This is a genomic window from Streptomyces sp. NPDC101151, assembly GCF_044768335.1.
Lineage (GTDB): Bacteria > Actinomycetota > Actinomycetes > Streptomycetales > Streptomycetaceae > Streptomyces.
The window spans coordinates 285962-400159 of the sequence record NZ_JBIWPP010000004.1; the positions used below are offsets into that span (position 1 = coordinate 285962).

The 114198-nt window shown below is 72.5% G+C and carries 101 protein-coding genes and 2 pseudogenes (2 of these 103 only partly in view); 53 read left to right on the forward strand and 50 right to left on the reverse strand.

The window, feature by feature from the left end; genetic code table 11:
* Positions 1–176, reverse strand: the beginning of a protein-coding gene (locus ACIRU3_RS09685; RefSeq protein ID WP_404053852.1) for a DUF4349 domain-containing protein. Its footprint begins 808 nt before the window's first position; the window shows 176 of its 984 coding nt (coding positions 1–176); the start codon lies at positions 174–176; its stop codon lies off the left edge, out of view.
* A 161-nt stretch (positions 177–337) separates the two neighbouring features.
* Between ACIRU3_RS09685 and hemG the strand changes: the two genes are divergently transcribed.
* Together hemG and hemQ are read left to right on the forward strand one after the other, a co-directional pair.
* Positions 338–1792: a protoporphyrinogen oxidase gene (gene hemG / locus ACIRU3_RS09690; protein WP_404053854.1), complete on the forward strand. Its 1455-nt coding sequence runs from the start codon at positions 338–340 to the stop codon at positions 1790–1792.
* Positions 1793–1797: 5 nt separating this feature from the next.
* On the forward strand, positions 1798–2529 hold the full coding sequence (gene hemQ, locus ACIRU3_RS09695) for a hydrogen peroxide-dependent heme synthase (RefSeq protein ID WP_404053857.1): 732 nt from the start codon (positions 1798–1800) through the stop codon (positions 2527–2529).
* Here hemQ and ACIRU3_RS09700 read toward each other — a convergent pair.
* A complete protein-coding gene (locus ACIRU3_RS09700) occupies positions 2526–4157 on the reverse strand; it encodes an alpha/beta hydrolase (RefSeq protein ID WP_404053860.1) in 1632 nt (543 codons plus the stop codon). The two genes, hemQ and ACIRU3_RS09700, sit on opposite strands and share 4 nt — an antisense overlap.
* Positions 4158–4221: 64 nt before the next feature.
* Between ACIRU3_RS09700 and ACIRU3_RS09705 the strand changes: the two genes are divergently transcribed.
* Positions 4222–4467, forward strand: coding sequence for a hypothetical protein (locus ACIRU3_RS09705; RefSeq protein WP_404053862.1), 246 nt, complete (start codon positions 4222–4224; stop codon positions 4465–4467).
* 69 nt (positions 4468–4536) lie between these two features.
* Here ACIRU3_RS09705 and ACIRU3_RS09710 read toward each other — a convergent pair whose 3' ends face one another.
* A complete protein-coding gene (locus ACIRU3_RS09710) occupies positions 4537–7494 on the reverse strand; it encodes a BTAD domain-containing putative transcriptional regulator (protein ID WP_404053865.1) in 2958 nt (985 codons plus the stop codon).
* 80 nt (positions 7495–7574) lie between these two features.
* Here ACIRU3_RS09710 and ACIRU3_RS09715 point away from each other — a divergent pair, with 80 nt between their 5' ends.
* The 4 genes from ACIRU3_RS09715 to ACIRU3_RS09730 all read left to right on the forward strand — a co-directional run bounded on the left by ACIRU3_RS09715 (position 7575) and on the right by ACIRU3_RS09730 (position 11213).
* Entirely contained in the window at positions 7575–8138 is a 564-nt protein-coding gene (locus ACIRU3_RS09715; RefSeq protein WP_404053867.1) for a carboxymuconolactone decarboxylase family protein, read from the forward strand.
* Positions 8139–8233: 95 nt separating this feature from the next.
* On the forward strand, positions 8234–9211 hold the full coding sequence (locus tag ACIRU3_RS09720; protein ID WP_404053869.1) for a GNAT family N-acetyltransferase: 978 nt from the start codon (positions 8234–8236) through the stop codon (positions 9209–9211).
* Between the two features lie 54 nt (positions 9212–9265).
* Positions 9266–9931, forward strand: coding sequence for a DUF4097 family beta strand repeat-containing protein (locus tag ACIRU3_RS09725; protein ID WP_404053872.1), 666 nt, complete (start codon positions 9266–9268; stop codon positions 9929–9931).
* A gap of 64 nt (positions 9932–9995) precedes the next feature.
* A complete protein-coding gene (locus ACIRU3_RS09730; RefSeq protein WP_404053875.1) occupies positions 9996–11213 on the forward strand; it encodes a serine hydrolase domain-containing protein in 1218 nt (405 codons plus the stop codon).
* A 262-nt stretch (positions 11214–11475) separates the two neighbouring features.
* On the opposite strand, the gene ACIRU3_RS09735 is transcribed toward ACIRU3_RS09730, so the two are convergent.
* From ACIRU3_RS09735 to ACIRU3_RS09750, 4 genes are all read right to left on the reverse strand, one after another.
* Complete coding sequence (locus ACIRU3_RS09735; protein WP_404053878.1) at positions 11476–12276, reverse strand: TIGR04222 domain-containing membrane protein; 801 nt, start codon at positions 12274–12276, stop codon at positions 11476–11478.
* Between the two features lie 96 nt (positions 12277–12372).
* The gene (locus ACIRU3_RS09740) at positions 12373–13140 is read right to left on the reverse strand and encodes a DUF4142 domain-containing protein (protein WP_404053880.1); all 768 of its coding nucleotides are present in this window, start codon (positions 13138–13140) and stop codon (positions 12373–12375) included.
* 262 nt (positions 13141–13402) lie between these two features.
* Entirely contained in the window at positions 13403–14767 is a 1365-nt protein-coding gene (locus ACIRU3_RS09745) for a DUF692 domain-containing protein (RefSeq protein ID WP_404053882.1), read from the reverse strand.
* 151 nt (positions 14768–14918) lie between these two features.
* Positions 14919–15635 carry a peptidyl-tRNA hydrolase gene (locus ACIRU3_RS09750; RefSeq protein ID WP_404053885.1) on the reverse strand — a complete coding sequence of 239 codons (717 nt, stop codon included), beginning with the start codon at positions 15633–15635 and terminating at the stop codon, positions 14919–14921.
* A gap of 73 nt (positions 15636–15708) precedes the next feature.
* Between ACIRU3_RS09750 and ACIRU3_RS09755 the strand changes: the two genes are divergently transcribed.
* Positions 15709–16149, forward strand: a complete 441-nt coding sequence (locus ACIRU3_RS09755; protein ID WP_404053888.1) for a DUF6086 family protein — start codon at positions 15709–15711, stop codon at positions 16147–16149.
* Between the two features lie 32 nt (positions 16150–16181).
* Here the strand turns inward: ACIRU3_RS09755 and ACIRU3_RS09760 are convergent, their stop codons facing one another.
* From ACIRU3_RS09760 to zapE, 8 genes are all read right to left on the reverse strand, one after another.
* Positions 16182–16364, reverse strand: a complete 183-nt coding sequence (locus ACIRU3_RS09760) for a hypothetical protein (protein ID WP_404053890.1) — start codon at positions 16362–16364, stop codon at positions 16182–16184.
* 18 nt (positions 16365–16382) lie between these two features.
* Positions 16383–17237: a polysaccharide deacetylase family protein gene (locus ACIRU3_RS09765; RefSeq protein WP_404053892.1), complete on the reverse strand. Its 855-nt coding sequence runs from the start codon at positions 17235–17237 to the stop codon at positions 16383–16385.
* A gap of 114 nt (positions 17238–17351) precedes the next feature.
* Positions 17352–17912 carry a YbhB/YbcL family Raf kinase inhibitor-like protein gene (locus ACIRU3_RS09770; protein WP_404053895.1) on the reverse strand — a complete coding sequence of 187 codons (561 nt, stop codon included), beginning with the start codon at positions 17910–17912 and terminating at the stop codon, positions 17352–17354.
* 9 nt (positions 17913–17921) lie between these two features.
* On the reverse strand, positions 17922–18722 hold the full coding sequence (locus ACIRU3_RS09775) for a slipin family protein (protein WP_404053898.1): 801 nt from the start codon (positions 18720–18722) through the stop codon (positions 17922–17924).
* A gap of 146 nt (positions 18723–18868) precedes the next feature.
* A complete protein-coding gene (locus ACIRU3_RS09780; protein ID WP_404053901.1) occupies positions 18869–20365 on the reverse strand; it encodes a SulP family inorganic anion transporter in 1497 nt (498 codons plus the stop codon).
* 8 nt (positions 20366–20373) lie between these two features.
* On the reverse strand, positions 20374–20952 hold the full coding sequence (locus ACIRU3_RS09785) for a carbonic anhydrase (RefSeq protein ID WP_404053903.1): 579 nt from the start codon (positions 20950–20952) through the stop codon (positions 20374–20376).
* A 74-nt stretch (positions 20953–21026) separates the two neighbouring features.
* Positions 21027–21425, reverse strand: a complete 399-nt coding sequence (locus ACIRU3_RS09790) for a hypothetical protein (RefSeq protein ID WP_404053906.1) — start codon at positions 21423–21425, stop codon at positions 21027–21029.
* Positions 21426–21621: 196 nt separating this feature from the next.
* Positions 21622–22725, reverse strand: coding sequence for a cell division protein ZapE (gene zapE / locus ACIRU3_RS09795; RefSeq protein ID WP_404053909.1), 1104 nt, complete (start codon positions 22723–22725; stop codon positions 21622–21624).
* 37 nt (positions 22726–22762) lie between these two features.
* On the opposite strand from zapE, the gene ACIRU3_RS09800 reads away from it, so the two are divergent.
* The 5 genes from ACIRU3_RS09800 (at position 22763) to ACIRU3_RS09820 (ending at position 27664) form a co-directional block, all read left to right on the forward strand.
* Positions 22763–23650 carry a pyrimidine reductase family protein gene (locus tag ACIRU3_RS09800; protein WP_404053912.1) on the forward strand — a complete coding sequence of 296 codons (888 nt, stop codon included), beginning with the start codon at positions 22763–22765 and terminating at the stop codon, positions 23648–23650.
* A gap of 156 nt (positions 23651–23806) precedes the next feature.
* Positions 23807–24280 carry an indole-3-glycerol phosphate synthase gene (locus ACIRU3_RS09805; RefSeq protein ID WP_404053915.1) on the forward strand — a complete coding sequence of 158 codons (474 nt, stop codon included), beginning with the start codon at positions 23807–23809 and terminating at the stop codon, positions 24278–24280.
* Between the two features lie 195 nt (positions 24281–24475).
* Positions 24476–25867, forward strand: a complete 1392-nt coding sequence (gene murC, locus ACIRU3_RS09810; protein ID WP_404053917.1) for a UDP-N-acetylmuramate--L-alanine ligase — start codon at positions 24476–24478, stop codon at positions 25865–25867.
* 14 nt (positions 25868–25881) lie between these two features.
* Complete coding sequence (msrB, locus tag ACIRU3_RS09815; protein WP_404053920.1) at positions 25882–26289, forward strand: peptide-methionine (R)-S-oxide reductase MsrB; 408 nt, start codon at positions 25882–25884, stop codon at positions 26287–26289.
* Positions 26290–26368: 79 nt separating this feature from the next.
* Positions 26369–27664 (forward strand): PP2C family protein-serine/threonine phosphatase, encoded by a 1296-nt coding sequence (locus tag ACIRU3_RS09820; protein ID WP_404054423.1) that lies wholly within the window; start codon positions 26369–26371, stop codon positions 27662–27664.
* A 25-nt stretch (positions 27665–27689) separates the two neighbouring features.
* Here the strand turns inward: ACIRU3_RS09820 and ACIRU3_RS09825 are convergent, their stop codons facing one another.
* From ACIRU3_RS09825 to ACIRU3_RS09835, 3 genes are read right to left on the reverse strand one after another with little or no spacing between them, the layout of a single operon-like run.
* Positions 27690–31415, reverse strand: a complete 3726-nt coding sequence (locus tag ACIRU3_RS09825) for a CHAT domain-containing protein (protein ID WP_404053923.1) — start codon at positions 31413–31415, stop codon at positions 27690–27692.
* 30 nt (positions 31416–31445) lie between these two features.
* The gene (locus ACIRU3_RS09830) at positions 31446–32324 is read right to left on the reverse strand and encodes a hypothetical protein (RefSeq protein ID WP_404053925.1); all 879 of its coding nucleotides are present in this window, start codon (positions 32322–32324) and stop codon (positions 31446–31448) included.
* A gap of 10 nt (positions 32325–32334) precedes the next feature.
* Positions 32335–32724 (reverse strand): hypothetical protein, encoded by a 390-nt coding sequence (locus ACIRU3_RS09835; protein ID WP_404053928.1) that lies wholly within the window; start codon positions 32722–32724, stop codon positions 32335–32337.
* A gap of 96 nt (positions 32725–32820) precedes the next feature.
* Here ACIRU3_RS09835 and ACIRU3_RS09840 point away from each other — a divergent pair, with 96 nt between their 5' ends.
* The gene (locus tag ACIRU3_RS09840; protein ID WP_404053931.1) at positions 32821–36603 is read left to right on the forward strand and encodes a right-handed parallel beta-helix repeat-containing protein; all 3783 of its coding nucleotides are present in this window, start codon (positions 32821–32823) and stop codon (positions 36601–36603) included.
* 21 nt (positions 36604–36624) lie between these two features.
* Here ACIRU3_RS09840 and ACIRU3_RS09845 read toward each other — a convergent pair whose 3' ends face one another.
* Positions 36625–38061: a sensor histidine kinase gene (locus ACIRU3_RS09845; RefSeq protein ID WP_404053933.1), complete on the reverse strand. Its 1437-nt coding sequence runs from the start codon at positions 38059–38061 to the stop codon at positions 36625–36627.
* Complete coding sequence (locus tag ACIRU3_RS09850) at positions 38058–38750, reverse strand: response regulator transcription factor (protein ID WP_404053936.1); 693 nt, start codon at positions 38748–38750, stop codon at positions 38058–38060. Before ACIRU3_RS09850 ends, ACIRU3_RS09845 begins: the two co-directional genes overlap by 4 nt.
* 150 nt (positions 38751–38900) lie before the next feature.
* On the opposite strand from ACIRU3_RS09850, the gene ACIRU3_RS09855 reads away from it, so the two are divergent.
* The 6 genes from ACIRU3_RS09855 to ACIRU3_RS09880 all read left to right on the forward strand — a co-directional run bounded on the left by ACIRU3_RS09855 (position 38901) and on the right by ACIRU3_RS09880 (position 44012).
* The gene (locus ACIRU3_RS09855) at positions 38901–40241 is read left to right on the forward strand and encodes a ferric reductase-like transmembrane domain-containing protein (protein ID WP_404054426.1); all 1341 of its coding nucleotides are present in this window, start codon (positions 38901–38903) and stop codon (positions 40239–40241) included.
* A gap of 10 nt (positions 40242–40251) precedes the next feature.
* On the forward strand, positions 40252–40680 hold the full coding sequence (locus ACIRU3_RS09860) for an FMN-binding protein (RefSeq protein ID WP_404053939.1): 429 nt from the start codon (positions 40252–40254) through the stop codon (positions 40678–40680).
* A 1-nt stretch (position 40681) separates the two neighbouring features.
* Positions 40682–41431, forward strand: a complete 750-nt coding sequence (locus ACIRU3_RS09865; RefSeq protein ID WP_404053942.1) for an FAD:protein FMN transferase — start codon at positions 40682–40684, stop codon at positions 41429–41431.
* A gap of 141 nt (positions 41432–41572) precedes the next feature.
* A complete protein-coding gene (locus ACIRU3_RS09870) occupies positions 41573–42697 on the forward strand; it encodes an ABC transporter ATP-binding protein (RefSeq protein ID WP_404053945.1) in 1125 nt (374 codons plus the stop codon).
* Positions 42694–43347 (forward strand): ABC transporter permease, encoded by a 654-nt coding sequence (locus ACIRU3_RS09875; RefSeq protein WP_404053948.1) that lies wholly within the window; start codon positions 42694–42696, stop codon positions 43345–43347. Before ACIRU3_RS09870 ends, ACIRU3_RS09875 begins: the two co-directional genes overlap by 4 nt.
* Positions 43344–44012 (forward strand): ABC transporter permease, encoded by a 669-nt coding sequence (locus ACIRU3_RS09880; protein ID WP_404053951.1) that lies wholly within the window; start codon positions 43344–43346, stop codon positions 44010–44012. Before ACIRU3_RS09875 ends, ACIRU3_RS09880 begins: the two co-directional genes overlap by 4 nt.
* A 3-nt stretch (positions 44013–44015) precedes the next feature.
* On the opposite strand, the gene ACIRU3_RS09885 is transcribed toward ACIRU3_RS09880, so the two are convergent.
* The 4 genes from ACIRU3_RS09885 to ACIRU3_RS09900 are packed head-to-tail and all read right to left on the reverse strand — an operon-like array spanning position 44016 to position 47988.
* Positions 44016–44615, reverse strand: coding sequence for a GTP-binding protein (locus ACIRU3_RS09885; protein ID WP_404053954.1), 600 nt, complete (start codon positions 44613–44615; stop codon positions 44016–44018).
* Positions 44602–45018: a DUF742 domain-containing protein gene (locus ACIRU3_RS09890; protein ID WP_404053957.1), complete on the reverse strand. Its 417-nt coding sequence runs from the start codon at positions 45016–45018 to the stop codon at positions 44602–44604. Before ACIRU3_RS09890 ends, ACIRU3_RS09885 begins: the two co-directional genes overlap by 14 nt.
* A 34-nt stretch (positions 45019–45052) precedes the next feature.
* A complete protein-coding gene (locus ACIRU3_RS09895; RefSeq protein ID WP_404053960.1) occupies positions 45053–45523 on the reverse strand; it encodes a roadblock/LC7 domain-containing protein in 471 nt (156 codons plus the stop codon).
* On the reverse strand, positions 45520–47988 hold the full coding sequence (locus tag ACIRU3_RS09900; protein WP_404053963.1) for an ATP-binding protein: 2469 nt from the start codon (positions 47986–47988) through the stop codon (positions 45520–45522). The genes ACIRU3_RS09895 and ACIRU3_RS09900 overlap by 4 nt, the downstream gene beginning before the upstream one ends.
* A 216-nt stretch (positions 47989–48204) precedes the next feature.
* Between ACIRU3_RS09900 and ACIRU3_RS09905 the strand changes: the two genes are divergently transcribed.
* Complete coding sequence (locus tag ACIRU3_RS09905) at positions 48205–49164, forward strand: ABC transporter substrate-binding protein (RefSeq protein WP_404053966.1); 960 nt, start codon at positions 48205–48207, stop codon at positions 49162–49164.
* A gap of 284 nt (positions 49165–49448) precedes the next feature.
* On the opposite strand, the gene ACIRU3_RS09910 is transcribed toward ACIRU3_RS09905, so the two are convergent.
* Positions 49449–49904 (reverse strand): tellurite resistance TerB family protein, encoded by a 456-nt coding sequence (locus ACIRU3_RS09910; RefSeq protein WP_404053969.1) that lies wholly within the window; start codon positions 49902–49904, stop codon positions 49449–49451.
* A gap of 163 nt (positions 49905–50067) precedes the next feature.
* On the opposite strand from ACIRU3_RS09910, the gene ACIRU3_RS09915 reads away from it, so the two are divergent.
* Complete coding sequence (locus ACIRU3_RS09915; protein WP_404053971.1) at positions 50068–50433, forward strand: ArsR/SmtB family transcription factor; 366 nt, start codon at positions 50068–50070, stop codon at positions 50431–50433.
* Between the two features lie 4 nt (positions 50434–50437).
* Positions 50438–52966, forward strand: a complete 2529-nt coding sequence (mgtA, locus tag ACIRU3_RS09920) for a magnesium-translocating P-type ATPase (protein WP_404053974.1) — start codon at positions 50438–50440, stop codon at positions 52964–52966.
* On the opposite strand, the gene ACIRU3_RS09925 is transcribed toward mgtA, so the two are convergent.
* Positions 52957–53148: a hypothetical protein gene (locus ACIRU3_RS09925; protein WP_404053977.1), complete on the reverse strand. Its 192-nt coding sequence runs from the start codon at positions 53146–53148 to the stop codon at positions 52957–52959. The two genes, mgtA and ACIRU3_RS09925, sit on opposite strands and share 10 nt — an antisense overlap.
* A 129-nt stretch (positions 53149–53277) precedes the next feature.
* Between ACIRU3_RS09925 and tatA the strand changes: the two genes are divergently transcribed.
* The gene (gene tatA, locus ACIRU3_RS09930; protein WP_404053980.1) at positions 53278–53535 is read left to right on the forward strand and encodes a Sec-independent protein translocase subunit TatA; all 258 of its coding nucleotides are present in this window, start codon (positions 53278–53280) and stop codon (positions 53533–53535) included.
* 168 nt (positions 53536–53703) lie between these two features.
* Here tatA and ACIRU3_RS09935 read toward each other — a convergent pair whose 3' ends face one another.
* A complete protein-coding gene (locus tag ACIRU3_RS09935; protein WP_404053982.1) occupies positions 53704–54153 on the reverse strand; it encodes a DUF6114 domain-containing protein in 450 nt (149 codons plus the stop codon).
* Positions 54154–54157: 4 nt separating this feature from the next.
* Positions 54158–54856, reverse strand: a complete 699-nt coding sequence (locus ACIRU3_RS09940; protein ID WP_404054429.1) for a DUF6230 family protein — start codon at positions 54854–54856, stop codon at positions 54158–54160.
* Between the two features lie 716 nt (positions 54857–55572).
* On the opposite strand from ACIRU3_RS09940, the gene ACIRU3_RS09945 reads away from it, so the two are divergent.
* Positions 55573–56226: a Tat pathway signal sequence domain protein gene (locus tag ACIRU3_RS09945; protein WP_404053985.1), complete on the forward strand. Its 654-nt coding sequence runs from the start codon at positions 55573–55575 to the stop codon at positions 56224–56226.
* 34 nt (positions 56227–56260) lie between these two features.
* Here ACIRU3_RS09945 and ACIRU3_RS09950 read toward each other — a convergent pair whose 3' ends face one another.
* Positions 56261–57214, reverse strand: a complete 954-nt coding sequence (locus ACIRU3_RS09950; protein ID WP_404053988.1) for a lytic polysaccharide monooxygenase — start codon at positions 57212–57214, stop codon at positions 56261–56263.
* Positions 57215–57654: 440 nt separating this feature from the next.
* Here ACIRU3_RS09950 and ACIRU3_RS09955 point away from each other — a divergent pair, with 440 nt between their 5' ends.
* Together ACIRU3_RS09955 and ACIRU3_RS09960 are read left to right on the forward strand one after the other, a co-directional pair.
* Complete coding sequence (locus ACIRU3_RS09955; protein ID WP_404053991.1) at positions 57655–58302, forward strand: ScbR family autoregulator-binding transcription factor; 648 nt, start codon at positions 57655–57657, stop codon at positions 58300–58302.
* 22 nt (positions 58303–58324) lie between these two features.
* Entirely contained in the window at positions 58325–59521 is a 1197-nt protein-coding gene (locus ACIRU3_RS09960) for a damage-control phosphatase ARMT1 family protein (RefSeq protein ID WP_404053994.1), read from the forward strand.
* Here the strand turns inward: ACIRU3_RS09960 and ACIRU3_RS09965 are convergent.
* Positions 59498–60760 (reverse strand): cytochrome P450, encoded by a 1263-nt coding sequence (locus tag ACIRU3_RS09965; RefSeq protein WP_404053997.1) that lies wholly within the window; start codon positions 60758–60760, stop codon positions 59498–59500. The two genes, ACIRU3_RS09960 and ACIRU3_RS09965, sit on opposite strands and share 24 nt — an antisense overlap.
* Positions 60757–61548 carry an alpha/beta fold hydrolase gene (locus tag ACIRU3_RS09970; protein ID WP_404054000.1) on the reverse strand — a complete coding sequence of 264 codons (792 nt, stop codon included), beginning with the start codon at positions 61546–61548 and terminating at the stop codon, positions 60757–60759. The genes ACIRU3_RS09965 and ACIRU3_RS09970 overlap by 4 nt, the downstream gene beginning before the upstream one ends.
* A 114-nt stretch (positions 61549–61662) precedes the next feature.
* Here ACIRU3_RS09970 and ACIRU3_RS09975 point away from each other — a divergent pair, with 114 nt between their 5' ends.
* The 3 genes from ACIRU3_RS09975 to cyc2 all read left to right on the forward strand — a co-directional run bounded on the left by ACIRU3_RS09975 (position 61663) and on the right by cyc2 (position 64379).
* The gene (locus ACIRU3_RS09975) at positions 61663–61872 is read left to right on the forward strand and encodes an LLM class flavin-dependent oxidoreductase (protein ID WP_404054003.1); all 210 of its coding nucleotides are present in this window, start codon (positions 61663–61665) and stop codon (positions 61870–61872) included.
* Positions 61873–61913: 41 nt separating this feature from the next.
* Positions 61914–62096 carry a hypothetical protein gene (locus ACIRU3_RS09980; RefSeq protein ID WP_404054006.1) on the forward strand — a complete coding sequence of 61 codons (183 nt, stop codon included), beginning with the start codon at positions 61914–61916 and terminating at the stop codon, positions 62094–62096.
* A gap of 120 nt (positions 62097–62216) precedes the next feature.
* Positions 62217–64379 (forward strand): germacradienol/geosmin synthase Cyc2, encoded by a 2163-nt coding sequence (gene cyc2, locus ACIRU3_RS09985; protein WP_404054009.1) that lies wholly within the window; start codon positions 62217–62219, stop codon positions 64377–64379.
* Here cyc2 and ACIRU3_RS09990 read toward each other — a convergent pair.
* A complete protein-coding gene (locus tag ACIRU3_RS09990; protein ID WP_404054012.1) occupies positions 64372–65901 on the reverse strand; it encodes a hypothetical protein in 1530 nt (509 codons plus the stop codon). The genes cyc2 and ACIRU3_RS09990 overlap by 8 nt on opposite strands.
* A 358-nt stretch (positions 65902–66259) precedes the next feature.
* On the opposite strand from ACIRU3_RS09990, the pseudogene ACIRU3_RS09995 reads away from it, so the two are divergent.
* Positions 66260–66775 (forward strand): annotated as a pseudogene (locus ACIRU3_RS09995) (multicopper oxidase domain-containing protein); the annotation flags it as partial.
* 11 nt (positions 66776–66786) lie between these two features.
* Here the strand turns inward: ACIRU3_RS09995 and ACIRU3_RS10000 are convergent.
* Positions 66787–67521 carry a hypothetical protein gene (locus tag ACIRU3_RS10000; RefSeq protein ID WP_404054014.1) on the reverse strand — a complete coding sequence of 245 codons (735 nt, stop codon included), beginning with the start codon at positions 67519–67521 and terminating at the stop codon, positions 66787–66789.
* 93 nt (positions 67522–67614) lie between these two features.
* Here ACIRU3_RS10000 and ACIRU3_RS10005 point away from each other — a divergent pair, with 93 nt between their 5' ends.
* The 4 genes from ACIRU3_RS10005 to ACIRU3_RS10020 all read left to right on the forward strand — a co-directional run bounded on the left by ACIRU3_RS10005 (position 67615) and on the right by ACIRU3_RS10020 (position 71557).
* Positions 67615–68481, forward strand: coding sequence for a LysR family transcriptional regulator (locus tag ACIRU3_RS10005; RefSeq protein WP_404054017.1), 867 nt, complete (start codon positions 67615–67617; stop codon positions 68479–68481).
* 172 nt (positions 68482–68653) lie between these two features.
* On the forward strand, positions 68654–69217 hold the full coding sequence (locus ACIRU3_RS10010; RefSeq protein WP_404054019.1) for a PDZ domain-containing protein: 564 nt from the start codon (positions 68654–68656) through the stop codon (positions 69215–69217).
* 214 nt (positions 69218–69431) lie between these two features.
* Entirely contained in the window at positions 69432–70559 is a 1128-nt protein-coding gene (locus ACIRU3_RS10015; protein WP_404054022.1) for an aminopeptidase P family protein, read from the forward strand.
* A gap of 53 nt (positions 70560–70612) precedes the next feature.
* Positions 70613–71557: an aminoglycoside phosphotransferase family protein gene (locus tag ACIRU3_RS10020; protein ID WP_404054025.1), complete on the forward strand. Its 945-nt coding sequence runs from the start codon at positions 70613–70615 to the stop codon at positions 71555–71557.
* A gap of 8 nt (positions 71558–71565) precedes the next feature.
* On the opposite strand, the gene treZ is transcribed toward ACIRU3_RS10020, so the two are convergent.
* The gene (gene treZ, locus ACIRU3_RS10025) at positions 71566–73311 is read right to left on the reverse strand and encodes a malto-oligosyltrehalose trehalohydrolase (protein ID WP_404054028.1); all 1746 of its coding nucleotides are present in this window, start codon (positions 73309–73311) and stop codon (positions 71566–71568) included.
* Between the two features lie 174 nt (positions 73312–73485).
* Here treZ and ACIRU3_RS10030 point away from each other — a divergent pair, with 174 nt between their 5' ends.
* The gene (locus tag ACIRU3_RS10030; protein WP_404054031.1) at positions 73486–74037 is read left to right on the forward strand and encodes an FHA domain-containing protein; all 552 of its coding nucleotides are present in this window, start codon (positions 73486–73488) and stop codon (positions 74035–74037) included.
* 103 nt (positions 74038–74140) lie between these two features.
* Complete coding sequence (locus ACIRU3_RS10035) at positions 74141–74557, forward strand: SSI family serine proteinase inhibitor (RefSeq protein ID WP_404054034.1); 417 nt, start codon at positions 74141–74143, stop codon at positions 74555–74557.
* Positions 74558–74611: 54 nt separating this feature from the next.
* Here ACIRU3_RS10035 and ACIRU3_RS10040 read toward each other — a convergent pair whose 3' ends face one another.
* Both ACIRU3_RS10040 and lpdA read right to left on the reverse strand, forming a co-directional pair.
* The gene (locus ACIRU3_RS10040; protein ID WP_404054037.1) at positions 74612–75862 is read right to left on the reverse strand and encodes a M14 family zinc carboxypeptidase; all 1251 of its coding nucleotides are present in this window, start codon (positions 75860–75862) and stop codon (positions 74612–74614) included.
* Positions 75863–75996: 134 nt separating this feature from the next.
* Entirely contained in the window at positions 75997–77448 is a 1452-nt protein-coding gene (gene lpdA / locus ACIRU3_RS10045) for a dihydrolipoyl dehydrogenase (protein WP_404054432.1), read from the reverse strand.
* Between the two features lie 118 nt (positions 77449–77566).
* Between lpdA and ACIRU3_RS10050 the strand changes: the two genes are divergently transcribed.
* A complete protein-coding gene (locus tag ACIRU3_RS10050; protein ID WP_404054040.1) occupies positions 77567–78514 on the forward strand; it encodes a LysR family transcriptional regulator in 948 nt (315 codons plus the stop codon).
* A gap of 22 nt (positions 78515–78536) precedes the next feature.
* Here ACIRU3_RS10050 and treY read toward each other — a convergent pair whose 3' ends face one another.
* Positions 78537–80906: a malto-oligosyltrehalose synthase gene (treY, locus tag ACIRU3_RS10055; protein WP_404054043.1), complete on the reverse strand. Its 2370-nt coding sequence runs from the start codon at positions 80904–80906 to the stop codon at positions 78537–78539.
* 81 nt (positions 80907–80987) lie between these two features.
* On the opposite strand from treY, the gene ACIRU3_RS10060 reads away from it, so the two are divergent.
* Positions 80988–82283, forward strand: coding sequence for an MFS transporter (locus ACIRU3_RS10060; protein WP_404054046.1), 1296 nt, complete (start codon positions 80988–80990; stop codon positions 82281–82283).
* Here ACIRU3_RS10060 and glgX read toward each other — a convergent pair.
* A complete protein-coding gene (glgX, locus tag ACIRU3_RS10065) occupies positions 82280–84388 on the reverse strand; it encodes a glycogen debranching protein GlgX (protein ID WP_404054049.1) in 2109 nt (702 codons plus the stop codon). The genes ACIRU3_RS10060 and glgX overlap by 4 nt on opposite strands.
* 197 nt (positions 84389–84585) lie before the next feature.
* Between glgX and ACIRU3_RS10070 the strand changes: the two genes are divergently transcribed.
* The 4 genes from ACIRU3_RS10070 to ACIRU3_RS10085 all read left to right on the forward strand — a co-directional run bounded on the left by ACIRU3_RS10070 (position 84586) and on the right by ACIRU3_RS10085 (position 89006).
* Positions 84586–85401, forward strand: coding sequence for a Tat pathway signal sequence domain protein (locus ACIRU3_RS10070; protein WP_404054051.1), 816 nt, complete (start codon positions 84586–84588; stop codon positions 85399–85401).
* A 61-nt stretch (positions 85402–85462) separates the two neighbouring features.
* Positions 85463–86776: a copper amine oxidase gene (locus tag ACIRU3_RS10075; RefSeq protein WP_404054053.1), complete on the forward strand. Its 1314-nt coding sequence runs from the start codon at positions 85463–85465 to the stop codon at positions 86774–86776.
* Positions 86777–86879: 103 nt separating this feature from the next.
* The gene (locus ACIRU3_RS10080) at positions 86880–88121 is read left to right on the forward strand and encodes an SAV2148 family HEPN domain-containing protein (RefSeq protein ID WP_404054435.1); all 1242 of its coding nucleotides are present in this window, start codon (positions 86880–86882) and stop codon (positions 88119–88121) included.
* A gap of 102 nt (positions 88122–88223) precedes the next feature.
* Positions 88224–89006: a 3'-5' exonuclease gene (locus ACIRU3_RS10085; protein WP_404054056.1), complete on the forward strand. Its 783-nt coding sequence runs from the start codon at positions 88224–88226 to the stop codon at positions 89004–89006.
* Between the two features lie 118 nt (positions 89007–89124).
* Here the strand turns inward: ACIRU3_RS10085 and ACIRU3_RS10090 are convergent, their stop codons facing one another.
* Positions 89125–89988, reverse strand: a complete 864-nt coding sequence (locus tag ACIRU3_RS10090) for a phosphotransferase enzyme family protein (protein ID WP_404054059.1) — start codon at positions 89986–89988, stop codon at positions 89125–89127.
* Positions 89989–90145: 157 nt separating this feature from the next.
* Here ACIRU3_RS10090 and ACIRU3_RS10095 point away from each other — a divergent pair, with 157 nt between their 5' ends.
* The 4 genes from ACIRU3_RS10095 to mgt are packed head-to-tail and all read left to right on the forward strand — an operon-like array spanning position 90146 to position 94436.
* The gene (locus ACIRU3_RS10095) at positions 90146–91054 is read left to right on the forward strand and encodes a carbohydrate ABC transporter permease (RefSeq protein ID WP_404054062.1); all 909 of its coding nucleotides are present in this window, start codon (positions 90146–90148) and stop codon (positions 91052–91054) included.
* Entirely contained in the window at positions 91051–91884 is an 834-nt protein-coding gene (locus ACIRU3_RS10100; protein ID WP_404054064.1) for a carbohydrate ABC transporter permease, read from the forward strand. The genes ACIRU3_RS10095 and ACIRU3_RS10100 overlap by 4 nt, the downstream gene beginning before the upstream one ends.
* Complete coding sequence (locus tag ACIRU3_RS10105) at positions 91884–93164, forward strand: ABC transporter substrate-binding protein (RefSeq protein ID WP_404054067.1); 1281 nt, start codon at positions 91884–91886, stop codon at positions 93162–93164. The genes ACIRU3_RS10100 and ACIRU3_RS10105 overlap by 1 nt, the downstream gene beginning before the upstream one ends.
* Before the next feature lie 57 nt (positions 93165–93221).
* Positions 93222–94436, forward strand: coding sequence for a macrolide-inactivating glycosyltransferase (gene mgt / locus ACIRU3_RS10110; protein ID WP_404054070.1), 1215 nt, complete (start codon positions 93222–93224; stop codon positions 94434–94436).
* Positions 94437–94464: 28 nt separating this feature from the next.
* On the opposite strand, the gene ACIRU3_RS10115 is transcribed toward mgt, so the two are convergent.
* Positions 94465–94929, reverse strand: coding sequence for a hypothetical protein (locus tag ACIRU3_RS10115; protein ID WP_404054073.1), 465 nt, complete (start codon positions 94927–94929; stop codon positions 94465–94467).
* A 242-nt stretch (positions 94930–95171) separates the two neighbouring features.
* Positions 95172–95906, reverse strand: coding sequence for an SDR family oxidoreductase (locus ACIRU3_RS10120; protein ID WP_404054076.1), 735 nt, complete (start codon positions 95904–95906; stop codon positions 95172–95174).
* A gap of 71 nt (positions 95907–95977) precedes the next feature.
* Between ACIRU3_RS10120 and ACIRU3_RS10125 the strand changes: the two genes are divergently transcribed.
* On the forward strand, positions 95978–96925 hold the full coding sequence (locus ACIRU3_RS10125) for a LysR family transcriptional regulator (RefSeq protein ID WP_404054079.1): 948 nt from the start codon (positions 95978–95980) through the stop codon (positions 96923–96925).
* A 123-nt stretch (positions 96926–97048) separates the two neighbouring features.
* Positions 97049–97462 (forward strand): annotated as a pseudogene (locus ACIRU3_RS10130) (recombinase family protein); the annotation flags it as partial.
* A gap of 3 nt (positions 97463–97465) precedes the next feature.
* On the opposite strand, the gene ACIRU3_RS10135 reads toward ACIRU3_RS10130, so the two are convergent.
* Both ACIRU3_RS10135 and ACIRU3_RS10140 read right to left on the reverse strand, forming a co-directional pair.
* Positions 97466–97732 (reverse strand): hypothetical protein, encoded by a 267-nt coding sequence (locus ACIRU3_RS10135; protein ID WP_404054082.1) that lies wholly within the window; start codon positions 97730–97732, stop codon positions 97466–97468.
* 107 nt (positions 97733–97839) lie between these two features.
* Complete coding sequence (locus ACIRU3_RS10140; protein WP_404054085.1) at positions 97840–100098, reverse strand: MMPL family transporter; 2259 nt, start codon at positions 100096–100098, stop codon at positions 97840–97842.
* A 384-nt stretch (positions 100099–100482) separates the two neighbouring features.
* Between ACIRU3_RS10140 and ACIRU3_RS10145 the strand changes: the two genes are divergently transcribed.
* The 4 genes from ACIRU3_RS10145 to ACIRU3_RS10160 all read left to right on the forward strand — a co-directional run bounded on the left by ACIRU3_RS10145 (position 100483) and on the right by ACIRU3_RS10160 (position 103960).
* A complete protein-coding gene (locus ACIRU3_RS10145) occupies positions 100483–101034 on the forward strand; it encodes a DUF1697 domain-containing protein (RefSeq protein ID WP_404054087.1) in 552 nt (183 codons plus the stop codon).
* 128 nt (positions 101035–101162) lie between these two features.
* The gene (locus ACIRU3_RS10150; protein ID WP_404054090.1) at positions 101163–101825 is read left to right on the forward strand and encodes a DsbA family protein; all 663 of its coding nucleotides are present in this window, start codon (positions 101163–101165) and stop codon (positions 101823–101825) included.
* 296 nt (positions 101826–102121) lie between these two features.
* Positions 102122–103588, forward strand: a complete 1467-nt coding sequence (locus ACIRU3_RS10155; protein WP_404054093.1) for a hypothetical protein — start codon at positions 102122–102124, stop codon at positions 103586–103588.
* A 45-nt stretch (positions 103589–103633) separates the two neighbouring features.
* Positions 103634–103960 carry a hypothetical protein gene (locus ACIRU3_RS10160; RefSeq protein ID WP_404054096.1) on the forward strand — a complete coding sequence of 109 codons (327 nt, stop codon included), beginning with the start codon at positions 103634–103636 and terminating at the stop codon, positions 103958–103960.
* Positions 103961–103999: 39 nt separating this feature from the next.
* Here ACIRU3_RS10160 and ACIRU3_RS10165 read toward each other — a convergent pair whose 3' ends face one another.
* The 7 genes from ACIRU3_RS10165 to ACIRU3_RS10195 form a co-directional block, all read right to left on the reverse strand.
* A complete protein-coding gene (locus tag ACIRU3_RS10165) occupies positions 104000–105337 on the reverse strand; it encodes a protein kinase (protein WP_404054099.1) in 1338 nt (445 codons plus the stop codon).
* Positions 105338–106297 (reverse strand): protein phosphatase 2C domain-containing protein, encoded by a 960-nt coding sequence (locus tag ACIRU3_RS10170; protein ID WP_404054102.1) that lies wholly within the window; start codon positions 106295–106297, stop codon positions 105338–105340. It lies immediately after the preceding gene.
* Positions 106291–106965: a tellurium resistance protein gene (locus ACIRU3_RS10175; RefSeq protein WP_404054438.1), complete on the reverse strand. Its 675-nt coding sequence runs from the start codon at positions 106963–106965 to the stop codon at positions 106291–106293. Before ACIRU3_RS10175 ends, ACIRU3_RS10170 begins: the two co-directional genes overlap by 7 nt.
* A gap of 261 nt (positions 106966–107226) precedes the next feature.
* Positions 107227–108897 (reverse strand): hypothetical protein, encoded by a 1671-nt coding sequence (locus tag ACIRU3_RS10180; RefSeq protein ID WP_404054105.1) that lies wholly within the window; start codon positions 108895–108897, stop codon positions 107227–107229.
* Positions 108894–111467 carry a GTPase-associated protein 1-related protein gene (locus ACIRU3_RS10185; protein WP_404054107.1) on the reverse strand — a complete coding sequence of 858 codons (2574 nt, stop codon included), beginning with the start codon at positions 111465–111467 and terminating at the stop codon, positions 108894–108896. Before ACIRU3_RS10185 ends, ACIRU3_RS10180 begins: the two co-directional genes overlap by 4 nt.
* A complete protein-coding gene (locus ACIRU3_RS10190; protein ID WP_404054110.1) occupies positions 111464–112705 on the reverse strand; it encodes a hypothetical protein in 1242 nt (413 codons plus the stop codon). The genes ACIRU3_RS10185 and ACIRU3_RS10190 overlap by 4 nt, the downstream gene beginning before the upstream one ends.
* A gap of 3 nt (positions 112706–112708) precedes the next feature.
* A protein-coding gene (locus ACIRU3_RS10195) for a hypothetical protein (protein ID WP_404054113.1) crosses the window boundary here: on the reverse strand, positions 112709–114198 show its 3' portion. The gene runs 718 nt beyond the window's last position; the window shows 1490 of its 2208 coding nt (coding positions 719–2208); the start codon falls outside the window, past its right edge; the stop codon is at positions 112709–112711.

Here is a 114198-nt window from a genome sequence, read left to right on the forward strand (position 1 = left end):
GGCTGTTCCGCGCTGTCGGCGGCGGACTTCGAGGAGCCGCCCGAGTCGTTCGCGGCGCTGCATCCGGCGAGCGCCAGGGAGGCGGTGAGCAGGACCCCGGCCAGAATCCGGACGGAGGGTCCGGAGGGTCCGGAGGGTCCGGAGCGTGCGGCTTGTATGGATCGTGATGTGCGCATGGGCGGAGCCCCCCGATGATGACGACGACAAGTGATGCCCCTTCGACGCCCGGGCCGTCCGGAACGTTGGCCGTGGCCGGTTCCGATGCGGTCACGGTCCGGACTCGTGCGGGACACCGGGCCCGGGCGGGAGTGCCGGCGGGGTCTGAGAGAGTGGGGTCATGAGCGCAACGGGTAGGAGCACGCGGCATGTCGTCGTCATCGGGGCCGGCATCGCCGGCCTGGCCGCCGCCCACCGGCTGCTCGGACGCGGGATGCGCGTGACGGTCCTGGAGGCCTCCGGCCGGGTCGGCGGCAAGCTGCTGCCCGGCGAGATCGCGGGCGTCCGGGTGGACCTGGGCGCCGAGTCGATGCTCGCCCGCCGCCCCGAAGGGGTGGCGCTCGCGCGCGAGACGGGCCTCGCCGAGCAGCTCCGGCCGCCGGCCACCGCGACCGCCTCGATCTGGACCCGGGGCGCTCTGCGCCCGATGCCCAAGGGGCATGTGATGGGCGTCCCCGGCACCGCCACCGCCCTGACCGGTGTCCTGTCCGACGAGGGCCTGGCCCGCATCGAGCGCGACGCCGACCTGCCCAGCACGGAGATCGGCGACGACGTGGCCGTCGGGGAGTACGTGGCGGCGCGGCTCGGCCGGGAGGTCGTGGACCGGCTGGTCGAGCCCCTGCTGGGCGGTGTGTACGCGGGCGACGCGTACCGCATCTCGATGCGCTCGGCCGTCCCACAGCTCTTCCGGGCCGCTCACACGCACGACTCCCTCACGGCGGCCGTCCGCGACATCCAGTCCAAGGCCGCCGCCAGCCCGCAGACCGGGCCCGTCTTCATGGGCATCGAGGGCGGGGTGGGCCGGCTGCCGTCGGCGGTGGCCGAGTCGGTGCGGGCGCGCGGCGGCGAGATCCTGACCGGGACACCGGTCACCGCGCTGCGCCGGGAGGCCTCGGGCGGCTGGGTCGTCACCGCCCAGGGGCGTGCGCTGCACGCCGACGCGGTGATCGTCGCCGTACCCGCCCCGGCCGCCGCCGCGCTGCTGCGCGCCGAGTCCCCGGAGGCCGCGGCCGAGCTGGGTGCCGTCGAGTACGCCTCGATGGCCCTGGTCACCCTCGCCTACCGCCGCGGCGACGTCGCCCTCCCCGAGGGCAGCGGCTTCCTCGTGCCGCCGGTCGACGGCCGCACCATCAAGGCGTCGACCTTCGCCTCCCGGAAGTGGGGCTGGATCGCGGACGAGGATCCGGACGTCGTGGTGCTGCGCACCTCCGTGGGGCGTCACGGCGAGACGGAGATCCTGCGGCGCGAGGACGCCGACCTGGTCGAGGTCTCGCGGCACGACCTGCGCGAGGCCACCGGCCTGGACGCCGTGCCCCTCGAGAGCCGCGTGACCCGCTGGACCGACGGCCTGCCCCAGTACCCCGTCGGCCACCACGCGCGCGTGGCCCGCATCCGCGAACAGGTCGCCAAGCTGCCGGACCTCGCCGTGTGCGGCGCGCTCTACGACGGCGTCGGCATCCCCGCGTGCGTCGCGAGCGCGTACGCGGCGGTGGACCAGCTGGGCGGCGACCCGGCCGGTGTCGAGGAGCTGACGGCCAACCCGGTGCAGAGCCTGCACGGCGGAGCGGGAGAATAGGGACCATGAGTGACGACGCACCCACCACCGAGTCCGGCAGGATCCCGAACAAGGGCAAGCTGGCCAAGGACCTCAACGAGGTCATCCGCTACACCCTGTGGTCGGTCTTCAAGCTGAAGCACGTACTGCCCGAGGACCGCACGGGTTACGCCGACGAGGTCCAGGAGCTGTTCGACCAGCTCGCCGCGAAGGACGTGACGATCCGCGGCACGTACGACGTCTCCGGTCTGCGCGCCGACGCCGACCTCATGATCTGGTGGCACGCCGAGACCAGCGACCAGCTTCAGGAGGCGTACAACCTCTTCCGCCGCACCAGGCTGGGCCGCGCCCTGGAGCCGGTCTGGTCGAACATGGCGCTGCACCGCCCCGCCGAGTTCAACCGCTCGCACATCCCGGCGTTCCTCGCCGACGAGACGCCTCGCAACTACGTGAGCGTCTACCCCTTCGTGCGCTCCTACGACTGGTACCTGCTGCCCGACGAGGACCGCCGGCGCATGCTCGCCGACCACGGCAAGATGGCCCGCGGCTACCCGGACGTGCGCGCCAACACGGTCGCCTCGTTCTCGCTCGGCGACTACGAGTGGGTCCTGGCCTTCGAGGCCGACGAGCTGTACCGCATCGTCGACCTCATGCGCCACCTGCGCGCCTCCGAGGCCCGTATGCACGTCCGTGAAGAGATTCCGTTCTTCACCGGGCGCCGCAAGGACATCGGCGAGCTGATCGCCGGGCTCGCCTAGGCGCTCTTGCCCTTCAGGGAGTCCCGCAGCTGCTTGGAGGCGCCGTCCGCCGTGGCTTCGGGCCTCGGCTCCGGGTGCGGTGCGCAGGCCGCGCGCCGCCCCGGGAGGCGGCCTTCCAGCAGGTAGGCGTCCAGGTACGCGTTCACGCACTGGTTCCTGCCGCCCCCGATCCCGTGCGTGCCCGCGTCCCGTTCGGTCACCAGCACCGAGCCGGACAGCCGCCGGTTCATCTCCAGCGCGCCCGCGTACGGCGTGGCCGCGTCCCGCTCGGCCGCCAGGATCAGCACGCCGGGCAGTTCACCGGGTCCGGTCCGCACGTCCACCGGCCGCTGGCGGGGCGCCGGCCAGTAGGCGCACGGCAGGTTCATCCACACGTTGTCCCAGGTCTCGAAGGGCGCCACGCGCGCCAGCTGCGTGTTGTCGCGGTCCCACACCTTCCAGTCCGTCGGCCAGGCCGCGTCGTTGCACTCGACCGCCGTGTACACCGCGTTGCCGTTCTCGGCGTCGGCGGCCGTCTCCTGGCTCGGTGCGGCCAGCCGGACCAGCGGCTTCGCATCGCCCTTCAGATAGGCCGCCAGCGCGGCGGCCCGGCTCGCCCAGAAGTCGTCGTAGTACCCGGCGGTGAGGAAGGTGCTCTGCAGCTGCCCCGGCCCGACCTTCCCGCCCGCGGCCTTCGCGGCCAGCCGGCCGCGTGCGGTGTCGTAGCTGGCCTGCACCTTCACCGCCGTGTCACCGAGCCGGTAGACGTCGTCGTGCCGGGCGATCCACTCGCGGAAGTCCGTCCAGCGGTCCTCGAACGCGGCCGACTGGTCCAGGTTGTTGCGGTACCAGACCTTCGTCTGGTCCGGGTTCACCGCCGAGTCCAGCACCATCCGCCGCACGTGCCCGGGGAACAGCGTCGCGTACACCCCGCCGAAGTACGTGCCGTACGACGCTCCCATGAAGGTCAGCCGGTCCTCGCCCAGCGCCGCCCGCAGAACGTCCAGGTCACGGGCGTTGTTGACCGAGTTGTAGAACTCCAGCTTGCTGCCCGACCGTTCGGCGCAGCCCTGCGCGTACGCCTTCGCCTGGGCGATGCGCTGCTGCTTGTACTGCTCCGAGGGGTGCGTGGGCGACTGGGTGGGCGCCTTGATGAAGTTCTTGGGGTCCACACAGGACAGCGGCGACGAACGTTCCACTCCGCGCGGGGCGTAGCCGACCAGGTCGTAGGCGGCGGCGATCCGCTTCCACTCGGGCCGCGTTCCGACCAGCGGGAAGAGCATGCCCGACCCGCCCGGACCGCCCGGGTTGTAGACGAGGGAGCCCTGCCGGGGCACCTTCCGCTTGCTGTTGCGCGGGTCCTTGTGGGTGGCCCGTACCCGGCTGACGGTCAGTTTGATCTGCTTGCCCTCGGGGTGCGCGTAGTCCAGCGGGACACTCACCGTGCCGCACCGCATGCTGCCCGGGGCCTTCAGTTCGGCGGCGCACTTACCGAAGTCGATGCCGGCCGCGCGGGCGCGCGCGGCGGCCACCGCGGTCCCGCGCAGCTCGGGCGCGCCCGGCAGCCGGGGAGCGCCGTCCGCCGGGGCCGCGGCCAGGGAGGTCAGGAGCAAGGAACCGGCGGCCGAGTACAGGGCGGCAGCTTTCATCGCGTATCCCTTCGGTGAGCGGCGGCGATGGCACGGCTGCCACGGCCCGGCGACCACAAAAGGGATGTTTCGTTCGCCCGTCGTCGAAGGCAAGCACCGCCCGGCGGGTGTCGCCGTCTATGCCCCCTATGCGCCCCCAGGCCCTGTGCCGATGGGGGCCGATCTGCCCTTCGTCGACGTCGTGGCGGCAGGAGACGACGGACGCCCCGTCCTCACCGCCTCCCCGGCAGACGAGGAGGAGTCCTCCGGTTCCAGGCGAGTGCAGCAGTGGCGGGCCGGTCACGGCGGGTGCTTCGGCGGGGCTCGGTGAGCGCCCTGAGCGACTTCAGGGGATGTTCGTGACCGGGCGTCGGTGGGCATGCCAGGCAGTCCGTGCCGTTCACGGACCCGGAACGGCCGCTCGGGGTGTTGGCCGGTGGGCGGTGGACGTCTCCGGCGGTTCGGTCCCGTCCGCGGTCGGCGCCAGCCCGGTGATGAAGGTGCGGATCTCTTCGGCCTCGGGGACGGCGAGGGCGATGTACAGCTCAAGGGCCTGCCGGGCGTGGTCGTGGGCGAGGTCGATCCGGCCGAGGTCGCGGTGGACGTGCGCCAGGCCGTCGTGGGCGCGGGCCTGTTCGGGTCGGTAACTGCACTCGCGGGCGAGGGTCAGCGCGGTGTCGTGTTCGGCCGCGGCCCGGGCGAGGTCGCCCATGGAACGGGCGGCTTCCGCCAGGGCGTTGAGGGACTCGGCCTCGTCTCCCGGGAAGTCGAAGCGGCGGCTCAGTTCCAGGGCGCCGTCATGATGGTGCCGGGCCTCGTGGTAGCGGCCCTGCCGTTGGTACAGCAGTCCGATGTTGTTCAGGACGATGGTTTCACCGATGCGGGATCCGGTTTCGCGGTACACGTGCAGGGCTTGGCGGTGATGCTCGTGGGCGTCCTCGAATCGTCCTTGGCGCTCGTGGACGATGCCGAGGCTGGTCAGGCACCGGGCTTCGCCGCCGCGGTCGCCGAGTTCGCGGAAGAGTGCCAGGGACTGCGCGCAGTGGTCGTGGGCTCGGTCGTAGTCCCGCCGTCGCGTGGAGACGGTGCCGAGGTTCTGCAGTGCGCGGGCCGCGGCGCCTTGGTCGCTGCTCTCGCGCGCGAGGTTCAGGGCGTGTCGGTAGTGCTCGGCCGCTTGCTCGTACGCGCCGTGCCACCAGAAATGGACCTCGCCGAGGTCGAGGAGTGTGCGTGCTTCGGCGGCCGTGTCGCCGCTTCGGCGGCCGGCTTGGAGTGCCAGGCCGTGGAGTGCCAGTGCGTCGGCTTGGTGGGCGTGGCCCAGCAGGTAGCGATGCAGGGTGGCGGCCAGTTGGCTGGTGTGCGGGCGCCAGTCGTGGTCGGCGGCGTGCCGGCCGACCGCCATGAGGTTCGCCCGTTCGGTGTCCAGCCAGGTGATCGCCTCGGCCTCGTTCCGCGGGGCCGGGGCCGGGGTGTCCGGTGCGGGTATGCGTGGTCTGCGGTTCTTGCCCTCGGGGTAGAGGTGGTCGACGGCCGTGCTCGCGGTGTGGAGATAGTGGTGGAGGAGTCGGCCGAGGGCCTCGTGCTGGGCGTCGGGGGATTCCTGGGCTGCCGCGGTGGCCAGGGCGTGTTCACGCAGCAGGTCGTGGAAGGTGTAGCGGCCGGGCTGGTGCTGGATCAGGACGTGGGCGTCCAGGAGGTCTTCCAGAAGCATCTCGGCCTGCTCGGGCGGGAGGCCGGCCAGCGCGGCGGCCGCATCCGGGCTGATGTCACGGCCCGGCTGCAGCCCGACAAGCCGGAACATGCGCTGCTGATCGGGCGTCAGCTGCTCGTAGGACAGCGTGAACGCTGCCGCCACCCCCCTCTCCGAGGTGGCCAGCTCGGCCAGTCTGCGGCGCTGGTCGCGGAGCCGGTCGGCCAGGTAGGCGACGGTCCAGCGGGGGCGATGGTGCAGGCGGGCGGCGGCGATGCGGACGGCCAGCGGCAGGAAACCGCACAACTGCAGGACGTCGAGGACGGCCAGGGGTTCGGCGGCCGCCCGTTCGCCCACGATGGCCGTGAACAACTCCACGGCGTCCGCGGCAGGCAGCACGTCCACGGACAGGGCGTGTGCCCCGTCCAGGTCGGTCAGCCGCCGGCGGCTCGTGATCAGGATGAGGGCGCGGGAGGAACCCGGCAGCAACGGGCGTATCTGGTCGGCGCCGAGGGCGTTGTCCAGCACGGCCAGCACCCGGCGGCCGGAGAGTTCGGACCGCCACAGCGCGGCGCGATCGGCGACCGACGCAGGTATGTGCTGTGCGGGCACCCCGAGTTGGCCCAGGAGGACCTCGAGCGCGGCACCGGAGTCGAGCGGCGCCTGACCGGCGGTGTGGGCCTGCAGGTCCACGAAGAGCTGCCCGTCGGGGAACTGGTCTGCCAGGCGGTGCGCCGCATGGACCGCGAGCGTCGTCTTGCCGACCCCGGCCATCCCGTCGATCGCCGAAATCGTCACGACTGCACCACTGTTGCTCGTCCACTGGCGGGTCAGCCCGTCGAGCTCGCCGTCGCGTCCGGTGAAGTCCGGGACGTCGTACGGCAGGAAGTTGATCCCCTGGGGCTTCGCGGGCGCGGTGGCCGGCGCCCGGAGACCGGGTTCGTCCCGCAGGATGTCCTGTTCGAGCTTGTCGAACGCGTGGCCGGGGTCCAGCCCCTGCTCCTCGGCCAGAGCCGCCCGGAATTCTCTGGCCACGTGCAGCGCGTCAGGCTGGCGTCCTGCGCGGTGCAGGGCGAGCATCAGCCGGCAGCACAGCCGCTCCCGCAAGGGGTTGGCCGCCGCGTGGACGGTCAGTTCGTCGATGAGGTCGTCGTGACGGCCCAGGGACAGTTCCAGGTCGGCCAGGCGCTCGACGGCGGTCAGCCGCTGCCCGTTCAGGCGTGCTCTGGCGCCCTCGACGTAATGGGCGGTGATGTCGGCCAGCGGCTCTCCCCGCCACAGCGCCAACGCGGTACGTATCCGGTCCGCGGTGTCCCGCTCGTCGTCAGAGGTGGCCGGCGCCTTGGCGATCCGACTGGTGAACTCGTGCAGATCGAGTTGCCCCGGCTCGGGAGTGATCACGTACCCGGCCGGCCGAGTGGCCAGCATCCGGTCGGCTCCTGAAGCGCGCAGCATCCGTCGGATCGCGGCGATCGTGGTCTGGATCTGCGCGCGGGCAGAGTCCGGCGGCAGCGGCCCCCACATCGCGTCGATCAGGCGGTCCGTGCTGATGGTGACCCCGGCATGCAGCAACAGGTAGGCGAGTACCGCGCGATGACGGGGTGCCAGCCCAGGTGACTCCGGACCGGGAGCCAGGGCCTCCACCGGACCGAGGATCGTGAACCGCATACAGTCACTCCGGGGGTCACCAGCGCGTGCATCGAAGAAGCATCGGGAATGTATCAAGATCCACCGGCAGGGTTACCCGCATGCCAGGACTGCACACCATTGATCCGGAGAAGGCGACCGGTGAAGCCGCGACCCTGTTCACCGCCACGCACCAGGCCCTGGGAGTCATCCCCAACCTGGCCAAGGTGATGGCCAACAACCCGACCGTACTGAAGGGATACGTGGACGTCATCACCGCCCTGAGCGCGGAGGGGACCTTGTCGCCGGGTGTGCGCGAGCGCATCGCCTTGCTGGTGGCGCAGGAGAACCGATCCGACTACTGCCTGTCCGTGCATGCGTTCCGTGGGACCAAAGTGGCCGGACTGACCACGGCCGAGGCCACCCGCGCGCGGCGGGGCGAGGCCGACGACCCCTGGGCCGCCGCCGTCCTGGACCTGGCCGCCGCGGTGGTCCGGGACCACGGAGCCGTTTCCGACGCGCGGCTGGCCACAGCCCGGCACGCCGGCCTCTCCGACGCGCACGTCGTCGAGGTCATCGCCCACGTGGCGCTCAGCGTGTTCACCAACTACCTGGCCACCGCGGCGCGCATCGACATCGACTGGCCGCTCGTGCGCCACACCGACTGGGAGAACGCGATGACCTGAACGTACGCGATGACACGGTCAGGACCGGATCGCCCGAACCGGATCCCCCGGCCCGCCCCCACACAACATGAGCCATCCCCACCGAGGAGTCACACATGATCAGCGCCGTCCCGCTCACCCAGGTCTCGACCGAAGACGCCACCGCCTGGCATGCGGTCGTGGCGGCCTCGCTCGCCTGCGATCTGCCCGAGGAGCCCCGGCCCACGTTCGAGCAGATCCACGCCCGACTCACCGTCGCCGGGCGGGACAACCGCCGACTGCTGTGGCTGGCCACCACGGCCGACGGTGCGGTGGTCGGTGTGGCCGGGCTGCGGCTGTTCACCTCGCCCGGTCAAAGCCACCTGGCAGAGCTGGAGCTGCACGTCGCCCCGGACCGGCGGCGCTCGGGAGTGGGCTCGCACCTGCTGGCCACAGCCGTGAAGGCAGCACAGGCCGAACAGCGTCGCAGCCTGGTGGCCGCCGCACCCGGTGACGGACCGAGTGGCGCCTTCTGCGCCGCGCGCGGCTTCCGGCGCGTACTGGCACTCGACCACCTGCTTCTCGACGTCGCGCACGCCGACGATGCAGAGGCCGACGCCGAGCACCCCGGCTACGAGCTGGCCGGCTGGACCGGCACGGTTCCCGACGAGCTGGCCGAGGCGTTCGCCGCGGCCAAGAACGCGATGAACGACATGCCCACCGGCGACATGGACTACGGCAGCCAGACCTGGACCGCCGACCGGGTCCGCGCCATGGCCGAAGTGCTCGCCGACCGCGGTGACCTGCTGCTGACGACCGCCGCGCTCGGCAAGGGGGAGATGGCCGGATACACCGAGATCGTCATCCGGGCCGGGGAGACCCGCCGGGCCCTGCAGTACGACACCGTCGTGGTGGCCGCCCACCGCGGCCACGGGCTCGGGCTGTGGGTCAAGGCCGAGATGGTGCGCAGGCTCCGTGCCGAGCACCCCGGAGTCGTGGAGATCGAGACCGACAACGCACAGGACAACACCCACATGCTCGCCGTGAACCGCCGGCTGGGCTTCCGCTTCCACCGCAGCACCCACGAATACCAACTCGACCTGCCCGACAACTGACCACCCCCCTCCTTACCGCTCCTCCTCCTGACCGCTTCCCAAGGAGAACGTCCGATGCAGAAGTTCGAGACCCCCGACCCGATCGCCGCCGTTCTGGAGATACCCGCCGGCCGCATCAGCCTCGTCGCCGCCGACCGCGCCGAGACCACCGTCCAGGTGCGTCCCGCGGACGCGGCCAAGGGGCGCGATGTGAAGGCCGCGGAGCAGATCGCGGTCGAGTACGGCGACGGCGTGCTGCGCGTCGTCACACCGGAGGCGAAGAACCGGGTGCTGAGCAACCTTGGATCCGTCGAGGTGACGGTTCACCTGCCCACCGGCTCCCGCGTCGAGGCCACCGCCGCCGCCGCGGAGGTGCGCACCGAGGGCCGGCTCGGCGACGTCACCGCCCATGGCGCCCACCGCCGCATCGAGATCGCCGACGTGGAGGGCCTGCGTCTCACCGCCGTCGACGGCGACATTCACGTCGGCCGACTACGCGGCCCCGCGGAGATCTCCACCACGCGGGGCAGCATCACCGTCGACGAGGCGGTGCGCGGCACGGTGGTGCTCCGAACTCAGCACGGCGACATCTCGATCGCCGCCGCCCCCGGCATCTCCGCCACTCTGGACGCCGACCTCCGCCACGGCCGCGTCAGCAACGCCCTGAAGAACGACGGCTTCCCCGTACTGGACATCAGCGCCACCAGCAGCACCGGTGACATCGTCGCCCGCAGCCTCTGACCCCGTCATCCATCGTCTTCTCCTCTCCCCCCGACACTTCCACCCGACCAGGGAGCACCCCACCATGTCCCAGTTCACCGCATCAGGGCAGCGCAAGATCCGCGACGTGCTGGCCCGGCACGTGGAGTCCGGCAAGATCCCCGGCGTCGTCGCGCTCTTCAGCAAAGACGACGAAACGTACGTCGAGACGCTCGGCACGATGCAGCACGACGGCGGCGCCCCGATGCGCCGGGACACCATCTTCAGGATGGCCTCCGCCTCCAAGCCGCTCTCGATATCGGCGGCGATGGTGCTCCTGGACGAGTGCCGGCTGCGGTTGGACGACCCGGTGGACCAGTGGCTGCCGGAGCTGGCCGACCGTCAGGTCCTGAAGGCGTTCGACGGCCCCATCGACGAGACGGTCCCGGCGCGCCGTCCGGTCACCGTCCGGGACGTGCTGACCTCCACCTTCGGCCTCGGTATGGACATGACCTCGATCGGTACGCCGATCATGAACGAGGTCTTCGCGCAGGGGCTGACGCCCAACCTGCCCACTCCTATGCCCGACCAGGACGAGTGGCTGCGCCGCCTGGGTGCGCTGCCGCTGATGCACCAGCCCGGCGACCACTGGCAGTACCACATCGCCAGCGACCTGGCCGGCGTGCTGGTCTCCCGGGTGACCGGCAAGACCTTCGACGAGGTGCTGCGCGAGCGCGTCTTCGGCCCGCTGGGGATGAAGGACACCGGCTTCCACGTCCCGGACGAGAAGGTCGACCGCATGCCGGTCCTCTACGCGCCCGACCCGGCGTCCGGCGAGTTCCAGGTGTGGGACGAGTCCAAGGGCGGCCGGTGGAACATTCCTCCGGCGTTCCAGGGCGGCGGGGGCGGTCTGGTCTCCACCGCGGACGACTACCACGCCTACTTCAAGATGCTGCTGAACGGCGGCAAGCACCGCGGCGAGCGGATCCTGTCCAGGCAGGCGGTGGAACTGATGACCACCAACCGCCTCGCCCCCGCACAGAACGCCGCCCGCACCGAGCTGGCCACCAACAACGTCCACATCTCGTTCGGCCAGGGGCAGCACGGAGGCTGGGGCTTCGGGATGGCGGTACGGACCTACCGCGGCGACTACGCGCCCGTCGGCCAGTTCGGCTGGGACGGCGGCGCCGGCACCTCCACGTACGCCGACCCCGTCAACAACGTCGTCGGCATCCTCCTCACCCAGGTCGGCAGTTCCGCCCCCAACTCGGTCCACCTGATGCACGACTTCTGGACCACCCTCTACCAGGCGATCGAGGAGTAAGCGCCCACCCGGACCTCCGCACCGGCGCCCGCTCCGCCCCGCACTGCGGGGCGGAGCGGGCGCATGCCCCGTCCCTGCCCGTCGGACAGCGGTCCGGCGCCGGCCGGTCAGGCCGAGGCGTGACGGCGACGGAGGTGGTACGCGTGGGACCACCTCGCCCCAGTGACGGACCGGGCCGAAACCGAGCAGGGCGAGGATCTCGGTGAGGAGGGTCGGGTTGAAGACGTAGTTGTCAGCCGGCAAGCGAGCGGTAGGAGTACTCCTAGGCCCTGTCGTCGAACTCCCGCCAGGGCTGGTCGCGATGGGTGAAGGCAGCGCGCAGCTCCGGCTCGCCTATCGCCCGGATGCCGCGTACGGCGACGGAGGTGAGGAAGGACCGCTCGTCGCCGTCACCGGCCGGCCGCCGGGTCAGTGACCCCAGCAGGGCCTGTCCGGCCGGGGAGGCCCAGCGCGAGTACGGATGCACCTCGACCCGGGCGATGGCCAGGCAGCTCAGGGCGAGCGTGAGCGGCAGGGCGAACCACAGGGCGACGAGGAGGCGCGGCATCCCGGTCTGGGCGGGCATCAGCAGCGCGGTCAGGCCCAGTGCGAGGACGGTGAGCGCGGCGGCGCGCACCTGGCGGACCCCGGCCGCCACGGTCGTACCCGCGCCGTCGGGCACCGCGAGTCCGGCGTGCACCAGACTGTCGGCGAGCCGGCGTACCGCCTCGGCGCCGGCCGCCGCGGTCCGCACCGGAGCGATCCGGGACTGGCCTTCCGGCCCGATCGCCCCTATGACGGACCGCTCCATCTCGTCGCGGCCCCGGGGGTCGACCACCGTGGCCCACCCCGTGTGCGCGAGCAGCAGCCGTCGCTGCCGGGCCATGGAGACCATGGTCACATCGGCGACCCGCGCGGGGCCGCCGGACAGGAACGCCGCCTCGTACAGCGTCAGAGCGTGCCCCCGGTCCGCGGTGGTTCCGCCCGTGTCAGCGGCCGCCGCGCGTACGGCGGCCAGACACAGCCGGGTGCACGCGATGCCGGCGAACGCCCAGGCCAGGAGCAGCAGTAGGACCCAGAACATGACGTGTTTCTATGCCAGTGGCCTGGGAAATGCCATGCCCTGTTCACTATCCGGACCGAGTGTTGTCGGTCTGTGACGTTCCGTTTTTCCCGCAGTTCAGGGGCCATTGGACGGGGGCGGGCCGGAGGCGGCGGGCGGCAGGGAGTACGTAGTGGAGGGCGACGGCGCGACCGGCACCGCGGAGCCGGGGTCGACCGCAGGGGGTGTGGGCACGGGGGAGGGGGACGCCGCGAGATCCCGGGCCAGCGCCGAGAAGTCGACGTACCCGGTCGCCTCCAGGACCTTGATGTGGTCCAGTACGGTCGTGTTGGCGTCGTCGGCCAGATCGCGGACCAGCGAGTTCTGGGTCCCGGCGCGGACCTGGGCGACCAGGGAGAACACCCGGCCGTGCGCGAGGCGGAGGATGCCCGCGAACTTGCGGTCGAAGTCCTGGCCCTGCGCCGCGTCCAGGGTGGCGAGCCACTGATTCTGCTGCTCGTTCGGCTCGTTGGGCAGGGGCACGCCGAGCTGGGAGGCCACGGTGCGGACGTGGGCGTCGAGGGAGGTGTGCCCGTCGATCAGGTGCTGTCCGGCGTCCCGTACGGCCTGTGTGGTCCCCTTCCGCTTCGCCAGCTGACCGGCGGGCAGCTCCCAGAGACCCGCCAGGCGGACCTTGGTGACGAAGTCCCGGTCCTGCGCCGACAGCGGACCGTACGGGGTCGTCACGGTCTGCGCGCTCAGCACGCTCGCGCCGGTCGTGCCCGGCTGGTCGGCATACGACCAGAGCGGGATGAGCAGCGCCGCGCACGTCGCCGCCATGCCTATGACGATGAGTCCGGTGCCGCTGAATATGCCTCGGCCCTTGATCGGGGGTCGCGGTCGCATGGTGCCTCCTGCACCGCACACCAGAGTGCATCGGGGTGGGTGCGGGACTGGCATATTACTGCGGGGTCGGGGGTGGCCAGGCACAGTGCCGTTGAGCTACGGGCCGTCGGGGCCGGGAGTGAGGGAGACACCCGGCAGGCGCAGGCCCAGGCACCCGGCAGGCCCAGGCCCAGGCTCAGGCGCAGGACCGGCAGGCACCGGCCACCCGGCAGGCGCCGGTGGGCGCCCCGACCCCGCCCGGCACCAGCGCCGGGCGCCTCGCTCACCCCCTCCGCAGCAGCACCCGCGCCCGCGCCGCCAGCCCACGGGACCGCGGCGCCGGACCCGCGCGGTGGAGCCACCACTCCCGCAGCTCCCGCCGCACCCGCGCATCCTCCGGCCGCCCGACCTTCAGCAGATGCCCCGCGAAGTCCAGCGCATCCCGCCGATACCCCCCGCTCATCGGCCGCACGCGCGCATACCCGAGGAACGCCTCCCGGTACCCCGCCCCGAGAATCACCGGCAGCTCCGGTGCCACCTTCGCCACCACGTCCGCCCGCTTCGCCGCGAGCGCCCGCGCCTGCACCCCCATCCGCACCCGGTCGAACCCTTCCGGCACCGGCGTCCCGGCCACCAGCGAGGACAGCACCGCGGCCTGGGCGACGCCGAGCCGCTGCCGGGCCTCGGGCGGAGCCAGGAGGACGACGCCCCCCGCGGACACTGCGCCGGCCGTGGCCGCCGCACCTTCCACGGGCGCCGTCCCGGCAGCCGCAGCCTCCGCAGGCCCCGCCCCGGCAGTCTCCACTTGCCCCGCCCCGGCAGCCCGTCCGGCCGCAACGGACTCCCGGATCGCCTCCAACTCCCGCTCCAGCTCGGCCGGTTCGGGGAAGTTCTCGTCCCGCTCCAGCAGCACTCCGGGAGGTGCGGCCCGGGACGCGAGGTCGGTCAGGATGTCCAGCACCGGACGCGGCACGGGGTGTGCATGGCTGTCGTGCCAGACGCCGTCGCGCTCGAAGCCGCCCGCGACATGGACGTAGGCAAGGGCCTCCAGGGGCAGCGCGGCGAGCGCCTCGGCCGGGTCCTCGCCGCGGTTGACGTGGTTGGTGTGCAGGTTCGCCACGTCGATGAGCAGCCGTACCCCGGTCCGCTCGACCAGCTCGGCCAGGAACTGCCCCTCGCTCAGCTCCTCGCCCGGCCAGGAGAACAGCGCGGCGATGTTCTCCAGGGCCAGCGGCACGGGCAGCGCGTCCTGGGCGATCCGCACGTTCTCGCAGAGCACGTCCAGCGCGTCCCGGGTGCGCGGCACGGGCAGCAGATGGCCCGCCTCCAGGTGCGGCGAGGCGGTGAGCGCGCCGCCCGCCCGTACGAACGCGATGTGCTCGGTGACCAGCGGAGCGCCGAGCGCCTCCGCCCGCTCGGCGAGTGCCGTCAGCCGTCCCGCGTCGGGCCGGTCCGCGCCGCCGAGGCCGAGGGAGACGCCGTGCGGGATCACGGTCACCCCGCGCTCGCGCAGGCGCAGCAGCGAGTCGGGGAGGTGGCCGGGGCAGACGTTCTCCGCCACGGCCTCCACCCAGTCGATGCCCGGCATGCGCTCCACGGCGTCCGCGATCTCCGGCCGCCAGCCGATTCCCGTGCCCAGTCGCCGCATGGCTCCACCCCCTCGGTCGAATGTCGGGGGTATGGCCCGGCCGGGCGGATCCGAATCCCCGCCGAGCCGCCTTCAGAGGAACATTTGAGGTTCGGTACCCGCCCTACCGCCGTCACCGCCGTACGGGCCGCCCCGCGTCACCCGGTGCTCCCTACCGCAGCGCCGGATGATCGGCGACCACGGTGCAGGAGCCGGGAGCGATCTCCGTGAAGCCCGCGTCCCGTACCAACGGCAGCCCGCTGCCGGTCAGCTCGCGCCACTCGGCGGGATCGGCCGTGCGCACGGCCAACGGGAACCCGGCCCCCGCCCACGCGGTGCGGGCCTCGTCGGACAACGCCCACCAGGCCAGCTGGGCGCCGTGCCCCGCCTGGGCCATCGCCTTGCCGGCCGACATCTCCAGCCCCGGGTTCAGCCACAGCACCGGCTGCGCACGATCGGCGCCGGCCGGCGGTTCCGGATCGTCCAGCTCCGTCCCCGACACCTGCAGCTTCACCAGCTCCTTGGGCCAGCCGTCCAGTGGCACCGGCGGGAAGACCCGCACCTCGGCGGACTTGCCGGTCACCGTGATCCCGGGCAGCGCCTCGGCCCGCCGCCACTCGGCCCCCCGGGCCCGCCGCACGACCTTCCGGATCCGAGCGTCCTCCCAGTCCCGCACGGCCTCGGCCCACTCTCCGTCACCGGCGGCCCGCTCATCACCGAGCAGGACGAGCACGGCCCGCGCGGCCGCCTCCAGCGCATCGGTACGAGCAGGAGGGGCACTCCGTTCGATGCGCACGACGAGCGGCAGCACGTACTGGGGCGCCTCGTCGCGGGGGGTGCGCTCGGAGTGGAAGGGACTGTCACGGGGGGCGGTCGGTACCTGGCTCACAGGAGTCAACCCTACGAGCTGTCCCTCCGGACTGGATACGCTGGCCCGTCATGATCAACGGGAGGGCGCCGGGATGAGCCAGTACTTCGACATCGGCGACGAGACGCTGTGGAACCCGTCGAACGGAGCCGCGCGGCTCTTCCTGCTGCAGGTGGCGGCCTTCGAGGAGGAGGTGGGGCTGCCCTCGGGGTTCGGGCCGATGGAGAACGACGAGTGCCGGCTGGACCCGGTCGCGTTCGAGGCCTTCCTCGACGCGCTGCTGGCGCGGCACCGGAGAACGAGCCACGCCGTCCTGCTGGCCCTGTCCGAAGGCTTCGTGGCCACCGTGCTGGTGCTGGCGGAGCGCGCCGGGATCGAGGCGGACTGGGAGCGGCTCGAAGAGATCCCGTCGGGCCCCCTCTCGGACGTGCAGGCCGGGGCCCGCACGGGGATGTCCACCCCGGCGGACGCCGGCGTGTGGGGGACGGCACTGCGCGAACGGGCACAGGAGCTGGGCCGCCGCATGCCCCGCTGAACCGGAACGAGCAAGCGCCCGCCGCCCGCCGGTCACCCTGAGCAGGCGGTGCGCTGTGCCTCCTGCCACTCGCACACCGGGCAGAGCGTGATGCCCTTGTACGACTGCGGGTACTCCGTGGGCTCCTGACACAGAACGCACTCGGCATACGGCGGGCCGTCGGCCTTCGGGGGCCGGGCCGCGTCAGTGACCGTGCAACAGTCCTCGTCGCTCATGCCCTCAGCGTAGGACGGTCACCGGTGGCCCTTCGTCTCCCCGATCAGCTCGGAGACCTTCACGAACCGGTACCCCTGCTTGCGCAGCTCGGGCACGACCGTGCGGACGACCTGCTCGGTCGTCGGCGCGGCGCTGCGGGTGCAGTGCATGACGACCACCGACCCGGGCTTCACACCGTCCAGCACCTGCCGGACGACCGCGTCGGCGTCCGTGGCGAACGCGTCCCCGCTCACCACGTCCCACTGCACCGCGGTGACCCCGATCCCGCTGAGCGCGCGCAGCGCCTGACGGTCGTAGCAGCCGCCGGGGAAGCGGAAGTAGGGCAGCGCGTCGGATACGCCCGCCTTGTGGAGGGCGGTGTACGCCCGCTCGACGTCCGTCCGCATCCGGTCCGGGCCGACGGTCGGCAGCCCGTAGCAGTCGTCGGTGAACGCGTAGTGGCTGTAGGAGTGGTTGGCCACCTCGAACTGCGGGTCGTGGCCGAGGGAGCGGGCCTGCGCCGGGTACTGCTCGGCCCACCGGCCGGTCATGAAGACGGTGGCCGGCACCTTCAGCGTGCGCAGGGTGCCGATCAGGTCCGGGTTGTCGAAGTGCTCGCCGGAGGCGGCGCGGGGCCCCTGGTCGGCGGTCATGTCGGCGTCGAAGGTCAGCGCGACGGTCTTGCCCAGGGTGCGCGGACCGTGCTCGAACACCGGGGTCAGACCGTCCGGGCCCGGGGCGAGCACGGGTGCCCGGGAGCCGGACGGGGAGGCGGCGGTGCCGGGCTCGGCGTGGGCCGGCCGTGCGGTGCCGGGGGTGCCCGCGGTACCGCAGGCGGCGAGGGCCGCGCCCAGGGCGCAGACGGCGGTGATACGGCGTGCTGGTGCAATCACAGTATGAAAGTAGGACTAAATGATCGGTTATGCGTTGATATGACCAGTGGCACGGCGAGGCGGTCACCCGCACGGCGGCCAACCACCCCTCACCCACGTGAACAACGCCGCGGGTCAATCCGCCTGGCGCCCGTACCGCCCGGTCAGGGTCCCCGTGGCCAGCGTGTGGCCGGACAGGGCGTGGAGGAGGTCGGCGCGGGTGGCGTCGGCGGTGAGGTCCGGGCGGCGGTCGGTGGCGTACACCGTCAGGACGTAGCGGTGCGGGCTGTCCCCGCGGGGCGGGCAGGGGCCGCCGTAGCCCGTCCTGCCGAAGTCGTTGCGGCCCTCGGCCGCCCCCCGCGGGTGCTCGCCGGCGGTGAGGTGGCCGGCGTGCGGGTCGATGTCCCACACCAGCCAGTGCGTGAAGGTGCCGCGCGGGGCGTCCGGGTCCTGGAGCAGGAAGGCCAGGGAGGAGGCTTGCGGGGGTACGCCGGTGACGGCGAGCGGAGGCGACACGTTCTCGCCCTCGCAGGTGTAGCGCCGCGGGATCGTGCCGCCGTCGGCGTAGGCGGGGCTCATCACCGTGAGCCGGTGGGAGGTGGTGGGGGAGGGGGCCGAACCCGAGCCGCTCCGGTCCCCGCACCCCGACACGACGGCCGTCGCGGCCACGACGGCGATCACCCAACCCTTGCGCATGCCGGAACGCTAACCGGAGCGCTGCTTTCCGTCGCCGTTCGGCGCGGGCTGCTGCGGGCCCTTTTCCAGGAAGTGCAGCAGTTCCACCGGGATCGGCAGGACCAGAGTGGAGTTCTTCTCGGCCGCCACCGCCATCACGGTCTGCAGCAGCCGCAGTTGGAGGGCGGCCGGTTGGTCGGACATCTGCTCGGCGGCCTCGGCGAGCTTCCTGGAGGCCTGCAGCTCGGCGTCGGCGTTGATGATCCGGGCCCGGCGCTCCCGGTCGGCCTCGGCCTGGCGGGCCATGGACCGCTTCATCGTGTCCGGCAGGGACACGTCCTTGATCTCCACCCGGTCGACCTGGATGCCCCAGCCGACGGCCGGGCTGTCGATCATCAGCTCCAGGCCCTGGTTGAGCTTCTCCCGGTTGGAGAGCAGGTCGTCCAGGTCGCTCTTGCCGATGATCGAGCGCAGCGAGGTCTGCGCCATCTGGGAGACCGCGAACTTGTAGTCCTCGACCTTCACCAGCGCGCTCGTTGCGTCGACCACCCGGAAGTAGACGACCGCGTCCACACGCACGGTGACGTTGTCGCGGGTGATGCCCTCCTGGGCGGGCACCGGCATGGTGACGATCTGCATGTTCACCTTGTGCAGCCGGTCCACGAACGGGATCACCAGCGTCAGGCCCGGTTGCCGGGTGTCACCCGCGACCCGCCCGAGCCGGAACAGCACACCCCGCTCGTACTGCTTGACCACCCGTGCTGCCATCGCCAGATACACGACGCCCACGGAACCCAGTGCCGCGGCGGCGCCCAACAGCTCCTGAAGCATGGTGACCTCCTTGCCGAAGGCCTGCCTTCTGTCCGCTGCTGCAACGATATGCCCGGCCCGGGGCGGAAGCCATGGGCCGGGCAGCAGGGTCCGGGCCGGGGTGCCGAGGGGCGTCGGCGCCCCGGCCCGGTGACGACCGCCCGGTGTCAGGCGGCCGTGGCTCTCACCGGCTCCTCCGGCTCCGTGACCTGGACCGGCTCGGTACCTTCCGCGCTGTGCCGGGCGGCCCAGTTCTCCAGGGCCTTGCGGCAGGCGTGGTCCAGATGGTGCAGGCCGGACAGATTCAGGCGCACCGGGCGGTCCTGGGGCAGCGACTCCAGGCTGTCGAGGATCTTCGGCAGCCGCAGGAAGGTCGCGTTGCCCGACAGGTACGCCTCGATCGGGCCCGCGCCCTTGTCGACGACCTCAAGCCGGATGTGCGAGGCCTCCCAGGCCGTCTTGACGATCGCAAGGGCGAGGCCGATGAGCACACCCTCGAACATGCTGACCGCCACGATCGAGACGGCGGTGACGGCCAGGATCAGCGCCTCCCCCCGGTGTTCGCGCCACAGCCCGGCCAGCGCCCGGACCGGCACCAGCTTGGCGCCGGAGTAGACCAGGATGCCCGCGAGGGCCGGGATCGGGATGTAGGCGAGCACGCCCGGGAGCAGAGCCGCGAACAGCAGCAGCCAGACGCCGTGCAGCACACGGGACGCCTTCGTCCGGGCGCCCGCCTGCACGTTGGCCGCGCTGCGCACGATCACCGCGGTCATCGGCAGCGCGCCGAGCAGCCCGCACACGGCGTTGCCCGCGCCCTGGGCGATCAGCTCCTTGTCGTACTCGGTGCGCGGCCCGTGGTGCAGCCGGTCCACGGCCGCCGCACTGAACAGCGACTCGGCGGACGCGATCAGGGTGAACGCGACGACCGTGCCGAGCACCCCGACGCTCGCGAGCTCGGCGAAGGCGCTCATCGGCGGGGGCTGGACGGAGTCCAGCAGCCCCTTCACCTCGACGGTGGCCACCGGCAGGCCGAGCGCGAGCGCGGCCAGCGTGGCCAGGCCGACTGCGGCGAGCGGACCGGGCACCGTCCGCACCTTCGCCGGCGCGTGCTTCCACAGCACCAGCACCGCGACGGTGCCCGCGCACAGGGCGAGCGAGAGGAGCGCCGGCCTGTTGCCGAGGACGTCCAGGAACGCCCCCGGCAGCCCGGCCATCTTGCCCAGGCCCGAGTCGGGAGCCTTGGCCGCCATGGCCGGATACAGCTGCCCGGCGATCAGGACCAAGCCGATCCCGGCCAGCATGCCCTCGACGACCGACACCGAGATGGCCCGGAAGTACCGGCCCAGCCTCAGCGTGCCCATGAGGAGCTGGAGCGCGCCGGCGGTGAGCACGACGGCACCGAGGACCGGCAGCCCGAACTCCTTGACCGCCTCGTAGACGAGCACGGTCAGTCCGGCGGCCGGTCCGGACACCTGGAGGCTGCTGCCGCGCATCAGCCCGGTGACGAGGCCGCCCACGATGCCGGTGACCAGGCCGAGTTCGGCCGGCACCCCGGAGGCGACGGCCACGCCCACGCACAGCGGGAGCGCGACCAGGAACACGACGAGGGAGGCGGCGAAGTCCTGCTTCAGATGGGGGAAACGGGATATGAGAGTGCTGTTCATCGGCGCGCTCACAGGGCTTCGAAGGTGTCGGTCTGCGGGCGGTGCGTCCGGACGGCGCCGGTGTGCACCTCGTAGTACCAGGCGTGCAGGCCCAGCTGCCCCTGCGCCAGCTTTCGCGCGATGCACGGATACGAGCGCAGCCGCAGCAGCTGGGTGAGGGCATGGCTCTGGACGCCCTCGGCGACCTCGGGGTCCTCGGCCGCGCCGGCCGGGCGCGGGGTGGCGTGCGCCAGCCAGTCGCGCACGGCGGGTACGGCGGTCAGGTCGTCGCCGCGCACCAGCGCGCCGACGGCCCCGCAGTGCGAGTGGCCGCACACGACGATGTCGCGGACGCCGAGCACCTCGACGGCGTACTCGATGGTGGCGGCCTCGCTGGTGGGGTGCTGCGAGGTGTACGGAGGGACGATGTTGCCCGCGGTGCGCAGCTCGAAGAGCTCGCCGGGGCGGGCGCCCGTGATCAGGGCCGGGACGACCCGGGAGTCGGAGCAGGTGATGAACAGGACCTGCGGGGACTGGCCTTCTGCGAGTTTGGCGAACTCCTCAGGGCGCTGTCCGAAGGTGCGGGCGTTGTCGATGAGGGGCTGCATATGTGTGGATTCCTCCTGGCGCGCCGCAGCGGCGCGTCGGGCTTGCACGACGTTCGTGGGGGGCGAGCCGTCTCTCAGCAGCGGAAGACCTGAAGAGCTGCCGGGGAGTGGGCTCTGGAGGATCTCGAGGTGCGGTGGTGCGGTGCACCGGATGCGGCCGGCGCCTGTGGGGCGGCCGCCTGACGGGCTATGGGCGGGCGCTCGTGCGCCCAGCCGGAGACGGAGCCGCGCTGCCGGTCGCGCAGGTGCCGGCCACCCGCGGCGGGCTCCTGCGAACAACCGCTGTCGCGGAGCGTGTACGCCCCGTTGCGCGCGGGATGGGTGGGGTGCACGGTTTCGGGTGCAGCTTTGGCCTTCGCGTGACTCGCTGTGTGCGCGGTTGCGAAGGTTCCCGTCGGTGCGAAGAACTGCAGGGCGAGCAGGGCGGCGCTGAGCAGGGTGAGCACGGCCCGGGCCGTCGTACCTCGGAACATGCACCCTCCTCCCGAGAGCTCACGCCTCTTGCCCACGCCAAGCATTGGTCAATGGATGGTCAAGAAACACGTTAACCCTGCAAAGTCCTTTGCAGGGTTAACTGGGCGTTACGAGCGCAAGAGAGCGTGAAAAGTGCGGGCGAGTGGCTTGAACTGGCCCTTGACCCGGGGGTGTCTGATCGGCTGTCAGGGGCGGCTAGGAGGCGAGGAGTCCCTTGGCGTCCCGGGCCAGCGCGGTGAGCCGGGATATCGCGCGGAAGTACTTCTTGCGGTATCCGCCGTTCAGCATCTCCTCGCTGAACAGCCGGTCGAACGGCAGCCCCGACGCGAGCACCGGGACCTCACGGTCGTACAGGCGGTCCGCCAGCACCACCAGCCGCAGCGCGGTCGACTGGTCCGGCACCGGCTGCACATCGGTGAGGCACACCGCCGTCACCCCGTCGGTCAGGGCGCCGTACCGGCTCGGGTGCACCTTGGCCAGGTGCTCCAGCAGATGCGGGAAGTCGTCCAGGGAGGCGCCCGCTGTGGCGTACGCCGCCTTCGTCACCTCTTCGTCGGAGAACGGCGCCGGAGCCTCGGGCAGGCCCCGGTGGCGGTAGTCCTCGCCGTCGATGCGCAGGGGGCGGAAGTGGGCGGACAGGCCCTGGATCTCGCGCAGGAAGTCGGCGGCGGCGAACCGGCCCTCGCCCAGCTTCCCGGGCAGCGTGTTGGAGGTGGCGGCGAGCGCCACGCCTGCCTCGACCAGCTTGCCGAGCAGTGTGGAGACGAGCACGGTGTCGCCGGGGTCGTCCAGCTCGAACTCGTCGATGCAGAGCAGACGGTGGCCGCTGAGCGTTTGCACGGTCTTCTGGAAGCCGAGCGCGCCGACCAGGTTGGTCAGTTCCACGAAGGTGCCGAACGCCTTGAGCGCGGGCTCGGCCGGGGTGGCGTGCCACAGGGAGGCGAGCAGGTGGGTCTTGCCCACGCCGTAGCCGCCGTCCAGGTAGACGCCGCGGGGACCGGCCGGGGTCTTCGGCGCCCTGGCCCTGCCGAAGCCGAAGAATCCGCGCCGGCCGGAGCCGGAGGCGTGTGCGCCGCCGAGTCCGGCCGCGAAACCTTCCAGCACCCGCACCGCCTCGGTCTGGCTCGGCTGGTTCGGGTCCGGGATGTACGTCGCGAAGCGCACCGAGTCGAAACGCGGCGGCGGCACCATCTCGCCGACCAGACGGTCCGCGGGGACGTGCGGCTCACGGGTGCACAGGGACAGCGGGCCCGCATCGGTCAAAGGGCTGGAACCGGGGGCGGTGGTGGAGGACGACACGGTTACCCATGCTAAGCGCCGTGTCACACTGCACGACATGCGACGCCTGTTCCCTGTGACCGACGAAACAGCAGCCCAGGCCTTCGGCGGGGGCGCGGAGGGGGAGGAGGGGCATGGGGCGGCCGCGGCTCATGCGGCTCCCGCGCCGGACGGGACCGGCGGTTCTGCCGGTGCCGATGGGCTCGTGAACCGTGAGTGGAGCCTCGCCGAGCTGGCCGCCGCCTACGCCTATCCGGAGCCGGTGCCCGGGGCCGGTGCCCCGCGGCCGTGGCTGCGGGCCAACATGGTCTCGACCCTCGACGGCGCCGCCCAGCACGAGGGGCACTCCCAGCCCATCTCCAGCGCGGCCGACATGCGCGTCTTCGGCACGCTCCGCGCGCTCGCCGACGCGATCGTGGTGGGAGCGGAAACGGTACGGCAGGAGGGGTACCGCCCGGCACGCGCGCGTGCGGAGTTCGCGGAGGCCCGGAAGGGCGCGGGGCAGGGCCCGGCCCCGGCGATCGCGGTCGTCACCACCGGTCTGGAGCTGGACTTCTCCCTGCCACTGTTCACCTCGCCCCTGGTGCCCACTCTGATCCTGACCGGTGCCGGCGCGCCCCCGGACCGCGTCGCCGCCGCCGAGAAGGCCGGCGCCCGCGTGGTCGTCGCGGGGGACGGCATGGGCGTCGACCCGGCCCGCGCGGTACGCGCCCTCGCCGATCTCGGTCACACCCGGCTGCTCACCGAGGGCGGTCCCCGGCTGCTCGGCCAGCTGGTGGCCGCGGAGGTGCTCGACGAGCTGTGCCTGACCGTCTCGCCGATGCTCACGGCGGGGGACGCCCAGCGCATCGCCGGAGGGCCGTCCGTGGCCGTTCCGCGCCGCTTCGAACTGATGTCCTTGCTGGAGGACGACGGTTTCCTGTTCAGTCGTTACCGGCGGTCCTGAAAACAGCGGAATCAGCCGTTCCGTTTGGCTTTCGGCGGGCACACTAGGTCCGGCACTACCCGTGCGATCACGGGGCAGGATGGTTTCCGCAGGGCCTTGCCGGGCCCACGGAGGACGCAGGGCCCCACCGGGCCCTCGAAGGAGAAGAGGCGCCTGGTGTTCACAAGCGTTCTGATGATCGAGAAGGCTCTGACATCCGCCGACGTGGAGTTCGTCACCACCTTGCACGGGGACGAGCCGGTCTCCTTCCACGTACTGCTCCAGCCGCGCGGTGACCAGGCGGACCGGCTGCTGCGGGCCATCGACGACATCGCGCTCGGCGAACTGGACGAGGCCCGCCGCGAGGGTGCGACGCCCGAGGGCGAGGAGGCCAGGAGCGTGGGACAGCAGGCGCTCGATGTGTCCCTGACGGCCCTGCGGACCGCCGGCAGCGAGGCCGAGGGACGATTGGTCGAGGATCATCCGCTCGACGCGCTGAAGGCTCTGGTCGCCGAGGCCGGGGCCGATGAGGTCATCGTGCTGACCGATCCCCACTATGTGGAGGAGTTCTTCCACCGGGACTGGGCCTCCCGGGCCCGGCACAAGGTCGGTGTGCCGGTGCTGAAGCTGTTCTCGCACAGCAAGGCGTAGCCGCTGCCGCTTCGCCCGGCCGTCGGGGTGGCGGGGAACGGCGGGCGCGATCTCGGCTGCGGGTGGTCCGCGGCCGGCCGTCCAGTACCCCGCGCCCCCGCGGGCCGGCCGCGCCTGCGCCCCTTGCGAGGTGCCCCGTGTTCCAGCGCATAGGCTAGGCCTGCTCTAGCCCGCACCGTCTCTGGGGAGAAACACATGGCACCCGGCCTTCCCACCGCCATGGACCGTCCGCACTTCATCGGCATCGGCGGCGCCGGGATGTCGGGCATCGCCAAGATCCTCGCGCAGCGTGGGGCCAAGGTGGCCGGGAGTGACGCCAAGGAGTCGGCGACCGCCGAGGCGCTGCGCGCCCTCGGTGCGACCGTGCACATCGGGCATGCCACCGAGCACCTCGCCGACGACGCGAGCTGTGTCGTCGTGTCCTCGGCGATCCGCAAGGACAACCCGGAGCTGGCCCGCGCCGCCGAGCTGGGCATCCCGGTGGTGCACCGCTCCGACGCGCTCGCCGCGCTGATGGAGGGCCTGCGGCCGATCGCCGTGGCCGGTACCCACGGCAAGACCACCACCACCTCCATGCTGGCGGTCTCGCTCGGCGAGCTGGGCCTGAAGCCGTCGTACGCCATCGGCGGCGACCTGGACGCGCCCGGCTCGAACGCGCTGCACGGCGAGGGCGAGATCTTCGTCGCCGAGGCCGACGAGTCGGACCGCAGCTTCCACAAGTACGCGCCCGAGGTCGCCATCGTCCTCAACGTCGAGCTGGACCACCACGCCAACTACGCCTCGATGGACGAGATCTACGAGTCCTTCGAGACCTTCGCCGGCAAGATCGTGCCCGGCGGCACGCTGGTGATCTCCGCCGACCACGAGGGTGCGCGGGAGCTGACGCGGCGGCTGTCCGGGTCGGTGCGGACCGTGACCTACGGCGAGGCCGAGGACGCCGACGTGCGGGTCCTCGCCATCGTGCCGCAGGGGCTGAAGAGCCAGGTCACCGCGGTGCTGGACGGGCAGGAGCTGACCTTCGCGGTCTCCGTGCCCGGCCGTCACTACGCACTCAACGCGGTCGCCGCGCTGGCCGCCGGCGCCGCCCTCGGCATCCCCGCCGGCGAGCTGGCGCCCGCGCTGGCCGCCTACACCGGTGTCAAGCGGCGCCTGCAGCTCATGGGCGAGGCGGCCGGCGTGCAGGTGATCGACTCCTACGCCCACCACCCCACCGAGATGACCGCCGACCTGGAGGCCATGCGCGCCGCGGCCGGTGACTCCCGGATCCTGGTCGTCTTCCAGCCGCACCTGTTCTCCCGCACCCAGGAGCTGGGCAAGGAGATGGGCCGGTCGCTGGCGCTCGCCGACGCCTCGGTCGTACTCGACATCTACCCGGCCCGCGAGGACCCGATCCCCGGGGTGACCAGCAAGCTGATCATCGAGGCGGCGCGCGCGGCGGGCGCCGACGTCACCGCCGTGCACGCCAAGGCGGAGAGCCCCGCGGTGATCGCGGGAATGGCGAAGCCCGGTGATCTCGTTCTCACCATGGGCGCGGGCGACGTGACCGACCTGGGCCCGCAGATCCTGGACCGCCTGTCGCAGCAGTAGAGGGGCTGAAGCTCATGTCGTACGACGTCGAGAAGCCGGACGAGCAGTGGCGCGCGGAGCTGACGCCCGGCGAGTACGCCGTGCTGCGCCAGGCCGCCACCGAGCCGGCCTTCACCGGTGAGTACACGGACACCAAGACCACGGGCGTCTACTCCTGTCGTGCCTGCGGTGCCGAGCTGTTCACCTCCACGACCAAGTTCGAGTCGCACTGCGGCTGGCCGTCCTTCTACGACCCGAAGGACACCGACGCGGTGGAGCTGATCGAGGACCGCTCCCACGGCATGGTCCGTACCGAGGTCCGCTGCGCCCGCTGCGGCTCCCACCTCGGCCATGTCTTCGAGGGCGAGGGCTACCAGACCCCCACCGACCAGCGGTACTGCATCAACAGCATCTCGCTGCGGCTGACGCCGGACGAGGCCTGACACCACGGGGGCTCCAGGGGCGGCCGGGACACCTGGGACCGGTGCCCGGCGCGCTCCGGTTTGAGAGTCTGTGAGGGTGATGGGTGTCGCGCGCTGGATCCAGACCCGTCGCAAGCCCGTGCCCGCCGACGGCCACCGTCAGGAGGACGGGGCCGGCGATCCGGAGGGCGACGCGCCGCGGCTGGCGCTGCTGCGCGCCGCCGCCGGCGGGATCGGTACGACCCTCGACGAGGAGACCACCTGCTCCGAGCTGACCCGGGCCGCCGTACGGCTGGCCGGCGGCGGGGCCGCGGTCATGCGCCGGACCGGGAAGATCGTCTCCGGCTACGAGGCGATCACCGGGGACGAGTACGTACTGCCCGATGCCCGGTGGGCCACGGCCCTGGCCCGGGAGGTGGGCACTCCGGCGGCCGACAGACTGCCGGAGCCCTGGATCGAGCAGCCGGCCGGCAGCCGCGCCCGGCCCGCGCTCTGTCTGCCGCTGACCAGCGGCAGCGACCAGTACGGCATCCTGGTCGCGGCGCGGCACGGAGCGCGGTTCACCCGTTCGGAGGCCGAGCAGCTGAGCCTCCTCGCCGAACGCGCCGCCTCCCACATCCGGCACGCCCGCGCCTACGACCTGGTCAACCGCACGGCCGGTGACCTGCAACGCGCGCTGCTGGCGGAGCCCGGCCGACCGCACCCGAACCTGGACGTCGCCATCCGCTACCTCCCGGCCGGCAGCAGCCGGGTGCTGGTCGGCGGCGACTGGTGCGAGACCGTACGGCTCCATTTCGGCCGCACCCTGCTCGTCGTCGGCGATGTGATGGGCCACGGTCTGGAGGCCGCCGTCGACATGAGCGCCTACCGCTCCTCGCTGCGCTACATCGCCTCCTCCGACCTGCCACCGCATCGGGTGCTGCGGCAGATGGACGACATAGCCTCCGGCGAGGCCGAGCGGAGGCCGGCCACCTGTCTGCTGGCGCGGATCGACCCCGGCCGGGGCCAGGTCACGCTCGCCAGTGCGGGCCATCTGCCGCCCGTGCTCATCAGCGGGGACGGCCGGACCGACCCCCTGCCCGTGCCGGTCGGGCCGCCGCTCGGCACCGGCTTCGGCGGCTACGAGTCGGCCACCCACAAGCTGTCCCCCGACCAGACCCTGGTGCTCTTCACCGACGGGCTCGTGGAGCGCCGCGGCGAGGACATCGACAGCTCCATGGCCCGTCTGTCCGCCCTGCGCTTCACCGCCGGCCACGGCGTGGACGAGGTCCTGGACACCATCCTGACCAGCCTGGACGCCCGCCACGCGGAGGACGACGTGGCGGTTCTCGCGGCGCGGCCACGGTCGCGGCACGTGAGTGCGGAGAGGCCGGTCGACGCCGGGGCGGTGGGCTGAACCCCCCTTCCTCCTTCCCGCCCGTTCAGGCGCCCGCGTGCACCAGCGCCGTCCAGGTCCAGGGCCGTTCCGGCGCGGCCGTGCGCAGGGCTCGTACGGTGTGGTGGAGGGCGAGGGCCGCGGGCAGTGGGCCGGGGTCCGGCAGGGCGGGGGCCAGGGTGCGGTGGAAGGCGGCCGCCGCGTCGGCCGCGAATGTGTCTCCGACCTCCCAGAGCGTGGCCACCGACTGGGTGTAGCCGGCCAGCTGGAAGGCGGAGGCGAGATGGATCACCTCGTCGACGAGGTCGGGCGAGGAGCTGCCCCGGGCCGTACCGCAGGCCGACAGGTAGGCCAACTCAGCTGACTCCAGGTGCAGTTCGGCGATGTCCCCGATGAGCAGGTCGCCGTCGGCGAGCAGCAGCCGGCCGGCGGCCGCGTCCTCCGGGTCGCTGTCCGCGTGGCAGGCGAAGTGCACCACCGCCGCGTCGAGCACCGCCCTGCGCACCGCCTCCCGGGTGGCGGCCGGCCCGATCAGCGGGGTGCCGCCGCCCGCCGCGGCCGCCGCCGTGGCCTCGGCCACCGTCCGGGCCAGCGGCGCCTGCCCGGCCGTCTGCGGCATGGCCACCGCGAGGACCCCGCGCCGGCCGGGGTCCGCGCGCCGGCGGGCCCGGCTGAACAACAGGGCGCGCAGCGTCGGCGTATAGGAGGAGGCCACCCGGTCGAGGACCGCCGAGCCCGCCGGCGCGCCCGGGCCGTGGTGCCCGGCGGCGTGCAGCGGGAAGGAGTTGAGCACACCGGACGGCGACCACCACAGGCGGGGCCAGGGCGCACCCGGCTCCGGCGGGCCGGTGAACCCCAGGGTGTCCAGGACCGGTTCGGCCAGAACGTCCCACAGCCAGGCCAGCGTGCCGGTGAAGACCTCCCGCGCCTCCTCGAACAGCGGGTCACGCGGCCCGGCGGTGAGCACCTCGACGGCCATCCGGAAGGACTCGGCCTGCGCCACCAGGTCGGAGGCGTAGAGCCGGGGCAGTTTCACCGTCCGCAGCCCGTCGGGGCACAGCGCGAGAGCGTCGCAGCGGCGCGGGTGGACGTTGATGCTGACCACGGGACCCTCCGCGGCCGCGGGCTGCAGATCGTCCAGGCCGAGCGGCAACGGGGTGAGGAACCGCTGGAAGCCCGGACGCCGCTGGAGTTCGGTGATCAGCCGGGCCGCCTCCGCGGAGACGGCGCGCTGCGCCTCGGTCTCCTCCTCGGTGGGCCAGCGGCCCGGCTCCATGCCGCGGCGCAGCCCCCGCAGCCGCCCCAGCGCGTCGCGCAGCCGGGCGTGCAGACCGGCGTCGGTGCCGTGCAGGACGGCGAGTTCGCGACGGGCGTTCAGGGCCGTGGACAGCAGATGGGCCCGGCCGTCCTCCAGCGTTTCCAGGGCTTCCACGGGATCGCGGCCGTCCAGGGCCTTCGCGGCCCCGTCGGAGGCCAGCCGGGTGACCAGGCTGGGTGACCGTCCGGCCCGGGGCGGTTCACCGTCGAGCAGCCGGCCGCGCTGGACGCGGGACTCGACGGCCGAGGTCCACTGCGACAGCAGCATCGTGGTGCGCCAGCCAGGGTCGGCCACGGCGGTCAGCTCGCGGGCCAGGTCCTGGGCCTCGGTGAAGTCCGCCTCCTCCGACCACAGCCCGTGCCGGATGAACAGCATGAGTGCCAGGGTGGTGCGCGAGTCGTCGTACTCCGGGGTGCCCGGCGTGAGTTCGGCCAGTCTGCGGCGGGCGCCCCGTACGCCCTCCTCCAGGGTCTGCACGTGCTCGAACGGCGACTCGTAGGCGAAGGCCAGCGCCGTGTGCCCGGCGAACAGCTCAGGGTCGATGCCCATCTCCCGCATCTGCTCCGGGAGTTCCTCGTACAGCTCCCGCAGCAGGGGCAGCGCCTCGCGCATCCTGGCGACGCGGGCCGCGTCGTCCTCCGTCTCGCTCAGCGACTCGTGCATCACCTTCATCAGGGTCAGCGTCGACCGGCCGGTCTTCAGAACGCGGTACTCGCGGGAGTCCTCCGCCAGCCGGGAGAGCACACGCTCGTGGACATCGAGGAGTTCGTCGAGTCCGCTCGTGTCGACCGGCCCCTGCGGCAGCGGTTCCGGGTCGGAGGTGCCGCCCTCCAGGAACTCGGTGAGGGCCTGCGCGCGATCCTCCTCGGGCAGCCGGGAGATGCGCCGGACCTGCATCTCCAGGGCCTTGGTGAAGATGTCACCGAGGGAGACCTGCTGCGGATAGGCGAGGACCATGTTGCCGAAGTCCATCAGCTCCTGGCTGCGGCTGCTGCCGCCCTGCGGTCCCATGCCCAGCAGGCCCATCACGGCGGCTATCGGATGGTCGCCGGTCTCCCCGGCCAGTACCGGTCGCAGGACGTCGTCGATGGCGCCCCAGTCGTCCTGCTGGCCGGAGGTGAGGTCCGACCGGGAAGCCAGCTCGCCCTTCAGCGTGGCCGCCTGGAACAGCAGCGCCTCGGCCCGCTGTGTGCGTTCGGCGTCCCCGGCGAACACGGGATCGGCCTCGGCGAGCAGATCGACGGCCTCCTGCGGCCGCTGTGCCGCGATCAGGGTGTCGGCCAGGCGCAGCATGACGTCCGCACACTCCGGGTGGCCGGCGGGCGTCAGGTCGAGCAGTCGGCGTAACGTCCCGACTGCCTCCGCGGCCTGTGCCGCGGACCGCGGCCGATCGCCCCGGGGCAGGCCGACCAGGGTGGCCCCGGCCAGCCGGTCGAGACGGCTCCGCAGGACCTCGGTCTCCTCGTCCGGGGTGAGGTCGAGGGAGCGCCGGAGCGCGGCGACGGCCTCCTCCCGCACCTCGGGGCCCACCTCCTCGTCCTCGTCGGCGCTCGCGGCGTACATGGTGAGGGCGTAGCCGAGGTCGGAGTGCATCTGCGCCACGTTCTCGTCGGCCGGGCCGGCACTCCGGGTCGCCGTCCGCAGCAGCTCGGCCGACTCGCCCAGCAGGGCGCGGCTCTCGGTCACGCCCGCCTGGGCCAGCAGCGCGAGACCGAGCCCGTTGGCGCAGCGGGCGCGGTTGGGGTGGTCAGGGGGAGTGGCGGCGAACGCGGTGCGCAGGACGGCGACGGCCTCGGCGACCCGCTGCGGCCCGGCCTGGCCGCGGACGCTGCCGAGCAGCAGCGCGTAGCCGAGGTTGCAGCCGGCCAGCGCCCGGTCGTGTCCGTCGGGTGCGAGGTACGGCATGGCCTCGCGGGTCAGCCGGGCGGCCGCGTCCCAGGCCTCGGGCCAGGCCAGCACGATGCCCAGCTCCAGCAGCAGCATCGCCACGTTGGAGAGGGACGCGGCATGCTCGTGGACGATCGCCTGGGGGTCCTCGGGGCGCCGGCCCTCGGGTCCGAGCAGTTCGTCCAGCCCGGCGCGCAGAGGTGGCGGCAGGACGTCCGGGGTGCCGGGCAGATGGCAGTAGAACGGGGCGAGGAGCAGCAGACCGTTGCGGGCGTCCAGGTCGGCGGTCGGGACCTCGTGCCGGTCGTCCGCGCGGACCAGCAGCGCGACCCCGAGCGTGTACGCCACCTCCTGGTCGACGTCGTACCCGCCGTCCGGGGCGGTGCCCACCAGGTGCCGCAGCAGCGCGTCGGTCTCGGCGTGCGCCTCCTCGGTGTGCAGCGTCGCGGTGCCGCCCGGGACGCCGAGTCCGTCCAGCCGGGCGCGGACCGCGCCGAGCAGCCGTTCGCGCTCGGCCCGCCGGTCCTCGCCCGACGGCTGCTGTTCCCCAGCCGTTTCCGTTGCCATGTTCCGCACCTCCTGGCCCCGACTTCCGGGTCACCTGTGCCGTGGGCCCGCCCCTTTGCGGAACCGCTCGGTGACCTCCGGCCCGATGCTCGCCCGCACCGGACGGGCCTCGGGGTCGAACCGCTCGAACAGCTCCGGCAGATGGACGTCCACGGCCGACTCGACCAACTCCGCGTATGCATCGGCGCGTTCCCGACCGCGCCGCCAGGCCACCAGGCCCGCCGCCGCCCCGGCCACGGCGGCCGGCCACCACACCGCGCCCAGCAGCACGTACAGCACCGCCCAGCCGCCCAGCCGCATCGCCTCGTCCAGGCGCTGCCGGGACTCGGTGAGCGGCTGGCGGGTGGAGTCCGGCAGCAGCAGCCACAACCGCGGCCAGGCATCCGCCAGCTCCACCCGGTAGTGCAGCCGGATCCGCACCACCGGCGCGCGCAGCCGGTCCCCGATCCAGGTCGGGCACTGCGGCCGGACCAGCGCCACCTCGTTGCGCGCGGCCTCCAGCGCGCCCGACTGGGCCGTGCCCTCGGCATCTCGGCAGGCCTCGTCGCGCGCCGCCCAGCCGCGCCGCCGCCGCTCGGTGAGCCGGTCCGCCAGGCGGCCGAGCGGACCCGGCCAACTGCCCTGCAGGGCACGCTCGTACGGCCCGGCCAGCGCGTCGGCCAGCAGCGCGACGGCGAAGGACGCGGCCAGCACCCCGAGCAGCAGCACCGCCGTACGCATTGAGCCCGCCCCGTCGGCGGTCAGCGCCCGCAACCGCTGCCGGAGCAACTCCCGGTCCGCCCAGTGCCGTTGGCCCAGCGTCAGGCCGACGGCCGCCAGCGCGGTGAACACCAGCCCCGGCAGCACCAGCACAGCCGCCCAGCGTTCGGCCAGCTTCCGGCCCACGTCCGTGACCAGCCCGGTGAGCATGCCCGGCCGCTCAGCTCTCGGCGTCGAAGCGCAGGGCCAGGTCGAACACCTCGCACACCGGCAGTTCACCGTCGACCCGCCGCCGCTCCCGCCGGACGCAGACATCGCGCGGGCACACGTGTTCCCCGGGCACCGCGTGCGGGCCGTCGTCGGCGACCGCGGTCGGCAACGACGACCGCGCCGACCCGGGATCCTGCGACTCCGGGGCCGTGGGCGCGCGCAGCAGACCCAGCTGGGACAGATACTCCTCGACCGGCTCGCCGGACCGGGCGGCCCGCACGGCCCGGTCGATCACCAGCCGCCGCGCCGCTCCCACCGGTCCCCGGTGCATCCGGCGGAGCCGGGGCAACTGGTCGCAGAGCAGGGCAACTTGTTGATCACGGTCCTCAAGTGACGACACATCACCCATGGTAGTCGGATCCTCTACGCTTGATCCCGGGATCGGCCCGACGGGCACCGACGACCCGAACAGCGCGACAGCGGACGGGGGTACGGGGTGGACGTCCTGCTCGGCACCGGGGACGGGGAAGACGCCGCACAGACCGCGGCAGCGCCCGGCGTCCCGCACGCGCGACGGCCGCCCGCGCCCCGCGCCACCTTCCGCCGGGACCTGCGCACCGTGCAGAACCGGCTGTGGGCCGCCTCCGGGGCCGGGGTGGGTGCGCTGGTGTGCCTGCTGTCCGCCGACGGCGCCCGCGCGGCGGGGGCGCCCGCCCCCGTGGTCGCCGAGAGCGTGTTCGGTGCGGCCGTCCTCGCCCTGCTCGGACTGCGCCTCCTGCTCATCTCCCTGCTGCCCGTCGCGCTCACCGTCGACACGGCCGGGATCCAGTGGCGCGGCCCGCTGCGCCGGCTGCGGCTGCCCTGGGCGGACATCGACCGGATCTGTGTGGTCCCGGCAGCGGACCGGCGCCTGCTGGGCACCGGCCACCGCTTCCCGGAACAGCTGCTGCTGCGCATGACCACGACGGCCGTCCGGCCCCGGACCGGACTCCTCTCCCGGGCACTGGAGCCGACGCCCCGTTTCGACCGGGGCTGGGACGGCCTCGCCGTCGACCTGCGCCTGCTGGACGCCGACCCGCCCGCCCTCGACCGGGCGTTGGAGGCGCACGCCGGCCCCCGCTGGCGCCGTACCGGACTGCCCCGGCGGATCGGCTCGGGTCACCGGATCCCGGGCCGGCTCCGCTCCCCGCTCGCCGTCCGCCTCTCGCACCGGGGCCGGCTGCTGTCGGTCGGCGTCTGGCTGCTGTGCTGCTGGGGCTACTTGTGGCACAGCGAGACCCGCCCGTCCGCCGGTCTGCACTGGCCGTACGTGGGCGCCGCGGTCGCCGCCCCCGCCGTCGTCCTGCCCCTGCTGGCCGCGTTCGACCGGCTGCTCGGCAGACGGTGCGCCCTGTACCTGGACGCCGAAGGGCTCCGGCTGCGCGTGGGCGCGGACGAACGGGTGCTGCCCTGGGACGCGTCGGCCGGCATGGAGATCGAGTCGCCGCCCAGCGCCGGCGGCGACCGCCGCCCCCGCTGGACCCTCCTCGCCCACTCCGCCCCCGGCGCACCGGCCCGGGGCTTCCAGGCGGCGGCCGACGGCACCGTCCAGCCCGTCCGGCCCGTCGCGCCGCCGGTCACCGAACCGCTGCGGGGCTGTTTCCGCAGGGTCCCCGGCGGCCCGCTGGAGATCGCGCCCGTGCTGGCGGGCCCGGTCGGCGAGGCCCACGGGCTCTTCGTACACCCCGAGCAACTCGCCTACGTCCTGGGCACCTACGGCGTCCGGGTCGCCGGACCGGCCCGCGGCAGCGCGGCCGCGGGCCGCTGGAGCAACCCCGCCCTCGACCCCGTACCCCCGCCTTCGGACCCGCCGCCCCCGCCGCCCGCATCCCGCACGGCCGCCGTCGGGGAGGTCCGGGTCCTGCGGGTGGCGCGCACCGCGACCCGCGGGCACCGCACGATCGCGGCGGCGCTGCGCGCCCACACCGGCGACGGTCCCCTGTGCGTCCTGGTCGAACCGGGCCGCTACCCGGAACCCCTCGTCCTCAAGGGCGATGTGGAGATCCGCGCCGTGCGCGGACCGGACACCGTGAGCATCGAGCGGTCCGCCGAGACCGCGGTCAGCGTGACCGGCACCGCCGTGCTGACCGGGCTGACGGTCGTCTGCCGCGGCAAGGCAGCCGTGGCGGTCGCCTCCGGCCGGCTCGCTCTGCGCGACTGCCGGCTGGCGGGGCACGCGGGAGCCGTCGCGCTGAGCGCCGCGGCGGACTCCGAAGTCGCCGTGACCGGAGGCCACTTCGCCGTCGGTGCCGTCGCGCTGAGCGGTGCCCGCGCCGTCTTCCACGGCACCCGGTTCCGCGAGGCGGAAGAGGACGCCCTCCTGGTCGCCGACAGCGCCCGGGCCGAGGCGACCGGCTGCTCCTTCGCCGACGCCCGCGGCAGTGCCGTCCACGTCACCGGCGCCGACAGCAGCGCCCGGCTCACCGACTGCGCGTTCACCGGCACCGGCGCACACGGCGTCCTCGCCGACCGGCACGGCGAGGCCGAGGTGCGCGACTGCAGGTTCCTGGACCTCGCCGGAACCGCGCTGGGCTTCCGTGAGCAGGGCCACGGCACCGTCGTACACACCCGGGTGAGCGGCGCGAACGCGGGCGCGGTCATCGCCGGCGGCGCCGACCCCACCCTGCGCGACTGCACCTTCGAGGGCTGCCGGGCCGTGGGCGTCCGGGTGACCGAGGAGGGCGTGGGCCGGCTGGCGGACTGCACCTTCTCCCGCGCCTCCAACGCCGCCCTGCACGTCGACCAGCGCGGCAGACTGCGCCTCGACGACTGCCGGGTCGACAGCGCCCGCAAGGGGGTGGTCGTGGAGAACGGCCATGCCGTCCTCGCCCGCCTCGACGCCCGCACCCTGACCGAGTCCGCGGTACGGCTGTGCCAGGACGGCACCGTCGAGATCCGCGAACTGCGAGCCGAGGACTGCCGATACGGCGTGTACGCCTCCGACACGGGCTCGGCCGGCGAGGTCACGGGAGCCGTCCTGACCGGCATGGGCGACAGCGGACTCGTCCTCACCGGATCCGCGCGGCTCACCGTCCGCGACGTCAGGGTCGACGGCACCCTCGGCGACGGCTTCCTCGTCCGTGACACCGCGGACCTGACCGCGCACGGGTGCACGGTCGAGCGGGCCGGACGGCACGGTGTCCACCTCAGGGACAGCGCCGCCCTCACCGCCGTCGCACTCACGGTGGCCGACTCCGGCACACACGGGCTCCTGGCCGCCGACAGCAGCCACTTCGACCTTCGCGACAGCGCCCTCACCGGCAGCGGCGGCGACGGTCTGCGCGCGGAGAGCGGCGCCGGCGGCCGGGTCGGCGACACCAGGATCACCGGAAGCCACGGCGAGGCCGTGACCGGCGAGGGCACCGGGCACCGCACATCGGTGACCACCGACGAACGGCCCCCGGCGGCCACGCCCCCGCCCGGCACCGGGGATCCGCGGGCCGAACTCGACGCCCTGATCGGCCTGTCCGAGGCCAAACGCCAGGTCCGCACCCAGGCCGACCTGCTCCGGCTGGCCGGCCTGCGCCGCGAGGCCGGACTGCCCGAGCCGCCCGGCGGCCGCCACCTGGTCTTCTCCGGCCCACCGGGCACCGGCAAGACCACCGTGGGCCGCCTCTACGGCCGCATCCTCGCCGACCTCGGCGTCCTGGCCGACGGCAGGCTGGTCGAGGTGCACCGCAGCGACCTGGTCGGCCAGTACCTCGGTTCCACCGCCCTGAAGACCCGCGCCGCCTTCGACAGCGCCCGGGGCGGAGTCCTCTTCATCGACGAGGCCTACAGCCTCTCCCGCCGCTTCGGCGTCGGACACGACTTCGGCCAGGAGGCCATCGACGAGCTGACCAAGCTGATGGAGGACCACCGGGACGACGTCGTCGTGATCGCGGCCGGCTACCCGGCGGAGATGGAGGAGTTCCTCACCGCCAACCCCGGCCTGGCGTCCCGCTTCTCCCGCACGGTGACCTTCCGGCCGTACAGCCCCGAGGAACTCGTGCGGATCGTACGGCACTTGGCCGGCCTGCACGGGTTCGAACTGGACACCGGAGTGGACGAGCTGCTGCTGGCGCGGTTCCGCTCCGGGGGCGGCGCGCAGGAGCCCGCCAACGGACGGGACGCGCGAACGCTGTTCGAGGACATGGTGGAGCGGATGGCGGTGCGGCTGGCCGAGGTGGAGCGGCCCAGCGCGCAGGAGCTGCTGGTGCTGCGGCGGGACGATCTCACGGAAAGCCGTGGGCAGGTGTGAGGACGCCTCCGGCCGGGCGGATCAGGCCGTGGCCCTCACCGGCAGCACCAGCGTGAACACCGTCATGCCCTCGCCCGCCGTCACGCCCAGCGTTCCCCCGTGCGCCTCCACCAGCCCTCGTGCCACCGACAACCCCAGCCCGCTGCCGCCCCGGTCCCGGCTGCGGGCCTTGTCCACGCGGTAGAAGCGGTCGAAGACGCGGTCGCGGTCGGCGGGCGGAATGCCGTGGCCCGTGTCGGCGACCCGGACCGTGGCCGCGCCCGGCTCGGCCGAGACCGTGACGGACACCTTCGTGCCGGCCGCGGTGTGCACGGCCGCGTTGGTGAGGAGGTTGTCCAGGACCTGGCGGATGCGCGCGGGATCCAGCCGCAGCCGCACCGGGCCGGACCCGGTGGCGACGGTCAGCGGGTGCTCCGGGTGACCCGCGCGGAAGGCGTCCGCCGCCTCGCGCACGAGGTCCGTGAGATCGGTGTCCGCCGGGCGCAGCGGAGCCTCCACCTCGGCCGCGTCCAGCCGGGCGAGCAGGAGCAGGTCGTCGAGCAGGACGGACATCCGGGCGGCCTCGGCGCGCAGCCGGGCCAGATGGCGGTCGCGTTCGCCGGGCTCGTTGGCGGCCGCGTACTGGAACAGGTCGGCGTAGCCGCGCACCGACATCAGAGGTGTGCGCAGTTCGTGGGAGGCGTCGGCGACGAAGCGGCGCAGGCGCTGCTCGGCCTCGGCGCGCACGGCGAGGGAGTCGTCGATGTGCTCCAGCATCGTGTTGAAGGCGGTGCGCAGCTCCTCGACCTCGGGGCCGCCGCCGGGACCGTCGGCACGCACCGGCAGCCGGGCCGCCGACTCGGTCAGATCGTGCGAGGCGATGCCGTGCGCCGTGTGCGCCATGTCGCTGAGCGGCTGGAGACCCCGGCGCAGCATCCTGCGGCCGATGACCACCAGCGCGAGCAGGGCCAGCACGAAGGCCACCACCTGCACCGTGATGAGCTGCCGCACCGTGCCCTCCACGTCCCCCAGCGGGGCCGCACTGACCAGCACCACCCCCGGCTCCACCTCGCAGGCCCGCAGCCGGTAGCTGCCCTCGCCCTCGATGTGCACGGTCCGGAGGATCTCCGTCGCCGAGCGGGCGCGGGCCTCGGCGAGCGCGGTGAGGGGGCGGGTGTCGGCGGGCACGTCGGCGGGGGTGCGCAGCCGCGCCGACGTGCCCGAGACGTCGTAGACCGCCGTGTACCAGCCGTAGTACGGCTGGCGCCGGACCGTGCCGTGGGTGGAGGCGTCCTTGGACTGCACCACCTGGACCAGTTTCAGCTGGTCGCCCAACTGCCGCTCCAGGTAGTCGTGCATGTATGTCGTCAGGGCCGTGCCGACCACCGCGAACACCACCAGGGACAGCGCGCCCAGGCCCAGGGCCAGCCGGGTGCCGAGGCGGAGCCTGCCGTAGGCGCGGCGCAGCCGGGCGGTCACCGGGCCGCCGGCCGCACGGCGTACCCGAACCCCCGCGCGGTGTGGATCAGCGGCTCGGTGCCCGTCTCGTCGAGCTTGCGGCGCAGCCGGCTGACGACCAGCTCGACGACGTTCGAGCGGCCGCCGAAGCCGTACTCCCAGACGTGGTCGAGGATCTGCGCCTTGGTGAGCACGGAGGGCGACCTGCGCATCAGATAGCGCAGCACCTCGAACTCGGTGGGCGTGAGCGCGAGCAGCCGCTCCGCACGGTGGACCTCGCGGGTGTCCTCGTCCAGGGTCAGGTCGGCGACGCGCAGCACGGACCGCTGGAAGCCCGGGCCGGCACTGCGTCGCAGCACCGTGCGCAGCCGGGCCATCAGCTCCTCCACGGCGAACGGCTTGACCAGGTAGTCGTCCCCGCCCCTGGTGAGCCCGGCGACCCGGTCGGCGACACCGTCGCGCGCCGTGAGGAACACCACCGGCACCATCGTCCCCGAGCCGCGCAGCCGGTCGAGCACGCCGAAGCCGTCCACGTCGGGCAGCATCAGGTCCAGGACGACGATGTCCGGCCCGAACTCGGCGGCCCGGGCGAGGGCCTCCTCGCCGGAGTACGCGGTGACCGCCTCCCAGCCCTCGTAGCGGGCGACCGTGGCGACCAGGTCGGCGATCGGCGGGTCGTCGTCCACGACCAGCAGTCGTACCTTCTCCACCCGCTCATCCTCCTGCACGGGCTCCGCCGCGCCAGACCCGGGCACCCCCACCAGGCACATCGATATCCAGTTGAAAGTCGTCCGACAGGAAAACGACAGCCTCCCCGGGTGAAGCTCGACTCCCAGGACCCGATCAAGGAGCCGCCGTCCGTGACGACCCTCCAGTCCCGCCCCGCACCGCCCCCCTCGGCGATACGCCCCCGGGTCGTGGCCCGCACCGGTCTCTACGCGCTGCTGGCCGTCAACGCGGCCGTGGTGGCCTACTTCTTCGCCCGGGGCGGATTCGCCTCCAACACGCTCGTCGTGCTCGGCCGGCTCGCCGGTCTGTACGGCGCCCTCCTCATGTCCTTGCAGCTGCTGCTGGTGGCCCGGCTGCCCTGGCTCGACCGCCGCATCGGCATGGACCGGCTGACCGCCTGGCACCGCTGGACCGGCTTCGGCATCCTGTGGACGCTCCTCGCGCACGCCGTGTTCATCGGCTTCGGCTATGCCGAGGGGACCGACGTGGGCCCGGTCGGCGAGATCCTCGACCTCGCCGAGACCACCACGGGTGTGCTCCGCGCGATCGTCGCGCTGGGGATCATCGTCGTGGTGGGAGCCGTCTCGGCCCGCCGCGCGCGGCGCCGTCTCGCCTACGAGACCTGGCACTTCATCCACCTGTACACGTATGTCGCCGTGGTGCTCGCGTTCACGCACCAGGTCGCGGCCGGCACGACCTTCACCTCGTCGACCGCCGCGAAGACGTACTGGTACGCGCTGTGGGGCCTCGCCCTCGGCTCGGTGGTCCTCGGCCGCCTCGTCCTCCCGCTGCGCCGGAACCTGCGCCACCGGCTGCGCGTCTCGGCGGTCGTCCCCGAGTCCGACAACGTCGTCTCGGTCCACATCACCGGTCGCGACCTCGACAGGCTGCCCGCGCAGGCCGGTCAGTTCTTCCTGTGGCGGTTCCTGACCCCGGACCGCTGGTGGCAGGCCAACCCGTTCTCCCTCTCGGCCGCGCCCGACGGCCGTACCCTGCGCCTCACCGTCAAGGCGGCCGGCGACGGCAGCGCCGCCCTGCGCCACCTGAAGGCCGGCACCCGCGTGTTCGCAGAGGGCCCCTACGGCGCCTTCACCACCCTGCACCGCACGAAGCCGGAGTCCCTGCTCATCGCGGGCGGCGTCGGCGTCACCCCCATCCGGGCCCTCCTGGAAGACCTGCAGGGCCACGCCGTCGTCATCTACCGCGTCGCCGCCGATCGCGACGCCGTCCTCTACGACGAACTGCGCGACCTCGCCCTCGCCAAGGGCGCCGAGCTGCACCTGGTGACCGGACCGGCCGTCCCCGACAAGCTGGCGCCGCGCGAGCTGGCGCAGCTGGTGCCGGACATCGCCGACCGGGACGTGTTCCTGTGCGGGCCGCCCCCGATGATGACCGCCGTGCTGCGCAGCCTGGACGACATGGGCGTGCCCAAGCGGCAGATCCACTTCGAGCGTTTCAGCCTGGCGGGATGAGAGAGACATCGTGAAGCGAGCAATACCCGTTCTGGTGCTGTCCGTCGCGGGCCTGATCCCGGTCTGGCGCTACGAGCCGTCCAGCGGCACGACGTCCACGGCCGAGCCCGCCGCGACGCCTTCCGTGTCCCCGTCGTCCCCGTCGTCTTCGTCCTCCCCTGCGTCGGGTTCCTCCTCCGGCACCGTCGTCAAGGGGACGACGGTCAGGACGGAGAAGGGGCCCGTGCAGGTGCAGGTGACCTTCGAGGGCGACCGGATCACCGCCGTGACGATGCTGCAGCAGCCGAACCATCCGCAGACGACGGCGGCGGTGCCGAAGCTGATCGCACAGACGTTGAAGGCGCAGAGCGCGGACGTCGACACGGTGTCCGGCGCGACGATCACGAGTGACGGCTACCAGGAGTCCCTCCAGGCCGCCATCGACTCGAAGGGCGCCTGAGATGCGGCGCGTCGAACACGTCATGGGGTTCCCGGTGTCGCTGCGCGTGGACGACGAGGGCATCCCCGAAGAGGCGGCGGACGCGGTCTTCGCGTGGCTGCGCGAGGCCGACGCCCGGTTCAGCCCCTTCAAGCCCGACAGCGAGGTGTCGCGCCACGACCGGGGCGAGCTGGGGCACGGTGAACTCAGCGACGACCTCGCCGAGGTCCTCGACCTGTGCGAGCACTACCGGCTCGCCACGGGCGGCGCGTTCGACGCACGGCTTTCGGGGCGGGGGCTCGACCCCTGCGCGGTGGTCAAGGGCTGGTCGGTGCAGCGGGCCGCGGAGCTGCTGCGGGCGGCCGGAGCGACGAGGTTCGTCCTGAACGCCGGCGGCGACGTGGTCGTCTCCGGCGGGCCCTGGCGGGTGGGCGTACGGCACCCCCAGCACGCCGGCAGCCTGTGTGCCGTCCTGGAGCTCACCGACGGCGCGGTCGCGACCTCCGCGCCCTACGAGCGCGGCGACCACATCATCGACGGCCGCACGGGGCGTCCGGCGACGGGGCTGCTCAGCATGACCGTCGTGGCACCGTCACTGACCGAGGCGGACTCCGTGGCCACGGCCGCCTTCGCGATGGGCGCCGAGGGCATCGAGTGGGCCGCGGCGCAGGGTGGCTGCGAGGTGTTCGCCGTGGATGCCGCGGGGCAGGTGCTGCGCACGGCGGGGTTTCCGGTCGCGGGGGAGTCGTCGCCCGCGCCGGGCGCCGCATGAGAATCGGGCAACTCACAGGTCAGACACAGTCCGGTCACGCCGGGCCGCCGGCGCTCTCCCGCCGAACTGCCGCAACACAAGCCGTCTACACTCTCCCGGCAACGGCCTAGGCTTCGCCAAAACCGAAGGACACGCGGCGTTTTGATACGGATAGACTCAGTCACCAAGCGGTACCCGGACGGCACCGTGGCCGTCGACCGGCTCTCGTTGGAGATACCCGACCGCGCGATCACCGTCCTCGTCGGCCCCTCCGGCTGCGGCAAGACGACGACGCTGCGGATGATCAACCGGATGGTCGAGCCCAGCGAGGGCAGCATCCTCCTCGACGGCGAGGACATCAGGCAGCAGCGGGTCAACACCCTGCGCCGGTCGATGGGGTACGTCATCCAGAACGCCGGCCTCTTCCAGCACCGCACCATCCTCGACAACATCGCCACCGTGCCCCGTCTGCTCGGCTGGAGCAAGCAGAAGGCGCGGGAGCGGGCCGCGGAGCTGATGGAGCGGGTCGGTCTCGACGCCGCGCTCGCCAAGCGCTACCCGTACCAGCTCTCCGGCGGCCAGCAGCAGCGCGTCGGCGTGGCCCGGGCGCTCGCCGCCGACCCGCCGGTGCTGCTGATGGACGAACCCTTCTCCGCCGTCGACCCCGTCGTGCGCAAGGGACTGCAGGACGAACTCCTGCGGATCCAGGAGGAGCTGGGCAAGACCATCGTCTTCGTCACGCACGACATCGACGAGGCCATCAAGCTGGGCACCATGGTCGCCGTGCTGCGCACCGGCGGCAGACTCGCCCAGTTCGCCCCGCCCGCCGAACTGCTCAGCGCGCCCGCCGACCCCTTCGTGGAGGACTTCCTCGGCGCCGACCGCGGCATCCGGCGGCTCTCCTTCTTCCCGGCCGTCGAACTGGAGTTGCAGACCGCGCCCGTCGTCGCGATCGACGCGGGCGCGGAGAAGCTCGCCTCCCGTGGCACGGCCCCGTATCTCCTCGTGACGGACACCGAGGGCAGGCCGCTCGGCTGGGGCGATCCGGACGACCTCACCGCCGGGGAGATCGACCCGGGCCGGCTGCTGCCGTACGGGCGGCCGTTCGAGCCCGGCAAGGACTCGCTGCGCGCCGCGCTCGACGGGGCCGTGCTGTCGCCGACCGGCTGGGCCGTGGCCGTAGACGGCGAGGGCCGGGCGGTCGGTGTCGTCTCCCAGCAGGTGATCGGCGAGGCGATCCGCGCCGCCCACACCGAGGGCCGTCCAGCTGCGAAGGCCACGGGATGAGCGGCTTCTTCGACATCCCGAGCGACCTCCAGCACGGCTACTTCGGGCTGATCGGGCTGCATCTGAGAGAAGCCCTGGTGCCGGTACTGGCCGGGCTGCTCGTGGCGCTGCCCGTGGCCCAGCTGTGCGTACGGTTCCGCTGGCTCTACGTGCCCGTGTTCGGTGTGACCACCGTGCTGTACGCCGTCCCGTCCCTGGCCTTCTTCGTCGTCCTCATCGACTACACCGGGATGACCGAGACGACGGTGATGATCCCGCTGGCGGTGTACAGCCTGGTGGTGCTGGTCCCCGCGATCGTGGACGGCGTGCGCTCGGTGCCGCCGGAGACCCTCGCCGCCGCCACCGCCATGGGACTCGGGCCGGTACGGCGTTATGTCCAGGTCCAACTGCCCATCGCCGTACCGGCGATCATCGCGGGGCTGCGGGTGGCGACCGTGTCGAGCATCTCCCTCGTCAGCGTCGGCATGCTCATCGGCAACCAGGGTGCCCTCGGCAATCTGCTCAACGACGCGCAGATCTACCACCGGCCCGAACTCGCCGTGAACTCCGTGCTGACCACCGCCGTCCTGGCGATCCTCGTCGACGCCCTGCTGGTCCTCGTCCGGCTCCTGCTGACCCCCTGGATGCCGCGGAAGGGTGCCACCCGGTGAACGTACTCAACTTCGTGCAGGCCTTCTTCAGCGACGGCGCGCACTGGCACGGCACGGACGGCATCCCGCTGCGCGTCGGCGAACACCTCCAGTACTCCCTGGAGGCCCTCGCGATCGCGGCCGCGATCGGACTTCCCGTCGGCCTGGTCACCGGCCACTACGGGCGCGGCGGCAACGCCCTTGCGCTCATCGCCACCGCCGGCCGGGCGCTGCCCACGTTCGGCCTGCTGGTGCTGATGTTCACCTGGCTCGGGTTCGGCCTGTTGCCGGTGATGATTCCGCTGGTCGCGCTGGCCGTACCGCCGATCCTGGTCACCTCCTACGAAGCGATCCGCTCCGTCGACCCGTCGCCGGTGGACGCCGCGCGCGGGATGGGTCTGTCCGAGCCGCGCATCCTGTTCCAGGTGGAGGTCCCGGTCGCGCTTCCGCTGGTCCTCAGCGGCCTGCGTACGGCGGCCATCCAGATCGTCTCCACCGCCACCATCGCGGCCTACGTCAGCTTCGGCGGCCTCGGGCGGTACATCATCGACGGCCTCGCCCAGAGGAACTACGAGAAGGTCGTCGGCGGCGCCACCCTGGTGGCCGGGATGGCGCTCGCGACCCTCGTGGTGTTCTGGGCGGTGTCCCGTATCGCGGTCTCGCCCGGGGTGCGCCGGAGCAACTGAGGTTCAGTCCTCGGTGCGGGCCAGTGCCAGTTCGAGCACGACGAGCAGCGCGTCCCGCACCGAGCCGAGCTCCCGGGCGTCGAAGACCACGACCGGCACGCCGTCGGAGACGTCGAGGGCCCACCGGACCTCGTCAAGGGAGTGCTCCACCGTCCCGTCGAAGGCGTTGACCGCCACGGCGAACGGGATGTCCTTGTGCTCGAAGTAGTCGACGGCGGCGTAGCAGTCGTCCAGGCGGCGGGTGTCGACGATGACGAGACCGCCCACCGCGCCCTCCACGATGTCGTCCCACATGAACCCGAACCGCTCCTGGCCGGGCGTGCCGAACAGGTACAGCTTCAAGGTCGGGTCGATGGTGATGCAGCCGAAGTCCATCGCCACCGTGGTGGTGGTCTTGTGCGGGGTGTGCGTGAGGTCGTCCACGCCCGCCGCGACCTCGGTGATCGACGCCTCGGTGGTCAGTGGCTCTATCTCCGAGATCGAGCCGACGGCGGTGGTCTTGCCCACGCCGAATCCGCCCGCGATCACCATCTTCACCGGCAGCGGCGGCCGTACCTGGGTGGGTGCGGCCGCGCCCCGGGTGAGCGGTTCAGTCGGTGTCACTCGGTACCCCTCGGGAGTTGGGGATGGCCCTGAGGCCATCGATGACCCTGCGCAGGACGGAGGCGTCGTGGGTGGCCTCGGCGTCGGGCAGGTACACCGCCAGTTGCCCCGCGTCGCGCAGGTCTTCGGCCAGCACACGGACCACGTTGAGGTGCAGCCGCAGCCGGGCCGCGAGTTCCGCGATCGACTGGGGCAGCCGGCAGGCGGCGAGGATGTCGTACCGCTCGAAGGAGAGCCGGCCGAGCGCGTCGAGACCGGCGGCGGTGGCCACCACCTGGGTCTCCACCGGCATCGACCGGCCGGAGGCGGCGTCCGCCACCCGGCCGGCGGTGACGAGGAACGGCCGTACGGCGGGGGCGGGGCCGACCGGGTCCGGGCCCGGGGACGGGGTGCCGTCCGCCATGGCTGTCCACTCTTCCTCTCCGGGCGGGAACGCCTCAGCGCTGGGCGCCGACGGTGTTCTTCAGCTCCAGCACGAGCTGCGGGCTGAGCGCGGCACCGGCGCGGTTGGCGAACAGCGTCATCTCGTAGGCGATGTTGCCGAGCTTGGCGTCCTTGTCGGCGACCACACCGAGGACCGCTCCGCTGCCGATCGCCGAGACGATGACATGGCCGCCCTCCAGATCGATGATGACCTTGTTCAGGCCGCCCAGGCCGTAGTTGCCCGAGGCGCCGGCGGCCAGGCTGGTGATGCCCGAGACGATCGCGGCGAGCCGCTCCGAGTGGGCGCGCTCGCGCAGCTCCGACACGGCGATCAGCAGGCCGTCGGAGGAGACCGCGATCGCGTCGACGACGCCCGCTGTCTCGGTCGCGAATCGATTCAGCAGCCAGGTGAAGTCGGCTGCGGCTGCCTGCAGGTCGGTCGGCGTGGCGCCGTCCGTCGGGGTCTCACCTGTCGACGTGCTCACTGCTCGGCTCCTTCCGGGAGGTGGTTCTGGTCGTGCGGAGGGGGCGTGGGGAGTGGCAGGGTGCCGGTGTCGTGATGGGCACGTTCCACCGCTGCCTCGAACTCCTCCAGCGCGCTGCGCTCCGCCTCGGCGTCGCGGAGACACACGGTCTGCGGTACGGCCTGGGAAGCGCCGGCGGTCGTACGGAGGGTGGCCCCGCGCACCCGGCGGCGCAGGGGGCGCGCGGTGCCGGAGGAGACGGGCTGCGGCGGTTCGGCGTCGACCGCGTCGGCGTCCCTGCGCGGGAGGCGGCGGGGCAGGGGGCGGTCGGCGGGCTCGGCATTCTCCTGTGCGGAGTCCTCGCTCCCGGCCGAGTCCTTCTCCCGCGCCGAATCCGTTTCCTGCGCGGAGCCGTTGTGCCGGCCCGAGCCGTTCTTCTCGTGGGCATCGGACCGTACCGGCCCGGAAGGGGCGTCGGCGGCCGCCGGTGCCACGGCGACCGGCGCCGGGGGCGGGTCCGTCACCGGGCTCATCGTCAGCAGCAGCGACGCCGGCAGCGTCACCTCCGCCGTCACACCGCCGCCCGGCGTACGGGTCAGTTCGACCCCGATCTCCCAGCGGCGGGCCAGCGCGCCCACCACGAACAGGCCCAGCACCTTCGTCGGCACCAGGTCCAGGCGTTCGCGGCGGATCAGCCGTGAGTTCTCCTCGGCCAGCCGCTCGGTGCTCATGCCGAGGCCGTGGTCCGTGACGACCACATGGGCACCCTCGGCGGCCAGGCGGACGGTCACCTCCACCGGGCTGCCCTCGGGGGAGAACGACACCGCGTTCTCCACGAGTTCGGCCGTCATCAGGGTCAGGTCGCCGATGATGTCCGGCGCGACCATGGCGTCCGAGGCGGCGTACAGCCGTACCCGCTGATAACCCTCGATCTGCCCGAGCGCGGCCCGCACCACATTGGAGAGGGCCAGGGGTCCGCCGTCCAGGGCCGTCTCCCGGATGCCCGCCAGCAGCATCAGGCTGTCCGCGTTGCGGCGCAGTCGTACGGCGATGTGGTCGATGGAGTAGAGGCGTTCCAGCAGCGCCGGATCGGTCTCGCCGCGCTCCACGGCGTCGATCAGCGCGAGTTGGCGCGTGGTCAGGTTGCTGACGCGGCGGCCGACGTTGCCGAACATCTCGGCGGTGTTGCGGCGGCTGAGCACCTGGCGCTCCAGCAGGGCCGCGGCCCTGGTCTGCACCCGGTTGAAGGCCTCGGCCAGGTCGCCGATCTCGTCGCGCGCGGTGACCGGCATGTCCTGCAGCCGGGGCGGCCCGTCGTCCTCGGCGTCGTCGTCGGCCACCCGGGACAGCTCACGTCCCGCCACCTCGGCGACCTCCTGCGCGGCCCCGGTGAGCGCCTGCACCGGCCGCACCACCGAGCGGCGCACCAGTATCGCGAACGCGATCCACAGCACGAAGGCGAGCAGCGTGCCGTACAGCAGCAGTCCCGCGCGCCACTGGGCGGAGGAGGCGGTGCTGTCCGTGCGGTCGGCGATCTCACCGATCAGCGAGGTGGTGATCTTCAGCCGGGCGGCGGCCTGTTCGGGGTAGTCGGGGTAGTCGGACAGCGCGTCCTGGACCGCCCGGCGGATCTCCTCCCGCGACCCGGCCTCCAGCTGGGTGGGGTCGATCTGCAACTCGGCGTACGACTGCGCGATCTTCTGCTGGGCGAGGGAGTGGTCGATGCCGGCCAGCTGCCGCGTCTGGCGCTCGGTGGCGAACCGGGAGAAACGTTCCGACTGGTGGGCGTACAGGTCGTAGGCGCCCACCGCGTTGGTGAACTCGATCAGCGCGTTGGTGTCCCCGGTGCTCGCCGAGAACACGCTGGTCTCGAAGGCGCCGTGGGCGGCGTCCGCGCGCAGCAGGGAGTCCAGCAGGTTGCCGGTGAAGGTCGACGCGAGCGTGGTGTTGCGGTCGAGCCCGAGACCGTCGATCAGGCCGCCCGCGGCATCCATGTAGGCCGGGTCGATGTTGTCGGCGGGGAGATAGCCCCGCTCGACGCTCTGGCGCAGGCTGGACAGGCCGTCGACATCCCTGAGTGCCTTTGCCTCGGCTTCCGGCAGCCGGTCGCCGAAGGTGTCACGCACCCTCTCGACCTGGGCCTTCACCGCTTCCTGCGCCGTGCGGTAGGCGGTGAGCGAGGGCTTGGAATAGCCGGACTCGAAGCGCGCGTTCAGCAGGATCGCCTGCTGGTGCTCGGCCTCCACGCGGTCCACCAGCCGGGCCACCTGCGCGCTGTCCCGCACCAGCCGGGCCGCCGACGCGGCGCTGTCCGACTGCTCGACCAGGTCGGTGACGAGATACGACAGCAGGCCCGCGATGACCGCGAGCGGGATACCGACGAGCAGGTTGAGCTTGCGTCGGAAGGGCCAGCGGTCGGCGAAGCCCCGTACACCACTGCGTACCGGGGCATGCCGGGCGGGCGCGTCCACCTGGTTCGTGGACACCGGGCCTCCTTCGGGGGTGCCTTACGGCGGACGCGGGCCCCGTGCACCGCTGTGACCGATATCAACTGCCGTGACACTACCGTCCCCTTGAAGCGTCAATCACCTCGGCTTTATCAAGAATCCGTTACAACGCGCTGCCAATCGATCGCGTATCGAAGCCAATCGGTGACCTGGAGGCACTTGACTGACCGAGAACTGGCTGGATTGGATCAATGGGTGACTTTCACCAACCGCATCAGCAGGCCCATCCGGAGGAACCGAGGCGCGGCGGTGGTCGCCCTCGCGGCGGCGACGGCCCTGCTGGCGGGCTGTGGCTCCTCCGACGACAAGGGCGACAACCCCCTTTCGGACAGCAAGGCGAGCGGCGACAGCGTGGTCGTCGGATCCAACAACTTCGCGGAGAGCATCCTGCTCGCCGACATCTACGGCGAGGCGCTCAAGGCCAAGGGAATCAAGGTCACTTACAAGCCGAACATCGGCAGTCGCGAGACCACCTACGGTCTGCTCAAGAACGGTTCCATCTCCGTCCTGCCCGAGTACAACGGCGCGCTGCTGGCCTACCTCGACCCGAAGGCCACGCCGAAGACCGTCGAGACGACCACCTCGGCCATCGAGGCCAAGCTGGACTCCAAGCTGACCCTGCTGGAGCCCTCGCCCGCGCAGAACAAGGACTCGGTCACGCTCAACGCGGCCACCGCGAAGAAGTACCACCTCACCGAGAAGTCGTCCATCGCCGACCTGAAGGACGTCGCGAAGGACCTGGTCATCGGCGCCTCGCCGGAGTTCCAGACCCGCCAGCAGGGTCTGGTCGGCCTGAAGAAGGTGTACGGCCTGGAGTTCAAGTCCTTCAAGGCGCTGGACGCTGGCGGCCCGCTCACCCAGGCGGCGCTGAAGAAGGACGCGGTGCAGGCCGCGGACATCTTCACCACGGAACCGACCATCTCCAAGGAGAAGTTCGTCGTCCTGCAGGACCCGAAGAACCTCTTCGGCTACGAGAACGTCCAGCCGCTGGTGTACAAGAGCGCCCTGTCCCAGAAGGGCGTCGACGCGCTCGACGCCGTCTCCGCCAAGCTGGACACGGCGACCCTGCTGGACCTGGACAGCCAGGTGCAGTCCCAGAACAAGGACCCGCTGGACGTCGCCAAGGCCTGGCTGCAGTCCGCCGGTCTGGACTGACGTACCGACGTACCGCGGAACACGACGACGCGGGTGCCCCGGAGGTGTGGGGGCACCCGCGTCGTCGTGCACGGATCGGGCCTCCGGCTGGGTCGGCCGGCCCCACCACCCGCAGCCCGGCCTCGGTGCGCGGCCGCCGGTAGCGGCGGGCGACCGTCTGCGCCGGGACACCGAGCAACCTCGGCGATCCTGCTGAACGGAGACCGGCCGTCCGGATGCAGGGCGTGGATGAGGGCACGGTCGAGGTCGTCGAGCATGCCCCCGTCCTCGCCGGTGCCGATCGGTCAGAGGTCGAACTCGTGCGGCGGCAGATCCAGCGTGTAGCACGCCTCACGCACCACCGCCTGCTCGGTCTTGTCGAAGTCGCCGTCCGCGCCGCCGATGACGATGCCGATCTGCACCACGGCCCGCGCCTCGGCAGGCTTCTTCTTCGCCTTGGCGACCTCCTGGAGCACGCTCACCTTGCCGAAGTCGAAGTCGGTGGTCAGCTTGTTCAGGTTCTCCTCGAAGCGGCGCCTCAGGTCGTCGGCCGGGAAGTTCTGCAGCACCTCGTTCGTCGCGATGAGCTGGGCCACCCGCTGCCGCTCCGCCGGGTCGACGGTGCCGTCGGCAGCGGCCACGAGCGCGCACATCGCCATGCTCGCATCGCGGAAGGCCCCGCTCTTCAGGTCGTTCTTCTTCGCCACCAGCTGAGTCTGCATCTGCGACGCCGACTCCTTGAAGCGGTCCCACAGGGCCATGCGAACTCCTCGTATCCACAGTCGATTGCCTCGACGGAAATGTGTACATCAACTTCTACAGCAACGTAGAAACTCATGGGGCGGCCGATAAGTTCCGGCGACCTAGACTGATTCCCCGGACACGGACGGAACACGGCGAAGACGCGGCAGGAGGTCGGCGACAGTGGCGACAGCGCCCGGCACGGGCTTTCAGGACCCCTCGGCCGAGGTGCTCGCGCAGGCGGCCGCCGCCTTCGGACTGCTCGCCTCGCCCGCCCGGCTGCACATCGTGTGGGCGCTGGCCCAGGGGGAGAGCGACGTCACCGGGCTCGCCGACCGCGTGGGCGGCGCGCTGCCCGCCGTCAGCCAGCACCTGACCAAGCTCAAGCTCGCAGGCCTCGTCCGCTCCCGCCGAGAGGGCCGCCGCCAGGTGTACTTCGTGGACGCCGAGGAACAGTCCGCCGTCGTCGACGTCGTACGGCTCCTCGTCGGGCGGTTCGCCGAGCGGCAGGCAACCGCCGTCCCGGCCGCCCGCGTCCGCGGCCTGTGAACCCGTGACCGACACCCCCCTCGCACTGCTGCGGCGCCTGGAGACCGGCCCGCGCGGGCTCACCGACGACGCGGCCGCCGCCCGGCTCGCCGCCCTCGGCGAGAACACCCCGCCCGGTGCCCGCACCCCGTCCTGGGCCCGCCGCTGCGTCCGCGGTCTGAGCGACCCCTTCACCACCGTCCTGCTCGCCCTCGGCCTGGTCTCCGCGTTCGTCGCCTCCTGGGGCACGGCCGCCGTGATCCTCGGCCTGGTCGCGGTCAGCTGCGCGCTGCGCGCGGCCGGTGAGCGCCGCGCCGACCGCTCGCTGGCCGCCCTGCGCGCACTGGCCGCCGGCACGGCCACCGTGCTGCGCCGCGCCGACGACGGAGCCGAGCCGTGCGCCCGCGAGGTCCCGGTCGCCGACCTGGTGCCCGGCGACGTCGTACGGCTCGGTCCCGGCGATCTCGTCCCGGCCGACGTACGGCTGCTGCGCGCCCGCGGTCTGACGGTGCGCGAGGCCGCGCTCACCGGTGAGTCCGCACCCGTGCCCAAGGCCGCGGCCGATGTGCCCGACCCGCTCGCCGAGTCGCACCTGTGCTTCCAAGGCAGCGACGTCGTCGCCGGCAGCACCACCGCCGTCGTCGTGGCGACCGGAGCGCACACCCGGTTCGCCGGAGCCCACCGGGTGCCGGGCCGTCGTGGGCCGAGCGCCTTCGACAGGTCCGTCCACGGGATCTCCTGGGTGCTGGTCCGTTTCATGCTGCTCACCCCGCCGCTGGTTCTCATGGCGAGCGCGGTCCTGAGCGGCCGGGGCCCGCAGACCCTGCCGTTCGCCGTCGCGGTGGCCGTCGGGCTCACCCCCGAGATGCTCCCGGTGATCGTCACCACCTGCCTGGCCCGGGGCGCCGCCCTGCTCGCGCGCACCCACCGGGTCGTCGTACGACGGCTGCCCGCGCTGCACGACCTCGGCGCGATCGACGTGCTGTGCGTGGACAAGACCGGCACGCTCACCGAGGACAGGCCCGTCGTCGCCCGCTCGCTCGGACCGGACGGCCGGCCCGACCCGGACGTGCTGCGCTGGGCCGCCGTCGGCGCCTGGTGGACCCTGCAACTCGCCGAACTGCCCGCCCCGGACGCCCTCGACGAGGCCCTGCTCACCGCCGCCGGACTCGTGGGCGAGGAGTACGACGGCCTCGCCGCCCTGCCCTTCGACCCGGCCAGGCGCACCGCGACCGCTGTCGTCGCCGGCCCCCTGGGCCGCCATGTCCTGGTGACCAAGGGCGCCGCCGAGGCCGTCCTGGAACGCTGCGAGCTGCCGGACGCCGAACGCCGGCGGCTGCTCGCGCTCGCCGCGCGCGAGGCGGACGCCGGGCTGCGCGTCCTGGCCGTCGCCACCGCCGAACTCCCGCACTCTCGACTTCGCACGAGCCGGGGGACCCCCATCGCCGGCATCCGGCCCTGCACACCCGCCGACGAACACGGCCTCACCTACCGCGGTCTGGTCACCTTCCGCGACGACCTCGCCCCCGGCGCCGCCGAGGCCCTGCGCACTCTCACCGGCCTCGGCGTCACGGTCCACGTCCTCACCGGTGACCATCCCGGCACGGCCGTCCGTGTCTGCCGCGACCTGGGACTGGAGCCGGAACAGGTGCGGACGGCCGCGGACGGTGCCGGCCCGGCCGTACCGGCCCGTTCCTCGGTCGTCGCCCGCTGTACCCCCGAGGACAAGGCGCGCATCGTGGCGGGCCTCCGCGCGTCCGGGCACACCGTCGGCTTCCTCGGTGACGGCGCCAACGACGTACCCGCGCTGCTCGCCGCCGACGTCGGCCTGGCCCCGCGCGGTGCCGTCGATGTGGCCCGCGAGAGCGCCGACGTCGTACTCGCCGACAAGGACCTCACCGCGATCGGGTACGCCGTCGGCGCCGGCCGGCACAGCAGCGCCAACATCGCCTCCTATCTGCGTGTCACCCTCTCCTCCAACCTCGGCAACGTCATCGCGATGCTCGCCGCCGGACTGCTGTTGCCCTTCCTGCCCATGCTCCCCGCCCAGGTGCTCGCGCAGAACCTGTGCTTCGACGCCTCCCAGCTCGCCTTCGCCCACGACCGCCCCGACGCCCGGGCGCTGCACCGGCCGACCGTGCTCCGGCCGCCCTCCTTCCTGCGGTTCATCGCCGGTTTCGGCGTGCTCAACGCGATCGCCGACCTCGCCACCTTCGGCGTGCTCGCGTTCGCCCTGCGCGGCCCCGACGCCGTGGACGACGAAGCCCTGTTCCACTCGGCCTGGTTCACCGAGAACCTGCTCACCCAAGCCCTGGTGATGCTGCTCCTGCGTTCCGGCCGGCACGTCGCAGAGGGCCGTCGCCCCGGCCCGGTCGGCTGGTCCGCGGCCGGGCTCGCCGCCATCGGCGTGCTGCTACCGCTCAGCCCCCTGGGCGCGGCCCTCGGTATGACGGCCCTGCCCGCCACCTACCACCTGCTGCTCGCCGCCGTCCTCGGCCTGTACGCCCTCGCCCTCACCGCGGCGAAGACGCGTCACGACCGGCGTCAGCGGTAGATCAGGTTCGAGGTGCCGGCGGCCGGCAGGCCCCGGACCACGTCGATCGGGGCCGTGCCGGTCTGCCGAGACTCGGGGCCGTGCCGGTCTGCCGAGACTCGGGACCGTGCCGGTCTGCCGAAGCCCGGGGCCGCGCCGAACTGTTCCGGCTCGGCGCCGGGGAACGCCTCGGCGCGCCGCACTCGCCCACCCCCGCCAATGCCCCATCCCGGGTTGTACAGTTGCGCAATGTAGCAATCGTTTTTGAGCGGACCCCGGGGCATCCGAGCCCGTGGCCGTCAGGAAGAACGTGGGAAAAGGAGGGGGCGGTCATGCTCCGCAATGGACTCGAGCCCTGGCACCTGCTGATCGTCGCGATCGTGTTCCTCGTGCTGTTCGGCTCCAGGAAGCTGCCGGACGCCGCCCGGGCGCTGGGCACATCCATGCGCATTCTCAAGAGCGAGGCGAAGGCGATGAAGGGTGAGAGCGGCACCCCGGCCGCCGGCGGACCGGGCGTCGGAACAGGCAACGGTGCCGGCACCGGCCAGGCTGTGGAGCCGGCGGAGGTCCGCACCGCGTCCGGCGCCTAGACCGGCAGCCTCTTGAACACCATGACGCCGCAGCCCCTTCGTTCCTTGCATCGTCCGGAGGGCGTTCCACTGCCGTCCGTCTGCGCGATGAACTCGCCACGACGGCACAGAAGTTCCCAGGCCACCCGTTCGGGCGAGGCTTCGGGGCGGCGTTGAGGCGTCGGCGTCTCAGGCCGGTTCCCCCGCCCCTTCCCGCAGGCTCTGCGCAGCGGCCCGCGCCTCCTTGCGGCGACGGCGGCGGCTCACACGGGGCTCCTGGTCGGGGAGCCAGCCGAAGGTGAGGCAGCAGCCGGTGGCGCCGAGGAGGAGGCCGATGAAGAAGCCGCCGAGGTTCGAGGTGAGCCAGGTGCCCAGCGACAGCAGGATGCCGGTGAGGGAGTAGAAGAGCCGCTGGCCGGGGTTGAAGAGGATCAGCAGACCCAGCAGCATCATGAGCGTCGGCAGCAGATAGCCGGCCAGGCCCTGCATGCCGATGTGCATCACGACCTTCAGTGAGGCCTTCTCGGTGAGCAGGATCTCGCCGCCCCCGAGGGTCAGCAGCAGTCCGCCCCAGAACGGACGGCGGGCCCGCCACCTGCGGAAGGCGGGCCTCAGTCCCTGATGTGGACGTTCCGGCATCGGATCAGCAGCCCGAATCGCTGAAGCGGAGCCTGAGTCCCGGCAGCTTGAACACACCGGCGGTGGTCGCGTAGTTGGTCTGCCGCAGGTTGCCGATGTGTACCGTGTCGGCCTGCTGGCTGAAGACGCCGATCGGGCCCTTCGCGTTCGCCTTGTTCAGTGTGCTGGCGTCGTTGCCGATCTCGATGTTGTTGAACGCCGCGTCACCCGACAGCTCGGTCGAGTCGGTGGTGAGGTCGCTCGCGATCACCTTCTGTTCGCCGCTGCCCGCGGTGATCAGCAGGTTGGTGCCACCGAGGTCGACGCTCTGGCACAGCTTGGTGAGCGTGGCGTTCTTGATCGCGGAGGTGACGACGAGCACCTGGCCGCCGGTGTCCCCGGCGTTCGGGCTGCCGTCCGCCATGTTGTCGAGCCCGCCGAACTGCTCGAAGCCGGTGCCGTTGAGTTCCGTCGCCGTGACCGTGAACGGCATACCGGAGATCGCGAACTGCACACCGAGGGCCCCCTGCGCGGTGAGGATCGCAAGGCCGGCGGCGACCACGGTGGCGGGCACGGCCATGACAGCGGCCCTGCGCAGCCGTACCCGGCCTCGCCTCTCGCCGCCGACGGCGGACCCGGACGCGGCTGAGGCTTCGGGCGAGGAACCGCTTCCTGGGTTCTCGGGGGTGTTGTCGGCGGACGAGAGGTCCGGGGACGAGGCCATGTCTGCTCCCATGGGCATAGATCAATGCGGGTTGGGCTTCAGTGGCGCGTTGTCCTGGCGCGGACAGCGGCTGTCGCGCACGCCTCCTCGCACTCCCGGCGGATGCAAGGGCTTTCTCGTTACGCGGCAGTAGCCTGCGAGGAAGTTACCGCCGGTTACTTTTCAGGGTCAAGGGAGTTGTGAAAAAAGGGTGTTGGATGTGCGCGGACCCCCACGAGCCCGCCGGGGAAGCGGTATCGGGACAGGTGTCGCGAACAGCAACTCCTTTGTAGTGCCTTGACGTTGACGGTTCATCAGGTCTACAACTCTCCCTGGTTTCCCCGGATCCGTGGCGCCGGATCCGCCGAGCGGCATGGGCCGCATTCCCGGCCTTCCTTCAGCAACCGCTCCACACCACCGCGGCACCGGCACGGCCGTTCCCCCCTCGGTCCGTGCCCGTCCGCCCCCTGTCCGGCCCGGCCGGAGGCCTTCCCCCGAGGCCTTCGGCCGGTGCCTGGCCGGCTTCCGTCGCCGGTCCGTGACGTACGGAGAAGGCGTCGCGGACCGGCGACGGCGGCCACCACCCCCCTCACCGACCGCGCATCACCACTCCCTCCGTGCCATCCCCGATGCCCCCCACGCGCCACCCCCGGCATTCGGCGCCGCCACCCCCCACCTCATCAACACCCCCCACCTCACCCCACGTTGTCCCCCCACCCAAGGAATGAGGCACCCGCATGCGTACGCGATCCCTCCTCGCCCTCGCCGGCGCCGTCACCGCGCTCACCGTCGCCGCCGCCGTCCCCGCGTCCGCGGACGGCAGCGCTGTGCTGACCACGGGCAGCGTCGGCGGCACCGCCGCGGCGGTCGGTGACACCCTGACCGCGCCCCTGGCCGGCGGCACGTCCGCCACGCTCTACTCCAGCGCGACCGGCACCAGCGGGGTCACCTGCAAGTCGTCGCAGTTCACCGCCACGGTCACGGGCAACCCGACCGCCCCCGGTACGGCCACCGAGTCGGTCACCGGGCACTCCTTCGACAGCAGCAGCTGCACCAGCAACGTCACCGGTGTGCTCGGCGTCAGCAGCATCACGGTCGACAACCTGCCCTACACCGCAACGGTCGCCTCCGACGGCACCCTCACCGTCTCGCCGGCCGGCGGATCCACCATCCAGACCACGGTCAAGCTGCGCACCCTGCTGGGCACCATCACCTGCGTCTACCAGGCGCCCAGCCTGACCGGTAAGGCCGACAACAGCGACAGCAGCATCACCTTCACCAACCAGCAGTTCACCAAGACCTCAGGCTCGTCGCTCTGCTTCGCCAGTGGCTACTTCACCGCCAAGTACGCCCCCGTGACCGACGCGGGTGCCCAGGTCTATGTCAACTGACGTACGGGCCGCAGAGGTCCGGAAGGTCAGAAGGTCAGCGTCGGCGTAGACGCAGAACCAGGGCGGCGCCCCCGGTGAGCACCAGCACCGCGGCGGCGCCGCCCGCCAGCAACGGGGCCGAGGGGCCCGCGTCCGCGCGGGTCGCCTCGGCCACGGGTGTGCTGTCATCGGTGGCGCTCGCCGAAGTCTTCTTCTCCGAGGAGGCCGGAGTTCCCGTGGGAGGCCGAGAGGTCGCCGTCCGCGCGGGCGGCGGGCTCGCCGGAGCCTGTGAGGCCCCGGCCGGCTTCGTGGCCTTCGCCGTTCCCGTCCCGGTCCCCGCCCCGGTGCCTGTACCCGCCCCGGCCCCCGCCTCCGGGAACACCACGTCGGAGCACGAGTAGTACGTGTCCGGTGTGCTGCTGTTCTGCCAGATCGTGTACAGCATCTGACGGCCCGTGCGGTCCTTCGGCAGTGTCGCCCGGAGGTGGTACGCCCCGTTCGTCAGCGGCGGGTCCGTGACCTCGGCGAAGGGGCGCGTGGGCAGATCCGACCACTTCAGCGGCTTGGCCGGGTCGTAGCCGGGCTTGGTGAGATACATCCTGAACGTGCCGGTGTGCGCGATCGTCGAGGCGTACGTCATAGTCAGCCGCCCGCCCGGGGCCAGTCGGGTCGCCGGCCAGTCCTGCCGGGCCAGATCGAGGCCCCGGTAGGCGGGCAGGTTCCCGCTGCACAGCCTGCCGTCCGGGATCACCTGCCGGTCCCGGCCGCCCACCCCCGCCACGCGCAGGTTGTCCCACGCGGTGAAGGGGGCGCCGTTCGCGGCGACAGCCGCCTTGCAGGCCGCCGACCGGTTCGCGCTGCCGCCCTCGGGGGAGCAGGCGTACACCCGGCTGACCGGATCCGTGGGGGCGCCATGGGCCTGGGCAGACCCCGCCACCCACGGCAGAAGCAGGAGCGGGGCCGCCGCTGCGGCCGCCGTGACGCTCAGGCGGGTGGTCTTCCGAGTCATCCGGGACTTCTCCTCGGCGGGCGCGGGAACGGGGATCTGCTGTGTCCAGTACGGGACACACGTCCGCCGCGTTCAGCCGCCCCGGGAGTGTCCAAAACCGATCGGCCGACGGCACCGACCGTTCGGGCTGTTTTGACGGACGCCCGCGACGGCACACCTGGAAGCGGACGGGGCGCCTCGTCGCCGGGCCGTCAAAGAGCGGAAGATCACGGCCTCTTGGCTTCCGGAAACGGTCAAGTTCAGTGGGAGCAGCATCTTTCGATGCCATCCGTTTGCAGAATGCGAAGGTCGTGCCGAGTATCGCGGCTGCGCATGACACGGGTCGGACCTCTGAGTACGACCACCCGACTCCCTTTCCCGCTCGGTGAGTTATCGTATGCGTGGGGTCAAAACAAACCGCGTGTCCCGTTCGTTAGAGAGCCGCGAGGAGGGGTCAGTCGATGGCGAGGCAATTACGCGCTGAGCAGACCCGGGCGACGATCATCACGGCTGCTGCCGATCTGTTCGACCGGCAGGGCTATGAATCCACCAGTCTGAGTGACATCGTCGGCCACGCGCAGGTCACCAAGGGGGCGTTGTACTTCCACTTCGCCGCCAAGGAGGACCTGGCCCACGCCATCCTGGAACTCCAGGCCAGAGCCGCGCAGCAGGTGGTGGCCGAAGTCGAGGGGCGCGGCTACTCCTCGCTGGAGGCTCTGATGCGGGCCACGTTCGCGGTCGCCCGGCTGGCCGTGGACGACCCGGTGCCGCGCGCCGGACTCCGCCTCGCCACCGCGGACGTCGTCGTACGGCCACCGCTCAGACACCCCTTCACCGAGTGGTTGGATTTCGCCACCCGCAAGTTCAGCGGTGCCGTCAAGGAGGCCGATGTCCATGCCGAGATCGACGTAGGTGTCGTCGCGCACTCCCTCGTCTGCTTCTTCGTCGGGACCCGGGTCGCCGGCCGCTCCCTCGAACCGGTCGCACGGCTGCCCCGCAGGGTCGCCGAGATGTGGCACCTGATGGTCCGGGGGCTGGTGCCGGTGCACCGCCGCCCCCGCTATCTGACCCTCGCCACGCAGCTGGAGCGGGAGATCAGAACCGGCTGAACCGCGCGATACGGTGACGGGCATGCCCGTCACCCCCGCGCCCGTGATCCTCGGCAATGAACCGGGCTCGTTCCCGCACAGCGTGCTGGCCGAGCGGCACCCCGCGATCATCCGGCAGGTACGGGACGCCTTCCCGTACGGGCCCGCGCAGCACCACGCGCTCGACGAGCTGCTGAAGAGCTGCACCGAAGGGGTGATCGAACCGCTGCCCGAGGACGCGGGCGACCGGGACCGCTGGCGCGCCTGGGGGCTGGACGGCCACCTGGGCCGGTCCTGGTTCGACGTGCCGTGGCTGTGGTCCGAGAGTTACTTCTACCGCCGGCTGCTGGACGCCGTCGGCTGCACCGGCCCGGGCGCCTGGCAGGGCATCGACCCCTTCCGCCCCTTCAAACGCGCCGAACTCGACGCCCCGGAGACCGACGAGGAACTCTCCGCGCTCGATGCGCTCCAGGACCGGCCGGAGCAGGAGCGGGCTCGCGCCCTGCTGCACGGCTCGCTGTGGGGCAACCGAGCCGACCTCGGCTTCCGCCTCTCCGCCGAGGGCGCCGAGGCCGCGGAACCGACCCCCGCTCTGGTGGCCGACGACAGCGAGACCCTGTGGTCGCTGCTGCCGCCCTCCGCCCCCGGCACGCTCGTCCTGGTCGCGGACAACGCGGGCCGCGAACTCGTCCCCGACCTGCTCCTGATCGCCCATCTCCTCGCCGAGGGGCGGATCCGGCGGGCCACGCTGCACGTCAAGCCCCACCCCTACTACGTCTCCGACGCCACCACCGCCGACGTGGTCGACGCCCTGCAGCGCCTCGTCGCGGCACCGGGGGCGGCCGCCCAGTACGGGCGCGTCCTCTGGTCGGCCATGGCCGACGGCCGGCTCACGGTACGCGCCCACCCCTTCTCCTGCGCCCCGCTGCCGTACGCCGACCAGCCGGACGACCTGCGCGCCGAGTTCGCCTCGGCCACGCTGACCATCGTCAAGGGCGACCTCAACTACCGCCGCCTGGTGGGCGACCGCCTGTGGCCGCCCACCACGCCCTTCCAGGAGGCCACCCCCTGCTTCCCCGGGCCCGTCGCCGCCCTGCGCACCCTGAAGTCCGACGTGATCACCGGCCTGACCGCGGCGACCGAGGCCGCACTGGTCGCGGCGGAGGGGCAGCGCTGGCGCACCGGCGGCACCCATGCGCTGATCCAGGTGAACGCGTCAGGCGACGCTCAGCGGAAGTGACTTGAGGCCGTTGATGAAGTTGGACACGAGCCGCCCGGCCGGACCCGCGAGCCGCGGGCCGGGCAGCGCGCGCAACACCTCCTCGTAGAGCAGCTGCAGCTGCAGCCGGGCGAAGTGGGCGCCCAGACACACGTGCGGTCCGTCCCCGAAGGACACGTGCGCATTGGGCGTGCGGGAGAGGTCGAGCCGGTCGGGCTCGGCGAACGCGCGTTCGTCACGGTTGGCCGAGGCATGGAACACCACCACCTTGTCGCCCGCTCCGATCCGGCGGCCGGCCAGCTCGGTGTCGTGGGCGGCCGTGCGGCGGAAGGTCAGAACCGGCGGGTGCCAGCGCAGCAACTCGTCCACGGCGGACCGCATTCCGGCCTTCCCCGCGCGCAGCATCTCGTACGCCTCCGGATGCTCCGCCAGGGCCAGCAGTCCGCCGGGGGCCGCGCTGCGTACGGTGTCGTTGCCCGCGACGGTGAGCAGGAAGAAGAACATCTCCAGCTCCGCCGACACGAGTTCGGCGTCATGTGCGAGCGTCGTCATGATGTCGTCGGCGGGATACCGTCGTTTGTACGCGGCCAGCTGTCCGGCGTAGGCGAACATGTCCCGCAGCATCGCCGGTGAACGCGGATCGACCGGCTTGCCGGCCTCGTCCAGCACCGGGGGACCGGCCTCGTCCGGATCCTGGTAGCCGATGACCCGCCGCGTCCAGTGCAGCAGCAGCCGCCGGTCGCTGTCCGGAACCCCCAGCAGATCGGCCAGATTGAGCAGGGCGTACTCGTCGGTGACGGTGGAGACCACGTCGACCGTGCCGTCGCCCGACCGGGCCTCGTCCAGAGCCCGGCCGAGCAGGGCGCGGGCACGTTCGCGCGCGACCGCCGCGAACCGGTCGACGCGCCCCGGAGTGAACGCACGGCTCACCAGCCGCCGCAGTCGCCTGTGCTGCGGCGGATCCTGATTGAGCATCATGCGCCGGATGAACGGTAGGTCGTCCGGGTCCGGATCGCGGATCTGGGTCGCGCCGATGTACGAGGAGTACGTCGCCGAATCCTTGAGCACGCGGACCACGTCGGCGTGCCGGGTGACCGCCCAGAATCCCGGCCCGGCCGGCCAGCCCAGCACCTCGCTCTCGTGCTGCCAGGCCACCGGGTGGTGGTCGCGCAGCACGCGGTAGTCGGCGTACGGCACCCCGGCGGCGTACCGGCGCGGGTCGAAGACGTCGGGCACCGGCGGGGCGTCGCGTACGCTCACGCCTGCTCGTCCTCGCCGGCCTCGTCGGCCCGCAGGAAGTCCTCGACCACTCGGATGAGCTCCAGCGGGGTCTCGTCCATCGCGTAGTGCCCGGCGCCCGGGAGGGCGGCGAGCCGGGCGCGCGGATACCAGGACATCCAGGTCTCCCGCATCAGCGCCGGCGACAGCGCCGGATCGAGTTCACCGGCCACCGCCAGCGCGGGCACCTCGCAGCCCTCCACGTCGGCGCGGAAGTCCTCGCCCGCCCAGGAGCCGAGCCAGGCCCGGAACGCCTTCGGGTCGCTGCGCTCCAGCGACCGGTCCACCATCCGGTCGAGCCAGGCGGCAGGACGACGGCCCCCGGTGGTGAAGTCGATGATCGTGCGCCGGTTCTCCGGCTTGTGCGCCGCGTCCGCGAACAGCACGCCCTGCTCGCCGGGCAGCGGCAGCCCCGAGGCGGGTACGGGGGAGACGCCGACGATCCGGCGCAGCCGGTGCGGGGCCACCGACAGCAGCCGCTGTGCCACCGTGCCGCCCATGGAGTGCCCGATCACCGAGAACCGTCCCCAGCCCAGCCGGTCGGCCAGCTCCACCAGGTCCACGGCCGCCTCGGCCGTCGTACAGGAGCCCACGGCATCCCGGGCCTTGCCGTAGCCGCGCAGATCGACCAGCGCGTAGGTGAAGGCGGTGCGGTCCAGGTCCGGCAGGACGGCCGCGTAGGCGGACCGGTCGGCGAACCAGCCGTGCACGGCGAACACCTTGTGGGCGCCGTCGCCGTGCACCTCATGGGGCAGCAGAAAGGAGGTCATGCGCCTACCGTGGACCGCACACGGGGGCTCGGCAAGGGTGCGGACGGGGCATGCCCCAGCCGTCCGGGTGGTGTACCGGGCGCCGGACAGGGCGGGTGAAGGGAAGGCGGAGGCATGCGCATCGGAGCGGCACCGCAGCGGCTGTGGTCCCGGTCGGAGGACGCGCTCGACGGTGTTCTGGAGACAGCCCGCACGGCCGACGAACTCGGCTTCGACCATGTCGTCGCCGGTGGTCACCTGCTGGCCGGCGACCTCGGCGTGACTCCGGACCCGCTGGTCCTGCTGTCCGCGGTGGCGGGCGCGACCCGGCCGGCCTGGACCTGACGGCGGTCCGGTTCCTGCTGCCGCCGGGCTTCGCGCCCGCCGTGGACAACCCCGGACGCCTCCTGGGAGGCCCGGACGCCACCGCGGAGAGCGTGCGGGACGAGCTGGGGCGCCTGGAGGACGCGGGCCTTTCGGTCGTCTCCCTGTGGCTGCCGGTCGCGACGGAGGCGCTCCCGGACGCCATGGCCTGGACCGCCGAGGAGGTCCTGCGGCACGTGTCATGAACGATGGCCAACGCCACACGAGCCCACGGAGGTTCACTGTTTTGACGGGGGTTCACGCGATGGTGTGATCATGTTCTGCGCGGCGGATGGCCCTCCCGGCCCCCGGGTAGGGCCCTCGGCATGACGCAGCCGTTCGAACTCCCGCACTTCTACATGCCGTATCCCGCGCGGCTCAACCCACATGTCGACGAGGCACGTGCCCACTCGACCGAGTGGGCACGCGAGAGGGGCATGCTGGAGGGCTCCGGGATCTGGGAGCAGGCCGACCTGGAGGCGCACGACTACGGACTCCTGTGCGCCTACACCCACCCCGACTGCGACGGACCGGCCCTCTCGCTGATCACCGACTGGTACGTGTGGGTGTTCTTCTTCGACGACCACTTCCTCGACATGTACAAGCGCACCCAGGACCGCGCCGCGGGGAAGGCCCATCTGGAACGCCTCCCGCTGTTCATGCCGCTGGACCTCGCTGCGCCCGTGCCGGACCCGGAGAACCCGGTCGAGGCGGGCCTCGCCGACCTGTGGGCGCGCACGGTGCCGTCCATGTCCGTCGACTGGCGCCGGCGTTTCTCCGTGGCCACCGAGCATCTGCTCAACGAGTCCATGTGGGAGCTGTCCAACATCAACGAGGGGCGGATCGCCAATCCGGTCGAGTACATCGAGATGCGCCGCAAGGTGGGCGGCGCCCCCTGGTCGTCGGGGCTCGTGGAGTACGCGACCGCGGAGGTGCCCGCCGCCGTCGCCGGGACCCGGCCGCTCCGGGTGCTCATGGAGACGTTCTCTGACTCGGTCCACCTGCGCAACGACCTCTTCTCCTACCAGCGGGAGGTCGAGGACGAGGGCGAGAACAGCAACGGCGTGCTCGTACTGGAGACCTTCTTCGGCTGCACCACCCAGGAGGCCGCCGAGACCGTCAACGACATCCTCACCTCGCGTCTCCACCAGTTCGAGCACACCGCGCTCACCGAGGTGCCCGCCGTCGCCCTGGAGAAGGGGCTCGGGCCCGACGAGGTCGCCGCGGTCGGCGCCTACACCAAGGGACTTCAGGACTGGCAGTCCGGCGGACACGAGTGGCATCTGCGCTCCAGCCGCTACATGAACCAGGGCGTCGCCTCCGTCGCGCCCTGGCAGCGGCTGACCGGTCCCGGCATCTCCGCCACCGACGTGGGCGCGCTGCTCGCCTCGGCCGCCGCTGAGCGGCTGCGCGCCTACGCGCACGTGCCCTTCCAGAAGGTCGGCCCGTCGCTGCTGCCCGACTTCCACATGCCCTACGAGGTCGAGCTGAGCCCGCACCTGGAGGCGTGCCGCCCCCGCCTGACCGTGTGGATGCACCGCATGGGCATGCTGGAGGAGGGTGTCTGGGACGAGGACAAGCTCGCCGCCTCCGACCTCCCGCTGTGCTCGGCCGGACTCGACCCGGACGCCACACCGGAGGCCCTCGACCTCAGTGCCCACTGGCTCGCCTGGGGCACCTACGGCGACGACTACTACCCGCTGGTCTTCGGAGGCCGCCGCGATCTGGCCGCCGCCCGGCTGACCACCGCCCGCCTGTCGGCCTGCATGCCCGTCGACGGCGAGGCCACACCCGTCGTCCCCGTCAACGGTATGGAACGCGGCCTGATCGACCTGTGGGCCCGCACCACCGCCGCCATGACCCCCGGCCGGCGCCGCACCCTGCGCGACTCGGTCGACAAGATGACCGAGAGCTGGGTGTGGGAGCTGTCCAACCAGCTTCAGAACCGCGTACCCGACCCGGTCGACTATCTGGAGATGCGCCGCGCCACCTTCGGCTCCGACCTCACCCTCAGCCTGTGCCGCATGAGCCAGGGACCCGCTGTCCCGCCGGAGATCCACCGCACCGGCCCCGTCCAGGCGCTGGAGAACGCCGCCGTGGACTACGGGTGCCTGACCAACGACGTCTTCTCGTACCAGAAGGAGATCGAGTACGAGGGGGAGATGCACAACGCGATCCTCGTCGTGCAGAACTTCTTCGGCTGTGACTACCCCGCCGCGCTCGGCATCGTCCACGATCTGATGACCCAGCGCATGCGGCAGTTCGAGCACATCATCCGCCATGAACTGCCCGTCCTGTACGACGACTTCGGGCTGTCGGCCGAGGCGCGCGAGGCCATGGGCAACTATGTGGGCGACCTGCAGAACTGGATGGCGGGCATCCTCCACTGGCATCGGACGGTCGACCGCTACAAGGCCGCCTACCTCGAACGCCGCGCCCACGGCTTCCTCCCGGACCGGCCGCCGGCGCCCGCGCTGCCCGTCAGCTGACTTCCCGCACCCGCGCCGACGTCTCCTCGGCGAGCTTCCGCACGGCCTCCGCGGCCGCCCCGGAGAGCTCGCCGCGTATCGCCTCGCCCGCCGCCAGGACCGCACCCGACTCCTCGGGCCGGTCCGCGTCGGCCAGGGCACGGGCGAGCGCGTAGTGCTCCTCGGCGATGAACCGGCCCAGGTTCACGCCCTGCCAGTGCCTCAGGGATTCGTCGGGGGCGGCGACCAGCACGCCCCGCAGGACCGACAGGGAGCCCGCGGCGCCGACGAGTTGTCCGCACTCGCGCTCCAGGCGCGCCTGGGTCAGACGGGCCGACACCCGGTCCCAGGCCGTGTCCTGGAGCGCCGCGTACAGGCGCTGCGCGCGCAGCGCCTGCGTCAGGTCGCCGAGCCCCTCGAACTCGCCGGCGAGCGAACGCAGCGGTGACGGGTCGAGGCTCTTGTCGTCTCCGGGCCTGCGCAGCGTGCGCTGGTTCATGACGATCTCGTCCAGCCGGCGGATCAGGGCGACCCGAGCCAGTTCGGTCAGCCCCTGGTCCGCGGCCAGGTCCGTCCACGTCGACAGCGGTTCGTCCGTGGGATCCGTGCCGAACAGCGATTCGTCCAACTCAACCGCCCAGCACCGCAGTTCTTCGGACGTTGCGTCCGGCTCGGGCAGCCCGCCCAGTCCGCACCAGGTGTCGAAGTCCGTGTCGCGCACCTCGTGCAGCAGCGGCAGGTCCGTCGTGTCGCCGCGCAGTCCCACCAGCACGGCGGCGAGCCGCAGTTCGTCCGTCATCGAGGCCTCCGCCTCGTGCCTCAGCAGCCGGCGCAGCAGGCCCAGGTCGTCGTCCGCGCGGTCGAACTGCGCGGCACGCAGGACGACGCGGCGCCGCACCGGATCGCCGGCCACGGTGGTGAGCGCGGCGGCGTCCCCCGTGCGCAGCCGGGCCAGGTCGGCCCGCCCCCGGGCCAGCACCGGCTCCCACAGCGACGGCCGCGGGTGCAGGTCGAGCCGCTCGTAGGCGCACCCGTCCGCCGCGTTCAGCAGCAGGAAGTCGGGCTCGGTGCGCAGCAGCGCCGCATGCAGCATCCCGATGAGCTCCGCCGGGGAGCGTGCGGGCAGGTCCAGGGCGGCACGGAGTTCGGCGCGTTCCTCGTCCACGCCGTGATACTCGCTGATCTCCTTCTCCGTCTCGGCCACGCGCGCCAGGATCGTCTCCTCGCCGTCGGCCGGCGACAGATCGAGGTGGTCGTGCCAGCCCGGCAGGCCGATCAGCACCTCGAGAGCCTCGTCGACGGACGAGCCGATGATTCCGGCCGAACCCTCGGAGTCGGCGTACAGAACCGAGCCGTCCGCGCACAGGAAGTACGTGCCGCCCCCGTCGCCTCCCGCCACCACTTCGAGGGGGCCGCCGGAGGCGAGGCGCACCGGTTCGACATGGCCGTGTGCCGCACGGGCCAGGTCGAAGTCGAAGGGGAAGGCGGCCAGTTCGGCCAGGTGGCGGTGGTGCCGGAGCAGCCGCAGGGCGTGATCGGTCATGTCACAGAACGTAACAGCGTCCACTGACAACGCGACGCCCCTGCCACCGGGTCCGGGCACCTCGCTCCCGCCCGCGATTTCCGGACACTCTCGCTCGGACCGGGGCATTCAGGGAACGCGGGTGGAGCGTCGGGAATCTTCCGGGGTGACGGAACCGAAGACGTCAGAACACACGGGGGAGTGCGAAGTTGACCGAGATCATCGAGAGGATCGCCGAGAGCATCAAGGGGGAGCAGGCGCACGTGGAGGCGCTGGCTCCGGTCGAACTGACACCGTACGTGGCACCGCTGCCGGTACCTCCGGTCCTGCGGCCCGCGTCCGCCGACGTGACGCACGAGACGGAGATCGCCCTGCGCCCCGCCTTCCCGCCGTCGGCGTCATCCAGCTCACCGGGGCGGACGGCAGGACCAAGACGTACCGGCGCACGGCTCGGACGTTCAACGACGGTCTCGGCTTCACCATCGCCGAGGGCAGCCACGAACAGTGGAGCTTCCTCAACCTCGCACCGATCGTCCACCCGATGCACATCCACCTGGCCGACTTCCAGCTGCTGGGCCGGGACGCCTACGACGTCTCGGGCTTCGACCCGACAGTGGGCGGCACCCGCACCCCCATCGCCCACGACGCGGGCACCCGGATTCCGCTCGCGCCCAACGAGCTGGGCCACAAGGACGTCTTCCGGGTCCCCGGCGGGCAGATCCTGCGCGTCATGGGCCGGTTCGACGGGGCGTACGGCCGGTTCATGTACCACTGCCACCTGCTGGAGCACGAGGACATGGGCATGATGCGGCCCTTCGTCGTCATGCCGGCCGAGGCCATGAAGTTCGACCACGGCGGGGCACACGGCGGCCACGGCGGGGGCCACACCGGGTGACCCCGCTCAGGTCACGCGGGCCGGCGCTCCACCCGGCCCGCGTGCTCGACCGCGGCTCGCGCCAGCGCCCGCACCACCGGGTGCGGACGCGAGCCGTCGCCGGACAGCTCCGGCTGGAACAGTGTGGCCAGGAAGAAGGGATGGCCCGGCAGTTCGGCCACCCGGACCTGCCCGTCCTCGTCGTGCCCGGAGAACCGCAGGCCGTGGGCGCGGAGCGTGTCGAGATGACGGGAGGGGCCGTACGCGCAGAAGTACCGCTCGACCGTGCGCGGCGAGCCGATCACGGACTCGGCGAGCGAACCCGGTCCGATGGCCACGGCGGCCTCGTGGCCGACCAGGGAACAGGACAGCGGCTCGATGAGCAGGTCCTCGGCACCGGGGTCGTTCTCGGCGTGCGCGGTCCGGGTCAGTCCGCACACGTTCCGGGCGAACTCCAGCAGCGCGTGCTGGAAGCCGCCGCACGTGCCGAGGAACGGGATGCCCTCCTCGCGCGCGGTGCGGACGGCGGCGAGGACACCCGCCTCGCTGCGGTACGGGCTGCCCGGCAGCACCCAGACGGCGTCGAAGCCACGCACCGCGTCCTCTGCCTCCGCGTCCTCGGACGCGATCCAGTAGGCGTCCAGGACCAGCCGGTCGCGTTCGGCGAGGGCGTTCAGCAGAAGCGGGATCCGGGTGTGCGAGACGACGTTGGGGGAACGGTCCCCGACGAGGGCGAGGGTGGCGGTGCGAGCCGCGGAGTTCGTCATGCCGTTCATCCTGGGAGCCACCCGTGGTTCACGTCCAACGATGAATCCTGCACGGTCCATAAGCGTTGCTGATGGAGTGGCATCCTGTGCCCCATGGACCCGCATCTGCTGCGCACCTACGTCGCCGTGGCCCGCCTCGCCTCCTTCTCCGAGGCCGCGCGCGAGCTGGGCTACACCCAGTCCGCGGTGTCCCAGCACATCGCCGCGCTCGAACAGGACCTCGGCACGCCCCTGCTCACCCGGCGGCCCGTCACGCCCACCGCCGCGGGCGAACGGCTCCTGGAGCACGCGGGCCCGCTGCTGCTGCGCCTGGACGCGGCCCGCGCCGACGTCGCCCGCATGGCCGCCGCGCCCGCGCACGGCCTGACCCTCGCCACCACGCCGACCGCCCTCGGCCCCGGCGTCCTCGGCGCGCTGCCGGCGGCGGGCGTGACCCTGCGCGTCCTCAGCCGGGACGAGATCCCCGCCGCCGTCGCCACCGGCACCGCCGACCTCGGCCTGGTCGACGGCCTCGCCGCCCCCAGCGATCCGCTGCGGCTGCCCGACGTGGCACCCCTGACCACGCACGGCGTCACCGAGGAACCCGTCAGCGTCCTGCTGCCCGCCGGCCACCCCCTCGCCGGCCGCACCGGCCTGCGTCTCGGCGACCTGGCCGACGCCCGCTGGCTCGACGCACCCGACGCGGCCCTCCCGCTCGCCCATCTGCGCACCGCCAACGGCGGCGGCGCCTTCCGCCCCGCCCTGCGCTACGAGGGCACCGACGTCCGCACCCTCACCGCCCTCGCGGCCGCCGGCCACGGCCTCACCCTGCTGCCCCGCCCGACGGCCACGGGCATCCCGGGCACGGTCGCCGTCCCGCTCACCGCACCACGCGTCGTGCACCGCACCGAACTCCTGCACGGCGGCGCACCGGGGGGAGCGGCGGCCGAGCTGCTCGGGCGACTGGTGGACGCCGCCTGACGGCCGACCGGCCGGCCGCGCGTGTCCCCCACCCGTGTCCCCGAGGAGCGCCCCGCCGTCGTCGCCTCCACGGCCATGACTACCCTCCGCCACGCTCCGGCCAGTCTCACTCGTTCGTGTCTCGTGGTGGACCGGCGCCCCGGGTAGAGCACCAGGCGGAGGCGAGCGAACCATGGATCAGACTGCGTTGCGTCCCAAGCCGATGCCCGGTCAGGAGCGGCGGGGGAGCGGCACTCCCGACTCCGTCCGGCGCCCGCACGCCGCGCGCCGACGCGGCCGGCGGATCAGGACCCTGCTGTTCGGGCTGTTCACCGGCACCGTCCTGGTGCTCTCCGGGGTCGGACTCGGCACGGTCGGCGCCACGGTGATCGGCATGAGCAGGCTGGCCGAGCTGCAGCGTCAGGTCCCGCCGCACAGCCCCCCGGTCAAGCCCGTACCCTCCGCGTCCCCGAGCCCCGCCGAGGCCCGGGCCGGCGTGACCCTGGGCGTGGAGGCGGTCGACGCCCAGAAGGACGGCGCGCAGGTGGTGGGCGTCCACGTGCCCGGACCCGGCTACACGGCGGGCCTGATCCGCGGCGACGTCCTGCTGCAGTTCGGCAGCACCCGTCTCGACACGGCCGCGGACCTCGCCCGGGCCGTCGCCCACGCCCGCCCCGGAACGGCGGTGACCCTCACCGTGCGCCACCCCAGCGGCGGCTACCAGCAGCTGACGGTCGTTCCGGGTGTCGTGACCTGACCGCGGCCCGAGCCCGGTCCCGGGTGCCCGGACACGTCGGGAAATCCGCTGGTCGCCCCACGCCCCACGCGCCATGATGGCCCCATGCCGAGCCCCATCTCCGCGGACCGCCGCCATGTGACTCCGCGATCGGCTCGCGCCGCCCCGTCCGGCCCGGCAGGATGCTGCCCGAGGCCGCTTCGACCCGCCCCCTCGACCGCGCACGGAGGCCCGGATGACCGGTAGTACGCCCGCGCCCTTCACCGCCGACGACTACACGGCCCGTATGGAGCGCGCCGCGCGGTCGGCCGCCGACGCCGGCCTCGCCGGACTGCTCGTGGCGCCGGGACCGGACATGGTGTGGCTGACCGGCTACACGCCCACCGCGGTCACCGAACGGCTCACCGTGCTGGTCCTCACCCCGGGGCACGACCCCGTGCTCGTCGTGCCCACCCTGGAGGCACCGGACGCCGAGCACGCGACCGGCGCGTCCGCCCTCACCCTGCGCGACTGGACCGACGGCAAGGACCCCTACGCCGTCACCGCCGCCCTCCTCGACGGGAGCGGCCGCTTCGGCATCAGCGACAACACCTGGGCGATGCACCTGCTGGGCCTCCAGCGCACCCTGCCCGGCACCTCCTACGCCTCCCTCACCGACGCCCTGCCCATGCTGCGCGCCGTCAAGGACGCGGCCGAGCTGGAGCTGCTGGCGGCCGCGGGAGCGGCTGCGGACCAGGCGTTCGAGGAGATCCGGAAAGTCCCCTTCGCCGGCCGCCGCGAGTCCGACATCGGCCACGACCTCGCCGACCTGCTGCGCCGCTTCGGGCACTCCCAGGTCGACTTCACCATCGTCGGTTCGGGCCCCAACGGCGCCAACCCGCACCACGAGGTCGGCGACCGCGTCATCCAGGACGGCGACATGGTCGTCCTCGACTTCGGCGGCCTCAAGGACGGCTACGGCTCCGACACCACCCGCACGGTCCACGTCGGCGAGCCGGCCGAGGAGGAACGCACGGTCCACGACATCGTGCGCGCCGCCCAGGAGGCGGGCTTCCGTGCCGTACGCCCGGGCGTCGCCTGCCAGGAGGTCGACCGCGCCGCCCGCGCGGTGATCACCGAGGCCGGATACGGCGAGTACTTCATCCACCGCACCGGCCACGGCATCGGCGTCACCACGCACGAGCCGCCGTACATGATCGAGGGCGAGGAACAGTCCCTCGTGCCCGGCATGTGCTTCTCCGTGGAGCCCGGTATCTACCTGCCCGGCCGCTTCGGCGTGCGTATCGAGGACATCGTCGCGGTGACCGGGGACGGCGGCCGCCGCCTCAACAACACCACCCGTGAGATGGTCATAGTGGACTGAGCGACCAGGAGACACACCCTCGACGACCTCCCGGAACGGCTACGGCGCGACCCATGACCCAGGCACCGACCCCCACCGCGGACTCCGTCCGCAGACTCGTCCGTTCGCTGCTCAAGGAGAGCAGGCAGACCGCGGACGGCGGCGAGGGGCCCGACGTCCGGCCCGTCACCGAGGGCCGCGAGCACACCTGGTGGGTCGGCACCCGCCATGTGCTGCGCCTCGCTCCCGACCACGACGCCTCGGTCCGTCGCCGCCGTGAACTGCGCCTGCGCGATCTGATCCGCCCGCATGTGCCGGTCGCCGTCCCGGTCAGCGTCGCCCACGGCGACTGGGCACCCGGCCTCGCCTACACCCTCGACACCAAACTGCCCGGCGGCACCGCCGACGAGCACGACGTCTCCGCGGTCGGTGAGGCCGACCTCGCCGGGCTGCTCGGCGGACTGCGTGCGGTGCCCCAGCGGCAGGCCGAGACGCTCGGCGTGCCGCGCACCGCGCCGCGCTCCCTGGAGGCGCTGCGCCGCATGGCCGTGCACGCGGCCGAACGGCTGGCCGCCGCCGACGAGTTCGACGCCGCCCGCCTGCTCCAGCTCACCCCGCCGGGCGCCGCCCAGCTCGCCGCACAGCACGGCAGCGCCGTCCTCACCCACCACGGCCTGACCGGCGAGCACGTGGTGGTCAGCGCGGACGGGCGGGTCCGGGGCGTCCTCGACTGGACCCGGGCAGCCGTCGGCGACCCCGCCGAGGACATCGCCGGGCTCGCCGTCGCCGTCGGCTCCCCGGCCGCGGTCCGCGCCGCCACCCTGGCCGGCTACGGCGCCCGCCCTTGCCTGCGCGGCCTGTGGCTCGCCCGCTGCGACACCGTCCTCCGCCTCACCGACCGCCTCGAAGGCCGGGCCGCCGGCTCCCTGCCACTGTTGCGGATCCAGCTGCGGCGCGTCTGGGAGCCGATCCTGCTGGAGCGGGTGACCGAGTTCAAGGACGACGAGACGGAGCCGTAGGGCGCGGCTCAGGGCTGGATCAGCACCACGCACGACTCCCCGGGCACCTGCAGCAGCCCGTCCGGGCCCGGGGCCTCCACCGGGTCCCACGCGGCCAGTAGCTGGACCCGGCCCGTGCCCAGCGGGATCGCGGCCGGCTCCTTGCCGAGGTTCACCGCCACCCGGACGTCCCCGCGCCGGAACGCCAGCCAGCGGGCCTCCTCGTCGTAGGCCACCTTCGTGTCCGCGAGGTCGGGATCGGTGAGGTCCGGCTGCTCCCGGCGCAGCGCGATCAGCCGCCGGTACCAGGCCAGCACGCGCGCGTGGGGCTCGCGTTCCGGCTCCGACCAGTCGAGGCAGGACCGCTCCCTGGTCGCCGGGTCCTGCGGGTCCGGTACGTCCTCCTCGGCCCAGCCGTGCTGCGCGAACTCCCGTCGCCTGCCCTGCCGTACCGCCTCGGCCAGGTCCGGGTCCGTGTGGTCGGTGAAGAACTGCCAGGGCGTGCCCGCCGCCCATTCCTCGCCCATGAACAGCATCGGCGTGAACGGCGCGGTCAGTGTGAGCGTGGCGGCGCAGGCCAGCAGGCCGGGGGAGAGGAGGGCCGACAGACGGTCGCCCTGTGCCCGGTTGCCGACCTGGTCGTGGGTCTGGCTGTAGCCCAGCAGCCGGTGTCCGGCCACCCGCGCCCGGTCCAGCGGACGGCCGTGACCGCGGCCCCGGAAGCTCGAGTACGTGCCGTCGTGGAAGTAGCCGCCGGAGAGCGTCTTGGCGAGCGCGGCGAGCGGGGCGCGCGCGAAGTCGGCGTAGTAGCCCTGGGACTCGCCGGTCAGCGCGGTGTGCACGGCGTGATGGAAGTCGTCGTTCCACTGCGCGTGCAGTCCGAGGCCGTTCGCCGTGCGCGGGGTGATGATCCGCGGGTTGTTCAGGTCGGACTCGGCGATCAGGAACAGCGGGCGGTCCAGTTCGGCCGCGAGGCCGTCGACGGCCGCCGACAGCTCTTCCAGGAAGTGGCACGCGCGCGTGTCGTACAGCGCGTGCACCGCGTCCAGCCGCAGCCCGTCGATCCGGTAGTCCCGCAGCCACGCCAGCGCGCTGCCGAGGAGATACGCGCGCACCTCGTCGGAGCCGGGCGCGTCCAGGTTCACCGCCGCGCCCCACGGCGTGTGGTGCGTGTCCGTGAAGTACGGGCCGAACAGCGGCAGATAGTTGCCCGACGGACCCAAGTGGTTGAGCACGACGTCCAGGACGACGCCGAGACCGAGCTCGTGGGCCCGGTCCACGAACCGTTTCAGTGCGTCGGGGCCGCCGTACGGCTCGTGCACCGCCCACGGCGACACCCCCTCGTACCCCCACCCGTGGCGCCCCGGGAAGGGGCACAGCGGCATCAACTCCACGTGGGTGACGCCCACTTCCGCCAGGTGCTCGAGCCGGGCGGCAGCCGAGTCCAGGGTGCCCTCCCGGGTGTACGTGCCCACGTGCAGTTCGTAGAGAACCGTGCCCGGCAGCCCGCGCCCCGGCCACGCGGCACGCCATGCGTACAGCCCGTGGTCGACGACCGCGCTCAGGCCCTCCGGACCGTCCGGCTGACGGCGCGAGCGCGGGTCCGGCCGCACCGGACCGTCGTCCAGCGCGAACCCGTACCGCGAGCCGTCCTGCGCCTGCGCCTCCCCCGTCCACCAGCCGGCGCGCTCCGGATCGCGCTGCAACGCGCGCGTGGCGCCGTCGCAATGGAGCGTCACACGGTCTGCCTGCGGTGCCCACACCTCGAACTGCACGGACGGTTCCCCTTCGTCTGCTCACCGTGATGTAGCCCGTCCATCGTGCCGCGAAAGCGATCAATGCGCTTTCGAATCCGCCCTTTCCCGGCAGGTGTCGTGAGAAGTACGCGCGCGTGGCCACCGTTTCCCCGTTTCTGGACACCGGGGGTTCACTGCCCGACAATCACCAGGGTGACGTCGTCTTTCGAGTTCCCCACGTACCCCGCGCGGTTGTCCGACGCGGAGCGTGACAAGGCGCTGCAGGTGCTGCGAGACGGCGTCGCCATGGGCCGGCTGTCGCACGACACGTTCGTGCGCCGCATGGAACTCGCCCTCGCCGCACGCCGCGCCGACGAACTCGCCGCCCTCACCGCCGACCTGCCCCGCGAGAACCGCCTCTCCCGCGCGGTCCTCGGCACCGTGGAGGCCGTCTCCGGTTTCTCCGTGCGGCTCCGCCGGGCCTGGCAGGCCGAACGGCTGCCCAAGCTGCTGCTGCCGCAGGCGGCGGGCGGCCATCCGCTGCGCATCGGCCGCGACCCCGCGAACGGGTTGCGCCTGAATCACGAGACCGTCTCCCGTGTGCATGCCGAATTGCGCCGCCAGGGCGGCATGTGGGTCCTCCGGGACCTCGGCTCCACGAACGGCACCACGGTCAACGGGCGCCGGGTGGTCGGCGCCGTCGTGGTCCGCGAGGGCGACCAGGTCGGCTTCGGCCGGATCGCCTTCCGGCTGGCGGTGAGCTGAGGCCCTTTCCCGCATTCGAACGGACGCGCCGCCGGGTGTCCGTACGGTTCCGTTCGGGTGAGTCGGGGTGGGGAACGCGGACCGGCGTGCCGATGCATCGGGCATGACGTACATCACCCGAGCGGCAGCGGCCGCAGGAGCCCTGCTGGTCTCCGTCGGCCTGCTCGCCGCGGGCCCGGCCCAGGCGGCACCCCGCGACTCCTTCCCCCGTGACAACTGGCTCTACCTCTCCGTCACCCGCGGCGAAGCCCAGAGCGGCGACACACGAGGCACGCTCCTGCTGTGCGGGCCGCCCCTGGGGCACCCGCACGCGGCCCAGGCCTGTGCGGAACTCGAGGCCGTCGACGGCGACATCGCACGCATGCCGCAGACGAAGGTCTTCTGCCCGATGATCTTCGCGCCCCTGACCGTCCACGCGCGCGGGCAGTGGAACGGCCGGCCGGTCGACTACCAGGAGACGTACTCGAGCAAGTGCGTCATGAGCGCACGGACCGGACTGGTGTTCGCCCTGGACGGCTGAGCCCGGCTCACGGGAGACGAGGGAGACGCGGGAGCCGAGGGTGGCGTGGAGACCTCACGCCGCCCGCTCCCGTGCCTGCTGGGCCGCCACCAGGACCGTCCGGGACTGGTGCTCCACCTGGTTCTCCAGCGGCACCCAGCGGGCCCGGAAACGCTCCGCGAAGGACTCGCACCAGGAGGCGACGAGCCGTTCCAGCCGGGGCGCCGCCCGGTCTTCCGTCTCCCGCAGCACCCGCAGCAGCATCGCCGCCGCCCGCAGCGGCAGCCGCCGGCCGAAGGCGTCCACGCTGCCGACATACGCCATCGTCGTGTCGGCCGGCGGCGTGTGGATCCAGTCCTGCGCCAGCCCCGGTATCAGCTCCAGGGCCCACTGGGCGGCCCGCAGCAGCGGCCCGTCCTCGCCCTCCAGCCGGGGCAGCGCCTCGGCGAGCACCCGCTCCACCTCCAGCGAGTCCCGCAGCAGCCGCTGTGCCAGGCGCCGCATCGCCGCCGCCGGTGCCGGGTGCGGCGCCGGGTCGTCCACCAGGTCGCTGGCCCACATCGGTACCTCGACCACCGCCGTCAGACCGCCGTAGCGATGCGCGTGGTACCAGGTGCTGTGCCGGGCGTCGTCCGGCAGGCTCGGGTAGGCGACACCCGTCTCCGGGCCGGGCATCACATGCACCCCGGGGCCCGAGGCCGGCCAGCCCGCGGCGTCCGAGGCGCCCGTCTCCACCGGAATGTGCAGCTCGGCCGCGGACTTGGCGAACGGCTCGGCGAGGCCCGGCACGTCCTTCGTCAACTGCACCCAGCTGCCGCCCAGATCGGTGCCGTGCAGCGTCACCTGGAGGTAGGGGCGCAGTTCGTCGATCACCCTGGTCAGCGTGCGGGTCTCGGGGGGCAGCCGGTCCGGCGGGAGGACCGCCGGGGACCACTCCGGCTGCTCCGCGCCCGTCGGGCGGTAGAAGCCGAGGTGGTAGTCGAGCAGGCTGCGCGGCGCCGGGGTCACATGCAGACTCGCGCCGTCCGGGTCCGCGCACAGCAGGAAGTGCCAGGAGGTGCCGGCCCGCAATTCCCGTTCGGCCAGTACGCGTTCGGCCAGTACCCGGAGTGTGGAGCCGCCCGTCGGCTCGTTGGCGTGGGCGCCCGCCACCACCAGCACGGCCCTGCGGGCGTGTCCCACCGACAGCAGATGCAGGGGCCGGCCGGCTCGCGAGACGCCCACCTGTCTGAGAGAGCACAGACCGGGCTCCTGAGCGGCCAACGCCCGTGCGGAGGCGATCAGTTCGGGAACGCTGGGGTAGCGCAGCTCCGGCAGGAGACTCACCCCCGACTTGTCCGCCCGGCTTCGCCCTCCCAGTGCCGCACGGCATGGGTGAACTGTCAAGCACATGGTCGGGAGGCTCCAGGGGGCGCCCGGACGCATTCGAGCAAGGCTCCGGGCTGCCGCGATCCGGGGGCTCACTGCTGGTGCAGGCCGCGTCCCGCGAGTGTCAGGAACACCTCGCCCACCGCCTCCGACAGCGTCGGGTGCGCATGCACGTGCCGGGCCACGTCCGAGGGCTGGGCGTCCCAGCCGACGATCAGCTGGCTCTCGGCGATCATCTCCGACACGTTCGGGCCGACCAGGTGCACCCCGAGCACCTGTCCGCCGCCGGCCTCGGCGACCACCTTCACCATGCCGCCCTGCCCGTGCACCATCCCCTTGGCGACGGCCGTCAGCGGCATCGTGTTGACGTCGACCTCGTGCCCGCGCGCACGTGCCTCGGCCTCACCGAGCCCCACGGAGGCGGTCTGCGGGGACGAGTACGTCACCCGGGGCACCGCCGCGTAGTCCACGGGGGCCGACGGCAGCCCCGCCAGCGTCTCGGCCACCAGCAGGCCCTCCGCGAAGGAGGCATGGGCCAGGCCGAGCGACGGTGGCGGCAGCAGGTCGCCCACGACATGGACACCCGGTACGGCCGTCTCCAGCCGGTTCCGGTCCGCCGGTGCGACGTACCCCCGCTCGTCCGTCGTCAGACCGGCGGCGGCCAGGTCCAGGCCCTCGGTGACCGGGACCCGGCCGACGGCCACCAGCAGCCGCTCCGCCTCCACGGTCCGGGTCTCCCCGCGCGCGGTGCGCACGCGCGCCCTCACGCCGTTCTCCAGCACCTCCGCGTCCAGCAGCCGCGCGCCCGCCTGCACGTCGACGCCCCGCTTCTTCAGACCGCGCGTCAGGTGCCGGCTCACGTCGGCGTCCTCCAGCGGCACGATCCGGTCGGCGGCCTCCACCAAGATGACCTCCGCGCCCATCGACCGGTGGAAGGAGGCGTACTCCACACCGATCGCGCCCCCGCCCAGGACCAGGACGGACGCGGGGAGCCCCGGCGCGAACAGCGCATCGTCGCTGGTCACCACGCGCCGCCCGTCGGGCGCGAGCCCCGGGAGCGTGCGCGGGCGTGAGCCGGTCGCGAGGACGATTCCACGGCGCGCGGTGAAGTCGTGCACGCCGAGCGCGGGTTCGCCGGCTGCGCCCGGCGTGGCGTCCTCACACGCGCCCTCGGCATGCACCGTGCGGGGCCCGGTCAGCCGCGCGCTTCCGCGCACCACCCGCACACCCGCGTGCGCCAGATGCGCCTCCACTCCCCGGTGATTGCGCGCCACGATGTCGTCCCGTGTGGCCGTGAGCGCGGACCAGTCGACGGAGTCCAGCGTGGCCTTCACACCCCAGCGTTCGCGGGCCTCGGCCATGCCGTCGACGAGTTCGGCGGCGTGCAGCATCGCCTTGCTCGGAATGCAGCCACGGTGCAGACAGGTCCCGCCGACCTTGTCGCGTTCGACGAGGACGACGCCGAGACCGAGGGAGGCGGCGCGCAGGGCGGTGCTGTAGCCGCCCGTGCCACCGCCGATGACGATGACGTCCGTCGTGTTCATGGCCTCTGTATTCATGGCCTCTGTGTTCATGACGTCCACCCTCCGCCCGCCCCTTGCCATGAGTCCAAGGCAATGTTCTTGTGGAACCGATGCAGGATCCTTATGGGAGGGCGGGGCGATGAGCCTGCGGCAGATGGAGTACTTCCTGACGGTCGTCGAGGAGGCGTCCTTCACGCGCGCGGCGGAGGCTCTGCACGTCACCCAGCCCGCGCTCTCGCACCAGATCAAGGCCCTGGAGAGGACGGTCGGCGGCGCACTCCTGGAGCGCATGCCGCGCGGCGTGCGCCTCACCCCGATGGGCCGCGCCTTCCTGCCGCATGCCGAACTTGCCGTCCGCAGTGCCTCCCAGGCCCGCCGCGCGGCCCGCGCCGCCGCCGGCGCCGAGGGCGGCGAACTGCACATCGCGGCCCTGCACTCCATCGCCGTGGGCGCCCTCCCCGACGTCTTCGCCCGCTGGCGTGCGGCCCACCCCAGGGTCCTTCTGCGCCTGCACGAGTACGCCACCTCCGAGGCCCTGGAGGAGGCGGTCCAGCGCGGCACAGCCGACCTGGCCGTCGGCCCGGAGCCCGTCGGCACCGCCGGCGACGTCGTGCCAATCGGCGAGGAGGAACTCGTCCTCGTCGTGCCGTTCGACGACCGGCTCGCGGGCCGCACGACGGTGACGCTGCCGGAACTCGCCGACCGCGCCTGGATCCGCTGCGCCATGGAACCCGTCGTCCACGGCGAGCGCTTCCTCGACTGGGCCTGCGGACGGGCCGGATACCGGCCCCGGACCGCCGTATGGACCGAACACACCTCGACGGCCGTACGCATGGCCGCAGCCGGGGTCGGAGTGTGCACAGCACCCGCCCACGTCGTCCGCGGCGCCGTCGGCGAGGACTGTGTCGTCCTCACCCCCGACCCGGCCTGGAAGCGCGCCCTGACGGTCTACGCGCGCGTGCCGCCCACCGGGGCGGCGGAGGCCTTCGTGGACCTCCTGCGCGCCGCCTGGCCCTCCCTGGGAGCGGCCGCCTCGGCCGTCCGGGAGTACGAGGAGTGCGAGACGTCCGCCGCGCGGGCCGGCTGAGCGGGCGTCAGCCCAAGAGTCCTCAGGCCTCGCCGGCCCGCTCCAGCAGCACCACCGGCAGCCCCTCGAACAGGTCCGCCACGCGCGCGTGCCCCGTGAACTCCCGCCCCGGGGTCAGCACATCCGTCCACCGCCCCGGCGGCAGCTCCAGTCGTGTCTCCCGCCAGCCGCCCGACTCCGCCAGCCGCAGCGACAGCCGGGTGACCGCCGTGACCACCTCGCCGGAGCGCGCGTACGCCACGCAGTGCTCCGCCGCCGGCCCGTCCGCGGTGAGCGGGGCGTACGCCGCCGACGCACCGAAGGCGCCGGGCCGCCGGGCCCGCAGCCGCAGGGCCGCCGCCGTCAGCGCGTCCTTCTCGCCGGGTGCCGCCGGAGGGAAGGCCACCGGCCGCCGGTTGTCCGGGTCCACCAGCGCCAGGTACCGGCCCTCCGTGCCCTGGTACAGGTCCGGCACCCCAGGCATCGTCAGATGGACCAGCGCGGTGCCCAGCAGGTTCGCCCGCACGTGCGGCGCCAGCGCCTTGCGGAACGCGGCCACACGCTCCCCGGGCGGCCCGCACGGCCCGGCCGTGACGAAGGCCGCCACCGCCTCCTCGTACGGCGGCTCCTGTTCGGTCCAGCTCGTGTACATGCCCGCCTCGCGCACATGCTTCAGCAGCGCCCCCTGGACCCGGCCCTCCTCCGCCGGACCGAGCCCGAACACGGTCTGCCAGGCCGCCCAGGCCAGCTGCCCGTCCGGTACGCCTCCCTCGGCCAGGGTCACCTCGGCGAGCAACTCCGCCCACCGGTCCGGGCATTCGGTGAGCACGGCCAGCGCCGCGCGCACATCGGCGCTGCGCTTGGTGTCATGAGTGGTGACGACCGTGCCGGTGTCCGGCCAGTCGCGCTGCACGCGCGCGCAGTACGCGTGGAAGTCCTCGGGGGACACGCCGGGTGCGCCCGGATCGCCGCCCACCTCGGTCGCCGACAGCAGCGGCACATAGCGGTAGAACGCCGTGTCCTCCACCGCCTTGGCCCGCAGCGCCGAGGCGGTCTGCGCGAACCGGGTACGGAACTCCGCCCGCTCGGCGTGGTCCGCTGCCGACTCGTCGCCGGGCGCCTCGACCAGCAGCCTGCGCACCATGCCGACGGCCTCGGCCTCCTCGGGCACCACGAAGGCCAGCCGGGCCTCCTCGGCGGCCGCCTCGGTGACGACGGCGGAAGCGTCACCGGAGGTGTACGGCCGGTACACCCGCAGCCGGACCAGCAGCTCCTCCAGAGCCGTGCGCAGCGCCCAGGGCGCCCGGTCGCGCAGCGAGAGGTCCGGGGCGGCGGCGCACAGCCGGGCGGCCACCCGGGTCAGCCGGTCGGTCTCGGTGGCCAGCTCGTGCCTGACCACCTTGTAGGCGGCCCGTCGCACGGTGGCGTCCCAGTTGCCGCCCCGGTCCGTCCGCGGTGCGGCGAACGACCGGTACCGCCCCAGCAGTTCGTACGCCCCGGTCCGGTCCGTGAACAGGCCGTCGATGTGGCGCAGGGCGTCATAGCCCGTGGTGCCCGCGACGGGCCAGGAGGCGGGCAGGTGCTCGCCGTCGGCGAGGATCTTCTCCACGACCGTCCAGCGCCCGCCGGTCGCCGTGTGCAGCCGCTCCAGGTAGCCGCCGGGGTCCGCGAGCCCGTCCGGATGGTCGACCCGCAGCCCGTCGACCACGCCCTCCTCCAGCAGTTGGATGATCTTGGCATGGGTGGCCCCGAACACCTCCGGGTCCTCCACCCGCACCCCGATCAGCTCCGAGATGCTGAAGAAACGCCGGTAGTTCAGCTCGGTGCGGGCCAGCCGCCACCACACCGGCCGGTACCACTGAGCGTCCAGCAGCCGGGGCAGCGGCAGCTCCTCGGTGCCCGCGCGGAGCGGGAAGGCGTGGTCGTAGTAGCGCAGGACGTCTCCGTCGACGACCAGACGGTCCGGTTCCGAGCCCACCGGACCGCCGAGCACGGGCAGCAGCACCCGCCCGCCCTGCGCCTCCCAGTCGATGTCGAACCAGCGCGCGTACGGCGACCCGGGCCCCTCGCGCAGGACCTCCCACAGCGCGCGGTTGTGCCGGGGCGCCATGGCCATGTGGTTCGGCACGATGTCCACCACCAGGCCCAGGCCGTGCTTCCGCGCGGTGTGGGCCAGCTCGCGCAGGCCCTCCTCGCCGCCCAGTTCCTCGCGCACGCGCGTGTGATCGACGACGTCGTAGCCGTGCGCGGAGCCCGGGACGGCCTCCAGGACGGGGGACAGATGCAGGTGCGAGACGCCGAGCGACGCCAGGTACGGTACGGCCGCCGCCGCCGCGGCGAACGGGAACGCGGGCTGGAGCTGCAGCCGGTAGGTGGCCGTGGGCACCGCCGGTCCGGGTCGCGCAGGAGTCATGGAAACCTACGTACCCAGCCCGCCGTCTTTCGTGTCATCGCCCCCTGCACGGACTCACGCGCGCGTGTCTAGCTTCGAGTGATGGGAACGAAGGAACGGCCCCGGGTACGGCGCGGCACGCTGGACAGGTACCGCGAGGTGATCGGTCTTACCGGGCCGCTGCTGCCCTGTGTGTCCTTCCTGGGGCGGCTGCCGACGGCCACCATCCAGTTCGGCAGCGTGCTGCTGGTCGCCCGTACGAGCGGCTCGCTGGCTGCCGCGGGACTCACCGGCGGTGCACTCGCCCTCGGCCAGGTGGCCTGCGGACCGCTGGTGGGACGGCTCGCGGACCGGCACGGCCAGCGGGCGGTCGTGCTCGTGTGCTCGCTCGCCAACGCGCTCGCGGTGGCCGCCCTGGTCATGGGCGCCCTCGCCGGCCTGCCCACGCCCGTCCTGGCCCTCCTGGGGGCCGCGGCCGGCGCCACCGTGCCGCTCGTCGGCCCGCTGGCCCGCACCCGCCTGGTCGCCCTCGCCCGCCGCGCCGGCGCCCCCGAGCCCACCGTCGGCGCGGCACTGGGTTTCGAGAGCACCCTGGACGAACTGTCCTTCGTCCTCGGTCCGGCCCTGGTCGGCCTTGCCGCGGTCCTCGCCCACCCGGCGTACGCGCTGGCCGGCGCGGCCGTGCTGGTGGCCACCTGCGGCACCGGCTTCGCCCTGCACCCGACGGCACGGGCCGCCGGACCCGCCCGCGAGGATCCCGGCCCGGCCCGCGCGCGTGCCGGACGCGCCCCCGTGCCCCGCTCCGTCCACGCGCTGCGCGCCGCCCTCGTCCTCCAGGGCGCCATGTTCGGCGCCTGTCAGGCCGGCATCACCGCGCTCACGGCCCGGCTCGGGCAGGAGGACCAGGCAGGGCTCGTGTACGCCGCCATGGGCGTGATGAGCGCCGTGGCGGGTCTCGGCATGGCAGCCGTACCGGCGCGCCTCGGGCTCCCGGCGCGCTGGCGGCTGGCTACCGGGGCCGCCCTCGTGCTGTCGCTGCCCCTGCTGCGTACCGACGGCCTGCCCGGCCTGTACGCCGTCGTCAGCGTTCTCGGGGTCGCCTACGCCCCGCATCTGATCACGGTGTTCGGGCTGACCGAGCGCACGGTGCCGCCCTCGCGGCTGTCCGAGGCGATGGCCATCGCGACCAGCGCCCTGGTCGGCGGCCAGGCCCTCGCGGTCGCCGTCACCGGCCGCCTCGCCGAGTCCTACGGCCCCTCGGCGGCGTTCGCGGCGGCGAGCACCGCTGCCGCGCTCGCCTTCGCCATAGCCGTGACGGCCCGCCCGCCGACGCACCCCGGACAGGCCGCAAGCGCCCTCCACGCGCGCGTGGAGGGCGAGCGGGCGCGCACTCCCTAGGCAGGCCGCTGCAGCACCGTCAGGCTGCGGTCCGGCAGGGTGATGCGGTCACCGGCCGCGACCTTCGCGCCCGTACCCGGCGGTACCCCGTCCGGGCGGGCCGTGTCGACGACCACCTGCCACTGCCGGCCGTGGTCGACCGGCACCAGGAAGTCGAGCGGTCCGGGGGAGGCGTTGAACATGAGCAGGAAGGAGTCGTCGGCGATGCGCTCGCCGCGCGGACCGGGCTCGGAGATGGCGTTGCCGTTCAGGAACACCGTCAGCGCGGACGCCGGCGCCGAGTCCCAGTCCCGCTGGGCCATCTCGTGGCCCTCCGGGGTGAACCAGGCGATGTCGGACAGCTCGTCGTGGGTGCCCTCCACCGCCCGCCCGTGGAAGAACCGCCGCCGCCTGAAGACCGGATGGTCCCGGCGCAGCCAGACCATCGCGCGGACGAACTCCAGCAGCTCGCTGCCGTCCTCGGGCCAGTTCACCCAGGACACCTCGTTGTCCTGGCAGTAGGCGTTGTTGTTGCCGCGCTGGGTGCGCGCGAACTCGTCGCCGTGGCTGATCATCGGCACGCCCTGGGACAGCATCAGCGTGGCGACGAAGTTCCGCATCTGGCGGGCGCGCAGCCGCAGCACGTCCGGATCGTCGCTCTCGCCCTCCGCCCCGCAGTTCCAGGACCGGTTGTGGCCCTCGCCGTCCCGGTCGTCCTCGCCGTTGGCCTTGTTGTGCTTGCGGTCGTACGAGACGAGGTCGTGCAGTGTGAACCCGTCGTGGCAGGTCACGAAGTTGATGGAGGCGAGCGGGCGGCGCCCGTCGTCCTGGTAGAGGTCCGAGGAGCCGGTCAGCCGGGAGGCGAACTCGGCGAGTGCCCGCGGCTCGCCCCGCCACAGATCCCGGACGGTGTCGCGGTACTTGCCGTTCCACTCGGTCCACAACGGCGGGAAGTTGCCCACCTGGTAGCCGCCCTCGCCCACGTCCCACGGTTCGGCGATCAGCTTCACCTGGGAGACCACCGGGTCCTGCTGCACCAGGTCGAAGAACGACGACAGCCGGTCCACCTCGTGGAACTGCCGGGCGAGGGTCGCCGCGAGATCGAAGCGGAACCCGTCGACATGCATCTCGGTGACCCAGTACCGCAGCGAGTCCATGATCAGCTGGAGAACGTGCGGGGACCGCATCAGCAGCGAGTTCCCGGTACCCGTGGTGTCCGTGTAGTAGCGGGGATCGTCCGCGAGACGGTAGTACGACGGGTTGTCGATGCCCTTGAAGGACAGCGTCGGACCCAGGTGGTTGCCCTCGGCGGTGTGGTTGTAGACGACGTCCAGGATGACCTCGATCCCGGCCTCGTGCAGCGCCCTGACCGCCGACTTGAACTCCAGGACCTGCTGGCCGCGGTCGCCCCAGGAGGCGTACGCGTTGTGCGGGGCGAAGAAGCCGATGGTGTTGTAGCCCCAGTAGTTGCTCAGGCCCATGTCGGCCAGCCGGTGGTCGTTCACGAACTGGTGCACGGGCATCAGCTCCAGGGCTGTCACACCCAGCTTGGTCAGGTGCTCGATGATCGCCGGGTGCGCGAGCGCCGCGTACGTGCCGCGCAGCTCCTCCGGCAGCCCCGGGTGGCACATGGTCAGGCCCTTGACATGGGCCTCGTAGATCACCGTGTGGTGGTACCCGGTGCGCGGGGGCCGGTCGTCGCCCCAGTCGAAGTAGGGGTTGATCACCACCGAGGTCATGGTGTGCGGCGCCGAGTCCAGGTCGTTGCGCCGCTCCGGCGCGTCGAAGTGGTAGCCGTACACCTCCTCGCCCCACCGGACGGCGCCGCTGACCGCCTTGGCGTACGGATCGAGCAGCAGCTTCGCCGAATTGCAGCGCAGCCCGCGCTCGGGGGCGTACGGGCCGTGCACCCGGAACCCGTACCGCTGTCCCGGCATGACGCCCGGCACGTACGCGTGCCGCACGAACGCGTCGCTCTCGCGCAGTTCCACCGCCGTCTCCGAGCCGTCGTCGTGCAGCAGACACAGCTCTACTCGGTCCGCGGCCTCCGTGAAGACCGCGAAGTTGGTTCCGGCGCCGTCGTAGGTGGCGCCGAGCGGATACGCCTCTCCAGGCCAGACCTGCATGGACACGACTCTTCCAGGTGTACCGCCCCGTCGGGGCCGCGTTGGCCCCGAGTCTGCCCGAAAGTAAGGGAACCTCCCGTGACTTGGGCCCCTCTTACCGGCCGACCAGCGCATACGGCGACGCGACTACCCGCCGTGTGCCGAACCAGTGGGGCAGACACGTACTCCCGGGGATGCACGGGGAGTAGGGGGAAGATGTGCGCGAGATAGTGCACCGCCATCTGGGCAAGGTGGTGGCGGGTGGGGCCCTGGCGGTGGCCGGGACCGCCGTGATGATCGGGATCACCCTGCCGGGCACGGCAGGGGCGGACGAATCGGGAGGGTCGGGCAGCGGCACACAGGCCGCGCAGCAGGCCGGACAGGGGCCGGACGCGGTGCGGCCCGGCGTCGTGGAGCAGCCGTCGGCCCAGGGGGAGAAGGGCACCGGCCGCGACCCGCTGACCGACGACGAGATCGAGCGTGTCGGGAAGATAGCCCTGAACCGGCAGCTGCTGAACACGGGCGAGAACGTGGACGGCGACCGCGGCCCGCAGCGCCTGAGCGTCGACCTCGCCGACCCGGCGACGGCGAACGAGGTGGACGACCCGAACGCGCCGCGCCGGGCGGAAGTGACCTTCTACGACTACAAGACCGACGAACTGGTCACCAGGACGGTCAATCTGGAGACCGGCAAGGTCGAGCAGACCAGCCGGCAGCACGGCGTCCAGCCTCCGCTGAGCCGTGCCGAGAACGCCGAGGCGGCCGAGCTGCTGATCGCCGACCCGCTGGGCGCGGGCCTCAAGGCGGACTACAAGGACGCCACCGGCCACGAACTGACCTCTGCGGACCAGCTGCTGCTCAACGGCGCCGTCTACCGCGCCACTGAGGGCGGCCGGCCCTCCGTTCTCGACAAGTGCGGCGAACACCGTTGTGTGCGGCTGTTCCCGAAGGTCAAGAACGGCCCCTGGATCGACGCCCGGTGGCTGGTCGTCGACCTGAGCGCCGGCAAGGTCGCCAAGCTCGAACGCCGCTGAGCGGCGCGAACTCTCCGTTGACTTTTCCTGCTTGCCAGTACTGCAAGGGAGCCACTTCGTCATGCCCGTCAACCGAATCAGCCGTACCCGCGCGCGGGCGGCCGTCGGCGTGGCCGCACTGGTCGCCGGTGCGACGGCCGGCGCCGGACCGGCCGTCGCCCAGCCCAAGGCCGCACCCGCGGCGGCCGCCGACTGCAGTGCCGCCTACAAGATCGAGCAGAAGCTCGCCGGCGGCACCACCTGGCGGATGTGCTGGCGCTACGACAGCAAGGCCGGCCTCGTCCTGGAGAACATCTCCTACCAGCCCAAGGGCGAGACCAAGCCGATCAAGGTCCTCAACAGCGCCCGCCTCGGCCAGATCGACGTCCCCTACGACGACGGCAGCGTCGAGTACGACGACCTGACCGGCTTCGGCTTCGCCCAGGGGCTGGTCAACCTGGCGCCGGGCGAGTGTCCCGGCGGCACCATCAAGACCGTCCGTGTCCCGGAGGCCTGGGACCCGCAGCACCCGGACGTCAAGGGCCTGTGCACGACCACGCGTTCGCGCGGTCACGCCTACCGCATGCAGGGCAACAGCGCCAACAAGGTCTTCCAGGCCCAGGGCAAGGACCTGCTCGTCTACACCGTCAACCAGGTCGGCTGGTACGAGTACATGACGGAGTGGCGCTTCCAGGACGACGGCACCGTCAACATGAACGTCGGCGCCACCGGCAGCCTCTCCTACGACGACTACGACGCCGGTGACGGGCGCGGCTGGCCCATCGGCAAGGGCGCCAAGGCATCCGCCACCAGCCACAGCCACAACGTCTTCTGGCGGCTCGACTTCGGCCTCGACGGCTCCTCCAAGACGAAGATCGAGCAGTACGACTCGGCCGTCACCGCTCCGGCCCACGGCCAGCAGGCGCCCACCAACAAGACCACCCGCACCAAGGTCACCAAGGAACTCGCGGGCGACTACAAGACCTACCGCTGGTGGCGGGTGGTCAGCGCGACCGGCAAGAACAAGGACGGACACGCGCGTTCGTACGAGATCGTCCCCGGCCCCACCACGAAGTACCCGGGCCGCAGCTTCACCAAGCACGACGTGTACTTCACCGAGTACAACAAGTGCGAGCAGTTCGCCAGCAACAACCCCGGCGCCTGCCCGGCCGGTGCGGGCAAGTCCGTCGACAAGTGGGTCAACGGCCAGACCCTCACTCACCCGCTGGTCTGGATGAACGTCGGCTTCCACCACATCGCCCGGGACGAGGACCAGCAGCCCATGCCGATCCACTGGCAGGGCTTCGCCATCGCCCCGAGGGACGTCACCGCTATGAATCCGCTCACTCCCGACGAGCTGGCATGGCAGAACGGCCATTGGCGGCCTCGTAGTTGAGAAACCGACCTGTCCATCCGGCTGCATCGCCCGCCGCTCCCGGAGTACCCTTCCTTGATCGTTGAGACGGGGAAGGCCCAGGGTGGCGGAAGGCGGTGCACGGGTGGGCTCGGGAGGGCTGGAGCTGCCCCCTGGTGACGAGGGTCACGAGGGGAACTCCACGGACGTCCCGCCCGGCGCGGTGTCCCTGGCCCGCCCGATGGACGCTACGGGGTCCATCGGGCCGGAACTGGAATGGGACGCCGGCGCCTGGCTCGAGGTGCGCACGCGCGCCCAGCGGGCGGGCCGGGCCTACATCTGGCTGAACCTCGTCGAACAGCGGCTGCGCGCGGTCGTGGCCGCTGTGCTGCGCCCCATCTACGAACCCGTCCACGGCGACGAATGGGTGGTGGCCGCGGCCGGGCCCGCCGGACAGGAGTGGGTGCAGCGGGCGGTCGCCGTCCGCGAAGTCAGCCGCCGCAAGGGCTACCTGCTCGACCCGGCCGACGACAACGTGCTCAGCTTCCTCACGCTGCCGCAGCTGCGCGAGCTGATGGTGCAGCACTGGCCGTGCTTCGAACCGTATTTCGACGAGCGCCGCGACCTCGAACTCGCTCTGGACGAGCTGGAGGTCACCCGCAATGTCGTCTCCCGCAACCGGGCCCTGTCCGAGGCGGTCCTGAACCAGGCCGAGCGGGCCGCGGCCCGGCTGCTGGAGATGCTGGGCGCAGGCGGCGACGTGCCCTCCGCGCGCCGGCTGCCCGTAGACGCGGTCGAGGACCTGGTCGGCGACCGGTACGCGGACGTCGTCGCGGTCCACCCCGACCGGGTGCGGCTCATGCGCCAGTTCCCGGCCGAGGACATCTTCGGGGGCGCGCGCCGCCTCGACGCCATCGGTATCGGCCTCAACCTGCTGGTGCAGAACTTCTCCGGACGCCGCCTGCTCCGGCTCGCCGAGTCCGGCTGCCGAGTGCGACTGCTCTTCCTCAACCCGGCTTCCAGCGCGGTGAAGCGCCGCGAGCGCGAGCTCGGGATGAAACGGGGCGAACTGAGCCGGTCCGTCGAGATGAACATCCTGCACATGCGCCGGGTGCGGTCCCGGCTGCGTGACCCCGGCGCCTTCGAGATCCAGGTCTACGACGAGACGCCCCGCTTCACCGCCTACCTGGTGGACGGAGACGGCGCCGACGGCATCGCCGTGGTGCAGTCCTATCTGCGCGGGGCGCGCGGGATGGAGTCGCCGGTGCTGGTACTGCGCAACGGCAGCCGACTGGTCAAGTCGGATGATCTGGTCGAAACGGGACTCTTTCCGACCTACCGTGAGGAATTCGAGCAGGCCTGGGTCGATTCGCGCCCGGTGTCGTGAACCGTCCGCCCCGGCAAGCGGAACGCGGTCCCCGGATTGTCAGTGCCGCGTGCGATGGTGGAGGCCACTGGGGGAAAGCACCACCAAGAAGGGGGGCCGCCGATGGGCTGGCACCGGGAGCTGCTGATCGGCTTCGACCTGGAGACGACCGGGACCGATCCGCGCGAGTCGCGCATTGTCACCGGCGCGGTGATCGAGGTCAGGGCCGGTGAGCCCGTCGGGCGCCGGGAATGGCTGGCGGATCCGGGCGTGGAGATCCCGGCCGACGCGGTGGCGGTGCACGGCATCAGCAACGAACGCGCGGCGGCCGAGGGCCGCCCGGCCGACCAGGTGGCCGACGCCATCGCACAGGTGCTCGTCTCCTACTGGAAAACGGGCGTTCCGGTCGTCGCCTACAACGCGGCCTTCGACCTCACCCTGCTCTCCGCGGAACTGCACAGGTACGGCCTGCCGTCCCTCTCCGACCGGCTCGGCGGCCCCGCCCCCGCGCCCGTCGTCGACCCCTACACCATCGACCGCTGGGTCGACCGCTACCGCAGGGGCAAGCGGAACCTGGAGGCGGTCTGCGCCGAGTACGGCATAGTCCTCGACGCGGCCCACAACGCCTCGGCCGACGCCCTGGCCGCGGCCCGTCTCGCCTCCGCGATAGCCGACCGCCACCCGAAGATCGCGACTCTGGGTCCGGCGCAACTGCACGAGCGGCAGATCGAGTGGTATGCCGAGTGGGCGGCGGACTTCCAGGACTTCCTGCGCCGCAAGGGGGATGCGACGGCGGTGGTGGACGGGACATGGCCCATGCGGGAGCTGACGGACGACGGGTCCGCGCACACCGCGGGCGATCGTACCGGTGCAGCGGCTCGGGCGGGCGCGGGCGGCGCCTCGTAGCACCGGGCGCACTCCGTAGCACGGCCGCACCCCTCGGCGCCGGGCCGCACAACCCGTCCGGCGCCGCGCTCCTGTCAGCGCCGGGGTGCGCCACCTGCCAGAAGGGGTGCGCCATCTGTCAGAACGGGTACCACCGCACAGCCTCGTCCCCGTCCCGTAGCGAAGCCACCCGGCGGCGGAACTCGGCCAGCGCCTTCGGGTTGCCCGGCGCATGCTGGGCCACCCAGGCGCAGCTGGCCGTCTCGCGGGCTCCGCGCAGCACTGCGCAGCCCTCCCACTCCCGCACGTCCCAGCCGTAGACCTCGGTGAAGGAGTCGTACGCCTCGGCCTGCAGGCCGTAGCGGTCGCGGGAGAGGGCCATGACCACCAGGTCGTGCTCGCGCAGGTCGACGGAGAAGGTCTCCAGGTCGACCAGGACCGGGCCGTCGGGGCCGACGTGCACATTGCGGGGCAGCGCGTCGCCATGGATCGGGCCCGGCGTCAGACGGGGCGTCAGCGCGGCCGCGGCCGCGGCGAAACCGTCCCGGCGCTCACGCAGGTAGGCCGCGTCGTCGGGGTCGATCGTCTCGCCCGCGAGCCGCAGCCAGCGCTCCACACCGCCCAGCAGTTCGCGGGGCGGCAGCGCGAAAGGGGGAGCGGGAAGTGCGTGCACGATCCGCAGCAGCCGCGCCAGGTCGCGGGGTTCGGCGGGCCGTACCGGGTCGGGCAGCCGGTGCCACACGGTCACCGGGTGCCCCTCGGTCAGCAGCGGCTCCGGCTCGGCCGCCCGCACCGCGGGTACGCCCGCCCCGGCCAGCCAGCCGGCGATGTCCAGCTCGCGCCGGGCCCGCTCCAGCAGCTCGGCGTCCCGGCCGACCTTGACCACCAGGTCGTCGGCGGCGAACACCGCGTTCTCGCCGAGGGCGAGGAGCCGCGCGTCCCGCGCCGGGCCCGGCAGCACCTTCGCCGCGGCCAGTACGTCCCGCGCCCGTGCCTCGTCCATCGTCCGCCTCCGTTCCCTTCGTCCTGCGCCGTGCGTCTGCGGTCTTCGGTCAGTCTCGCATTCGCACAGGTCGGACCGTGTGCGCGGTCCCTTGACGAGGCTGCACGCCTTCACGAACATGAACACGCCAATCGGATCCGGCAGAGGGGCTGATTCAGTGACATCAGTGGCCGAAGCGAGACGGCCGACCGGACCCGCCGCCGGTCATGGGGCCTGGTTCCTGGTCCTGCCCGCCCTGATCCCGATCCTCGTGCTGAGCGTGGGCCCGCTGCTGTACGGCATTCTGCTGGCGTTCACCGACTCCCAGTCCGGCCGGACCGCGGCCACCCGGTGGATCGGCGGCCTCAACTTCCGGGACCTGCTGCACGACACCCTGTTCTGGGAGTCGTTCCGGATCGGGCTGGTGTGGGCGGTCGGTGTGACCGTGCCCCAGTTCCTGCTGGCTCTCGGCCTCGCCCTCCTGCTCAACCAGGAGTTACGGCTGCGCTGGCTCGCCCGCACCCTCGCGATCGTCCCGTGGGCCATGCCCGAGGTGGTCGTCGGCATCATGTGGCGGCTGGTCTACAACCCGGACGCCGGGGTCCTCAACGAGACCCTGCGGGACCTGGGCCTCGGCGACGGCCGGGACTGGCTGAGCGGTCTCGCCACCGCGCTGCCCGCCGTCATCGTCGTCGGAATCTGGGCGGGTATGCCGCAGACGACGGTCGCCCTGCTCGCCGGGCTGCAGAACACCCCGCGCGAACTGCACGAGGCGGCGGCCGTGGACGGCGCGGGCGCCTGGCGCCGGTTCCGCACGGTCACCTGGCCCGCCCTCAGACCGGTGGCCCTGTCCATCACCGCACTCAACCTGATCTGGAACTTCAACTCCTTCGCCCTGGTGTACGTGCTGACGAACGGCGGGCCCGGCGGCAGGACCCGGCTGCCCATGCTGTTCGCCTACGAAGAGGCCTTCCGCTACGGCCAGTTCGGGTATGCGGCGGCGATGGGATGCGTGATGGTCGCGGTGATCTCGGTTCTGCTCGCGGTGTTCCTGGCGGGGCGGCTGCGGGGCGGTGACCACACATGAGGACCCGTCCCGCGGCCCGCGCCGGCCAGTACGCCGCCCTGCTCGCCTACCTGGTCTTCCTGGCCTTCCCGTTCCTGTGGCTGCTGTCCACCGCGGTCAAGTCGCCGCGCGAGCTGGGCAGCCTCCATCCCACCTGGATCCCGCGCCACCCGACCCTGGCCAACTTCCGGCAGGCCTTCGACGAACAGCCGCTGCTGCAAGCCGCCTTCAACTCCCTGATCGTGGCGCTCGGAGCCGCCGTCGTCGCCGTCCTGATCGCGACACCGATGGCGTACGTGATGGCACGGCACCGGTCCGCGCTGTCCCGTGCGGCCACCGGATGGGTGGTGGTCAGCCAGGCGTTTCCGTTCGTACTGGTCATCATTCCGCTGTTCCTGGTGCTGAAGGAGCTGAGGCTGATCGACTCCCTGCCCGGGCTGGGGCTGGTGTACGTGGTCTGGGCGCTGCCGTTCGCGCTGTGGATGCTCGTCGGCCATGTCCGGGCCGTGCCCGCGGAGCTGGAGGAGGCGGCGGCCGTCGACGGGGCCGGGCGGCTCAGGACCCTGGTGTCGGTGACGGCGCCGCTGCTGGCGCCGGGGATCGCGGCGACGGCGCTGTTCGCGTTCGTCACCGCGTGGAACGAGTTCTTCTTCGCGCTCGTGCTGCTGAAGAGCCCGGACCGGCAGACCCTCCCGGTCGTCCTCACCCACTTCATCGGCGCGGAGGGGGCGGCGGACCTCGGACCGCTGGCGGCGGCCGCGTTCCTCGCCACGCTGCCCTCCCTGGCGGTCTTCGCCCTCATCCAGCGCCGGATCACGGGCGGCCTGCTCGCCGGGGCGGTGAAGAGCTGATGCGGACCAGAGTCGCGACCGCACTCGTCGTACTCCTCCTGCTGCTCGCGGGCTGCTCGTCGGGAGGGGGCGGCCAAGGCGGCCCGATCACCCTGCGCTTCCAGTCCCTGGCCTGGCAGCAGGAGTCCGTCGCCGCCAACAAGGCGCTGGTGAACGACTGGAACGCGACCCACCCGGACGTCAGGGTCGAGTACGTCCAGGGCAGCTGGGACGGCGTCCACGACCAGCTGCTCACCTCCTTCGAGGGCGGCGAGGCCCCGGACGTCATCCACGACGCCTCCGACGACCTCGCCGACTTCGCCTACGGCGGCTACCTGGCCGACCTGACCGGCCTGCTGTCCGCCCGGCTCAAGTCCGACATTCCGCAGCGGAGTTGGCAGACGGCGACCTTCGGGGACGGGACCTACGGCGTGCCCTTCCTCCAGGAACCCCGGGTACTGATCGCCAACTCGACCTGGCTGCGGACGGCGGGGGTGCGCCTGCCGACTCCCGAACACCCCTGGAGCTGGGCCGAGTTCCGGCAGATCACGGAGCGGCTCAGCGGCGACGGACGGTACGGCGTCGCCTGGCCGCTGAAGGAGCCCGTCTCCGCCACGCTCAACCTCTCCCTGTCGGCGGGCGGGCAGCTCTTCCACCGGGGCGCCGACGGCCGGGTGAGCGTCCGGTTCGGGGCCGGTGACGCGGTCGTACCCCGAACCGTCCACGACCAGGTCGCCACCGACCGCAGCGCGCCCGCCTCGACACTGGGCAGCGGCGGCTCGGACACGCTGCCCGGCTTCTTCGGCGGCCGCTACGCAATGGTGCCGCTGGGCTTCTCCTACCGTCAGCAGATCGTGCAGCAGGCCCCGAAGGGGTTCGACTGGGAGGTGCTGCCCGCCCCCGCGGGCGCCGACGGGCTAGCCCAGGGCGTCAGCCCGCAGACCCTGTCCGTCGCCGCCGACTGCCCGCACAAGAAGGAGGCCGCCGCGTTCATCGACTTCCTGCTGCGGCCGAAGAACATGGTCCGCCTCGGCCTCGGCGACTGGATGCTGCCCACCGGAACCCAGGCCCTGCGCGACCCCGCCCTGCACACCGCGAAGAACGGCTGGGCCACCGGCACGGCCCTGGCGGCCCACCTCCGGCCGGCGCCCGCCCAGTCCGTCCGCGGCTACCCGGAGTGGAAGGACAAGGTGGCCACCCCGGCCTTCCAGGAGTACTACAGCGGCTCGATAGGCCTGGACGACCTGCGCAGACGCCTGGAGCGGGACGGCAACCTGGTGCTGGCGAGGTACCAGCGGTGATCGTGGACTCCGTGAAGAAGTTGAACGAGACGTCTCGTCTCACTTAGTCTCGGGGGCATGACCCCGCACAGCAGCCCTGCCCATGTCGCCATGTTCTCCATCGCCGCCCACGGCCATGTGAACCCCAGCCTGGAGGTGATCCGCGAACTCGTCGACCGCGGCCACCGGGTCACCTACGCGATCCCGCCGGTCTTCGCCGAGAAGGTGGCCGCGACCGGCGCCCGGCCCGTGCCCTACACCTCCACGCTGCCCGGGCCCGACGCCGACCCGGAGGCCTGGGGGACCACCCTGCTGGACAACGTGGAGCCCTTCCTCGCCGACGCGATCCAGGCACTGCCACAGTTGATCAAGGCCTACGACGGAGACGAACCCGACCTCGTCCTGCACGACATCACGTCCTACCCGGCCCGCGTCCTCGCCCACCGCTGGGGCGTCCCAGCGGTCTCCCTCTCGCCGAACCTGGTCGCCTGGGACGGCTACGAGGAGGAGGTCGCCGAGCCGATGTGGGCGGAGCCCAGGAAGACCGAGCGCGGACAGGCCTACTACGCCCGCTTCGAGGCCTGGCTGGCGGAGAACGGGATCACCGAGCACCCGGACCCCTTCGTCGGCCGCCCCGCCCGCTCCCTGGTCCTGATCCCGAAGGCCCTCCAGCCGCAGGCCGACCGGGTCGACGAGCGCGTCCACACCTTCGTCGGTGCCTGCCAGGGCGACCGCGCCGACCAGGGCGAATGGCAGCGGCCCGCCGGTGCCGAAAACGTCGTCCTGGTCTCCCTGGGCTCGGCCTTCACCAAACAGCCCGCCTTCTACCGCGCGTGCCTGCGCGCCTTCGGGGACCTGCCCGGCTGGCACCTGGTCCTGCAGATCGGCAGGCACGTGGACCCCGCCGAGCTGGGCGACCTGCCGGCCAACGCCGAAGTGCACAACTGGGTACCGCAGTTGGCGGTGCTGCGACAGGCCGACCTGTTCGTCACACACGCCGGCGCGGGCGGCAGCCAGGAGGGGCTGGCCACCGCCACGCCGATGATCGCCGTACCGCAGGCGGTCGACCAGTTCGGCAACGCCGACATGCTCCAGTCCCTCGGCGTCGCCCGCCGCCTGGCCACCGGGGAGGCCACCGCCGACCGCCTCCGCGAAGCCGCCCTCGCCCTGACCGGCGACCCGGAGGTGGCCCGACGGCTGAGGGAGATCCAGGCGGGAATGGCCGAGGAGGGCGGCACCCGGCGGGCGGCCGACCTGATCGAGGCGGAACTGGACGGGCGGCGCCGGAGCTAGCCGGTGACGCCGGTCCGGCCGGGCCGCGTCACAGACAGACGGTGGTGGCCGGCCGGGCCTTGTAGATGACCGCACCCTCCCGTGCCCGCGCCACCCCGCTCACGTTGAAGTGCACGTACTTCGTCCCGAAGGCGTTGCCGTGCGGCACGGCCGCGGTCCACATCTGCTCGCCCGAGGCGTGATGCACGTACGACTTGACGAGCTTGCGCGTGTGCAGGGTGGCCGGCTTCATCGTGGACTTGTCGACCGCGTGGACGACGTTGGTGTCCGTGACCAGCAGCCGGTCGGGGTTGCGGAAGTCGGGCTGCAGATCGTGCGGGTGGTGGAACGTGGTGAGGCGGCGCGCGGTGTCCTCGACCAGCTTGGCCGAGTTCGCCGTGGTCACGATCCGGTAGGCCGTCAGTACCGAGCCGCCCGCCGCCCACATGCGTTCCAGCTGCGGGTCCCGCAGCAATCCGTGCGAAAGGCCGGCGCCCCTCACCGCCACCGTCATGCACATGCTGCGTGAACACGACGAGCACACAACCGCGATGGAAACCACCGGCTGACCCGCGGCCCAGCCCTTGACGCTGACTCCGCGAGATGAGTGATCACCTCGTGCCCGTCTTGGCTTGTGCGCCCACCAACTACCAGTAAGGCCCGTGGGGATGGGCGCCACACAAGAGGCCAGTGACCGTCACGGCGGAGGTTGAAAACACCCCGGCAGCCTTCGGGCGGAGACGGCGCGGCATGGTCTCACCAGGGAATCGGCCCGTCCTCGGCCAGAAAGGCGCCCGTCGGGCCGTCCTCGCCCACAGTCGCCAGGTCGACCGCCACGGCCGCGCCCTCCTCCGCCGTGCGTATCCCGGTGCGGCGGTTGAGGTCGGTCGCGCAGTAGCCGGGACTCACCGCGTTGACCAGGATCCCTTCGGCGCGCAGTTCATTGGCGTAGAGCACGGTGATCGCGTTCAGCGCGCTCTTCGAGGTGCAGTAAGGGAGGAGAATCGAGGAGTAGGCGGACCACGGGCTGCCCGGGTCGGCCAGGTGGGTGAGGGAGCCGAGTTCGCTGGACATGTTGACGATGCGTGCGGCGGCGGAGCGGCGGAGCAGGGGGAGCATGGCGTGGGTCACCGCGATGACGCCGAACACGTTGGCCTCGTAGACCTGCCGGACGGTGGCGGCTGGGGTTTCACTCGGTTTTTGCGGTCCGGCGGCGATCGCGGCGTTGTTGACGAGGATGTCGAGGCGGCCGAACGTGGCGTCGATGTGCTGGGCGGCGGCCTGGACCGAGATCTCGTCGGTGACATCCAGCGGTACGAACCGTACGTCGGCGCCGTCGGCGCGAAGCTCCTCGGCCGCCGCCTCGCCACGCTCGGCGTTGCGGGCGCCGATCAGCACGGTGATGCCGAGGGCTGCGAGCCTGCGCGCCGTTTCCTTGCCGATGCCCTTGTTCGCGCCGGTGATCAGAGCAGTCTTCTGCGAAGTCGTCATGGCACCCAGCCTCCCCTCGCCCACGGGCGGCAGGGAAAGACCAGAAGACTCTGGATCTATAGTCCACAGATATGAGTGAGCTGGAGGTGCGGGAGCTGAGGTACTTCATCGCGGTCGCCGAGGAACTGAACTTCAGCCGGGCCGCGCAACGCCTGGGGATGGCGCAGCCCCCGCTGTCGAAGGCGATCGCTCAGATGGAGTCCCGGCTCGGTGTACGCCTGCTGGAGCGCACCACCCGGCAGGTGAGGCTGACCACCGCCGGTCAGGTGCTGCTCGACCAGGCCCGGATCGCGGTCGACGCGGTGCACGCGGCGGCCCGGCGTGCACGCCGGGCCGGTCAGCCGACACCCCAGCTCGTCGTGGCGGTCAAGCCGGGAGGCGATGCCGGGCTGCTGCGGGAGATCCTCGCCGCCTACCGGGGAACGGGTTCGCATCTGCCGCCGCCTGAAGTCGTCGTCGGCGGCAGCGGAGAGCCGATCGCCATGCTGCGGGACGGCCGTGCCGACGTAGCGCTGCTGCGCAGCCCGTTCGACGGTCAAGGACTGGATTCCCAGACGCTCGTGGTCGAGCCGCGACTGGCCGTTCTCCCCGCCGCGCACCGCCTGGCCGGACGCCGGCGACTGCGGCTGACCGACCTCAAGGGCGAACCGATCCCACGCTGGAAAGGGGCCGCCCCCTCCACCACCGCCTACTACACAGGATGCGACGGAGCGGAAGCAGGCGATGGCCACACCGGCTTGGCGCCGGCCGACACTGCTGAGGGGCCGCTCGTGGCCAGCGTCGAGCAACTCCTGGAGGTGGTCGCGCTGGGCCAGGCGGTGGCGTTCCTGTCACGCTCCACCACCGAGCGGCACCAGCGCCCGGACATCGCATACCGGCCGGTCACCGGCCTCAGCCCCAGCGCGGTCATGGTCGCCTGGCCGGAGACCTCGCGATCCGCAGCCGTCGCCGCCTTCGTCCAAGCCGCCCACGACGTCGCCGCCCACCACCCCGACCACATGACCGCACTGGCCTACTGACCGAGGGCAGTCACCCCTCGCCATGACGATCACCGCAGGACCAATTTCAGACAACCACCAGCGCGAAGAAAGGCCAGCACCCCCTCACCCGCCACCGCCGTCGCATGCCGCCTCGTCCCCGCGCTCGACCGCTACGGCCGGTCCCTCAAGGACCTGGTCAACATGGCCGGCGAACTCCGCCGCCGCGAGATCGGCTTCTGCTCTCTGCACGAACGCCTGGACACCACCACCCCCGGCGGCCGTCTCGTCTTCCACGTCTTCGCCGCCCTCGCCGAGTTCATCCGCGAGCTCATCGTCTCCGGCACCCGCGAAGGCCTGGACGCCGCACGCGCCCGCGGCCGTGCCGGCGGCCGACCCATCGTCGCCACCCCCGAGATCATCCGCGCCGCCCGCGACCTGCTCCCCAACCCCGAGAACTCGATCACTTCGATCGCCGAGCTCCTCGGCGTCAGCCCCGGCACCCTCTACAATCACATCCCCGACCTACAGGAACTCCGCGCCTCCGGCCGCGTTCCGAACCAGCTCAGCGCAGACTGACCGCTACCGCCAAAACCCGGACCGATCCTCCCCGAAGGCCGTGTCACGGAACCGGTGCTCCATCGGGTGCCCCGAACCCACCGGGTTCAGCTGCCATTTGATGTTGGCATCGGTGAACGGCCTGTTGCGGTCGAAGAGATAGATCTTTCCCGAGCCGATGTCCCCGATGAGCACGTCGAACGCCGCCGGTGCCGCGCCCGCCGGTACGGCACCCAGCAGCCCGACGGCCGGCGCGGCCGGCGCACCCTTCAGCAGACTCCGCCTGTCCATGTGATGGCCCCCGTGTCGGACGATGTGCGTGGTCCGGTCGGCCGGAGGACAGAGGAGGGCCCGCTGGTTCCCCCGGGAACCAACGGGCCCTGCGTCAACGGGCGGAATCAGACACTCAGCCGCTCACCCTCCCCGCGCACGGGGGCCGCCGCGACCGGCTCAGGCGACTCGTCGTGGGTGAGGTCCGGCAGCCGGTGCAGCCACTTCGGCAGGTACCAGTTGCGCTCGCCGAGCAGCGCCATCACGGCCGGCAGCAGCACGCCGCGGATGATCGTCGCGTCGATGAGGACGGCGGCGGCCAGGCCCACGCCCATCTGCTTCATGGACTGCATGGACAGCGTGCCGAAGATCGCGAACACGGCGACCATGATGACGGCGGCGCTGGTGACGACCCCGGCCGTGGTGACCACGCCGTGCTGGATCGCCTCGCTCGTCGTACGGCCGCGCATCCGCGCCTCCCGGATCCGGGAGACCACGAACACGTGGTAGTCCATGGACAGGCCGAACAGGATCACGAAGAGGAACAGCGGCAGCCAGGTGACGACCGCGCCGACACCCTCGGCGCCCACCAGCGAGGCACCCCAGCCGTGCTGGAACACGGCGACGAGGATGCCGTAGGCGGCGCCCACCGACAGCAGGTTGAGCACGATCGACGTGATCGCGATGGTCAGCGAACGGAACGACAGCAGCATCAGCAGGAAGGCGAAGACGACCACGAAGGCGAAGACCGGGACGACCGAGCCGAGCAGCTGGTCGTTGAAGTCCTTGTTGCCCGCGACCTGCCCGGTGACCGGCGCGTCCACGCCCTCGACCCTGCCGAGGGTGGCGGGCCGGACCTCGTCGCGCAGCTTGTCGAGGCTCTGGATCGCCTTGTCCATGTCGGAGCCGCCGACCAGCGGTACGGAGACCAGGGCGACGTTCTGCGCCTCGTGCAGCTTGATGTCGACCGGGCCGCGCGAGGCGCCCGAGGAGATCGCCCGCTGCTTGAAGTCGGTCAGCGCCTGCCGCACCTCGGGTGCGGTGATGTCCTTGGCCTTGACGACCACCTGGGCGGGCTCGGAACCGCCCGGGAACGCGTCGTTGATGCGGTTGTAGGTCTGCACGATCGGCAGCGAGTCGCCGAACTCCTGGTCCAGCGTGAGCTGCTGGGTCTTCATGCCCAGCGCGGGCGCCGCCACCGCGAGCAGTGCGCCGCCCGCCACGACGACGGAGACCACCGGCCTGGCCAGCACACCCCGCAGCACCGCGGTCCAGAACCGGCTCCCGTCGTTCCCGGCGTTCCCGCCCCGGCGGCGCCGGCGGCCCAGGAACGGGAGCCGGCCCTTCTCCACCCGTCCGCCCAGCAGCGACAGCAGTGCGGGCAGCACCGTCACCGAGCCGACCATGGCGACGGCCACCACCATCAGCGAGGCCAGACCCATCGCCTCGAAGGTGGCGAGACCGGTGAACAGCATGCCCGCCATCGCCACGCACACCGTGACACCGGAGACGATGATGGCGCGGCCACTGGTGGCGGCGGCGATCCGCAGTGCGGTGCCCGCGTCCCGTCCGGCGTCCCGCTCCTCGCGCTCCCGGCGCAGATAGAACAGGCAGTAGTCGACGCCGACGGCCATACCGACCAGCAGCATCACGGAGTTGGCGGTGTCGCTCATCGGCTGCACATGGCTGACCAGGCCCATCAGGCCCATGGTCGCCATGATCGCGGTGATGGCCAGCCCTACCGGCAGCAGCGCGGCCACGAGCGCGCCGAAGGCGACCAGCAGGATGCCGAGGGCCACCGGCACGGCCGAGTACTCGGCCTGCTGGAAGTCGTTCCCGAAGGCGTCGTCGTACTGCTTCTTCATGCTGGCGCCGCCGATCTCCTCGATCCGCAGCGAGCCGTGGTCCTTCTGCACCCCGGCCACGGCGTTCAGCACCGGCTCGACCCGGTCGGCGGCGGTGTCCGCGTCGCCGCGCATGTCGAACTGCACCAGCGCGCTGCGGCCGTCCCGGGAGATGGTGCGCGTGTCGTACGGCGACGTCACGTCGACGACCTTGCCGGTGGCGCCGACGGCCTTGACGACGTCGCTGACGGCGGCACGGAACTCGCCGCTCGTGGCCTTCACGGCGCCGTCCGTGGACTGGATCAGGACGGTCTCTCCGGCCGGCTGCGTGATGCCCGCGTCTTCGATGATCCGTGCGGCGGTGTGCGTCTCACCCTTGAGCTGGTCGCTCTCGTCGACGTCGACCCGGCCCGCCGCGGAGCCCAGTCCCATGGCCAGGACGACGAACAGTATCCATATGCCGACGGCGGCCCAGCGATGCCGGGCGCTCCAGCCGCCGGCACGGGCGGCCAGGCCCCGCACGCGCACGTCCGTGTTCCCCATGACGGGATGTCCCCCTCGTGTGCGGTGACGGCCCCCTGCCGCCACGACTTCGGTTGTTCGCTTCGACGGTATGGGCCGGATAAGGACGTCTCGTCGTGCTGCCCGGTGAGCTGCGAAGGGGCCGGCTCACCGCTGGGGAGGACCGCGGCCCCTTACATCTATCGGGGTTCTCGGCGAAGGGCCTCGGGGATCGGGCCGGGGAATGTCCGATCCGCCGACAGAGATCCACTTTGTGATTACGAAAGGTTGTTGAACAAGTCACAGCTGCGTGTAGGTGTTGATCCGCGGCCCCCTGATCGGCCAGAGTTTCGCGCATCCCGGCAAGCCCGGTACGGCCGTCGTGCCCACCCCCACGGGGCACGACGGCCGCTCTATGGTGTCCGGATGACGACCTATGCGGCGCTGCTGCGCGGAATCAACGTCGGCGGCAGCAGGAAGCTTCCGATGGCCGACCTGCGCACGCTGATGACAGGCCTCGGCCACGACGGCGTACGGACCCATCTGCAGAGCGGACAGGCCGTCTTCACCACCGACGGGGGCGGCGAGGAATCCCTCGCGGCCGAGCTGGCCCGGGCGATCGAGGGACGGTTCGGCTTCTCGGTCGACGTGATCGTGCGCGACCACGCCTATCTGCGGGCGGTGGCCGAGGCCTGCCCGTTCCCGGCCGCCGAACTGGAGGCCAAGCAGCTGCACATCACCTACTTCTCCGCACCGGTCACCCCGGAGCGCTTCGCGGAGATCGACACCGGCGCCCATCTCCCCGAGGAGTTCCGGCTCGGCGACCGCTGTCTGTACCTGTACGCCCCGGAGGGCCTCGGCCGCTCCAAACTCGCCGAGGCCCTGTCCCGGCCGCGGATCAACAAGGGCGTGATCGCCACCAGCCGGAACTGGAACACGGTGCTCAAGCTGGTCGAGCTGACCGCTCCGGAAGGGTGACGGCGCGCAGGCCGTGCGAGCTGTGGCGCGCGGGGCCACCGCGACAGCGGCAGAGCCGGAAGTGGGCCAGGAAAGAAGGGGAGAATTGGGTCGAGATTCTGCTCCAGTAGCGGACTAGCGTCATCTGCATGACACTTCGCGAACACCGCCGCACGACCGCCCCCGGCCCGACCCGTGTCGACTTCTGCTTCGACCCCGCCTGTCCCTTCGCCTGGATCACCTCCCGCTGGCTGCTGGAGGTCGAGCGTGAGCGTCCGCTCGACCTCCGCTTCCATGTCATGAGCCTGTATCTGCACAACAACGGAAACGAACTCCCCGACTGGTACCGGGACTTGGTCGACCGCTCGATCGGTCCGGTACGGGTCGCCGTGGCCGCGGCCGAACGGCACGGCGAGAAGGTGCTGCGCGATCTGTACACCGCGTTCGGCACCCGGATCCACGAGCGGGGGATCAAGGACTTCGACGCCGTGGTCGCCGAGTCCCTCGCCGAACTCGGGCTCCCCGCCGACCTGTCGGCCGCCGCCCACGATCCGTCGTACGACGACGCGGTGCGCCGCAGCCATGAGGCGGGTGCCGAGCCGGAGTCGGGCGGCTATGTGGGCACGCCCACCCTCCATGTCGACGGCACCGTGTGGTTCGGCCCCGTGCTGCGAGACGTACCGCGCGGCGCCGAGGCGGCGGAACTCTTCGACAGCTTCCGGGTGCTGGCCCGCCACCCCGACTTCTTCGAACTCAAGCGCACCCGCACGGGAGGTCTCCGCCTCGGCCAACGGCAGGCAACTGCGCAGTAAAAAAGGAAAGTTGGCCGATAAACAACCTTCGTCCGCGACCGCCTCCCCTTGGCGGTGACACATCCGCCGGAGCCGACGCAGAACCAAGAGCCGGCCGCGGTCCGACGCCACAGGGGAGCGCCGGACCGCGGCGGCGGACACGACCTGCCCGTCGGCAGAGGGGGCCCGGCTCACCGGAACCCCGCGACAAACACCACAGGTTGTCCCTAGGGTGAAACGCGCGGAACGGCCGAGGGGGACGGATGAGTGTGACGGGCAGACCATTACCGACGCTGCCTCAGTACCGCAAGGACTCGGTGACACGGCGCCTGTGCGCCTCGGTGCACCTGGACGACGCCTTCGCCCTGTACGTGGACCGGGCCCTGACCGGAGACCGGCTGGACGCCCTGGGGCTGAGCCTCGGCATCAACTTCGTGGCCCTCGCCCGGCACGCGCGCGTGGCCACCCGTCGCCGCGCGGCCCTCGACCGCAGGCTGGCGTGGCTCGCGGCGGTCGTACCCTTCGCCGTTCTGGTCGGATTGTGGGCCCTGGTCAACGGGCACGGTTCACTCGGATGGGTGGCGATTTTCGGCCCTCTCGGCGCCTACGCGGCCGCCTGGAGCCTGGTCCACCACAAGGAGTCCGTGGGCCGTGACACGGCACGCGAGGTCTTCCACTCCGCCGAGAAGCCCGAGCAGACCGCGCCGCCCGTGGAACCCGAGGCCGAGACCTGCCTGAACGAGCTGAAACGGGCCAACGTCCTGCCGTACGCGGACTCCGCCGCCCAGACCACACCGTTCGTCGGCAGCGGCGAGAAGATCAAGGAAGTGGTCTGGCAGCCCATCGACATCAGCAGACCCGCCGACGCCCCGGGCGGCGGCAAGCTCCCGCTGCTCCCCTTCGACGCCATCGACCTGCACACCTACGTGGCCCGCCACATGGAGAGCATCTCCGGACTGCCGAACCTGCGGGCACAGAACCGGCTCTACGTCCTCGGGAGCAACGCCTGCTTCCTGTCCGAGCTGGTGCCCGACCGCACCCTCAGACCGCAAGCCCGGATACCCAAGCAGCTGGTGCAGGCAGGCCTGCAGAGCCCCGGCGCCGGCATGCGCACCCACCTCTGCCTGGAACGCATCGGCGAGGGCGGACGGATGATCGTCTCCATGTACCTGCGGGCGATCCTGCAGCCGCCCAGCCTGACCTGGGAGGTCGCCGCCTACGCGATACCCCCGCTGGACGGCCGTTTCCACCGGGTCGACCGGCTCCCGGTGGCCCCCCGGGAACGCTGGTGGGACCTCGTCAAGTACGCCACCTCGCGCACCGGCCCTGAACTGCGCCGCGCCCTCGGCCGGTTGAGCGCCCGCCGCCGCTGGCTGCGCGACCACGACCGCTGGCTGACCAAGCAGCGCCGGGCCATCACCAAGCAGCACGTGCTGTACGACTACGGCGCCAAGGGCAGCCTGCGCGAGGACCTGGGCGCCTGGGACGCCGCGGGCTACGCCGAACGGACCGACGCGCAGGACTTCCTGTTCCGGCTCCAGCAAGGCGTACTCGTCGCCACGGAACGGTTCCTCAAGGACCACAATGTCGACACCAGCTCGTACGACAAGGCTCTACAGGTCATCAGCACCCAGACCTACAACATCGGTAACGTCAGCGGCCCCAGCATCTTCGGCAACGACGGAACGATCGCCTTCGGCGGTCAGCAGGGTCCCGGTCCACACGGCGGCCCGGGACCCCAGGGGGGACCGGGACCCGCGGGATCCGGCCCGTCCTCGCCATAGCCCCAGCCCGGACGGCTGTTTCGGACCAGGAGTCAGGACAGGACAATGAGTACGTACAACTTCCACGGGAACGTCAACGGCCCCAGCAACATGGGCGATCACGGCCGTATCGAGATCAACCACTACGAGCCGCCCCCGGAGGCCGTCGTCCGGCTCGCGGAGGGGCTGATCGAGGCGCTGCGCGCCGAGTACCCGGTGCTGGTGGGCCACGGAGAGGTCATCCGGGGCGCGCTGATGGAGTCCGTCGGGGACGGCGGGCCGCCCAACCGCGGCCGTATCCGCTCGGCCCTGGAGACCATCAGCATCGGCGCCGCGGCCGGCACCGGCTCGCTCGCCTTCACCCAGCAGTTGATGCACGTGATGGGTCTGTGAGCCGCCGGGGCCCCGCCGAAACGGGGCCCCGGCCACCGCTCATCTGGCCCGCACCACCGCCCGTACCCCGCCACCGAGGTCCAGCTCGAGGCCCGACCTGAGCGGCACGGTCTGACCGGGCTCGACCTTCTGAACGGTGCCGTCGGAGCGGGTGCCCGTCCAGGTCTGCTGCGACCGGTTGGCGACGCCGAACCGGCCCGGTTTCTTGGGGTGTTCGACCAGCTCCGCCACCAGCGCGGCATCCGAGCAGTCGTGCCGCACCGGTTCCGGCAGCAGATGATGCGCCTGCACCCGGGCACCCCGGCGCAGCCGGATGTGGTGCTCGGTGCGCGGCGGGGGCGTGGTCACCGTGAGCCGAGGCGGCAGCACCAGCAGCACCCCGCAGCCCCAGCAGGGGCGCGGCGGCGGATTCTCCCCCGGCTCGCTCATGTTCTGCCGCCCGCAGGCCGCGCACTCGACCACCGAGTCCAGCACCGCCCGCAGCGCGTTGCGCCACTCGGACTCCCGTACCCGGGCCGCCGGATCGCGCAGTCCGACCGTGAAGGAGCGCCGGAACAGCTCCTGCAGCGTTCCCGCCGCAGCGTCCCAGGTGGCCAGCACGGTCGCATGCTCCATCGGGTCCGGCGCGTTGGAGTCGTCCGCCGGGTCGAACACGAACAGCGGGCTCTTGCCGTACAGCTTGCGCTCGGCCGCCTCGTCCAGGCAGTGGATGCCCAACTCCCGCTTTCCCTTGAGCGGATGATGGTTCATCAGGAACATGAACAGCAGGACGGCGAGCGAGTGCAGGTCGGACTGGGTGCCGGGGCGCGCGCCCGGGTCGCCGCGCACCAGCTCAGGCGCCATGAACTCCATGGTCCCCGAGATGCCGCTGGCGTCCCCCTCCACCACCGCGTTGTCGTTGTCGCAGACCAGCACGTCACCGGTGGCCGGGTCGAAGAAGATGTTGCCCCAGGAGATGTCCCGGTAGGCGATGCCCCGCGAGTGCAGTGCCTGGTAGGCCTCCACCGTGTACAGACAGGCCGTCAGCAGGGCGCGCGGACTGGTGCGCAACTGACGTCGGAACAAGGCCGGGAGACCCTTGTAGCGGTCCGGGCGCAGTCCCATCAGATAGCCGAACGAACCATGGTGCGCCGGCACGTACGCCTCCGGCCACAGGAACCGGTCGTCGGCGAAGTCCCGCGCGACCAACTCCCTCACGATCCCCTTCTGTTCGTCGGTCGCGCAGGTCGGGTAGTACCACTTCAGCGCCCGTTCACCGTCCGGTGTGCGGACCCGGTACACCTCGCCCTGTCCGCCCGCGCCGAGGAAGTCGACGATCTCGACCTCGTCGCCGCTCTCCGCCGCGAGGCGCGTCCCGCCATCGAGCATGCCGCTCATCTACGTCTCCGTCTTCCGTTCTTCCGTCCGAGCCGCCGGATCGCCCGCCCCGGCCACGGATTCCTCGTCCACCGCCACCCGAACCGACTCGGAGGCGTCTTCCGGGGCGTCCTCCCCGGCGTCGTGCGCGGAGCGCAGCGCCGCCGCCAGCGTGGTGTCGTCGCCCGAGTAGCGGGAGGCCTGCGCCAGCCACTCGGGCAGCGCCGACCGCACACCCGGGCTGCCCTCGTCGTCGAGCCGTCCGGCCAGTCCCGCGACGAACGCGCGGTACCCGTCGGCCGACGCGAAACTCTTCGACAGCCCGTCCGTGGAAAGCACCACCAGGCGCGGGTTGCGCGCCTCCTCGAACACCGGCGCCCAGTGCATCCGCATCGACCGCCAGGCCTCACGCCCGCACAGCGACTCCGTCTCGTCGCCCAGGTCCTCCTCGGCGGGGGCGAGCGGCCGGCTCAGGCTGCCGTCGTGCTCCACCACCGCCAGATCCCCGTCGCCGAGCTGCCAGGCCACGAACAGCCACGGCGTGAGCACGGCACCGATCAGCGTCGTGCCGTACAGCACGAGCTTCTCCTGCGGGTCCGGCTCCCGGGACGCCTCCTCGACGACCGGACGGTGGCGGTCCCAGTGCCCGAGCGCAGCCTGCCGCCACTCGTGCACCAGGGCCCGCGGGAAGTCGTCCCGGGCGTACGTCATCAGCCGGGCCAGGCGGCCCGGCTCGTGGCAGTCGTGCGCCGCCCGGCCGAACCGGGCGGCCAGCCCCACGAACCGGTCCACGGCGAACCGTGCGCCCAGCTCGCTGCGCGCGTGCGCCGCCGAGCCGTGCCCGTCGGCCACGGCGAGAACCAGCGGATCCTCGCCGGATCCGGTGCCCTGGCACTCGTACCAGTCCTGATTGCGGCGTTTGTTGACGCCCTGGACGCTGTCGGCCAGCGTCTCCCACCGTCGCACCCCGAGCGTCACCACACGTCGTCGTCATCGTCGTCGTCCAGCACCGGCGGCGCGTACGGCTGCTTCGCCATGTTCACGCCCGAACCGGAGGTGTCGCCCGCGACCGGCTGGGAGGCCGCCTTCACGGCCGCCGTGGACGCCCACCGGATGGCGGCGGCCAGCTGCTTGGGACTGTTGGCGTCCAGCGGCTGCAGCTCGGGGTTGCCGAGGAACTCCTGGAGCACCCCTCGGTCCGCGTCCGTGCCGATCGCGATGGCGACCCGCACCGCCTTGCGGCCCCAGGGGGTGGCGTCGATCGCCTTCAGACCCGCCTTCCAGTCGTCCGTGGGCACCCCGTCCGACACCAGCGCCAGCACCGGCTTCAGCGCCCGCTGCGGCATCGGCGGGGTCTGCAGCTCCCGCGCCACCAGGTGCAGCGCCTCGCCGAGGTTGGTCATGCCGTCCACCTGCACGTCCTGCCAGGTGAAGTCGTCGACCGGGACCGGTGTCTGGTGGTGCCACTGGGCGGTGGTGGAGAAGGTGACGGTGCGCAGCAGAAGCTGGGCCGCGGGGTTGTCGTGGGCCACCGACCGCATCTCCGGAATGGCCTCTCTGATCGCGTAGTTGAGCTTCGCGATCTTCTCGCCCTGCATCGAGTACGAGCAGTCGAGCAGCCAGATGAAGTGGACCGGCCGGTTGGCCATGGGCCCGCCGGGAATGTCGCTCACGCCGTGATTCCTTTCCGGTGGAGGTGAGTTCGGGAGGTGGGATCGGGGGGAGAGGGTTCGGAGCGGGTTCGGACAGTGAGTTCGGAGGCTGGGTTCGGGATCGTGTTCGGGATCGGTTCGCTCAGGGCAGCAGCAGTCGTGCCGCGAAACCGAGCGCGGCCACCGTCAGGACCAGGGCGGTGACGAACAGGCCCGCGAGCGCCCGCCGGGCCCGGGAGACGGCAGGGGTGACCTGGTTCATGCCGGGCTGTACCTCCCCTCGTGGCCTTCCTCGGCCTTGTCCGGTCCCCGCCGGGGCCTGCCCGGGCGGCCGCCGCTTCCGCCGGACCCGGTGAGCGGGCCGGTGCGCAGCCCCGAGGCCGCGAGCAGCCACAGCACCGGTTCGGCGGCCCGGCGCTGCTCACTCTCCAACGGCCCAGTTCCGGTGGCCGCGTGGGCGCTGACCGCCCAGTAGCGGGCCGCCGCGAAGTCGTGGCCCAGGGCGCGCACCAGCGTGCCCAGGCCGACCTCGCCGAGCCAGTCGTCGATGCGCGGGCCGGGCACCGGCAGCGAGGTCAGCTGGTCCAGCACGTCCCGCTTGGTGACCACGGCGGCCACGTTCATCCGGGACCGTCGGCCGGTGAGCGCCGCCAGTTCCCCGGTCAGCCGCTGGTACGTCTCCCAGGGCCCCTGTGCCGAGGGACGCGCCCGGTCCGTCCGTTCGGTGTCCGCCGTGCCCAGTCGGCCGCGGACCTTGGGGTCGGCCAGCACATCGGCGACCAGAACCACCCCGTCCGCGTGCGCCAAGTACTGCTGGGCCCGCACCCGTTCGGCATCGCTCACCGACTCGCCCATGGGGTCGTACAGGTACAGCAACCGGCGCCGGCGGCCTCGCGCCACGGTCAGCATCAGGGCGCGCGGCTGGCCACCGGTGGTGGCGTGCGCCCAACCGGTCCGGTTCAGCTCCTGATTGAGCCCGCTCTGAGTGCGCCGGTCGTCGACGGTGGCGAACTCGACACGCAGTTCGCCCTGCCGGGCCCAGGCGTGCAGCCCCTCGACCATGGCCGCCATCAGCATCGTCTTGCCCGACGAGGTGCCGCCGACCAGCGGAGTGTGCACCACGGGCATGGTGCCCGCCGCCCGGGGCAGGAACTGCTCGCAGCGCGGGCACAGCGCCGTGAGCTTCCCGCGCCCCAGCAGCCGGGCGGCCGGCAACCGGTGCCCGCACCGGCACACGTGCCACAGCACGCCGTAACGGCCCGGCCGCAACTCGCCGTGTCCGGCCTGGCAGCCGGGGCAGCGGTGCAGGGCCAGCGGGACGGGCGCGTAACAGCCGGGATGGGGGCACTTGACGCGGATACCCAGCAGCAGCAGCCGGCCCCGCTCCACCCCGCGCAGCACGGGCACCCCGGCGGCCCAGCCCAGCCACACCACGGCCAGCAGCAGCGCGAACAGCACGAGCACCCCGCCGAGCAGCAGCGCGGCCAGCACGGCGCCGGCCAGCGCGCCCGCGGCGGTGCCCGGCGCGATGAGCACGACCAGCAGGAACCGGGACAGCGGCACCGAGCCGCGCACTCCGGAGGCCCGGCGCCCGTGGAACAGGTTCCGTACGATCCCGTTGAGCCACGGGCCGGTGAGCGCCGACCAGATGGCGCGCAGGCCGGCGCCCCCGGCGGACAGGGCGTCCGCCCAGGACTGCCGCCACCAGTAGGCGAGATGCGCGGGCTCACCGCCGCCGACACTCGGCAGGCGCGGATCGGTACGGCCCGTCTGCCACGGCCCGAGCCCCCGCCACACGGCCTGCACACCGCGCCCGAGGAACTCCCACAGCGTGCGGCCCACGCACACCGCGACGGCCACGACGCCGGCCCAGCCGAACAGGGCCAGGAGCACCAGCACTTCGATGCTGTCGTCCCTGCCCGCGTTCATCCGCTGCCTCCCTCGCCCGGTGGCTCCACATCGCCGTACCAGGTCGCCTGCCGCTCATCGCGCCGCCCGCGCCCCGTCAGCCGGCCGGCGAGCCGGCCCAGGGCGCCGGGGCGGTTCCAGGCGCGGTAGGCGTCCAGCCGGCCCCGGCCGGTGCGGCGCAGGACCTCCTCGACCGCGCTCTGGTCCTCGGCCGGCAGGCCCCGCACGACGGGCCGCAGCACCTTGGCCAGCAGCGCCGTGCGGGTCGCCTCCCAGGCCGGGTGCGTCTGCGGGTACGTGCTCCAGTCGCCGAAGCAGACGGCGACGTACGACGGCACGGTGCGCAGCCGGTCGCCGACCCGGTCCCCGCGCGCCACCCGCTCGTACGCCGCCAGCAGCCCTTGATCGCCCGAGCGGGCCAGCGCGTACAGCTCGCTCTCGGGGGCGGTCGGGCGGGGCGGTGCGTAGGACTCGCTGGCCGGCGCCGCGACGGCCAGCAACCGCCGCGCGACGGCGTCGTACACCCGCTGCGTCACCGGTTCGGGGGCCGGCTCGGCCGCGCCGTCCCGCAGGTTCCGTACGTGCTCCACCCAGCCCTCGACGTCCTGGTCGGTGTCGAGCAGGCCCGCGTACTCCAGCAGGAGCAGCGGCGCCCGGTGCCCGGCCCGCAGTTCCGTGGTGAAGCAGCGCAGCAGGTCGGCGGCGAGGGCCGGTACGGCGGGGTCGTCGGCCGGGGCCGCCAGGGCGGCCGCGACCAGCAGGTCCCGGGTGCCGGCCAGCCGGTGCGCGTCCGAGCCCAGCTCGTTCAGGAGCAGGCTCGCCTCCTCCCCGGTGGGCAGGCCGTCCGGCCAGACCAGGTGGAAGGCGGTGTGCAGGACGGCCGGTTCGGCGTGCGGCGAGACCCCGGCGGTGCGCAGCACGTCGTGGAAACGCCGGAGCTGGTCGCCGGCGCTCCGCCGTACCGCGTCGGCCTGGACGCACATCCGCAGATGCGGGAAACCGGGCGCGAGCGAGACCGGCAGGCCGGACCCCGCAAGCCGCCCGGCGACCCCGGGCGGGTTGGCGGCGGCGAGCGCGTTCAGCGCGGCGAACAGGGCGGTGCGCAGCGCGGGGTGACCGTGGACGGCGTCGAGGAGCGCGGGCGGACAGCTCAGGTCGCCTCCCGTACGGCTGTCATCCGGGGACTCGTCTCCCGCCCGGTCGGTGACCCGCCCGCTCACCAGGTCCCGGGCGATGCGCCCCGCGAACTCCGGGAGCGCCTGCGTGCAGTCCACGTCGAGGAGGTCGGCGACGCGCAGCAGGGCGAGGGGCCGGCCGGCGGCCGGTTCGGTCGGGTCGGCGATGCTCTGCAGCAGGGCCGGGGCCAGATCCCGGGCCAGCTCGGCGCGGAGCGCGGGCGTCAGCGAACCCGCGCCCAGCGTCGGCACCGGGCCCCGGTCGAGCACCGCCGAGGCCAGCACGCGGGCGGACAGCGGCGCCGACACGGCTGTGGGCACCTGGCCGTCCAACCGGGCCGCCAGGGCGGCCAGCGCGGCCGGTTCGTCGTCCAGGGGCGTACCGGTGGGGCTGTATCGCGTGTTCTGCCCCCTCGTGTCCGCGCCGCTCCCGCCGGCCAGGGCGGCGACCAGCGCCGTCAGCTTCTCCTCGGGCAGCGTGAGAGCGTGGTCCGTGGCCCAGCGGGCGGCCGCCGCACGGCCGTCGGGGCGCAGCTCGATGCCGTCGACGAGCGCGGCCACGGCGAGCGGGCCGAGGTCACCGGAGCCGTCACGGAACAGCTCGGGCCGGCCGGCCGCCCAGACCCGCGCGCACACCTCGGCCCAGGTGTCCGCGACCGGCTCGGCGCCCGCGCGGGCGGTGCAGTCGTGCACCCGGAACCGGTGGTCGTGACCGACCGGCTCGGAGGACGGCAGTGCTCCGACGATCTGCTGGCGGGCCTGCTGCGGACGGCGGGTGTACGTGGTGAAGGTCAGCCGGTGCGCCTTCTCGCGCGGAAGGACGGTGCAGGCGAGCGCGATCCACTGGGCCACGTCGGCGCTGTCGTGCTCCACGACCACGATCTGCCGGGTGTCCGTCTCCTCGCTCAGGGCCCGCAGGTCCGCGAAGAACGCGGCGAGCCGGTCCGCGCGGGACCGGGCGAAGGCCACGAGCCCGTCCCGGCGCAGCAGACCCGACGGCTCGAACCGGTCCACCGGCTCGGGCCGCCCGTCGGGGGGAGTGGCGTCGGCCCAGCGCGGGGACTCCCAGGCCGTGATCGGCAGCGCCCCGTCCGGCAGTCGTACCCCGGGCGGCAGATGGAGGGCGTGGGCATGGAAGTTGCCCCACCGCCCGCTGTAGTCCGCACCCGTGTACACCGAGCGGCTCAACAGTCTTCCGCCGTCGGTGAGTTCGCTGCAGCTGAAGGCCTTCGGGAAGCCCTTCAGCTGCTCGGCGTCCGGGCGGGCGGGCAGGTCGCGCGGGGGCTCGTAGCCGATGAGCTGCTCGGCCTCCCGCAGCAGCGTCGGCGGCACGCCGGGGCTGACCGCGGTGAACCGGAAGCCCGACCCGTCCGGCCCGGGCGGCGCCGAGGTGTAGTGCAGCTGGGCGAGGCTCACTGGGCACGCCCCTTCCCGGCGGTGTGGACGGGCAGCAGTGCCCGCCGGGACAGCAGCCACAGCAGTGGATCCTCCACCCGCACCGGCTGTGGACCGGACTTCGGCGCGTCCGCCGGGGCGTCCGCGGGCGGTGGCGCTCCCAGCGCGGACAGTCCGAACAGGCACAACTCGGCGAAGTCCAGTTCCAGTTGGCGCAGCAGCGCGTCGGAGTCCCAGTCCGTCAGCAGGGTCCGGAGTTCCTCGTGCACGGCCAGCCGGTCCTCGCCGTCGTAGGTGCCCGACGTGTGCGGGGCATTGCGCAGCAGTGGGGAGTGCGGATCCAGCAGGGGTCTGAGCATGTCGGTCTTGGTGACGGCCACGGCGATCGGTGTGGACGCGCGCCCCCCTGCCTTCCCCTTGCCGTGCGCCCGCAGCTGGGCCGCCAGGTCGGCGGCGATCTGCTGCGGCGAGGTCTCCACCACGGGCAGCGGCGGCCCGTCGTGCACGGGCAACCGGTCACGGACGGATCCGAGCTGGAGCGGGTCGACGAGGAGGATGATCCCGTCGGCCGCGCTGAGATAGCGGGTGTAGCGGTCCATCGCCTCGGCGCCCGCGAGGTCCTCGCCGGCCGCGTCGAAGAAGACCAGCGTGGTGTGCCGGGTCCCGGCGCCGCCCAGCAGGCCCTTGCGGGGCAGGCTCAGCCGGTACAGCAGCGGGTCGTTGAAGCCGAGGGCGGCCGGCCGGGTGGCGTCCGGCAGCCGCAGCCGCTCGTAGAGGTCCTCGGCCATCTCCTTGTCCCGGGTCTGCGTGCTCTGTCCCATCGCCGCGAGCGAGGCGTGATAGGCCTGCCCGACCCGGTGGTTCAACTCGTTGACCAGCACGGACACATAGGTGCTCTTGCCGGAGGCCTTCGCGCCGACCAGCGCGATGATCCGGCTGTCCTGGTCGCAGTAGTCGCTGGGCAGGTCGCTGTGGCAGGTTCCGCACACCCGCACCGGTGTGGGCACCCCGCACTTCGGGCAGGGCACGCTCCTGCCCCCGCCGCCGAGACCGGTGACGCGGCGCGGTGGGGTGAACACGGGTCCGCGCATCCGGGCCGCCGGCGGTACGCCGGGACCCATGAACCCGGCCCACACGTCGTCGCGTTCGGGCCCGCAGGGCGCGCCGCCACGCACCCCGCTCGGGGTCATCAGACAGCGGTACGGCAGCTTGGCCGCCGACGCGCGGGCGAAGCAGTAGGGGCAGATCACGGTCGTCATGGCTCAGCGCACCACCAGGCTCGCGAGGGAGGGTTCTTCGAGTCGCACCGCGGCCGCGTGCTCCCCGAGCAGGAAGCCGCGCAGGGTGTAGGGGGCCGGGCAGGGGGAGGCCGGCAGCTCCTGTTCGACGGTTCCGTGCCGCGCCAGGTCGGGCCCGGGTATGCGCAGCACGGTCGTGCCGTCGGACGCGCTGCTCGGGCGGAGGGTGCCGCTGCGCGCGACGCACACGAACTCCGGGACGCCCGCGGGCGCGCCCGGTGCGGCCAGGGTGACCCGGAGCAGGGTGCGGCCCCGGCCGAGGAACCGGCGTGCGGGGCGCACCAGTTGGTAGCGGACAGCGGCGTCCGGCGGCAGCAGCGCCTCGGCCGCGTCGGGCACCACTACGACGGCGCCGGGCACCCGGGGCACGGTCGCCGCCCGGATCCGCACGGCGCCCGGCCCGACGGGCAGCCGCAGCCCGCTGCGCCGGTAGGCGTGCGCGGTCAGGGTCCGCTCGCCGCCGTCCTCGGCGCCGTCCAGGGCCGCCCAGCCGACCAGGAGGTGTGCGGCGCCCTCGGGCCAGTCCAGGGTGACCCGTGCCTGCCCGTCCGGGAGCCGGTCGACGGCGAGCCCGGGCACGGGGTCGACGGCCTCCACGCCGACGGCAGGCCCGGCCAGCGCCCGTGCGCCGAGCACGGCGACGGCGGTGACCTCGACGTACGTGCCCGGCGGAGGGCACAGGCCGCCCGCCTTCTCGGGCCAGTCCAGCGCGGCCGGCAGGTCCTCGGTGCGCAGCTCGGTGCCCGGCGCGGGTGCCTGCCCTGGCCACACCACCAGCCGCACCTCGCAACCCTGCCCACCGGTCCAGGCGAACCGTACGGCCCCGCCGTCGGGCCGCGCGGTGAGGGTGCGCACGGCCTCCGGCCAGGGGTGCACGGCAGCGCTCACCCGCAGTCCCGGCGAGGTGACCTGGCTGCCGTCGGGCGCCCGGTAGTGGCAGACGATGCGGAAGGAGTGCGTGCCGTGCGGCAGGCCGGTGGCGGTGAACCCGTCGGGCCGCTGCGCGAGGCGGACGGCGGCCTCCTCCGGGCCCGTGCGCTCGACCGTGACGCCGGTGGCGCCCGCGGGCCGCTGCCAGGTGCCCCGGATCCGGCCCGGGCCGTCCGTCAGTACCGGGCGCCCCACCTCCGGGGCGACCAGCAGCTGCCGCGACACCAGCGGAGGCCCCGCGACCCGCCCGTCCCGCAACGGCAGGGCCACGTACCGCACCGTGGAGCCGAGCGGGGCCTCCTCGTCCCGCACGGTCCCGGCCGCCGTCGGGTCCGCGCCCGGCACACTTCGTACGGCAGGTCTCCCGCGCTCCGAGCGGTACAGCCGCAGCAGCCGCCACCCGCCCGGCGCGTCGTCCCCGTCCCGCCAGGTCAACTCCAGGTGATCCGGCCGCAATTCGGCCCGTAACAGGGGGCTTCGGCCCGGCTCGGGCCGGTGCACGCGGACCAGGCCGCGCAGCGCGC

Coding starts and splice junctions, on each gene's coding strand:
- hemG (WP_404053854.1), top strand. CDS start 338: ATGAGCGCAACGGGTAGGAGCACGCGGCATGTCGTCGTCATCGGGGCC.
- hemQ (WP_404053857.1), top strand. CDS start 1,798: ATGAGTGACGACGCACCCACCACCGAGTCCGGCAGGATCCCGAACAAG.
- ACIRU3_RS09700 (WP_404053860.1), bottom strand. CDS start 4,157: ATGAAAGCTGCCGCCCTGTACTCGGCCGCCGGTTCCTTGCTCCTGACC.
- ACIRU3_RS09705 (WP_404053862.1), top strand. CDS start 4,222: ATGTTTCGTTCGCCCGTCGTCGAAGGCAAGCACCGCCCGGCGGGTGTC.
- ACIRU3_RS09710 (WP_404053865.1), bottom strand. CDS start 7,494: ATGCGGTTCACGATCCTCGGTCCGGTGGAGGCCCTGGCTCCCGGTCCG.
- ACIRU3_RS09715 (WP_404053867.1), top strand. CDS start 7,575: ATGCCAGGACTGCACACCATTGATCCGGAGAAGGCGACCGGTGAAGCC.
- ACIRU3_RS09720 (WP_404053869.1), top strand. CDS start 8,234: ATGATCAGCGCCGTCCCGCTCACCCAGGTCTCGACCGAAGACGCCACC.
- ACIRU3_RS09725 (WP_404053872.1), top strand. CDS start 9,266: ATGCAGAAGTTCGAGACCCCCGACCCGATCGCCGCCGTTCTGGAGATA.
- ACIRU3_RS09730 (WP_404053875.1), top strand. CDS start 9,996: ATGTCCCAGTTCACCGCATCAGGGCAGCGCAAGATCCGCGACGTGCTG.
- ACIRU3_RS09735 (WP_404053878.1), bottom strand. CDS start 12,276: ATGTTCTGGGTCCTACTGCTGCTCCTGGCCTGGGCGTTCGCCGGCATC.
- ACIRU3_RS09740 (WP_404053880.1), bottom strand. CDS start 13,140: ATGCGACCGCGACCCCCGATCAAGGGCCGAGGCATATTCAGCGGCACC.
- ACIRU3_RS09745 (WP_404053882.1), bottom strand. CDS start 14,767: ATGCGGCGACTGGGCACGGGAATCGGCTGGCGGCCGGAGATCGCGGAC.
- ACIRU3_RS09755 (WP_404053888.1), top strand. CDS start 15,709: ATGAGCCAGTACTTCGACATCGGCGACGAGACGCTGTGGAACCCGTCG.
- ACIRU3_RS09760 (WP_404053890.1), bottom strand. CDS start 16,364: ATGAGCGACGAGGACTGTTGCACGGTCACTGACGCGGCCCGGCCCCCG.
- ACIRU3_RS09770 (WP_404053895.1), bottom strand. CDS start 17,912: ATGCGCAAGGGTTGGGTGATCGCCGTCGTGGCCGCGACGGCCGTCGTG.
- ACIRU3_RS09775 (WP_404053898.1), bottom strand. CDS start 18,722: ATGCTTCAGGAGCTGTTGGGCGCCGCCGCGGCACTGGGTTCCGTGGGC.
- ACIRU3_RS09780 (WP_404053901.1), bottom strand. CDS start 20,365: ATGAACAGCACTCTCATATCCCGTTTCCCCCATCTGAAGCAGGACTTC.
- ACIRU3_RS09785 (WP_404053903.1), bottom strand. CDS start 20,952: ATGCAGCCCCTCATCGACAACGCCCGCACCTTCGGACAGCGCCCTGAG.
- ACIRU3_RS09790 (WP_404053906.1), bottom strand. CDS start 21,425: ATGTTCCGAGGTACGACGGCCCGGGCCGTGCTCACCCTGCTCAGCGCC.
- ACIRU3_RS09800 (WP_404053912.1), top strand. CDS start 22,763: ATGCGACGCCTGTTCCCTGTGACCGACGAAACAGCAGCCCAGGCCTTC.
- murC (WP_404053917.1), top strand. CDS start 24,476: ATGGCACCCGGCCTTCCCACCGCCATGGACCGTCCGCACTTCATCGGC.
- msrB (WP_404053920.1), top strand. CDS start 25,882: ATGTCGTACGACGTCGAGAAGCCGGACGAGCAGTGGCGCGCGGAGCTG.
- ACIRU3_RS09820 (WP_404054423.1), top strand. CDS start 26,369: ATGGGTGTCGCGCGCTGGATCCAGACCCGTCGCAAGCCCGTGCCCGCC.
- ACIRU3_RS09825 (WP_404053923.1), bottom strand. CDS start 31,415: ATGGCAACGGAAACGGCTGGGGAACAGCAGCCGTCGGGCGAGGACCGG.
- ACIRU3_RS09830 (WP_404053925.1), bottom strand. CDS start 32,324: ATGCTCACCGGGCTGGTCACGGACGTGGGCCGGAAGCTGGCCGAACGC.
- ACIRU3_RS09865 (WP_404053942.1), top strand. CDS start 40,682: ATGCGGCGCGTCGAACACGTCATGGGGTTCCCGGTGTCGCTGCGCGTG.
- ACIRU3_RS09875 (WP_404053948.1), top strand. CDS start 42,694: ATGAGCGGCTTCTTCGACATCCCGAGCGACCTCCAGCACGGCTACTTC.
- ACIRU3_RS09890 (WP_404053957.1), bottom strand. CDS start 45,018: ATGGCGGACGGCACCCCGTCCCCGGGCCCGGACCCGGTCGGCCCCGCC.
- ACIRU3_RS09910 (WP_404053969.1), bottom strand. CDS start 49,904: ATGGCCCTGTGGGACCGCTTCAAGGAGTCGGCGTCGCAGATGCAGACT.
- tatA (WP_404053980.1), top strand. CDS start 53,278: ATGCTCCGCAATGGACTCGAGCCCTGGCACCTGCTGATCGTCGCGATC.
- ACIRU3_RS09935 (WP_404053982.1), bottom strand. CDS start 54,153: ATGCCGGAACGTCCACATCAGGGACTGAGGCCCGCCTTCCGCAGGTGG.
- ACIRU3_RS09940 (WP_404054429.1), bottom strand. CDS start 54,856: ATGGCCTCGTCCCCGGACCTCTCGTCCGCCGACAACACCCCCGAGAAC.
- ACIRU3_RS09945 (WP_404053985.1), top strand. CDS start 55,573: ATGCGTACGCGATCCCTCCTCGCCCTCGCCGGCGCCGTCACCGCGCTC.
- ACIRU3_RS09950 (WP_404053988.1), bottom strand. CDS start 57,214: ATGACTCGGAAGACCACCCGCCTGAGCGTCACGGCGGCCGCAGCGGCG.
- ACIRU3_RS09955 (WP_404053991.1), top strand. CDS start 57,655: ATGGCGAGGCAATTACGCGCTGAGCAGACCCGGGCGACGATCATCACG.
- ACIRU3_RS09960 (WP_404053994.1), top strand. CDS start 58,325: ATGCCCGTCACCCCCGCGCCCGTGATCCTCGGCAATGAACCGGGCTCG.
- ACIRU3_RS09970 (WP_404054000.1), bottom strand. CDS start 61,548: ATGACCTCCTTTCTGCTGCCCCATGAGGTGCACGGCGACGGCGCCCAC.
- ACIRU3_RS09975 (WP_404054003.1), top strand. CDS start 61,663: ATGCGCATCGGAGCGGCACCGCAGCGGCTGTGGTCCCGGTCGGAGGAC.
- cyc2 (WP_404054009.1), top strand. CDS start 62,217: ATGACGCAGCCGTTCGAACTCCCGCACTTCTACATGCCGTATCCCGCG.
- ACIRU3_RS09990 (WP_404054012.1), bottom strand. CDS start 65,901: ATGACCGATCACGCCCTGCGGCTGCTCCGGCACCACCGCCACCTGGCC.
- ACIRU3_RS10000 (WP_404054014.1), bottom strand. CDS start 67,521: ATGACGAACTCCGCGGCTCGCACCGCCACCCTCGCCCTCGTCGGGGAC.
- ACIRU3_RS10005 (WP_404054017.1), top strand. CDS start 67,615: ATGGACCCGCATCTGCTGCGCACCTACGTCGCCGTGGCCCGCCTCGCC.
- ACIRU3_RS10010 (WP_404054019.1), top strand. CDS start 68,654: ATGGATCAGACTGCGTTGCGTCCCAAGCCGATGCCCGGTCAGGAGCGG.
- ACIRU3_RS10015 (WP_404054022.1), top strand. CDS start 69,432: ATGACCGGTAGTACGCCCGCGCCCTTCACCGCCGACGACTACACGGCC.
- ACIRU3_RS10020 (WP_404054025.1), top strand. CDS start 70,613: ATGACCCAGGCACCGACCCCCACCGCGGACTCCGTCCGCAGACTCGTC.
- ACIRU3_RS10035 (WP_404054034.1), top strand. CDS start 74,141: ATGACGTACATCACCCGAGCGGCAGCGGCCGCAGGAGCCCTGCTGGTC.
- lpdA (WP_404054432.1), bottom strand. CDS start 77,448: ATGAACACGACGGACGTCATCGTCATCGGCGGTGGCACGGGCGGCTAC.
- ACIRU3_RS10050 (WP_404054040.1), top strand. CDS start 77,567: ATGAGCCTGCGGCAGATGGAGTACTTCCTGACGGTCGTCGAGGAGGCG.
- treY (WP_404054043.1), bottom strand. CDS start 80,906: ATGACTCCTGCGCGACCCGGACCGGCGGTGCCCACGGCCACCTACCGG.
- ACIRU3_RS10060 (WP_404054046.1), top strand. CDS start 80,988: ATGGGAACGAAGGAACGGCCCCGGGTACGGCGCGGCACGCTGGACAGG.
- glgX (WP_404054049.1), bottom strand. CDS start 84,388: ATGCAGGTCTGGCCTGGAGAGGCGTATCCGCTCGGCGCCACCTACGAC.
- ACIRU3_RS10075 (WP_404054053.1), top strand. CDS start 85,463: ATGCCCGTCAACCGAATCAGCCGTACCCGCGCGCGGGCGGCCGTCGGC.
- ACIRU3_RS10085 (WP_404054056.1), top strand. CDS start 88,224: ATGGGCTGGCACCGGGAGCTGCTGATCGGCTTCGACCTGGAGACGACC.
- ACIRU3_RS10090 (WP_404054059.1), bottom strand. CDS start 89,988: ATGGACGAGGCACGGGCGCGGGACGTACTGGCCGCGGCGAAGGTGCTG.
- ACIRU3_RS10100 (WP_404054064.1), top strand. CDS start 91,051: ATGAGGACCCGTCCCGCGGCCCGCGCCGGCCAGTACGCCGCCCTGCTC.
- ACIRU3_RS10105 (WP_404054067.1), top strand. CDS start 91,884: ATGCGGACCAGAGTCGCGACCGCACTCGTCGTACTCCTCCTGCTGCTC.
- mgt (WP_404054070.1), top strand. CDS start 93,222: ATGACCCCGCACAGCAGCCCTGCCCATGTCGCCATGTTCTCCATCGCC.
- ACIRU3_RS10115 (WP_404054073.1), bottom strand. CDS start 94,929: ATGACGGTGGCGGTGAGGGGCGCCGGCCTTTCGCACGGATTGCTGCGG.
- ACIRU3_RS10120 (WP_404054076.1), bottom strand. CDS start 95,906: ATGACGACTTCGCAGAAGACTGCTCTGATCACCGGCGCGAACAAGGGC.
- ACIRU3_RS10125 (WP_404054079.1), top strand. CDS start 95,978: ATGAGTGAGCTGGAGGTGCGGGAGCTGAGGTACTTCATCGCGGTCGCC.
- ACIRU3_RS10135 (WP_404054082.1), bottom strand. CDS start 97,732: ATGGACAGGCGGAGTCTGCTGAAGGGTGCGCCGGCCGCGCCGGCCGTC.
- ACIRU3_RS10140 (WP_404054085.1), bottom strand. CDS start 100,098: ATGGGGAACACGGACGTGCGCGTGCGGGGCCTGGCCGCCCGTGCCGGC.
- ACIRU3_RS10145 (WP_404054087.1), top strand. CDS start 100,483: ATGACGACCTATGCGGCGCTGCTGCGCGGAATCAACGTCGGCGGCAGC.
- ACIRU3_RS10150 (WP_404054090.1), top strand. CDS start 101,163: ATGACACTTCGCGAACACCGCCGCACGACCGCCCCCGGCCCGACCCGT.
- ACIRU3_RS10160 (WP_404054096.1), top strand. CDS start 103,634: ATGAGTACGTACAACTTCCACGGGAACGTCAACGGCCCCAGCAACATG.
- ACIRU3_RS10165 (WP_404054099.1), bottom strand. CDS start 105,337: ATGAGCGGCATGCTCGATGGCGGGACGCGCCTCGCGGCGGAGAGCGGC.
- ACIRU3_RS10175 (WP_404054438.1), bottom strand. CDS start 106,965: ATGGCCAACCGGCCGGTCCACTTCATCTGGCTGCTCGACTGCTCGTAC.
- ACIRU3_RS10180 (WP_404054105.1), bottom strand. CDS start 108,897: ATGAACGCGGGCAGGGACGACAGCATCGAAGTGCTGGTGCTCCTGGCC.
- ACIRU3_RS10190 (WP_404054110.1), bottom strand. CDS start 112,705: ATGACGACCGTGATCTGCCCCTACTGCTTCGCCCGCGCGTCGGCGGCC.